Annotated in this window: 100 protein-coding genes, 1 tRNA gene and 4 pseudogenes (1 of these 105 running past the window's edge); 41 read left to right on the plus strand and 64 right to left on the minus strand. The window is 61.7% G+C overall.

Features of this window, described 5'->3' with window-relative positions:
• The 9 genes and pseudogenes from FO013_RS11315 to FO013_RS11355 all read right to left on the minus strand — a co-directional run.
• Positions 1 to 372: pseudogene (locus tag FO013_RS11315) on the minus strand (hypothetical protein); the annotation flags it as partial.
• Between the two features lie 283 nt (positions 373 to 655).
• Positions 656 to 2077 carry an FAD-binding oxidoreductase gene (locus FO013_RS11320; RefSeq protein ID WP_143922658.1) on the minus strand — a complete coding sequence of 474 codons (1422 nt, stop codon included), beginning with the start codon at positions 2075 to 2077 and terminating at the stop codon, positions 656 to 658.
• Between the two features lie 84 nt (positions 2078 to 2161).
• On the minus strand, positions 2162 to 3529 hold the full coding sequence (locus FO013_RS11325; RefSeq protein WP_260848105.1) for an MFS transporter: 1368 nt from the start codon (positions 3527 to 3529) through the stop codon (positions 2162 to 2164).
• Positions 3530 to 3711: 182 nt separating this feature from the next.
• Positions 3712 to 4002, minus strand: coding sequence for a putative quinol monooxygenase (locus FO013_RS11330; RefSeq protein WP_143922659.1), 291 nt, complete (start codon positions 4000 to 4002; stop codon positions 3712 to 3714).
• A gap of 35 nt (positions 4003 to 4037) precedes the next feature.
• Positions 4038 to 4649 (minus strand): glycerol-3-phosphate responsive antiterminator, encoded by a 612-nt coding sequence (locus FO013_RS11335; protein WP_186293066.1) that lies wholly within the window; start codon positions 4647 to 4649, stop codon positions 4038 to 4040.
• Positions 4650 to 4690: 41 nt separating this feature from the next.
• Entirely contained in the window at positions 4691 to 6235 is a 1545-nt protein-coding gene (locus tag FO013_RS11340) for an FAD-binding oxidoreductase (RefSeq protein WP_143922661.1), read from the minus strand.
• Positions 6235 to 7905 carry a glycerol-3-phosphate dehydrogenase/oxidase gene (locus tag FO013_RS11345; protein WP_143922662.1) on the minus strand — a complete coding sequence of 557 codons (1671 nt, stop codon included), beginning with the start codon at positions 7903 to 7905 and terminating at the stop codon, positions 6235 to 6237. The genes FO013_RS11340 and FO013_RS11345 overlap by 1 nt, the downstream gene beginning before the upstream one ends.
• Positions 7902 to 9461 (minus strand): FGGY family carbohydrate kinase, encoded by a 1560-nt coding sequence (locus FO013_RS11350; RefSeq protein ID WP_143922663.1) that lies wholly within the window; start codon positions 9459 to 9461, stop codon positions 7902 to 7904. Before FO013_RS11350 ends, FO013_RS11345 begins: the two co-directional genes overlap by 4 nt.
• The gene (locus tag FO013_RS11355; RefSeq protein WP_143922664.1) at positions 9458 to 10897 is read right to left on the minus strand and encodes an MFS transporter; all 1440 of its coding nucleotides are present in this window, start codon (positions 10895 to 10897) and stop codon (positions 9458 to 9460) included. The genes FO013_RS11350 and FO013_RS11355 overlap by 4 nt, the downstream gene beginning before the upstream one ends.
• 160 nt (positions 10898 to 11057) lie before the next feature.
• Here FO013_RS11355 and FO013_RS11360 point away from each other — a divergent pair, with 160 nt between their 5' ends.
• Complete coding sequence (locus tag FO013_RS11360) at positions 11058 to 12068, plus strand: DUF2332 domain-containing protein (protein WP_143922665.1); 1011 nt, start codon at positions 11058 to 11060, stop codon at positions 12066 to 12068.
• A 12-nt stretch (positions 12069 to 12080) separates the two neighbouring features.
• Here the strand turns inward: FO013_RS11360 and FO013_RS11365 are convergent, their stop codons facing one another.
• On the minus strand, positions 12081 to 13304 hold the full coding sequence (locus FO013_RS11365; RefSeq protein ID WP_143922666.1) for a PucR family transcriptional regulator: 1224 nt from the start codon (positions 13302 to 13304) through the stop codon (positions 12081 to 12083).
• A 522-nt stretch (positions 13305 to 13826) separates the two neighbouring features.
• Here FO013_RS11365 and FO013_RS11370 point away from each other — a divergent pair.
• The 3 genes from FO013_RS11370 (at position 13827) to FO013_RS11380 (ending at position 17396) form a co-directional block, all read left to right on the plus strand.
• Entirely contained in the window at positions 13827 to 15419 is a 1593-nt protein-coding gene (locus FO013_RS11370; RefSeq protein ID WP_143922667.1) for a choice-of-anchor G family protein, read from the plus strand.
• A gap of 234 nt (positions 15420 to 15653) precedes the next feature.
• Entirely contained in the window at positions 15654 to 16979 is a 1326-nt protein-coding gene (locus FO013_RS11375) for a copper amine oxidase (RefSeq protein ID WP_260848131.1), read from the plus strand.
• Between the two features lie 270 nt (positions 16980 to 17249).
• Complete coding sequence (locus tag FO013_RS11380; protein ID WP_186293067.1) at positions 17250 to 17396, plus strand: hypothetical protein; 147 nt, start codon at positions 17250 to 17252, stop codon at positions 17394 to 17396.
• Here the strand turns inward: FO013_RS11380 and FO013_RS11385 are convergent.
• Positions 17381 to 18904, minus strand: a complete 1524-nt coding sequence (locus FO013_RS11385; protein ID WP_260848106.1) for a SulP family inorganic anion transporter — start codon at positions 18902 to 18904, stop codon at positions 17381 to 17383. The genes FO013_RS11380 and FO013_RS11385 overlap by 16 nt on opposite strands.
• A 225-nt stretch (positions 18905 to 19129) precedes the next feature.
• Between FO013_RS11385 and FO013_RS11390 the strand changes: the two genes are divergently transcribed.
• Entirely contained in the window at positions 19130 to 19498 is a 369-nt protein-coding gene (locus FO013_RS11390) for a MerR family transcriptional regulator (protein WP_143922669.1), read from the plus strand.
• Positions 19499 to 19563: 65 nt separating this feature from the next.
• On the opposite strand, the gene FO013_RS11395 is transcribed toward FO013_RS11390, so the two are convergent.
• Together FO013_RS11395 and FO013_RS11400 are read right to left on the minus strand one after the other, a co-directional pair.
• On the minus strand, positions 19564 to 20613 hold the full coding sequence (locus FO013_RS11395; protein ID WP_186293068.1) for an LLM class flavin-dependent oxidoreductase: 1050 nt from the start codon (positions 20611 to 20613) through the stop codon (positions 19564 to 19566).
• Between the two features lie 140 nt (positions 20614 to 20753).
• On the minus strand, positions 20754 to 21923 hold the full coding sequence (locus FO013_RS11400) for a PucR family transcriptional regulator (protein WP_143922671.1): 1170 nt from the start codon (positions 21921 to 21923) through the stop codon (positions 20754 to 20756).
• Between the two features lie 184 nt (positions 21924 to 22107).
• Between FO013_RS11400 and FO013_RS11405 the strand changes: the two genes are divergently transcribed.
• The 3 genes from FO013_RS11405 (at position 22108) to FO013_RS11415 (ending at position 26579) form a co-directional block, all read left to right on the plus strand.
• Positions 22108 to 23439: an MFS transporter gene (locus FO013_RS11405; protein ID WP_143922672.1), complete on the plus strand. Its 1332-nt coding sequence runs from the start codon at positions 22108 to 22110 to the stop codon at positions 23437 to 23439.
• Between the two features lie 90 nt (positions 23440 to 23529).
• The gene (locus tag FO013_RS11410; protein WP_143922673.1) at positions 23530 to 25185 is read left to right on the plus strand and encodes a thiamine pyrophosphate-dependent enzyme; all 1656 of its coding nucleotides are present in this window, start codon (positions 23530 to 23532) and stop codon (positions 25183 to 25185) included.
• A 101-nt stretch (positions 25186 to 25286) separates the two neighbouring features.
• Positions 25287 to 26579: a M20 family metallo-hydrolase gene (locus FO013_RS11415; protein ID WP_143922674.1), complete on the plus strand. Its 1293-nt coding sequence runs from the start codon at positions 25287 to 25289 to the stop codon at positions 26577 to 26579.
• 134 nt (positions 26580 to 26713) lie between these two features.
• Here the strand turns inward: FO013_RS11415 and FO013_RS11420 are convergent, their stop codons facing one another.
• Positions 26714 to 27304, minus strand: a complete 591-nt coding sequence (locus tag FO013_RS11420) for a hypothetical protein (protein ID WP_143922675.1) — start codon at positions 27302 to 27304, stop codon at positions 26714 to 26716.
• 354 nt (positions 27305 to 27658) lie between these two features.
• Here FO013_RS11420 and FO013_RS11425 point away from each other — a divergent pair, with 354 nt between their 5' ends.
• A complete protein-coding gene (locus FO013_RS11425) occupies positions 27659 to 28486 on the plus strand; it encodes an aminoglycoside adenylyltransferase domain-containing protein (protein WP_143922676.1) in 828 nt (275 codons plus the stop codon).
• Here the strand turns inward: FO013_RS11425 and FO013_RS11430 are convergent.
• The 5 genes from FO013_RS11430 to FO013_RS11450 all read right to left on the minus strand — a co-directional run bounded on the left by FO013_RS11430 (position 28479) and on the right by FO013_RS11450 (position 34201).
• Positions 28479 to 29087, minus strand: a complete 609-nt coding sequence (locus tag FO013_RS11430) for a hypothetical protein (RefSeq protein ID WP_143922677.1) — start codon at positions 29085 to 29087, stop codon at positions 28479 to 28481. The two genes, FO013_RS11425 and FO013_RS11430, sit on opposite strands and share 8 nt — an antisense overlap.
• Positions 29088 to 29421: 334 nt before the next feature.
• Positions 29422 to 31233 carry a selenocysteine-specific translation elongation factor gene (selB, locus tag FO013_RS11435; protein WP_186293069.1) on the minus strand — a complete coding sequence of 604 codons (1812 nt, stop codon included), beginning with the start codon at positions 31231 to 31233 and terminating at the stop codon, positions 29422 to 29424.
• A 1-nt stretch (position 31234) separates the two neighbouring features.
• Positions 31235 to 32653: an L-seryl-tRNA(Sec) selenium transferase gene (selA, locus tag FO013_RS11440; RefSeq protein ID WP_143922898.1), complete on the minus strand. Its 1419-nt coding sequence runs from the start codon at positions 32651 to 32653 to the stop codon at positions 31235 to 31237.
• Positions 32654 to 32731: 78 nt separating this feature from the next.
• Positions 32732 to 32826: transfer RNA gene (locus tag FO013_RS11445), tRNA-Sec, on the minus strand.
• A 181-nt stretch (positions 32827 to 33007) separates the two neighbouring features.
• On the minus strand, positions 33008 to 34201 hold the full coding sequence (locus tag FO013_RS11450; protein WP_143922679.1) for a trans-sulfuration enzyme family protein: 1194 nt from the start codon (positions 34199 to 34201) through the stop codon (positions 33008 to 33010).
• A gap of 263 nt (positions 34202 to 34464) precedes the next feature.
• On the opposite strand from FO013_RS11450, the gene FO013_RS11455 reads away from it, so the two are divergent.
• The 4 genes from FO013_RS11455 to selD all read left to right on the plus strand — a co-directional run bounded on the left by FO013_RS11455 (position 34465) and on the right by selD (position 41365).
• Complete coding sequence (locus FO013_RS11455; RefSeq protein ID WP_186293070.1) at positions 34465 to 35631, plus strand: alpha/beta hydrolase; 1167 nt, start codon at positions 34465 to 34467, stop codon at positions 35629 to 35631.
• Positions 35632 to 35642: 11 nt separating this feature from the next.
• Complete coding sequence (locus FO013_RS11460; protein WP_143922681.1) at positions 35643 to 36233, plus strand: class I SAM-dependent methyltransferase; 591 nt, start codon at positions 35643 to 35645, stop codon at positions 36231 to 36233.
• 125 nt (positions 36234 to 36358) lie between these two features.
• Positions 36359 to 40282, plus strand: coding sequence for a phosphodiester glycosidase family protein (locus tag FO013_RS11465; RefSeq protein WP_143922682.1), 3924 nt, complete (start codon positions 36359 to 36361; stop codon positions 40280 to 40282).
• Positions 40283 to 40378: 96 nt separating this feature from the next.
• On the plus strand, positions 40379 to 41365 hold the full coding sequence (gene selD, locus FO013_RS11470; RefSeq protein WP_143922683.1) for a selenide, water dikinase SelD: 987 nt from the start codon (positions 40379 to 40381) through the stop codon (positions 41363 to 41365).
• A gap of 70 nt (positions 41366 to 41435) precedes the next feature.
• On the opposite strand, the gene FO013_RS11475 is transcribed toward selD, so the two are convergent.
• A complete protein-coding gene (locus tag FO013_RS11475) occupies positions 41436 to 42038 on the minus strand; it encodes a TetR/AcrR family transcriptional regulator (RefSeq protein WP_143922684.1) in 603 nt (200 codons plus the stop codon).
• A gap of 129 nt (positions 42039 to 42167) precedes the next feature.
• Here FO013_RS11475 and FO013_RS11480 point away from each other — a divergent pair, with 129 nt between their 5' ends.
• Positions 42168 to 43400: an MFS transporter gene (locus FO013_RS11480; protein ID WP_143922685.1), complete on the plus strand. Its 1233-nt coding sequence runs from the start codon at positions 42168 to 42170 to the stop codon at positions 43398 to 43400.
• 40 nt (positions 43401 to 43440) lie between these two features.
• A complete protein-coding gene (locus tag FO013_RS11485; protein WP_143922686.1) occupies positions 43441 to 45135 on the plus strand; it encodes an amidohydrolase in 1695 nt (564 codons plus the stop codon).
• Positions 45136 to 45336: 201 nt separating this feature from the next.
• On the opposite strand, the gene FO013_RS11495 is transcribed toward FO013_RS11485, so the two are convergent.
• From FO013_RS11495 to FO013_RS11535, 8 genes and pseudogenes are all read right to left on the minus strand, one after another.
• Positions 45337 to 45765: a hypothetical protein gene (locus tag FO013_RS11495; protein ID WP_143922688.1), complete on the minus strand. Its 429-nt coding sequence runs from the start codon at positions 45763 to 45765 to the stop codon at positions 45337 to 45339.
• Between the two features lie 73 nt (positions 45766 to 45838).
• Complete coding sequence (locus FO013_RS11500; protein ID WP_143922689.1) at positions 45839 to 46075, minus strand: hypothetical protein; 237 nt, start codon at positions 46073 to 46075, stop codon at positions 45839 to 45841.
• A 72-nt stretch (positions 46076 to 46147) separates the two neighbouring features.
• Positions 46148 to 47368 (minus strand): NrfD/PsrC family molybdoenzyme membrane anchor subunit, encoded by a 1221-nt coding sequence (gene nrfD / locus FO013_RS11505; RefSeq protein ID WP_143922690.1) that lies wholly within the window; start codon positions 47366 to 47368, stop codon positions 46148 to 46150.
• Positions 47365 to 48513, minus strand: coding sequence for a 4Fe-4S dicluster domain-containing protein (locus tag FO013_RS11510; RefSeq protein ID WP_143922691.1), 1149 nt, complete (start codon positions 48511 to 48513; stop codon positions 47365 to 47367). Before FO013_RS11510 ends, nrfD begins: the two co-directional genes overlap by 4 nt.
• 467 nt (positions 48514 to 48980) lie before the next feature.
• Positions 48981 to 52142 (minus strand): annotated as a pseudogene (gene fdnG / locus FO013_RS11515) (formate dehydrogenase-N subunit alpha); the annotation flags it as partial.
• Positions 52143 to 52249: 107 nt separating this feature from the next.
• Complete coding sequence (locus FO013_RS11525; protein ID WP_143922693.1) at positions 52250 to 52960, minus strand: class I SAM-dependent methyltransferase; 711 nt, start codon at positions 52958 to 52960, stop codon at positions 52250 to 52252.
• Positions 52957 to 53400 carry a thioredoxin family protein gene (locus FO013_RS11530; protein ID WP_143922694.1) on the minus strand — a complete coding sequence of 148 codons (444 nt, stop codon included), beginning with the start codon at positions 53398 to 53400 and terminating at the stop codon, positions 52957 to 52959. The genes FO013_RS11525 and FO013_RS11530 overlap by 4 nt, the downstream gene beginning before the upstream one ends.
• A gap of 141 nt (positions 53401 to 53541) precedes the next feature.
• Complete coding sequence (locus FO013_RS11535; protein ID WP_143922695.1) at positions 53542 to 54558, minus strand: LCP family protein; 1017 nt, start codon at positions 54556 to 54558, stop codon at positions 53542 to 53544.
• A gap of 536 nt (positions 54559 to 55094) precedes the next feature.
• On the opposite strand from FO013_RS11535, the gene FO013_RS11540 reads away from it, so the two are divergent.
• Positions 55095 to 55298 (plus strand): cold-shock protein, encoded by a 204-nt coding sequence (locus FO013_RS11540; RefSeq protein ID WP_009882802.1) that lies wholly within the window; start codon positions 55095 to 55097, stop codon positions 55296 to 55298.
• A 221-nt stretch (positions 55299 to 55519) separates the two neighbouring features.
• On the opposite strand, the gene FO013_RS11545 is transcribed toward FO013_RS11540, so the two are convergent.
• Complete coding sequence (locus FO013_RS11545; protein ID WP_143922696.1) at positions 55520 to 56539, minus strand: NADP-dependent oxidoreductase; 1020 nt, start codon at positions 56537 to 56539, stop codon at positions 55520 to 55522.
• Entirely contained in the window at positions 56539 to 56955 is a 417-nt protein-coding gene (locus tag FO013_RS11550; RefSeq protein WP_143922697.1) for a MarR family winged helix-turn-helix transcriptional regulator, read from the minus strand. Before FO013_RS11550 ends, FO013_RS11545 begins: the two co-directional genes overlap by 1 nt.
• 238 nt (positions 56956 to 57193) lie before the next feature.
• Between FO013_RS11550 and FO013_RS11555 the strand changes: the two genes are divergently transcribed.
• On the plus strand, positions 57194 to 57838 hold the full coding sequence (locus FO013_RS11555; RefSeq protein ID WP_143922698.1) for an HAD family hydrolase: 645 nt from the start codon (positions 57194 to 57196) through the stop codon (positions 57836 to 57838).
• Between the two features lie 42 nt (positions 57839 to 57880).
• The gene (locus tag FO013_RS11560) at positions 57881 to 59104 is read left to right on the plus strand and encodes an amidohydrolase (protein WP_143922699.1); all 1224 of its coding nucleotides are present in this window, start codon (positions 57881 to 57883) and stop codon (positions 59102 to 59104) included.
• An 83-nt stretch (positions 59105 to 59187) separates the two neighbouring features.
• Here the strand turns inward: FO013_RS11560 and FO013_RS11565 are convergent, their stop codons facing one another.
• The 4 genes and pseudogenes from FO013_RS11565 to FO013_RS11580 all read right to left on the minus strand — a co-directional run.
• Positions 59188 to 60348, minus strand: coding sequence for an NAD(P)/FAD-dependent oxidoreductase (locus FO013_RS11565; RefSeq protein ID WP_260848107.1), 1161 nt, complete (start codon positions 60346 to 60348; stop codon positions 59188 to 59190).
• 45 nt (positions 60349 to 60393) lie between these two features.
• Positions 60394 to 60588 (minus strand): ferredoxin, encoded by a 195-nt coding sequence (locus FO013_RS11570; RefSeq protein WP_143922701.1) that lies wholly within the window; start codon positions 60586 to 60588, stop codon positions 60394 to 60396.
• A gap of 193 nt (positions 60589 to 60781) precedes the next feature.
• Complete coding sequence (locus tag FO013_RS11575; RefSeq protein WP_143922702.1) at positions 60782 to 61351, minus strand: DapH/DapD/GlmU-related protein; 570 nt, start codon at positions 61349 to 61351, stop codon at positions 60782 to 60784.
• A gap of 54 nt (positions 61352 to 61405) precedes the next feature.
• Positions 61406 to 61594 (minus strand): annotated as a pseudogene (locus tag FO013_RS11580) (IMP dehydrogenase); the annotation flags it as partial.
• A gap of 17 nt (positions 61595 to 61611) precedes the next feature.
• On the opposite strand from FO013_RS11580, the gene FO013_RS11585 reads away from it, so the two are divergent.
• The 6 genes from FO013_RS11585 to fdxA all read left to right on the plus strand — a co-directional run bounded on the left by FO013_RS11585 (position 61612) and on the right by fdxA (position 65028).
• Complete coding sequence (locus FO013_RS11585) at positions 61612 to 62199, plus strand: TetR/AcrR family transcriptional regulator (RefSeq protein WP_143922703.1); 588 nt, start codon at positions 61612 to 61614, stop codon at positions 62197 to 62199.
• A gap of 14 nt (positions 62200 to 62213) precedes the next feature.
• A complete protein-coding gene (locus tag FO013_RS11590; RefSeq protein WP_260848108.1) occupies positions 62214 to 62552 on the plus strand; it encodes a DMT family transporter in 339 nt (112 codons plus the stop codon).
• Entirely contained in the window at positions 62549 to 62872 is a 324-nt protein-coding gene (locus tag FO013_RS11595; protein WP_222103609.1) for a DMT family transporter, read from the plus strand. Before FO013_RS11590 ends, FO013_RS11595 begins: the two co-directional genes overlap by 4 nt.
• Before the next feature lie 57 nt (positions 62873 to 62929).
• Positions 62930 to 63595, plus strand: a complete 666-nt coding sequence (locus FO013_RS11600) for an NAD(P)H-dependent oxidoreductase (RefSeq protein ID WP_143922705.1) — start codon at positions 62930 to 62932, stop codon at positions 63593 to 63595.
• A 171-nt stretch (positions 63596 to 63766) separates the two neighbouring features.
• Positions 63767 to 64672, plus strand: coding sequence for an alpha/beta fold hydrolase (locus tag FO013_RS11605; RefSeq protein ID WP_222103610.1), 906 nt, complete (start codon positions 63767 to 63769; stop codon positions 64670 to 64672).
• 35 nt (positions 64673 to 64707) lie between these two features.
• Complete coding sequence (gene fdxA / locus FO013_RS11610) at positions 64708 to 65028, plus strand: ferredoxin (protein ID WP_143922707.1); 321 nt, start codon at positions 64708 to 64710, stop codon at positions 65026 to 65028.
• Between the two features lie 33 nt (positions 65029 to 65061).
• On the opposite strand, the gene FO013_RS11615 is transcribed toward fdxA, so the two are convergent.
• On the minus strand, positions 65062 to 65565 hold the full coding sequence (locus tag FO013_RS11615) for an SRPBCC family protein (protein WP_143922708.1): 504 nt from the start codon (positions 65563 to 65565) through the stop codon (positions 65062 to 65064).
• A gap of 120 nt (positions 65566 to 65685) precedes the next feature.
• Here FO013_RS11615 and FO013_RS11620 point away from each other — a divergent pair, with 120 nt between their 5' ends.
• A complete protein-coding gene (locus FO013_RS11620; protein WP_143922709.1) occupies positions 65686 to 66183 on the plus strand; it encodes a GNAT family N-acetyltransferase in 498 nt (165 codons plus the stop codon).
• A gap of 43 nt (positions 66184 to 66226) precedes the next feature.
• Here FO013_RS11620 and FO013_RS11625 read toward each other — a convergent pair whose 3' ends face one another.
• Positions 66227 to 66991: an NAD(P)H-dependent oxidoreductase gene (locus FO013_RS11625; protein WP_143922710.1), complete on the minus strand. Its 765-nt coding sequence runs from the start codon at positions 66989 to 66991 to the stop codon at positions 66227 to 66229.
• 83 nt (positions 66992 to 67074) lie between these two features.
• Here FO013_RS11625 and FO013_RS11630 point away from each other — a divergent pair, with 83 nt between their 5' ends.
• Positions 67075 to 67425 (plus strand): winged helix-turn-helix transcriptional regulator, encoded by a 351-nt coding sequence (locus FO013_RS11630; RefSeq protein WP_143922711.1) that lies wholly within the window; start codon positions 67075 to 67077, stop codon positions 67423 to 67425.
• Here the strand turns inward: FO013_RS11630 and FO013_RS11635 are convergent.
• The 7 genes from FO013_RS11635 to FO013_RS11665 form a co-directional block, all read right to left on the minus strand.
• Positions 67401 to 68324, minus strand: a complete 924-nt coding sequence (locus FO013_RS11635) for a LysR family transcriptional regulator (protein WP_143922712.1) — start codon at positions 68322 to 68324, stop codon at positions 67401 to 67403. The two genes, FO013_RS11630 and FO013_RS11635, sit on opposite strands and share 25 nt — an antisense overlap.
• A gap of 117 nt (positions 68325 to 68441) precedes the next feature.
• On the minus strand, positions 68442 to 68975 hold the full coding sequence (locus FO013_RS11640) for a GNAT family N-acetyltransferase (RefSeq protein WP_143922713.1): 534 nt from the start codon (positions 68973 to 68975) through the stop codon (positions 68442 to 68444).
• Between the two features lie 39 nt (positions 68976 to 69014).
• On the minus strand, positions 69015 to 69578 hold the full coding sequence (locus FO013_RS11645; protein WP_143922714.1) for a dihydrofolate reductase family protein: 564 nt from the start codon (positions 69576 to 69578) through the stop codon (positions 69015 to 69017).
• Positions 69579 to 69622: 44 nt separating this feature from the next.
• The gene (dnaB, locus tag FO013_RS11650) at positions 69623 to 70933 is read right to left on the minus strand and encodes a replicative DNA helicase (RefSeq protein WP_050773361.1); all 1311 of its coding nucleotides are present in this window, start codon (positions 70931 to 70933) and stop codon (positions 69623 to 69625) included.
• A 174-nt stretch (positions 70934 to 71107) separates the two neighbouring features.
• Positions 71108 to 72502: an FtsX-like permease family protein gene (locus tag FO013_RS11655; protein WP_143922715.1), complete on the minus strand. Its 1395-nt coding sequence runs from the start codon at positions 72500 to 72502 to the stop codon at positions 71108 to 71110.
• Positions 72503 to 72515: 13 nt separating this feature from the next.
• Positions 72516 to 73886 carry an FtsX-like permease family protein gene (locus FO013_RS11660; protein WP_143922716.1) on the minus strand — a complete coding sequence of 457 codons (1371 nt, stop codon included), beginning with the start codon at positions 73884 to 73886 and terminating at the stop codon, positions 72516 to 72518.
• On the minus strand, positions 73886 to 74650 hold the full coding sequence (locus tag FO013_RS11665; protein ID WP_143922717.1) for an ABC transporter ATP-binding protein: 765 nt from the start codon (positions 74648 to 74650) through the stop codon (positions 73886 to 73888). The genes FO013_RS11660 and FO013_RS11665 overlap by 1 nt, the downstream gene beginning before the upstream one ends.
• Before the next feature lie 150 nt (positions 74651 to 74800).
• Here FO013_RS11665 and FO013_RS11670 point away from each other — a divergent pair, with 150 nt between their 5' ends.
• Both FO013_RS11670 and FO013_RS11675 read left to right on the plus strand, forming a co-directional pair.
• On the plus strand, positions 74801 to 75115 hold the full coding sequence (locus tag FO013_RS11670) for an ArsR/SmtB family transcription factor (protein ID WP_143922718.1): 315 nt from the start codon (positions 74801 to 74803) through the stop codon (positions 75113 to 75115).
• Positions 75112 to 75522, plus strand: a complete 411-nt coding sequence (locus FO013_RS11675; RefSeq protein WP_143922719.1) for a VOC family protein — start codon at positions 75112 to 75114, stop codon at positions 75520 to 75522. Before FO013_RS11670 ends, FO013_RS11675 begins: the two co-directional genes overlap by 4 nt.
• On the opposite strand, the gene FO013_RS11680 is transcribed toward FO013_RS11675, so the two are convergent.
• A complete protein-coding gene (locus FO013_RS11680) occupies positions 75489 to 76100 on the minus strand; it encodes a TetR/AcrR family transcriptional regulator (protein ID WP_143922720.1) in 612 nt (203 codons plus the stop codon). The two genes, FO013_RS11675 and FO013_RS11680, sit on opposite strands and share 34 nt — an antisense overlap.
• A gap of 153 nt (positions 76101 to 76253) precedes the next feature.
• Between FO013_RS11680 and FO013_RS11685 the strand changes: the two genes are divergently transcribed.
• Positions 76254 to 77114, plus strand: a complete 861-nt coding sequence (locus tag FO013_RS11685; RefSeq protein WP_143922721.1) for an SDR family oxidoreductase — start codon at positions 76254 to 76256, stop codon at positions 77112 to 77114.
• Between the two features lie 58 nt (positions 77115 to 77172).
• Here the strand turns inward: FO013_RS11685 and FO013_RS11690 are convergent, their stop codons facing one another.
• From FO013_RS11690 to FO013_RS11700, 3 genes and pseudogenes are all read right to left on the minus strand, one after another.
• A complete protein-coding gene (locus FO013_RS11690; protein ID WP_260848109.1) occupies positions 77173 to 78720 on the minus strand; it encodes an AMP-binding protein in 1548 nt (515 codons plus the stop codon).
• Positions 78721 to 78760: 40 nt separating this feature from the next.
• Positions 78761 to 79894, minus strand: coding sequence for a DUF5938 domain-containing protein (locus FO013_RS11695; RefSeq protein ID WP_143922722.1), 1134 nt, complete (start codon positions 79892 to 79894; stop codon positions 78761 to 78763).
• 99 nt (positions 79895 to 79993) lie between these two features.
• Positions 79994 to 80837 (minus strand): annotated as a pseudogene (locus tag FO013_RS11700) (SDR family NAD(P)-dependent oxidoreductase).
• Positions 80838 to 80906: 69 nt separating this feature from the next.
• Between FO013_RS11700 and FO013_RS11705 the strand changes: the two are divergent.
• Positions 80907 to 81557, plus strand: a complete 651-nt coding sequence (locus FO013_RS11705) for a TetR/AcrR family transcriptional regulator (RefSeq protein ID WP_260848110.1) — start codon at positions 80907 to 80909, stop codon at positions 81555 to 81557.
• Positions 81558 to 81625: 68 nt separating this feature from the next.
• Here FO013_RS11705 and FO013_RS11710 read toward each other — a convergent pair whose 3' ends face one another.
• Positions 81626 to 82924, minus strand: a complete 1299-nt coding sequence (locus FO013_RS11710) for a DUF445 domain-containing protein (protein WP_143922723.1) — start codon at positions 82922 to 82924, stop codon at positions 81626 to 81628.
• Positions 82925 to 83052: 128 nt separating this feature from the next.
• Between FO013_RS11710 and FO013_RS22855 the strand changes: the two genes are divergently transcribed.
• From FO013_RS22855 to FO013_RS11720, 3 genes are all read left to right on the plus strand, one after another.
• Positions 83053 to 83178: a hypothetical protein gene (locus tag FO013_RS22855; RefSeq protein WP_260848111.1), complete on the plus strand. Its 126-nt coding sequence runs from the start codon at positions 83053 to 83055 to the stop codon at positions 83176 to 83178.
• Positions 83179 to 83453: 275 nt separating this feature from the next.
• Positions 83454 to 84671, plus strand: a complete 1218-nt coding sequence (gene argE, locus FO013_RS11715; RefSeq protein WP_260848112.1) for an acetylornithine deacetylase — start codon at positions 83454 to 83456, stop codon at positions 84669 to 84671.
• A 5-nt stretch (positions 84672 to 84676) separates the two neighbouring features.
• Positions 84677 to 85978, plus strand: a complete 1302-nt coding sequence (locus FO013_RS11720) for an MFS transporter (protein WP_143922725.1) — start codon at positions 84677 to 84679, stop codon at positions 85976 to 85978.
• A gap of 301 nt (positions 85979 to 86279) precedes the next feature.
• On the opposite strand, the gene rplI is transcribed toward FO013_RS11720, so the two are convergent.
• The 8 genes from rplI to FO013_RS11760 form a co-directional block, all read right to left on the minus strand.
• On the minus strand, positions 86280 to 86738 hold the full coding sequence (gene rplI / locus FO013_RS11725) for a 50S ribosomal protein L9 (RefSeq protein WP_143922726.1): 459 nt from the start codon (positions 86736 to 86738) through the stop codon (positions 86280 to 86282).
• Between the two features lie 15 nt (positions 86739 to 86753).
• Positions 86754 to 86993, minus strand: a complete 240-nt coding sequence (gene rpsR / locus FO013_RS11730; protein ID WP_009882767.1) for a 30S ribosomal protein S18 — start codon at positions 86991 to 86993, stop codon at positions 86754 to 86756.
• A 36-nt stretch (positions 86994 to 87029) separates the two neighbouring features.
• Complete coding sequence (locus tag FO013_RS11735; protein ID WP_143922727.1) at positions 87030 to 87671, minus strand: single-stranded DNA-binding protein; 642 nt, start codon at positions 87669 to 87671, stop codon at positions 87030 to 87032.
• A 33-nt stretch (positions 87672 to 87704) separates the two neighbouring features.
• The gene (gene rpsF / locus FO013_RS11740; RefSeq protein WP_114384810.1) at positions 87705 to 87995 is read right to left on the minus strand and encodes a 30S ribosomal protein S6; all 291 of its coding nucleotides are present in this window, start codon (positions 87993 to 87995) and stop codon (positions 87705 to 87707) included.
• A gap of 137 nt (positions 87996 to 88132) precedes the next feature.
• Positions 88133 to 89458 carry a hypothetical protein gene (locus FO013_RS11745; RefSeq protein WP_143922728.1) on the minus strand — a complete coding sequence of 442 codons (1326 nt, stop codon included), beginning with the start codon at positions 89456 to 89458 and terminating at the stop codon, positions 88133 to 88135.
• A 37-nt stretch (positions 89459 to 89495) separates the two neighbouring features.
• Positions 89496 to 91958, minus strand: coding sequence for a transglycosylase domain-containing protein (locus FO013_RS11750; RefSeq protein ID WP_143922729.1), 2463 nt, complete (start codon positions 91956 to 91958; stop codon positions 89496 to 89498).
• 386 nt (positions 91959 to 92344) lie between these two features.
• On the minus strand, positions 92345 to 94051 hold the full coding sequence (locus FO013_RS11755; protein ID WP_143922730.1) for an AMP-binding protein: 1707 nt from the start codon (positions 94049 to 94051) through the stop codon (positions 92345 to 92347).
• Between the two features lie 116 nt (positions 94052 to 94167).
• Positions 94168 to 95670 (minus strand): CCA tRNA nucleotidyltransferase, encoded by a 1503-nt coding sequence (locus FO013_RS11760; protein ID WP_143922731.1) that lies wholly within the window; start codon positions 95668 to 95670, stop codon positions 94168 to 94170.
• 119 nt (positions 95671 to 95789) lie between these two features.
• Here FO013_RS11760 and FO013_RS11765 point away from each other — a divergent pair, with 119 nt between their 5' ends.
• The 7 genes from FO013_RS11765 to FO013_RS11795 all read left to right on the plus strand — a co-directional run bounded on the left by FO013_RS11765 (position 95790) and on the right by FO013_RS11795 (position 105625).
• Entirely contained in the window at positions 95790 to 96278 is a 489-nt protein-coding gene (locus FO013_RS11765) for an NUDIX domain-containing protein (protein ID WP_143922732.1), read from the plus strand.
• Positions 96275 to 98605, plus strand: coding sequence for a DUF6049 family protein (locus FO013_RS11770; RefSeq protein WP_143922733.1), 2331 nt, complete (start codon positions 96275 to 96277; stop codon positions 98603 to 98605). Before FO013_RS11765 ends, FO013_RS11770 begins: the two co-directional genes overlap by 4 nt.
• Before the next feature lie 3 nt (positions 98606 to 98608).
• Positions 98609 to 100222 (plus strand): murein biosynthesis integral membrane protein MurJ, encoded by a 1614-nt coding sequence (murJ, locus tag FO013_RS11775; RefSeq protein WP_143922734.1) that lies wholly within the window; start codon positions 98609 to 98611, stop codon positions 100220 to 100222.
• 36 nt (positions 100223 to 100258) lie between these two features.
• Entirely contained in the window at positions 100259 to 102724 is a 2466-nt protein-coding gene (locus FO013_RS11780; RefSeq protein ID WP_143922735.1) for a protein kinase family protein, read from the plus strand.
• 208 nt (positions 102725 to 102932) lie between these two features.
• The gene (gene trxB / locus FO013_RS11785) at positions 102933 to 103928 is read left to right on the plus strand and encodes a thioredoxin-disulfide reductase (RefSeq protein ID WP_143922736.1); all 996 of its coding nucleotides are present in this window, start codon (positions 102933 to 102935) and stop codon (positions 103926 to 103928) included.
• Positions 103929 to 104068: 140 nt separating this feature from the next.
• On the plus strand, positions 104069 to 104386 hold the full coding sequence (gene trxA, locus FO013_RS11790) for a thioredoxin (RefSeq protein WP_009882752.1): 318 nt from the start codon (positions 104069 to 104071) through the stop codon (positions 104384 to 104386).
• A gap of 96 nt (positions 104387 to 104482) precedes the next feature.
• Positions 104483 to 105625 carry an N-acetylmuramoyl-L-alanine amidase gene (locus FO013_RS11795; RefSeq protein ID WP_260848113.1) on the plus strand — a complete coding sequence of 381 codons (1143 nt, stop codon included), beginning with the start codon at positions 104483 to 104485 and terminating at the stop codon, positions 105623 to 105625.
• A 3184-nt stretch (positions 105626 to 108809) separates the two neighbouring features.
• Here FO013_RS11795 and FO013_RS23420 read toward each other — a convergent pair.
• From FO013_RS23420 to rpmH, 8 genes are all read right to left on the minus strand, one after another.
• Positions 108810 to 109931: a ParB/RepB/Spo0J family partition protein gene (locus FO013_RS23420; protein ID WP_472924388.1), complete on the minus strand. Its 1122-nt coding sequence runs from the start codon at positions 109929 to 109931 to the stop codon at positions 108810 to 108812.
• Between the two features lie 646 nt (positions 109932 to 110577).
• Complete coding sequence (locus FO013_RS11805) at positions 110578 to 111474, minus strand: ParA family protein (RefSeq protein WP_143922738.1); 897 nt, start codon at positions 111472 to 111474, stop codon at positions 110578 to 110580.
• 66 nt (positions 111475 to 111540) lie between these two features.
• Positions 111541 to 112179, minus strand: a complete 639-nt coding sequence (gene rsmG / locus FO013_RS11810; protein ID WP_260848114.1) for a 16S rRNA (guanine(527)-N(7))-methyltransferase RsmG — start codon at positions 112177 to 112179, stop codon at positions 111541 to 111543.
• Positions 112172 to 112753: a Jag family protein gene (locus FO013_RS11815; RefSeq protein ID WP_143922740.1), complete on the minus strand. Its 582-nt coding sequence runs from the start codon at positions 112751 to 112753 to the stop codon at positions 112172 to 112174. The genes rsmG and FO013_RS11815 overlap by 8 nt, the downstream gene beginning before the upstream one ends.
• Positions 112754 to 112762: 9 nt before the next feature.
• Positions 112763 to 113722: a membrane protein insertase YidC gene (gene yidC, locus FO013_RS11820; protein ID WP_143922741.1), complete on the minus strand. Its 960-nt coding sequence runs from the start codon at positions 113720 to 113722 to the stop codon at positions 112763 to 112765.
• 169 nt (positions 113723 to 113891) lie between these two features.
• Complete coding sequence (gene yidD, locus FO013_RS11825) at positions 113892 to 114146, minus strand: membrane protein insertion efficiency factor YidD (protein ID WP_313900586.1); 255 nt, start codon at positions 114144 to 114146, stop codon at positions 113892 to 113894.
• An 82-nt stretch (positions 114147 to 114228) separates the two neighbouring features.
• Positions 114229 to 114594: a ribonuclease P protein component gene (gene rnpA / locus FO013_RS11830; protein WP_143922743.1), complete on the minus strand. Its 366-nt coding sequence runs from the start codon at positions 114592 to 114594 to the stop codon at positions 114229 to 114231.
• 2 nt (positions 114595 to 114596) lie between these two features.
• Positions 114597 to 114734, minus strand: a complete 138-nt coding sequence (rpmH, locus tag FO013_RS11835; protein WP_009882743.1) for a 50S ribosomal protein L34 — start codon at positions 114732 to 114734, stop codon at positions 114597 to 114599.
• Between the two features lie 415 nt (positions 114735 to 115149).
• Between rpmH and dnaA the strand changes: the two genes are divergently transcribed.
• Positions 115150 to 115343, plus strand: the 5' end (the start) of a protein-coding gene (gene dnaA / locus FO013_RS11840) for a chromosomal replication initiator protein DnaA (protein ID WP_143922744.1). 1441 nt of this gene lie beyond the right edge of the window; only the first 194 of its 1635 coding nucleotides appear in the window; it begins with the start codon at positions 115150 to 115152; its stop codon lies beyond the right edge, outside the window.

The raw sequence follows: 115343 nt of genomic DNA on the forward strand, positions 1-115343 counted from the left end.
GTTGGCACCGCCAGTTTCGCGGGATCCGTTGGCTTCGCTTGTTTCGCTGGCTTCCGAAACACTGGCTTCCGAAACGCTGACTGCCGGCTCGACATCCTCGCTCGCCTGACCACGATCATTCGACTCACGTGGATCATCCGTGGGTACGGCAGCGAGGGATTCGAACTTGCCCGCGAGTGGGTGGCCGGTGAGGTCGAGGTTGGAGTCTTTGAGCTGGTCGAACAGAGACTGCTGTCCCCATGTCGACGACGACGGCTTTCCCACAGAAGACAAAGCATCAGTCGTATCTTTCCCCGCCACAGCATCATCGGGTCCGGGGCGTGGGTCACGCTCTTCTGGGTGTCCTGGGGTGCGGTCGGGGGTGAGAGTCATGGTGTTGAAGTCCATTCGCCAACATCGTTGTTGCTCTTCTCTTAATTATACATTCATTTCACCTCTTTGCACCATGAGTTTCGATTTATCTTCGATCATTATTTGACTATCGTATTAACTGTTGGCTCAAAAACCGGACAGGACGTGCAACACCCCAGGTCAGAGAGTAAAACCACAATCGATCCCCGCTAGCCGGACCGCCACTAAGACTGAGCACACGAAAACGAGCCGGGACATTGTGTGATTACAATGTCCCGGCTCGGAAGAAACCGGATTCAATCCCTCAGATCGCGCTGAGCATCTTCCCTGGGTTGAGGATCCCCTGGGGGTCAAGAGCATTCTTCACAGCGATCTGGATCCGCCTCGAGCCCTCATCAAGCTCCTTGTTGAGCCAATCGCGCTTAAGGAAGCCCACGCCATGTTCACCGGTGATCGTGCCGCCCAACTCGAGGCCGATGCGCATGATCTCGCCGAAGATCTCCTGCGCCTTCGCGGTCTGGTCCACGTCGCCGGCGTCGAAGAACACTGAGGGGTGAGTATTGCCGTCACCAGCATGGGCCACCAGCGCAATCATCAGACCTGAAGACTCCTGCAGCTCCTTCAACCGGTCGCAGAACTCGGGCATCGCCACGCGTGGCAGACACACATCGTCGAGCAGCTGGCCTCCGCCATGGGCATTGGCGAATTTCTCATAGGCGGGCTGGATCATCCGTCGTGCAGCGATGAGCGCCGCCGAGTCACTCGGATCGTCGGAATACGCGACGTCGAGTGCTCCACAGGTCTCAGCCACCTCGGCGAACTGGGCCATGACCGCTTCGGAATCCGCAGGATTCTGGTCGACCTGCATGATGAGCATCGATCCAGCATCTCCGTCGAGTCCGAAGTCGCCGAAGTCGTTGAGCATCTTCAGGCTCGACGAATCGAGGAACTCCAGCAGGCTCGGCACACCGCCAGCGGCCATGAAATCCGCAACGGTCTGCAGGCCGGAGCGCTCGTCGGGGAAGGTCGCGACAGCGGTGAATGGATCGGGCAGCTTCGGGATCAGGCGCAGGGTCGCCTCGACGACGACGCCCAGCGTGCCCTCGGAGCCGACGAACAGGTGGCGCATGTCGAGCCCGGCGACGCCCTTGGCCGTCTGCGGACCCAACTTCGTGAGCGTGCCATCGGCCAGAACCACCGTGAGGCTGCGAACGTAATCCCTGGTCACGCCGTATTTCACGCAGCACAGGCCACCGGCGTTGGTGGCGATGTTGCCGCCGATCGACGACAACGCGACCGACCCCGGATCGGGTGGGTAGGACAGGCCGAAGGGTGCGAGGTGATCCTTCAGGTCCTGATTGATGATGCCAGGCTGGACGGTGACGAGCCGTTCGGCCTCATCGACGGACACGACGTCCTTCATGCGCGAGACATTGAGCAGGATCGCCCCAGGTGAGCCGTTCGCCCCACCTGAGATCCCCGACCGAGCACCCTGCGGGACGACGGGGACGCCGTGCTCTGTTGCGAATCGCATGACCTCCTGCACATCGCTCGCCGAGGTGGCCCTGACCAGAGCGATCGCCCCTTCGTGGGGGCAGAACAGGGCTTCGTCGCGAGCGTGAGCTTCGATGACGTCGGGATCCGTCGTCAGCGCCCCCTTGCTCAACCGTGCCGCGAGCGCATCGAGTTCGACCGCACCGACTGCAGTCTGGTCCTGTACTGTCATGACGTCCTTCCGAACGGAACAGCCGGGGTGGTCACGACCGCCTCGGCGACTGTCTTCTGGTGACGATCGGGCACCTGTTCGCCCCTACTTCGCCATCTCCGGATTCACCTTATCGGGCGCGGGAGCGGCTTTGAGGATGAGGGTGACGATGCCGGCAGCGACCATGGCGGCGCCGACGACCCACATGCCCGCGTTCTGGGTACCGGTGAGCTCCGCGAGTCCGCCGGTGATGTAGGGCGCGAAGAATCCGGCGGAGTTGCCCAGCGAATTGATCAGCGCGAGTCCCGCGGCAGCTCCGGCGCCGGCGAGGAAGGTCTGAGGTAGGGGCCAGAAGGTCGGCAGTGCCGCACAGATGGCCATGCAGGTGATGGTCACGGCGATCATCGTGGTGAACGGCGAGCTCAGGTACAGGGCGATCGGAATGGTCACACCGCCGATGAAGAGCGGGAGCGCAACGTGCCATACGCGCTCATTGGTCCTGTCGCCGTGACGGGACCAGAAGTACATGGCCAGCGCACCGAAGACGTACGGAATCGCGGTGATGAAGCCGATCTCGACGATCGAGTATTCGACGCCGAAGGTCTCCTGGAAGCCGGAGATGATGGTCGGCAGGAAGAAGCTCATCGCGTAGAGGCCGTAGACCATGCCGAAGTAGACGAAGGACAGCGCCCACACGCGTGGCTGCAGAAGGGAACGGCGGACCGGGTAGTGAAAGTTGTCAGCCTTGTCCTTCTCTTCTGCGTCCATCTTCGACTGCAGCCAGTTCCGCTCCTCGGATGTCAGCCATTTGGCGTCGCGTGGGTGGTCAGTGAGGTAGAAGATGCACATGATGCCGAGCAGGACCGCAGGCACACCTTCGACGACGAACATGAAGCGCCAGCCGGCGAAGTTTTCGAAGATCGAGTTGCCGCTCGAGATCAGCCACGAGGACAGTGGGGAGCCGATGACGCTGGACATCGGGATCGCGAGCATGAACAGCGCGGTGGCCCGTGCCCGCATCGATGATGGGAACCAGTACGTGAGGTAGAGGATGACGCCCGGGAAGAATCCCGCCTCGGCGACTCCGAGGAGGAACCGCAGGAAGTAGAGCCATCCGTGGCTGGGCACAAACGCCATCGCTGCGGCCACGATGCCCCAACTGATGAGAATGCGTGCGAGCCAGATCCGAGCGCCGAACTTGTGCAGCGCAAGATTCGAGGGCACCTCGAGGAGGAGATAGCCGAAGAAGAAGATGCCCGCCGCGAAACCGAACTGAGTAGCCGTCATCGCGAGGTCTTCGTTCATGCCACCAGGGCCCGCGATGCCGAGATTGGTGCGGTCGAGGTAGTTGATGAAGTACATCGCGATGATGAACGGAATCAGCCGAACAGTGACCTTCCTCAGGGTCCGCTTCTCCATTGCTGAATCGCTCGACGGTTGCTGGCTCACAGGTGGGTTCACCTCGGATGACATGCGATCTCCCTCGATCAGGCTGAAGCCGCGGTGACGACTCTCGGCACACTACTGACACACAGTACGTCAGCTTTCGCTCAGGTTCCTAGAGATCGGTCTCAAAGTACCGAATATCGGGACGCAGCCTCTATTGGACCGAACATCCGAGGCAGATTCCCGTTGAGGTGGGATTGTGGACCGGTTCACGTTGACTTCGCATTGAAGCTATCAACCTGCCGATCCTCGAGAAGGGGAATGATTGTGGATAGGCCGATCTCCTTGAAATGCGCCGAGTCACGGTGGGCTTCGAAGTCCGTTGCCTTCTCGTACTTTTCTACGATCACGAATACCAGTGGGTCATCGAGATCTCGTGCAATCGAGTAGCTCAAGTTGCCCGGCTCTCGTCGACTCGACTCGGCGAGAGTCGGCAGCAACTCGGCCACCCTGCCGACAGTCTCCGGACTTGCCCGGTAGTGAGCGATGACAATATGCACAGAATTCTCCTAGTCGTTGAGGGGCGATTGGCAGCCTAAGTACCCAGATTTGCACTGCCCGTATTCCACAGCTCAGGCGAGCTCACGGACACCGCAATCGCTCCGTGTTCAAGGGCACGGGCAATATCTGCTTGGTCCCGAATAAAGCCCCCGGCGATCACAGGCCGCAAACGCATGACTGAGTGATCGACAACGAACGGAAGCACAGGTGAGGGCATGATTTGCAGCAGATCCGCTTTCGCGCCCTTCACCGCGCTGACCGCGCGGTGAAGATTCGAGCGATCCGTAACGAAGAGTTTCTGGACCGTGATCAACCCTGCCTCAGCGCCCCGGGAGATGAGCGACCCGCGGGTCGTCACCACCCCGTCGGCCCCGATCTTGGCGAGGAAGTCGACACCGCCTCGATCCTGAGCAAGACCGATGATCGAATCGATATTGACGAAGACAAGCTGATCGCTCTTATCGTGAATGCGTTCGAGAGTTGATTCGAGGTCGGTGATGCTGAACTGAGCGAGGATGCAGACGATCGCCGATGATTCGGTGAATGGGCCGATCTTCGAATCATCGAGGATGGCTGGCACCACCGGATAATTACTCAGTCCGGCCAGTCGTTCCAGCCGTTGTCGCCGCGATCGTGCAACGTCCATCAGGAGTTCCCCGTTCATTTCAGTGTGACCGAGTTCCGGCCTCAGAGTCCCAATTTGCCTGGGTTCAGAATATTCTGCGGATCCAGGGCCTGCTTTATCGTTTTCAGTATCTCGAAGCCCGCACCCAGCGACTCCTCCATGTACCGCGATCGCAGAAGCCCGACTCCGTGATGGTGACTGAGAGTGGCTCCGTGCTTAATGATCACCGCATTTGCGGCATCCCAGGCGCGCTGATACCAGTCGGCTCGGTCATCGGGATCGACGGTGCCTCGCAGGGAAAAATAGAGGCAAGCAGAGTCAACATAGGCGTGTGACTGATGTGCCGACCCAGCCAAGGTCCCCTCCACTTGAGCGATCGCATCGACAACCTCGTCGTAGATGGCTGGAAGCGCATCCCACGGTCCAATCATTTCGAGAGTATCGGCGACGAAACCGGGGCTCTCCTTGAACCCCTCAGCACTTTTTCCCGTGAGATACCGAGTGTCGAGCCAACGCTCGAAAATCGGATTCTCGTCGAGTTTGACACCCCCAAGCTCCTCGCAGGCATCCGCGCTGATCGTCATTACTGCGTCGATGACCTCGGATTCGCCCTCGTCGGCGATCAACAGCACATTCTGCTCTGGCAGATCGAACTGCACTCCAGATTCCAAAGCGTCATAGAGTCTCAGCGCCGCAGGTGTCGCACCCCGTTGCAGAATCTCTCGACAGACATCGAGACCGACAGCAAAGCTCGGGAAACCATACGCTAGCGCACGTGTCTGCTCCGGAAGACGGTGAAGTTTGAATTTCACCTTCGTAATCACGCCCAGCGTCCCCTCGGAACCGATGAACAGTTGTTGCAGATCGCTGCCCACTGCCGCACGGCCCGGCGACCCCAGAGAGACGAGGCGACCATCTGCGAGCACCACTTCGAGCCCCGCGACCATGTCCTCGATCTTGCCGTATCGCGTCGAAAGCTGGCCTGCACCTCGGCAGGCCACCCAACCGCCGACCGTACTGATACCGAAGGACGAAGGCCAGTGCCCCATTGTCATTCCGTATTCAGACTGGATATGCTCTTCGAACACATCTCCAAACAGCCCTGCCTCAACCTCGATGATCTGACTGATCGGATCGAACTCGAGCACACTGTTGAGTGCAAGGACGTCAAGAACGATTCCGCCGGCAAGCGGCAGCGCTGCACCGGTGACATTGGATCGTCCTGCCGAAACCGTCACTGGGATTCGCCGTTCGTCAGCCAGTCGCATAACCGCTTGAATCTGCTCAACCGAGGACACTGTCACGATCACTGCCCGAGTGATGGCTGGGTTGTTCCCGGTCTCAGCGATCTTTGTCCGCGCCCACCAATCACGCGTGCCAACAACGATGCCGGTCAAATCCCTCGTAACTGTATCGACAATCTGCTCGAGTTGGTCAACTACCTCAGTGTCGACTAACACCGCATCGGCGAACTGCAAGGATCCTTCGCTCCCGTTGTCAACAGTGGATAGATCCGGGCTCGACGACGCCCAGGCGGGCGGGGTGTGGGCGCCGACTATGTAGTTCCTGCGGTTGTATCCTCGACGGATCGCTTCACGACTCATCATTATTGGTTTGCTCCCATCAGTACGGATTCTTCTTTATGGATCTGGCCGAGGTAATCCTCGACCTGTGCGTTCACATCGAGACGGCTAAGTCCGAGTTCAGCGCCGAGGATCTCCCCGACACGTGCGGCGGCCTCCCCAGAGGCGTTGCGGGCCATGAGTCGAGCCCGCGTACGACGGCTGAGCACGTCGTCAACTGTGCGTGCCATTTCGTGCCGCGCAGCGTACACGACCTCAGCTTCGGTGTAGGGCAACCCATCCACGATCGGGGTGGTCAGACGAGGCTTGTCCGCGATCAGCGCCGAGACGAAGCGTGACTCGGTGCCAAAACGTTCAGCCAGGTGGGCCGGCAGGCCGCCGGAGGCCACTGCAGCTTGGCCATCGTATCCGGCAGCTCCGAGCAAAGGAGCCTTCATCGTGACGCACCGATGCTTCTTATCTAGCACCGCCCCCACAGCGTCCACAGTCTGTTCAGCCATATGCCGGGCGGTAGTCAGTTTCCCACCGACGACTGTAACGAGCCCATCCTGGTCGGTTCGGATCTCGTGGTTGCGTTTGACCTCGACGGTTTTGCCTCCCGGCGGTGCGACCAAAGGACGAGTGCCGGCGATAGACCCGACCACATCTGACGGGGAAAGGTCGGTATTGAGCGCGGTCATCGCGCCGTCGAGAAGGAAATGCATGTCCTCTTCGGTGCAATAGGGCTCGTCGAGATCGCCCTCGTAGTCGTCGTCAGTTGTGCCGAGATAGGACGTGTTGCCCCAACGAGTGATCGTCGCCCGTCGAGTACGTCCTGGCACCGGGATCGTGACCGTGCACGAGTTCTGGATCTTCTCCCAGGGGACGGCGATGTGCACACCTTTGGCCGGTCGGATGCTCGGCTTGTCGACGTCCGCCGAGGCGGGGTCCCAGTCTCGCAGCCAGGACCCAACAGCCACTACAACGGATCGGGAACGGATAGTCACCTCCCTGCCATCCACCTCGGCAAGAACGCCTGAGACCTTGCCACCACTGCGCAGTACGCTTGCGGCCTTAGCATGGTTGGCGATCGCCGCTCCGTGGAAGGCCGCCGTCCGGGCAACGGTGAGCGTCAATCGCGCGTCATCAACGCGAGCATCGTAGTACATGAGTCCACCGTCAAGGTTTCTTTCCTTGAAGAGCGGGCACTGGGCGAGAACCTCTTCAGGGGACAGCTTGCGGTGCAGGACGCCCTCCCGCCAACCGCCGGCCAGATCGTAGGACCAGAGGAGAGACTCGAACCCCTTGGCTAATCGACGATCAAAGATCCCGTCGACGGAAAGGATGGGGAACAGGAACGGCAGTCGTTGCACAAGATGGCCAGCATTGCGACGCAAACGCTGTCGTTCCAGCAGGGAATGCCGGACGAGTGGCAGATTGCCCTGCTCGATGTAGCGTAGACCACCATGGACCATCTTCGACGACTTGCTCGAAGTCCCTGAAGCGAAGTCATCCTTCTCCAGCAACGCCACCCGGTAACCACGCAGCGCGGCGTCGAGGGCGACGTAGGTTCCGGTGATCCCCCCTCCAACGACGACGAGGTCGAAGGTCTCCTGTTCAAAACGAGCGATGCTCTCTTCCCGGTCGAGTTTCACCGGCGTAGTTGGTGACAGGTCACGCGCTTGTCTTCGCAGCCTTCTAGTCGGCAGCTTCATACTGCTCTTTCCTTTCTGTCGCGTCTGAAATCTTGCGAGTTGTGAGATACCCGTGCGTCGGCAAGCTCGATCTCGGCTTTCACTCGGACCCGCCAGTCTCCGCGCCTGTCTTCTCGTTCGGCATCGGAGATCCGCGGTTCGAACACGTCGGGGGTACCCAGAGTAGATTTCGCCTCGGCGAGGTCAGCCCACATGCCGGTGTGCACACCCGCGAGGAAGGCCGCACCGCGCAGGCTGGCCTTGTCCGTGTCGTGATAACGAAGAAAGGGAACCCCTGTCAGGTCCGCCTGAAGCTGGATAAGCGGCTCGCTCTTCGACAGACCGCCACCCACAATCACTTGATCGGCCCTCAGGCCAGCGACGTCTTCGTTGGCTTCGAGGCACCAGGTCACTGAATGAGCGATGCCCGCGAGCACCGAATACGCAACATCTTCACGTGTGGTGGCGGTCGACAGTCCGCCGATGAGGGCACCGACTCCGGTGTGAACCTGAGGCATTCGCACCCCGGTCAGTGCCGGAATCGAGACCGCTCGTGAGTGCCCTCCCCTGCCCGCCAGTTCGGAGAGCTGCTCGGCGGAGTCGAAGAGCCTCAGTGTGTTGACCAGCCAATCAACGACCGATCCGGTGGTTGCGGTGAAAGTTTCGACGGAATACATCGAACGTGCGGCCGCTCGCCAGGCGACAAGACTCAGTGCTCCCTCATGGCGGCCGGTGTTCTCCGGCACCACTTCGCCGACATTCAGATCAACAAACGATCCGGTTCCGTGCACACACATTGCCTGACCCGCGCTGACAGCACCGAGACCTACGATTCCCGCATGCTGGTCGCCGATCGCCACATGAATCGGCAATTCAGGACCGAGGATCTCCGGGCGCAGAGTTCCGAAATCGCCAACGTCATCACGCAGCTGTGGAAGCAGTTCGCGCGGGAAGCCGAGTTCGTCGATGTAGTCATATCGATAGGCATGCTCGCCCAGCAGATAGGATCCCGAGCTCGTCGCATTGGTGGCTCCGACCATCGGCGTGGTTTCGCGGGATAAGTTCCACAGCAACCATGTGTCAACAGTGCCGAAAACAAGCCGACCGGCGGAGAACGCCTGCTTGACCTCCGGATGGTCTGGGTCCTCGAGCTGATGCTTGGCCCACAGATAGACCGACCTGACTCCGGTGGGGCGGCCGATACTCGGCCATAATCTCTGGTCCCACACTCCAGCCAGGCTGGCGAGTTCCGCACTGTGTCTGCTGTCCTGCCACACCATCGATGGAGCTAACGGCTGGCCAGTCACTGCGTCCCACAGAGTCGCTGTTGCCCGTTGAGCGGCTATCGACACCGATGTGATCTCAAGGCCGTTGTCCACCGCCGATGCATAGGCGGCCCTGAGCACGCTCAGCGTACTATCGAGAATCTCTGCTGCACTCTGTTCGACAACGCCAGCGCGTGGGGACGCCACGGATAAGCGCTGATAATGCAGACCACCGACCTCACCTGTCTCCGTCACCCACGCAGCCCGGGTACCTGTGGTGCCCTCGTCGATGGCCAATACCGCTCTTCTCATACCGACTCTTCCTGCGAGGTGACGACCTTGTCTGCAGCGAACTGAGGCGCGTCGAGCTCCTCATCGGGACTCACTTCGGTGCGTGTGGGTTCCCATTTGATCACCCAGCAGACGATCGCCGCGGCCAGGGGAACCACGGCGAGGATCAGGAACGTCGGTCCCAGACCAAGATCCTCTTTCAGGATCGGGAACACCATGAGTCCTAGCGCAGCACCGAGAGAGCCGATAGCCCCGATGATGCCGTTGGCCCCGGCACGAAGTTCACTGCGGAAGGACAGAGTCGACAGGCTCTTTCCGTTAGCTCCTGGTCCGCCAGAGTGGAAGAGAATAAACAGGGAAGGAACGATGAAAGCCAGCCACAATGGCATCGAGTCAAAGAAGAAGCCGAGGATGAGCAGCATGACGAATACGAGGCTGAACCCCACAGCTGAGGCCTTGCGCAACCCGAGCTTCCCGGCGATGAACGGCGAACTGAAACCGCCGATGATGCCGAAGACATTGAAGATCAGCGTGCCGACTGTGGCGAGCACGAAGTTTCCCTCTCCGAAGATCGCGATCGAGATGATCGGCAGGTACCACCCCACGGCGAAGTACTGAATCGACTGCCCCATTTGCACCGTTGCGGCGAGGATGGTGCGCGGCAGGTAGATCCCGCGGAAGATCAGCGCAATATTAGCTGCACCTCTGTTTGCGAGATTGACCACCGGGAAGCGGTCTTCTGCTGCGGCTGCGACGAAAGGTTCGCCGTAGATCTTCGACATCGAGTCTGCGGCCCGATCCAGGCGTGCTTTGCGGGCATACCAGGTGGGGCTTTCAACGAGCTTCCACGCCTGCAATACCAAGAGACCCAAAGCGACCACGCCAGCCGAACCGAGCGCCCAACGCCATATCGCGTCGCCGACGTCGAGATTGTAGAACCCAATGGCGAGGATGAGGTTCGAGGACACTGCGGTGTACCAAATTCCCTGCCAGGTGTTGAGGCGGGAGCGGAATTTCGCAGGAGTGAACTCTGCGAGCACCGCCATAGCAATGGCGAAGTCGATGCCATAGGCAGCTCCGACGAAGAACCGTCCAGCAACTACCAGTTCGAAGCTTGGGGCAAATGCGGCGAGCAGCGCGCCGATGAGCGCGATGATCTTAGCCAGAATGAGCGGTGGAACTCGACCAAATCTATCGGCCATCCACCCACCGATCGGGTTGAATACCAGCGCGATCCATGACGCCATGGACGTTAGCAAAGCGACTTGAGTGGGCTCTAGTTCGAGCTCCGACGTCATCGGGCCGAGACCCGCCGATAGTGCTGAGTTTGAGAACGCGTCGAGGAACAGGCCTCCGAGGGCCAGCCACCAAATCCAGGCTGCGCGTCCGCGTATGCTGGGTCGTGCGTCGATATAGGCGACGACGTCGGAAACGCCTCGCAGTACTTGACTTGCCATTGAAATGACCTCTCTGTCATTTCCTGGTAGGCAGTCAGAACACGAAAAAGGCAAGACGAAGACTCCCCACCAGGAATTCTTCAAATCTTGCCCTGTGTATGACCACAGTATGGAATCAGTTCATCACGTGTCAAGGTTTTCTCGAAGAGGAGGACTCACCATGCAGCCGATGACGGAGCTCGCGGCAGAGTCGCTGCGTGACTACTACCTGAAGTTCGCACGCTACGAGGCGAGCGGCACTTCACCGACCTACGCTGCGTGGGCACGAGGCATAGCGGAGGACGAGGAGATCATCGAACTGCTCCTCGAACTTCCCAAGCAGAAGCGCCAGGCCAACCTTCTGTTCGCCGCTGCCCGCCACCTCGGCGCCGGTGACGATCACTTCATGGGCGGCGACCACGGTTCCGCGAGCCTGCGCACCTGGCTGAAGGAGAACTGGCCGGCTACACGGGCACTCATGTCTGCGCGGTCGACTCAGACCAATGAAGCCGGACGCTGTGCCGTGATCCTGCCAGCGCTGGCCCGGATCTCCGCGCCCCTGTCGCTCATCGAGGTCGGCGCCTCGGCTGGCCTGTGCCTGTACCCCGATCGTTACAGCTACATGTACAGCACAGAGTCAGGGTCGCTGGCCCTTCACCCCGAGGATGGCCCGAGCACTGTCGAACTCGCCTGCGAAATGACGAATGCCACGCCGCCCGAGCGGATCCCCGAGGTCACCTGGCGAGCCGGAATCGATCTCAATCCCCTCAACATCGCCGACGGTGACCAGCAGGAATGGCTACGCTCCCTGGTCTGGCCGGAGCACGGACTGCGCCGGGATCGTCTGAGTGCCGCGGCCGCCCTCGTGTCCGCTGACCCGCCGAGGCTGGTGCCGGGCGATCTGCTCGAGACCGTCGAATCCGTGCTGGCCGAGGCTCCCGCAGGCACGCAGAAGGTCGTATTCCACAGCGCGGTGCTCGCCTATGTCGAACCGGCCGAACGCGAAGGCTTCGCCGCTCTCATGCGATCGCGTGACGACGTCGTGTGGATCAGCAATGAGGGAGGCAGAGTGCTGCCGGATATCGGAGCTCAGCTTGACCGAGAACCGGACGGACGATTCGTGCTCGCTGTCGACGGACAGGCGATCGCACTGACCGGGCCGCACGGACAGAGCTTCGAGGGACTGGGGTGACGAAGCTGTTCATCAGGCAATCGAAGAGCTGGCCGTATACAACTTGCACATCCGCAGTGAAAACACCGCGCTGACGAGCTCCGCTACGCACAGCGGATCTTTCAGCGAGCGTCCCGTGAGTTCGTGCACACGGCGAAGTCGATAGCGGACAGTGTTGGAGTGGCAGTACAGCTGTTCGGCGGCGCGCTCGGCCGAGCCCTCGTTGTCGAAATAGGCAACGAGCGTGTCGAGTATCATCGAACGGTCCGCGGCGGGCAGTTCCAAGACCCCGCTGAGCACCTCATAGGCCAGCCGGCGACCCTCGTTCGGCTCACATGCGAGGAGCGCAGCCAAAGGACTCGAATTGAACTCACGCACCTCTGTCTGACCTGGTCGCAATGTCGACAGGGCAGTACGTGCCAGCTGCAGGGCACGTGGCGTCTCGGACAACGCCCTGTATGGCGGGCTCACTCCTGCACGTACCGCAATGCTTGTCAGAACATTCAGGGCGGCTTCGTGCTGCTCGGAGTGCAGCGACACAACTCCGAGCTGCAGCGTCGGCGTCAGCTGCCACCCAGAGACAATACCCTGGTCCGCGAGCTTCCGCTCCACGTCGGCCAGATCCCCACCTGCCTGGTTACGTTTGTCGACAGCAACCACGATGAGATCCGCACCCGGGGCCAGGCCGAGCAATGTGGCCATCTCCCAGGAGCTGCAATCCGGACTCGGCCGTCCTGCGAGCAGCGACTCGACCAGAGCCGAGCGCCGGCGCCCCTCTTCGGCGAGAAGCTCAGCCGATGCGGCCCGATAGGAATCAGTCAACGCCGATGCGTGCGCATCCGCGACTGACCACAGCCGAGTTGCCACCGCGAAAATGGCTTCCGGGGCTTCGCAATCGCCACCAGACCTCGCCGCCTCGACCAGCGCGTCCCACAGAACACCGAAGCTCAGATGGTTCGCCTGCAGGATTTCGGCCAGAGGGATCCCCTGCTGGGCTCGACGTCTGCCTGTCTCATGGGGCGCCGTCATCTGCAACGCGTCGTGACATTGGTGCATCTCGGTGACCGCGGCCCTCAGGTTGTCCTCGATCGATCTGTGAAGGTCCTTCTGAAGAAGCGGATCCGCGCGCTCGTAGAGCGGAATTCGCTCGAGAATCATGTTGTGGGCATCCCTGACAATGCGCGGCATCTGAGAATCAGCCCAATACACGAGTTGATCGGCATCCGACATCGTCAGCGCTCCCGCCGGCCAGCTCATCTCTGAAAGGTGCAACCCTGTACCCATTCCTCAACCTCGCGTCCAACCGATGCATATCGATAGTACAAATTTCAAGCTAGTCATGCACGCATGATCCCTGGTCACCGCCACATTCGGCCCAAGGACAATTCACCTTGATTTCCCCTGGAGAAAAGCCGTTATCTGTGTACGTACTTTCCGTGGCGCAGAATACACAGGAAGGACGGTCACGAAAATACCTCGCTTCAGGTGGATAAATCAATGAGAAAGATCGACGATGACGCAAAACCTGAGATCTCCTGTCGCTATCCAGCAATTGTTGCACATCACAACCAGGCTTGTTCTTCGTGTCAAAGTTGAGTGGAACTCTGAAAATCTCTGGACACGGCCTGAGTGTTTCGGAAGTATGTCCTGTGGGTAACGCTCGTTGGTGCATATGCCGACATCTGAGGGAGCGGTCCAAACAACGAGCGGTACTTTGGAGGTAAATTCGTGTCTCACCACGTGCAATCACGTCCCCACGATGGTCATCGAAGGAAAAAGATGGTTCTCAGGCGAATTCTGCCTGGCGTGGCCGTCGGAATCGCGGGAACATTGTTGGCTTCGACCGCGGTATCGGCACAGGACGTCAAAGCCGATGAGCCGACTGAGGCCGGAGCCAGTGTCGCAGGCATGACTCTGGACTCCAAAGAACTTGTCGCACTGGGTAAGTCCAAGGCCGCCTCCAAATCGGATCCGGGCCCGAACCGCGAAGCCTTCAACGCCGCCATCGGCGGCGACGAGGTCGTCGATTTCGGTGCAGGCTATGAGATCCCGCTCGATGATTTCCTCAGCTTCGGTGAAGCCGGCGCCATCCACAGCGAATCCACCGCTGCCGACTCCAAGAACGGCAAGGCCGTCACCGGAATCGTCGGCGCCGACGGTGGACTCACGCTCGACGGCAAAGACAGCGACTTCGGCACCGCGAGCGTCGACCTCCTATCGGTGGTCGACGCCACCGGAAAGTCTGATGTCACCGACGGACTCATCGACCAGGCTGACTTGAACTTCGGACTCGGCGGCGCTTGGGTCGAAGCAGTTGACGGCGAGCTCCAGGATCCAGACGGTGTGGGCGGATACGGACAGTACCGCGTCGGTGACGCAAAGCTCAATCTCCACTCCCCCGCCATCGAAGATGCCGGCGACGGAGTGTCGGACGCCGCTGGTCAGATGGAAGACGAAGTGGCCGATAAGGTCAACGACGCACTCGGACTTGGCAAAGCCCTCCCGGGAATGAAGGTCGACACGACCGTCACCTCCAACATCGAGGAAGACGTACTCGATGCGATCCTGCGTGCACCGATCAAGACCGATGACGGACTCGCCACGATCGACCTTGGAAAAGGCTCGGTGGAGGTCGACCTCGCCCGCCTCGGCGGCAACGACGACGGCGTGACCGATCGTCCGGTCGGAATCAACAACCAGGACCCGAACTCCGAGCTGATCGACGATGAGACATATCCGCTCATCGCCAGCAGCATCCACGACGCCATTGAGAAGGTCATCGACGTCGCAGTGGACACAGCGATCGAATCGTTGCGCACCGCGAAAGTGAACGTTGATATCACCGCTCTCGATGGAACCACCGCCGGATGGGACATGGACCTCACCGGGAAGGTCAGCAACTACGACTGCAAACCTTCGGGTGCAACGGGATCGGTGTCCTGCACAACGATCGACGCCGTGATGAACTCGATGAAGACCGTCACAGGCCCGATCTATGACAAACTCTCGGACCCATCGGGCCTGCTGTACAAGGCGTTCACCACGATCAAAACCGACATGATGACGGTCCCGATCCGCGCGGCAATTGATCCATTCCTCGAGTTGCTGGCAGATAACCTCGTTTCGCTGCAGATCAACCACCAGGAGACAACTGAGTGCACGACCGCGGACGGTGAGAAGGTCGTCAGCGGCGTGGACGTCTCCGCCCTGAGCCTCGGCGTTGCCGGTGGCAAGTCACGGATGGGCTTCGGCAACGCCGGAGTCCGCACCGACCCTTGCGGCGAGTCAGCAGACGCTGTCAAGCCGGGACCGGTCGACCCGCACAGCGACAGGTCGATGTTCGACCCACGCAATCTGTTCCCTGGCTTGTGACTCTCCTGTCCGTTGCTGATCGCGATGCCAGCCATCGCAATCGACAAAGTTGCAGTACACACGTTCACGAACACAGCGAATGCATGACGCTCATCGCGAGATGAGCACCCGAGTGGTGGCGACACATTTCATGTGCCGCCACCACTCCCATTTGTCCATGAGATACCGCCGGGAAAGACGAGCTGAGCACCCTTGAGTAGACATGCCTCCACGTACAGACGTCTGTTGCAGATCGTGGCAGGAGGACTATGTCTCATCCTCTTCGTCTCGGCGTGCACTCGAGGTGACACCTCACCCGAAGACGCGAAGACCGCGGATTCCTCCGCAGTCGCCTCCAGCAGCTGCAAGGAGCCCGAGAAGAAGGTCTCACAGACCCTATCCAGCGGAGCGACCTGGACGATGTGCTGGGGTGTTCATCCCGATTTCGGCCTCAGTCTCTCCGAAGTCTTCATCGCGCCCCCTGGCAAAGACCCGATCAGAATCATCGATTCTGCCTCCATCGCTCAGCTGGAAGTCCCGTACGACACCGGAAAACGCAATACATCGGATATCACTGCGGCCGGCTTCGGCGGCCGCAAGATGAAGACGCTGAAGGCCGATGCTTGCGCGGGAGACCTGAACTCGATGGAGATCCCGAAGATCGGCGACGGCAAGTACGGAGAGAGCGAGACACGCAATGTCCTGTGCACCGAGGTCATCGACGACGGACTCGCCTATCATTCGAGTGATCTCGTAGCACCAGCCTCCGATCGCAAGAACGCCCTGCGACTGTCGACGGTTTCGCGAGTGGGCTGGTACGAGTACGTCTCTCAGTACACATTCGGCTCGGATGGATCCATCGACGTGCAGCTCGGGGCAACCGGCGACCTCTCGCCTGCCGACTACACGGACAAGGACCACGGTTGGGACGTCGGAGACGATGAACATGCGGCAAGTCATTCGCATAACGCCGTCTGGAAGGTCCGTTGGGGACTCGGAGGCGAAGGCGGAATGAAGGCGCAGCAGTTCGACGCCACACCGACGGGCGAATCCGGACCGGAATCACCGATCATGACCGGAAAGCTCAAGGATATCGAGCACCCGGCTCTCGCACGATGGAAGGACCGCCGTTGGTGGCGAGTCCTCAACGCTGATGTGCTCAACGACGACGGCCATCCCATCTCCTATGAGATCGATACCGGAAAATCGGACTCATTCGAGTTCGTCGATGACGTCGAACATGCCCACTCCCACGAGGAGGAACCCGGGTACGACGTCGGCTTCACGAACTTCAACGAATGCGAACAGTATGCGACGAACAATCGAGGCGATTGCGGCCGTGGAGTCCCTGAGTTCGTCGATGACGGCAAGGGTCAGAAGCTCGACGACGTCGTGTCGTGGGTCGCTGTCGGATTCCATCATGTCCCCCGCGATGAAGAGCAGTCGCCCATGGAGATGCACTGGCAGGGGTTCAAACTGCTCCCCCGTGATCTCACCGCTCAACGATTCGACATTCCCGAAGGGCATGAAGAAGTGAACGGTGTCCCCGACTCCGAATGGAATCAGGAACCGACGAATTGATTAGCTACTGTTTAGTAGCAAATGGAAGATATGCCGCTTGGAGCCTGATGAATTGTCTGGAAACATCGTCTTGAAGAACGAGATTAGCATTGCAGGGAATTTCAGTTACAAGGTAGGCTGATTTTGCTGACCTAGCATATTAGCTACTTGGCAATCGCATGAAAGTACCTCAGAGCGGAAATGCGATAACTCCTGAGCGCACGCAGCTTCCCGCGCGCTCGGGAGTCCTCATATCTATTAACTACAGCCGGTCTACACTAATAATGTGGCATGGTCGTCGACCCTGATGTTGCCCGAGGTGCCCCTGAGATCGGCGGCCGGGTTCCAGGCGATCCCGAGGGACGATTCGTCCACGCGGTCGACGGTCATGCGATCGCGCTGACCGGACCGCACGACCAGAGCTACGAAAGACCCTGACCGCCGAGGCGGGCCCGCATTCTGGCACTGGCATCGTTGAGTCCCACAATCTCTACATGCTTTCCATAGTGCTCGTACTTGTCGGTCACAGAGTCCAATGCAGCGATCGTCGAAGCGTCCCAGAGATGAGACTGGTGCATGTCGATGATGACGCGCTCAGGGTCTTCGGCGTAGTCGAACATCGTGTACAGGTCGTTAGAGGATGCAAAGAACAGTTCACCGTTGACGGTGTAGCGGACACTCGGACGTCCGTCAGATTCCACGATCTCACGGTTGACGCTGACGAAGTGCGCCACTCGATTGGCGAAGGCGACCATGGCCACGAGCACACCGAGAATCACTCCGATCGCCAGATTGTTCGTCCATACAGTCGCAACAACGGTGACCAACATGACGGTGGTCTCTGACTTCGGCATCCGCTTGAGAGTGCTGGGGCGGATGGAGTGCCAGTCGAAGGTCGCCCAGCACACGAAGATCATGACCGCTACCAATGCGGCCATGGGGATCAGCGCAACGATGTCGCCGAGGACGACGACGAGGATGAGCAGGAAGACACCGGCGCAGAACGTCGAGATCCGTGTCCGAGCCCCCGAGGCACGGACGTTGATCATGGTCTGCCCGATCATCGCGCAGCCGCCCATGCCGCCGAAGAACCCGGTGACGATGTTGGCCACGCCCTGCGCCCAGGACTCTCGAGTTTTGTTCGAACGGGTATCGGTGACATCGTCGACGAGTTTGGCCGTCATCAGTGATTCGAGCAGACCGACCAGGGCCATCGCCACCGCGTAGGGGGCGATGATCTTCAGCGTCTCAAGTGTCAGCGGCACCTGTGGAACAAGGAGGGTCGGCAGCGACTCAGGCAGCTGTCCCTTGTCACCCACATTGGGAACATCCCAGGCGAAGAGCACGACGAGAAGGGTCAGGACGACGATGGCGACCAGGGGCGCCGGCACGATGGACGTGAATTTCGGGAGGACGAAGACGATGATGAGGCCGAGCAGACACAGTGGGTAGACCAGCCACGGGACGTCGAAGAGTTCGGGCACCTGGGCAATGAAGATGAGAATGGCCAGGGCATTGACGAATCCGACCATGACTTGTCGCGGGATGAATCGCATGAGGCGAGCGACCCCGACCAGCGCCAGAATCACCTGGATCAGACCTGCCAGGATGACGGTGGCGATGAAGTAGTCGGTGCCGTGCGAGGCCACCAAGGGTGCGATGACGAGCGCCACTGCACCGGTCGCCGCAGAGATCATTGCCGGGCGTCCGCCGAGGATCGCCACAGTCACGGCCATCGTGAATGATGCGAAGAGTCCGACTCGCGGGTCCACGCCGGCGATGACGGAGAAGGCGATCGCTTCGGGGATGAGCGCCAGACCGACGACGAGCCCGCCCAGAATCTCGGTCTTGAGCCAACCGGGCCGCTTCAGCGTCCGGAGCACACTTTGGCGCTCCTCCGGTGTCGGATTGAGCCGCGCACTGTCTGGGGGCAGGGTGGTGGACACAAGGGGCTCCTAGAGGCAGGAAGAAAACGGGAAACGAGGGTGTGCCGGGAGTCGTCACGAACCTTCACGGCACGTCAGGGTCCGGAAACAACATTAACGTTGCGTTAAAGTTGGTGCAAACCAGTTCCTGCGGCCGGCACAAGACCGGAGTGAGTCCGGAGCGAGACCACAGCGAGTCCGGCACAAGTCTGGAGCGGGACCGGAGGCGACGAAAGGGTGCATGGCATGCACATCGGCGAGATGACGGAGAAGTCGGGGTTGTCCTCACGGACCCTGCGACACTACGAAGACATCGGACTCATTCCAGCCACGGGCAGAACCGAGGGCGGTTTCCGGGTCTACACCGATGAGGACTTTCGGCGCCTGATGACGATCCGGCGGATGAAGGCCCTCAGCTATTCCACCGCCGAGATGGGTGAGCTGCTGGCCCACCTGGACATCCTGGAGGGCGACTCACCCGAGGAGGAACGAGTCGAGGCTCGGCGAAAACTGCTGGCACTGCTCGACGATGCCGATGCCAGACGTGAGAAACTCGCTCGCCAGGTCGAGCGCGCCGACGAGTTCCTCGGCATCCTCCGTCATCGCCTCGGCTGAGGAACATCGCCTCGGCTGAGGAACGACGGCTCGCGACTGCCCCAACGCGGCCGACCCCGACTCACTCACATCGTCGGTGCCCACCCGAGCTTCGGTCCGATCTCGGTCGCGAGCTGGTGGAGGATGTGCCTCCAATCCTCGAGTTCGAACTCGAAGGGCAGCTCGAAGAGGTAATCATCGGACTGCGCGAACGCCGGATCGCTGAGCAGCCGATCGACGATCTCCTCGTTCGACCCCAGCACATCGGTGGCGATGATCGTGTTCTTCCCGTGGACCTTCTTCGTCCGCGGAGTCCTGGCCTCCGCATAGTCGCGATACCTCCTCACCTGGTGGGGGCTGGCACCATCAGTGGGGACGATGACCCGAGCGATGCTGACTCGGCCTTCGCCGCTCGAACCGTCAGCTCCGGCGTCACCGGTCCTGGCCTTGCGGAAAGTCTGGATCTGGTTGGCCTGGTTGAGCGAGAAGTCCTCGATGCCGTCCTCGGCGGAGGAGATGTTGCTCATCAGCCAGTTGAGCCCGGCACCTCCGGCCCAGGTGGCTGATTTCAGAGAACCACCGCCGTACCAGAGCCGGTCCGAGAGCCCTGGTGAGTTCGGTTCGACTCGTTCGGAATCGATGTCTCCCCCGAACCCCTGGTACTCGGGCTTCTCTCGCACTGGAGCTCCGGCGAGGAAGTCCCTCAGCCGTTCGATGCGTCTGTAGCTGAAATCGCTGCCACTCCAGCCCTCATCGAAGACCAGATCGTTGACCTCCTCGGTGAATGTAGGAGGATGCACACTCAGCCCGGGAAGCACTCGCCCTCCGGAGAGCACATCGGCGACAGCGAGGTCTTCGGCCAGGCGGTAGGGGTTCTCATGTCCGACGGGAATCACCGCGCTCCCCAAGCCGATGCGCCGCGTATGCTGGGCCAGCGCGGCAAAGTACACCGCCGGAGACGGCAGACCGTACTGCATGTGCCGGGTACGCACCCAGCCGCTGTCCAGGCCGAGTTCCTCTGCAAACCTGAAGAGCTCGATGCCCTCCTGCAGCCCCCGTGCCGGGTCCCTGCGATCAAAGGGAACCAGATGGATGAAGCCCAGGTGATCGAGTGGCCGTGTCGTCTGTGTGCTCACGATGTCTCCCCATAACGTCTCACTGAGGCGCCTACCTCAGGTAGTTGAACTATCAATTCATACCAGCATCGCCTGAACGTCGGCCGTCATACCGACGCAGTGGCGAGCTCGCGTCCGCATCTCCGTGACGGCGCTGCGGTTCACGCCCACCCGACAACGAGGCGGGCCGCCTCGGCGGGGATCGTCGGGTCCACCCCGGTCAGGTCGGCGAATCGGCGCAGGCGGTTGGCCACCGTATTGCGATGGCAGAACAGCTCGGCGGCACTCGCCCCTATGCTCCCCGAGCGCAGGTAGGTGTGCACGGCCTCGACGAGGCGCTCTCGTTCGCCCTCTCCGCAGACGGCGAGCGCCCGTTCGACGTCGGTGACGATGGAATTCCCCGCCGCGTTCAGCGCCTGAGCGGCCAATCTGGCCCACCCGCGCTCCCAGGTCATCGCCCCCACCTCGGCGGCGGTGAGCACCTGCGCAAGATCCCGAGCTGTCAACGCTGACCTGCGCAGGGACCCGATTCCACGGGTATTGACCAGGCCCACCCGCGCCGCGGCGAGCCGACGTCCGACCGTCTCCAATCGCGACCCGGAGAGCTCGGATGACCCGGTGAAGGCAATGAGGACATCGCCGAGGTGGTGCGTGAACATGGTCCCGCCCGCGCGCTCATGATCGGACACGAGAACCCGCAGCGCCGAGGTGTCCTCACCGCGCGCGGCCACGACCAGCAGCGGGCCGTCCGGGTCGAGGCCCAGCGCCGAGGCGATTGTGGCCAGACGCTCGTCCGTCGGGTTAAGATCATCGAAGAGTCCCGCGATGAGCCCCTGCCGGACGGAGGATTCCTCCTCGCGCATCCGCTCCCGCTCTGCCGTGTAGGCATGCTGAACCTGGGAGACGTATTCGTCGACGGTGGAGAGCACGATCCCGGTGTGCCGGATGACGAGCTCCGCATCATCCTGCGTCGCGACCCTGGTCAGGGCCTCCCACAGGACGTTGAAGTCGTGTCTGATCGCCGTCATCAGCGCCTCCAGCGGAATCCCGGCACGAGCGCGAGAGACCCCGACCTCCGTGGACACCGCAACCGGCCCGTCGAAACCGCCGGCGCGCAGGCCCTCGACGAGAGACTGGAATGAGACGAGCCCGGTCCGTCTCAGCTCCGAGACTGGAATCGGTGCGGGATCGTAGCCGGGCACCCTGACGACTCGGGACATGAACCGTTCGGTGAGCTGCTCGAGATCGAGGGCGTCGAGGAGTTCGATCCAGCGCTGACGGTCACCGGGCAGCGGCTGATCCTTGAGCTGTCTCTCGTGTGTTGGCGGCATCGTCCTAGACTATGTGCGTAAGGCTGTGCAGATGCACAATAGGCAACCGAGATCTCGGGGCAAAAGATACTCGAAATCGTGCGATCTCACTCTGTAGTGTTCTAAGTTACAGGTTGAATGCCCTAGCCGACCATGCCCTGCAACCCAACCCTGCCACCCAGTCCCGCACTCGATGGAGAGAAACATGAGCCACACCGATCCCACAGCTGCGGCGGAATACTCCGCAACTCATGAACTCAGCGTCAAAGACGCCAACAAGGTCGCGCTCGGCGCCCTCCTCGGCACCGCGCTCGAATGGTACGACTTCTTCCTCTTCAGCGCGGCTGCGGCACTGGTCTTCAACGTGCAGTACTTCACCAGCGAGAACGCCACTGCCGCTGCGCTGGCATCCTTCGCAACCTTCGGCGTCGGACTCGCCGCCCGTCCCATCGGCGGACTCATCTTCGGCCGCATCGGCGACAAGCTCGGCCGCCGTCAAGTCCTCATGGTCACAATCGTAGGCATCGGCATCGTCACCGGCCTCATCGGCGCGCTCCCGACCTACGCCGCGATCGGCTTCGCGGCACCTGTCCTGCTCGTGCTCCTGCGCATCCTGCAGGGACTCTTCGTCGGCGGCGAATGGTCGGGCGCCATGACGCTCGTCGTCGAGAACGCCCCGCTTCACCTGCGCGCACGCTACGCCGCAATCCCGCAGATCGGCTCGCCAATCGGCACGATCCTCTCCTCCGGCGGCTTCTTCGTCATGACCCTGATCCTGTCGGCGGACAGCTTCAGCGCCTGGGGCTGGCGCATTCCGTTCCTCGCCGCCATCCCACTCCTCCTCGTCGCCGTCTACATCCGCAGCCGCCTCGAAGAATCCCCGGTCTTCCGCCAGCTCGAGGATTCCGGCGAGCTCGAGAAGAGCCCCGTGCGCACCACCTTCCGCGACAGCTGGAAGCAGATCATCGTCGGCATGGCCGCGGCCCTCCTCGGCGTCGGCGGCTTCTACCTCGTCACCGCATTCTGCGTCTGGTACGGCGTCAACGTCCTCGGCTACGACGATTCGCTTCTGCTGTTGGGCAGCATGGTCGCCGCCGCTGTCGAGATCTTCGCCCTCATCTGGGGCGGATCGCTCGGAACGAAGTTCGGGGCCAGCAAGGTCATCCTGTGGGGCGGCATCGCCTCGGCCGTGGTCTCGGTTCCTGCCTTCCTCATGTTCGCATCCGGGAACCCGGTTCTCGTCGTCCTCGCCATGACCCTGGCCGTCGGCACGCTGTCACTGCCCTACGCCGCCTCGGGCACAGTCATGACCGGCCTGTTCCCGGCCAGCACCCGCTACACCGGTGTCGCCCTGGCACAGAACGTCGCCGGCATGATCTCCGGATTCATTCCGCTGCTCGCCACCGGGTTCGTCGCCGCGGCGGCCGATCATTGGTGGCCGGCAGCCGCGATGCTGGCCTTCCTGTCCCTATTCACGGCCTTCGCCGGAGCCATCGCACCGCGCCTGAGCGTCGACCTGCCCGGCTTCAAGCACTGAGGACAGACGGCGCAGCGCCAGCACTCCCGCCACCAGCGTTCCCACCACCAGCACCCATCTGCACTCACCATCACGAAAGGGCCCACACGCATGTCCCGCTCGGCCGGTCACCTCATCGTCAACACCCTGGAGAACGCCGGAATCGAGCGGATCTACGCGGTCCCCGGCGAAAGCTACCTCGACGTCCTCGACGGACTCTACGACTCTCCCATCGAGACCGTCGTGTGCCGGCAGGAGGGCGGCGCAGGGTTCATGGCTCTGTCCGAATCACGGCTGACGGGGCGACCCGGAATCGCCATGGTCACCCGTGGTCCGGGCGCCGCGAACGCGATGATCTCCGTGCACACCGCCTACCAGGACGCCACCGCGCTCGTCCTCTTCGTCGGACTCGTGCCCATCGCGGACCGCGCCCGGGAATCGTTCCAGGAGTTCAGCCTGCCCGAGTGGTTCTCCTCCACCGCGAAGAAGGTCATCATCGTCGACGACGAGCACCGTGCCGGTGACCTCACGGCCGATGCTCTGCGCATCGCCGCCTCCGGTCGCCCCGGTCCCGTCGTCGTGGGTCTGCCCGAGGACGTCCTCGTCCGCCTGACCGACTCACCAGCAACGACGCCTGCTCCGATCGCCGAACCTCACCCCTCGGCCATCGACCTCGAATCGCTGAGCGTGCGCTTGGCCGCCGCGCAGAAGCCGGCCTTCGTCCTCGGTGGGGACGGGTGGCACGAAGGCCACGGCCGCGCACTGCTCGACCTGGCCGCCTCGGCGGGAATCCCGGTCTTCTGCGATTGGCGCGCCTACGACGCCGTCCCCCACACCGGACCCGCGTGGGCCGGTTGGTTGGGATATGGCCGCACCGAGGCGGTCGCAGCCGGATACGGTGATGCCGACCTCCTCGTCTTCGTCGGCGCCACCCGATCCGATGTCGCCAGCGACGGCTACACCCGCGGTTTCGACGCGGAGACCGTTGTAGTGGGGCTCGACCCGGAGGCGACCCAGCATGCCGGGCGCATCGACCAGCAGATCCTGGCCTCCCCACGCAGTTTCGTCACGGCTCTGACCTCGATCGATGCCTCAGACCTGCGCGGAGAACGCAACGACGCGTGGATGCAGTCGCGTTCAGACGTGCAGTCCCAGGTCGCCGAGCACAGGCCCGACGCCGAGGTGGCTGGTGCTCGTCCTCGAACTGGGGTCGATCTCGGGGTCGCGTTCGGGATCCTCGACGACCGCCTCGGCGGCTCTGCGGTTCTGACATACGGAGCCGGCAATGCCACGATCTGGGGCCACAGGTTCATCCGGCATCTTGAGCCGGCGAGCCTCGTCGGCGCCCGCAACGGAGCCATGGGCCTTGCCGTTCCCGGTGCGGTCGCGGCCTCGCTCGTCTTCCCAGAGCGTCGCGCGGTCGCGATCTGCGGTGACGGTGACTTCCTCATGAATGGGCAGGAGCTGGCCACGGCCTTCGCTCACGGGGCGAAGCCGCTGATCATCGTCGTCGACAACGGCGTGTACGGCACAATCGTCCAACACCAGGTCAACCACTATCCCGGACGTCCCTCAGGCACCCGCATGGTCAACCCCGATTTCGCAGTATGGATGTCCTCGTTCGGCGGGCACGGCGAACGGGTGGAGAGGACCGAGGACTTCGAGGCCGCGCTCGACCGAGCCCTTGCTGCGGACGGTCCGGCGCTCGTCCACGTCCTCATCGACCCCGAGCTCATGCCCCCGGCCGTCGACGAGATCGCGGCCTGACGAGATCCCGGCCGTCGACGAGATCCCGGCCTGACGAGATCCCGACCTGACGATTCCCCGACCATCCACGACAGTCCCCACAACCCCGCCAAGGACGAACAATGACGCAGACTCCCCGCTCGCAGACTCCAGCTTCTTCACCAGCGACTACGCAGACAGATAGGGACGATGAGTTCCTCGCCGACTGGTCGGTGCATTCGCGCTTCGGCGCCGTCGAGGGAACGAACGGCGTGGATCGGCAGGCGGCGAGCGCGGCCGACGGTGAGCAGCGCAGATGGTTCGCCGAGCTGCTGGACAAGCATGGGTTCAGCGTCCACCGGGATGCGATCGGCAATCAGTTCGGTCTGCTCGAGCTCGTTCCCGGCGCCCCGTATGTGCTGACCGGATCGCACATGGATTCGCAGCCGACCGCCGGCCGCTTCGACGGGGCGTATGGCGTCATGTCCTCGGCCCACGCCTGCTTCGCCGTCGCCGATGAGCTGCGCGCCGAGCCGTCGAAGGCGAAGTACAACCTCGCCGTCATCAACTGGTTCAACGAAGAGGGCTCGCGCTTCAAACCGTCGATGATGGGCAGCAATGTCTTCACCGGCAAGGCCGAGCTCGAGGCGGCACTGGCCACCACCGATCCTCATGGTGTCACCGTCGCCGAGGCGCTCGATGCGATCGGCGAGCGCGGAGACTTCACCGCGCCGGAGATCGCGGCCTATGCCGAAATCCATGTCCAACAGGGCCGCAGCATGGAGGAGGACGGGGTGACGATCGGCCTCGTCAACGCCACGTGGGCTGCTCATAAGTTCGAGTTCCGCGTCACCGGAGAGCAGGCCCACAGCGGTTCGACGCTGATGGGTGATCGTCGCGATGCACTGCTGGGTGCCGCCCGGCTCGTCGTCGCCGCGCGTGAACTCGTCGACGAATTCGAGCCCGGGGACCTGCACACGGCGTGCGGTGAGCTCAACGTCTACCCCAACTCCCCGGTCGTCGTCGCCAGTGAGGTCGGCCTGCTGCTCGACCTGCGCTCCCCCAGCGCCGAGGTGATCGCCGCCGCCCACGAATCCCTCATGTCCACGGTCGCCCGGGTCCGCGAGGAGGTCGGTGTCGAGATCGAGATCGTCGCAGAGCACAGCTGGGATCAGAACCCGTACTCCGAGGATGGGGTCGAGCTGGCACGATCGGCAGCCGAGGACCTGGGACTCACCTCGGCGCGGGTGATGACCGTGGCCGGACACGACTCGACGAACATGAAGGACACCGTGCCCACGGTCATGCTCTTCGTGCCCAGCGTCGGCGGCGTCTCCCACAATCTTCAGGAATTCACGAAGGACGAGGACCTCGTGTCCGGCCTTCACCACCTCACCGAAGTGGTGCGACGGCTGGCCGCTGGCGCGCTGGGGTGAGCTGGCCCACCTCGCTTCCGCTTCCGCTTCCGCTTCCGCTAGCCAAAAGTGCCCTGGTAGAGCACAAATGCTCTACGTGAGCACTTTTGGCTAGCGGGAGTCAGGGCTCGCAGCAGCCGGAACACATAGGTGCGTCAATTGATGGGCTCGACGTCCTGGTTCTCGTCGACGAGCTCTTCGGCCAGCGTCTCCCACTTGTCATAGGCGTCGGGATGTCCTGAGCCCTGGACCGCCTGGGCCGCGGCGCCGGGATCCATCGTCTCCCACCCCGCGATCTGGAGCAGCCCCGGGTTCGGGCACTCTGGATTGACTCCGTAGAAGGACTTCGAGGCGTACACCGCATCGGTGATCTGCCCGTGGGTACCCCAACCGTATGAGGGTCGCTGCTGGAACAGTCCGGCAGAGTCTTTGTCACCGCTGTCGAGATTCCGCAGACTCGACTCCTGCAACGCGGTCATGACTGCGATCTTCTGAGCCTGCGCCGAGAGATCAGCGCCCTTGCCGACGGCGATGATGGTGCGGGCATTGTCGATCTTCTCCTGCGAGAGCTGGCTGGTGTCTTGGGGCCTGGCACCTTCACCGCCAACAGAGGCGGTGCTCGCAGGAGTCGAGGCCTTGCCCGCGGGAGGAAGGGTCTCCGCAGGCGCTGCGGTCGCCGCAGACGCGCCACCGGCGAGGAGGCCTGCGGAAAGAGCGGTCACCGCTAATGCTCGTGCAAGTTTCATCGGTTCTGATTCTCCTGAAATCTGCTCAATAGAGCAATGGGCATTGTGTTGAGCGGCAGGTCCGCGCGAAGTATCCACATCCGAGAGACACACGGCCCCCTGAAAACTCGCCCAGACTCCAGCCTCTCGAAGGGACAATGTCGCCTGCAACGAACACGGAGCTAACGGCTGTTGAATTGTGCTGATCCCGCGGCGTGTCGAAGCCGCACTGCGGTCGACTCTGCACTGCGGCCGACGCCGCACCACGGTTGACGCCGCACCACGGCCGACGCACTGCGACCGACGCACTGCGGTCGACACCGCACTGCGGTCGACTCTGCACTGCGGCCGAGGCCGAAACAGTACTCTTGCCCCATGGACTCGAGACTGCCTGAGGAAGCTGCCCGCTCAGTCGAGTCGTATCTGCGGGTCGCAGACCGGCTGTTGCCGGGTGCGGTCACCGCATGCGCAATCGGTGGGTCCATCGCCCTTGGTGCCTACCGACCGGGCCGCAGCGATATCGATGTCATCGCCGTCCTCAGCGATGAGTGGAAAGTCCACCGCAGTCTCATGGCACGCTTGAGGCTTCTGCATCTCGCTCAGGTGCCCCGTCTGACCGTCCGTGCTACACGCGGTATGGGGTTCAGCGCATGCTGCAACACGGTATTCGTCTGGCAGTCCGAGATCACCCGTGCGGTGACTGAGATCCACCCGGTCGCGTCCCACGTCGGCGAGGTCTTCGACTCTCAGGGCGCTTTCGACGTCAATCCGGTGATCTGGAAGGAACTCGTCGACGGCGGCATCTCCGTCCGCGGTGGCCCCGTCTCGGATTGGAATCTCGACTCCGAGCCGGGTGAACTCCGCAATTGGGTGGCGCGCAACATCCGCGAGTATTGGGCACCGCTGGCTGAAAGCGCACGCCGAGGTCGACGCACCTTGTCAGCTGGAGCTGTGGAGTGGTGCCTGCTGGGGCCGGCGCGAATGCACCACACCCTCCTGACCGGGGAGATCATCAGCAAGGAGGATGCCGGGCGGCACGCGCTCGAGGCTTTCCCTGACCACTCGGCGATCGTGGAGGTTGCCCTCGCCCGGCTGCGAGGCGATCCGCTTCCGACAACCCCACCTCGTGATCAGTGGCGTGCACTGACTGCATCGGCGATGAGGTCGATCATCGCCGACTCCCCAGCGAACGACCTCATTTGATATCGTCGACGTCCTGGTTGTCATCGACGAGTTGCGCGGCAAGGGGTTCCCACTTCGCGTATTCGTCGGGGAATGCCGAGGACTGCACGTCCTGCGCGGCCTGACCCGGGTCGATGTTCTCCCAGTTGCCGATCTGAGTCAGGCCCGGATTGGGACTATCAGGGTTGACTCCATAGAACGACTTCGAGGCGAAAACGGGATCCTCCACCTGCTCAGCCGATCCCCAGTTCATCGAGGGGCGCTGCTGGAATGCTCCGACTGAGTCACGATCCCCGCCGTCGAGATTCTGCAGGCTCGACTCCTGCAGTGCGGTCATCACGGCGATCTTCTGGGCCTTCTCGGACAGGTCCGCCCCCTTACCGACGCCGATGATGGTGCGAGCAGTCTCGATCTGCTCGGAGCTGAGCTCATCCGGATCGTCGATGCCCACGGCTGTGCCGTCGCCCTGGCCCTGACCGGCGCCCGAGACGTTCTCGCCCGGCTGGTCGACGGCTCCTGTGATCGGACCCGCCGCGGCCGAGGTCGCCGCACCCAGGGAGAGACCCCCTGCGATGACGGCAGCGGACAGTGCAGTCACCGCAAATTTGCGCACGCTTTTCATCTGTTCTCACTTTCCTGTTGGATCGGGCGAGCTGCCCGGACGGCGTCCTGATCGGATTCGGCACACATCTGCTTCCTGCTTTCGGCACAGGGATGCTCCGGTAATCGCCTCACACCACACTGTCGGACGCAGGAAGGCGGTTCAATGCCGAGACGCTCATAGGTGGCTTAGTCTCGCCGCAACGAATCGGAAGGGGCTGGTGAGCATCAACTCAGAATTCGCTGGATGCTCTGCGGCACCGCGGGGCGCCCGCACGCATCCGTGACCCGGGTCTCGGCCCGCCCATCGGGCCACTCGAAGGTGCGGGTCAGGCTCCATTCAGGCGCGCGTCCGTCTACCTCACAACCTCGCGTGATGTGTTGTCGATACGGCGGGTCCAACCGCGACCGTCGAGGTGTTCGAGCAGGGGAATGACGACGCGTCGCGTGGTACCCAGAGCCTTCCTGGCCGCACTCGTCGTGAACGGCTGGTCCAGTCCAGCAAGCAGTCGCATCGCCTGTGCCGGCGTCCGTGGTGACACAACCACACCGTCACCGAGGCGCAGGAGCCGTCCCGCGGACTCGGCGACTGCAAGCTCCCGCACTCCCAGTCGGAGCTCTCGCAGGTCATCGGCCTCGGGAGCCGCGAAGGGATTGACCGCCAAGCGTCGTTCCACCTCGGCGACGCCCGCCTCCGCCGGACCCAGATCGGCGGTGTGCCCGGGCGGGCGGACCATGCCCTTGACCGTATCGAGGCCGGCGCGAGAGGCGATGGCAGCGACGAGTTCCTGACCGCCGCCGTCAGGCAATGGAGGGTCGACCCGGCGCAGCTGTTCGGCCAGTGCTTTTTCGGGTACACCAGCAGCCAGAGGCTCTGCCGCAAGCTTCGCCTTCACGATGGTCCCGGCGTCCTCGACCCACTTCTCGAGTGTCGGCCTGTGGACGAGCCATCCTCCGGCGATCTCTTCAACACCCTCGACGCCGTCGGGAAGCGTCAGTCCGAAGCGGACCAATCTGGCCCGTTCGACGGCTCCCCGGCGGGCCACCTCGGCGAGGATGTCTCCGGTCTCCGGACGATCGGTCAACTCACGAGCTCGCCTGGTGCCAGCACCTCTGCGGCTCAGTTCCGGCGGGTCGACGTCGACGATGATGACTCCCGCGAAGACGTTGCGGCTGCCGGGGCTGCGCAGCACGATCCGGTCCGTGACCTGCAGCGGCAGCGGACGCTCGAGTGTGAGGCGGGCGTGGTCGCCGTCGAACGGCCTCATGTGCACCGGGACCGCGGCGGTTCCGATGTGGAGCATGAGTCCGTGCACGCCCTCGTCGAGTGGCTGGCCCATGGTTCGGCGAACGTCGATGTTTTCGACGATCGGCCAAGCATCGTCGGTGATGAGAGCGTCACCGCGGTGGATGTCATCGGCCGCGACCTCGCGCAGATTCACGGCGACACGGGTGCTGGGGGCGATCACCTCGGCGGAGGAGTTCCGACTCTGCAGACCACGGACGGTCGTCGCCTCGTCCGAGGTCTCCCCGACGAGGCGCAGACGATCACCGGTGCGCAGGGTTCCGACCGTGAGCGTGCCGGTGACCACGGTGCCGGCGCCCTTGATCGTGAAGGCACGGTCGACCCACAGCCGCAGTCGGGCCCCCACGTCAGGGGCCGGCGCTTCGGCGGTGACCTCATCCAACGTTGCGATGAGCGCGTCCATGCCGTCCCCGTTGGTTGCCGAGACCGGAAGCACTGGAGCATCGGCCAGCGGTGTGCCCCGAAGTTCGGCTCTGATCTGGGCCTCTGTCACTGCGACCGACTCGGGGGCGAGGTCCGCGCGGGTGATGACGACGAGACCGCGGGTGATGCCCAGCGCGGTGATCGCGTCCCGGTGGTCACTCGACTGGGCCTGCCACCCCTTGTCAGCTGCGACGACGAGACACACGATTGGAGCCGGGCCGACGCCTGCGAGCATGTTCGCGAGGAACCTCTCATGCCCGGGAACGTCGACGAAGGCAAGTTCCCTCCCGGACGGCAGAGTCGTCCAGGCGAAGCCGAGGTCGATCGTCAGACCCCGCTTCCTCTCCTCTGCCCACCGGTCCGGTTCCATGCCGGTCAGGGCGTTGACCAGGGTTGACTTCCCGTGATCGACGTGGCCGGCGGTTGCGAGAACGTACATCTCAGGCATGGTTCGTGAAGTCCGGATCATCGCTGGAACCCACACCATCGTCGCCGAGGCGGCTCCGCGTGTTCGCACGAGCCCGGTTCACGGCCTCGCCGATTCGATCGTCATCGACTTCGGGAACGCAGCGCAGGTCGATGAGGCATCGTCCCTGGTGCACTCGGGCGACGACTGCCGGGTCGCCGAGGCGCAGCGGGCGGGCGAGCTCCTCGGGCAGTTCGACGGCCCATCCGGGAAGGGGAACACCGGGGGCTCCCCCGCCGCCGACGCGCCCGTCGTGGGCGACAACGGTTCCGGAGACGAGGCTGGCCAGGCGTTCGGCGCGTTTCCTGAGCCGATCGACGTCGATGTGCAGAGCCTGACGGACCGGATTCTCTGTGTTCGCGACCGTGGCCTCGATCGCCGCCAGCGTGAGTTTGTCGGTGCGCATCGCCCTGGCCAAGGGGTGCGTCGCGATGCGCTGCACGGCGTCGCTGCGGCCGAGGATGAGTCCGGCCTGCGGGCCGCCGAGGAGTTTGTCGCCGCTGACGATGACGACATCGGCTCCGGCGGCGAGCGCACCGGCGATGTCGGGTTCGTCGGGCAGGTAGGGGTCGGGTTCGAAGAGTCCGCTGCCCAGATCGGCGATGAGTGGGAGCTCATGTTCGTCGGCGAGTTCACGCAGCGCAGCGATCTCGACGGAGGCGGTGAAGCCTTCGACTCGGAAATTGCTCGTGTGGACCTTGAGCAGACTCGCAGTCTGGTTGTTGATGGCCCGGGCGTAGTCGTCGAGATGGGTGCGGTTCGTCATGCCGACTTCCCGGATCCGGGAACCGGTCGTCGTCATGAGATCGGGCAGGCGGAAGCCAGCACCGATCTCGATGAGTTCCCCACGACTGACGATGATCTCGCCTGCCACTTTCGCGTCGATCGCACCGGCCGAACCGTCATTTCCTGTCGCTTCGTCGCCGCGCAGCGCAGTGACGGCGAGCAGCAGCGCAGCCGCACCGTTGTTGACGACCAGCACGTCCTCGGCTCCCGGGCAGGCACGCAGAAGCGCCCGCTTCGCGCCAGTCCCTCGCTTGCTGCGCTTACCGGAGTCCAGATCCATCTCCACGTCGACATAGCCGGTCGCATCGGCCACGGCTCGCCGGGCTGAGGCAGACAGTGGGGCGCGGCCGAGGTTGGTGTGGACGATGATTCCGGTGGCGTTGAGCACCGGGGTCAGAGAGGAGACCGAACGGGAACTCAGGTGTTCGATGACGGTGGGGGCCACCTCGGCGGCGGGGATCTCACCGGCGCGAGCGGCGGCCTGAGCTTCGAAGATGATCGCCCTGATCGTCGACTGGCTCAGCCTCTCACCTGCGGTGATGACCTCTGGGAGGGCGAGGAGATGATCGGTGCGCGGGATGCGGCGCCGCGGATCCGTGTCGGCCAAGACTGCGTTCTCCTTCACTGCGCTCGGTCCCTGCTGCGGACGCGAACTCCGAGGCTGCAGGTGTGTCGACGATGCTGGTGGCGGAGGCGGACGGGAATCGAACCCGCCAGACCGAGATACTCGGTCTCACCGGTTTTGAAGACCGGGGAGCCCACCAGGACTCGGACGCCTCCACGAGGAATCCTACCGTGCCGGGTGGGGGTCCTGCCCTTCGCACCAGGAGTCGCGCGCACCGTCCGCTGTCAGCGGCGCCTGCCCTTCTCCAGTCCCGTATCTTATGAGCATGGATGAACGTGCCACGGCCACTCACAGCCGCTGTTGCGAGACGGAGATCATCGAGACAGCGATGGTCCTTCATGACGTGATCTGAAGTGCCGCTTCCAGATCTTCCAGGAGGTCGGACGAGTCTTCGATTCCCACAGACAGGCGGATAGTGCCTGGCAGAATTCCGAGTTGCTGACGTTGTCCTTCCGACACAGCCGAATGTGAGGTCCTACTCGGCAGGCATGCAAGCGATTCGACACTCCCCAAGCTTGAAGCTTCGTGAATGACGCTGAGATCGGCAATCAGCCGTGAAGCGCGATCGTCGCCGCCGCTGACACAGAAAGTGACGATGGCTGCGCCCTTCAGTCCCAGCTCATCAGCGAGGTCCCTATCGGCATAAGAGCCGATCGTGGGATGTGTAACAGCCTCCACTCCAGATTTGGATTCGAGATAGTCAGCGATGATCTCCGCATTCAAACATGCTCGCTCGGTTCTAATGACCAGGGTCTTCAAACCACGGTCCAGCAGAGCGGCTCCCTGCGGAAGAAGAGTGCTTCCAAAGACCACCGAAGACTGACGAACAAGATCGATCGTCTCCTTTTTTCCGGAGGCCACACCCGCGGTGACATCCGAGTGCCCGTTGAGGTATTTGGTTGCCGAATGCAGCACAACGTCGAAGCCATGTTCCAAGGGCTTGAGCATCGGCGGTGGGGTGAAGGTTGCGTCTACGACAGCTTTCGCTCCCACATCGTGCGCGAGTGAGGCCAGCGCGGTGAGGTTCGCCAGGCGCAGCATCGGATTCGACAGAGACTCGACAAAGATGAGGGAAGGCGAGTCGGCGAGCTGGCGTTTCCACTCGGCCAAGTCATCCACGGCAACAAAGCGGACTGTGCGCCCGAAGTCAGAAAACTGCTGACGCAAGAATGCCGATGTCTCTCCGTAGAGTTCTTCGGCAGCAACCAGGGTTCCCCCTGGCGGGACCAATGACAACAATGTCGTGGTGATTGCAGCCATGCCCGAGGAGAACAGAACCGCGCTCTCAGCCCCTTCGAGGGCAGCGATCTTCTCTTCGACTGATTCGACAGTCGGGTTTCGGTTTCGGCTGTAGTACCACGATCGCTCACCTCCGGTTTCTTGGATGTCACGATAGTCATCGTCGTCAAGATCGAAATTCACCGATGTATAGATCGCATCCACGATCGGCCTTGGTCCGGAACCGGCGAAGCGTCGCCCCTGGGATACGGCAGTAGTAGACAATTCGAATTGTGGTCGGATCTGCTTCATTCTTCTTCCCTGCTGGGGTACGAAAATTCGCGAAAGGCGATTCAGCGATTCAGCGATTTCTACGGACCAGTAGTGTGTCAATGAGGGAAGTCAGGGTCACCTCCATCGTCGGAAGTGATTGAACGACCACTCACTGGGGACTCCAATCGTCTCCGATCCTACCGCGCCAGGTGAGGATCCTGTCGCCCGGATCTGCGCGTATGGGCAGTGCTAGGCTGATTTCGGAGACGCACTGAGGTCATCCGATGTCGAGGGAGACATCCATGCCGATCGGCTATATCATCACCATTCTCATCATCGGGGTATGCACGTTCACTGCCCTGATCAGGGCCACACGGCTCGGAATCCTCGCATTCTATGTCAGCGTGGTCATCAACGAAATCCCGCATCTGGCTGCACTCCTCCTCGTGCTGTCCACTGCGCTGGCCCTGGTCGAGGGAGATCTGCAGGGAACCGGCGGCATCATACTTCTCGTCATCGCCGCACTCGAGCTTGTGGGCCTGCTCGAACTGACCAGGCGGTCGATCCGCGCCCACGCGGTGGTCAACGCGGTTGCGGCCGGTCACGGGGCTGAGATAAGCGGTGGCGGTGTTCGACTCTGGCTGCGGCCACTCGTCTTTCCCGTACCTCTCCGGCCCGGGAACGTCAGACGAATCGGCGGTCTGCCCTACGGCGAGCACCCCAAACAACGTCTCGACGTCTATCGGCACAGGAACAGCGATCTCACTGGTCCCGTTCTCGTCTATTTCCACGGCGGTGGCTATTCGTCGGGGACCAATCGGAACGAAGGACGGGTCCTGCTGCATCGCTTGGCAGCCCAAGGATGGGCGTGCATCAGCGCGAACTATCGCCTGCGTCCGGAGGCAGGACTCGATGAGCACCTCGCCGATGCGCGTTCGGTACTCCAGTGGGCTAACAGCAACGCCGGCATCCACGGCGGAGACGTCTCGAGGATCGTCATGGCCGGCAGCTCCGCCGGTGCGCACATGACCGCGTTGACAGTCCTCACTCCCCCGGAGCCTCATTCCCCTCCTCATGACGCGAAATCGCGCCCAGAGCCAGCCGACGCCGAGGCGGTTCCCCGAATCGCTGCTGCCGTGTGCCTGTACCCGTGGATCGGCCGGTACTTCGGTCGGGGCGAGGACGAGAGCCAACCGTCGACGCCCTTGGCTCTCGACCCCTCGAATGCACCACCGATGTTCATCGCCCACGGCGACCACGATTCCTGGGTTCCGGTCGAAGAGGCTCGAGAGCTCCACGAGCATGTGCGCGCGGGATCATCGAACGCGACCTGGTATGTCGAACTGCCCGGTGCCCAGCACTCATTCGACGCTCTGCATTCCTGGCGCAATGCCGCGGTGGTCGAGGGGGTCGTCGCGTTCCTGCGTCCCATCGGCGATGTCGCTGAATTGACCGATTCATCACGATGAAAGGACACATCATGTCGGATTTCACCTGGGATCCCGACACCTACCTCGACATCATGGCAGAGGAGATCCCCGACTACCGGCGACTGCAGACCGAACTTGCCGCAGCCGTCGCCGAGGCGGATCCGCGCACAATCCTCGACCTCGGCGTGGGCAGCGGGCTGACGGCCAGGCGGGTCGCCGAGGCACTGCCACAGACACACATCCACGGCATCGACGAAAGTGAGGAGATACTGGCCGGTGCCGCGCAGGTACTCGAGCCGAACCGCAGCACGCTGAGCCTCGGGCGGCTGGAGGATTCGCTGCCGGAAGGTCCCTTCGACCTCGTCATGTCGACGCTTGCGGTGCATCACCTCGAGGGAGAGGAGAAGGCCGATCTGTTCTCACGGATCGCACAGGTACTCGTCGCCAGCGGACGGTTCGTCCTGGCCGATCTCATCGTCCCAGCCGATCCGGCAGATGTGGTCACGCCCATCGACGGAGTCATTGATGTGCCGAGCTCGCTCGCTGACCAGCTGGAATGGCTGAACGCGGCGGGATTCTCCACTCGAGTGACCTGGCAGCACCGGGACCTCGCTGTGGTGGCAGCAGACACGGTCGATTGACTGACGGCGCGCCCTTCACTCCCCGCTTTCACTCTTCTGACCGAGTTCACTCAGGGTTTGCTCAGGTGTTGTCATGGTCGCCTTAGGCTAGCCGGGTCTCCCCGCTGTCTTTCCAGAAAGACCCCATGCCTTCACGCACCCTGCTTTCGTCGAGTAATGCCGCTTTCACCAGGTCATTCGTTCTCGTTCTCGCGGTGATCGCTGCACTCCTCGCTCCCGGGACGATGGGTCCGGGCGGACTCCTGGCCACCTCGGTGCCGGCGAGCGCTGCCCCGCCCAGCGATGAGGATCTGGGCAAAGACGGGTCGGTCCTCCGCTCCTCCGAGACGAAGCGGGTCGCACCGGGCCTCGAGGTCACGGACTTCTCGCGTCTTGAGGACGGCGGCTGGAACAACGGAAACGTTCTCACCGCCGACCTCACCACTGACTCCCTGTCCCTCGACGTCCGCGACACCGGCACGGTCGCCGGCCACGACACCACGAGCGAGATCATGAAGGGAGGCAAGAACGGTGCGAAGGCAGTCGCAGCGGTCAACGGTACGTTCTTCGATATCAACCACTCCTATGCCCCCATCTACACCTCGGTGAGCAGGAACGGAATGCGGATCGGCTCTCGGACTCCCAAACCGGCGTTCACCCTCGCCGACAAGAAGGCCGCCGTGACGATGCTCTCGGCGGCGGGCACAATGACCGCCGACGGGGAGGAGACAGACCTCGGAGGGCTGAACAATCCGAACCTGTCCAGCGATGCGATCGGCGTCTACAACGAGTCCTGGGGTGACTACTCCCTCAACCGGCCCGTCGGCGGACCCGATGCGATGGCAGAGGAGGTCGCGCGGGTCACCGTCGTCGATGGCGCCGTCACGAAGTCCTCCGGGATGATCGACGAGGCCGGGGACCCGGACGTTCCCGAGAACGGCCAGGTCCTCCTCGGACGTGACTCGGGAGCGAAGACCCTGTCTGTGCTCGAGGTCGGCGACGAGGTGGAGATCGAGATCGGTCCCAGCGAGGACGTCGACCTGGGCATCGGGGGAAGCCACCAAGTCCTCAAGGACGGCGAAGTCCCCGATATGGGCAAGGACAGCTTGGTGACCACCGCGCATCCACGCACAGCCGTAGGCATCAGCAAAGATGGATCCGAACTGTTCGTGACCACGATCGACGGTCGCAGCGAATCATCGGGTGGAATGAGCCTCGACGATATGGGCGAGTTCTTCTCCGACATCGGCGCTCACAACGCCATCAACCTCGATGGCGGCGGTTCGACGACGATGCTGGCACGCGAAGCCGGAGCAGATACGCCCGCGCTGCAGAATGACCCCTCCGATGGAGAGGAACGATCGGTCGGCAATGCCCTCGTGTTCTACTCCGATGCGCCGGCACAGACCATCAACGACGCGCAGATCGAGCCCGTCATCGAAGACGAGGACTCCGTGTTCAAGGGGCTGCACCGCAGTCTCACAGGCACGGCTCTGGGCGCAAACCTCGAACCGATCGCCGCCTCAGGTTCCTTCTCTGCCGAAGGTGGCGTCTCACTCGCCGACGGGAATGAGGACACCGCTCGTGTGACCGGCGACTCGACAGGGACCGGACGGGTCTCCTACCAAGTCGGCGGTCACACTGCGCGGCAGGAGCTGCGGGTGCTGGATGAGGCCATCGGCCTGCAGCCGAGCACCCGCGCGATCAACCTCGAAAAGGTGGGCGCGAGTGAGAAGGTACGCGTCCAGGGCTTCGATTCTGAGGGCCGGCGCGCGCTCATCGAGCCACGGGACATCGATGTCGAGACCTCGGAGGGGCTCTCGACTGCGGACGACGGAACGGGCGGCCTCGTCGTCACCGCCGAAGGTGATTCGCCCACGGGATCAGTCGCACTCACCGTGGGCGAGGCCACGACGACCATCCCTGTGACCGTCGGCACGGAATCCACCGAGGTGCTCGACTTCTCCGACCTCTCCGAGTTCACCGACGCCTCGGACCGCGCGACAGGCTCCTTCACGGCAGGAGAACCCACCAATGACGGCAAGCCGAGCATCAACCTCTCCTATGACTTCACCACCTCCTCGGCGACCAGAGGCTACTACCTCGTCCCGAAGGAACCGGTGCCGATCGAGGGTAACACCCTGGCCTTCGAGATGATGATCCGCGGTGATGGTTCCGGTGCCTGGCCCCGACTGCAGGTGCAGACCGCCGACGGGACGACGACGAACATCGACGGGGACCATCTCACCTTCGACGGCTGGCAGAAGGTGCGCTTCACCGTGCCCGCCGGCCTCTCACAGCCACTGACCCTCGAGCGGATCCGCTTCATGGAGACTCGATCGGCCGAGAAGTACATGGGCGAGATCTCGATCGCCGACCTGCGCGCGGTCTCCACCCCGCAGACCGATGACCCGAAGACGCAGGCGATCCACGATCCGGCCCTGCTGAGCACCGGCTCCGTCGCGGGCCGACCCCAGCAGGTTGCCGTGATGAGCGATGCCCAGTTCGTCGCCACGGATCCCGACTCAGAATCGGTCGAGGGCGCGCGGCGGACCTTGCGTGAGATCCGCAAGGCCGACCCGGATCTTCTCGTCATCAACGGCGATTTCGTCGACGAGGCCTCACCTGCCGACTTCGAGCTCGCCGAGTCGATCATCGCCGACGAGTGGACCGAGGACATCCCCTACGTCTACGTCCCCGGCAACCACGAGATCATGGGCGGCGAGATCGAGAACTTCGAATCCGCGTTCGGATCGCCGACGACTGCGAGGACCCTCGGACGCACGAAGGTGCTCACCTTGAATTCCTCGGCCGGGCCCCTGCACGGCAGCGACAGCGAGCAGCTTCGTGCACTCGAGGATGCCCTCGCCGAGGTGAATGAGAATGATCATCTCACCGGCATCACCGTGTTCTTCCACCATCCTCCGCAGGATCCGCTGCCGTCGAAGACGAGCCAGCTCGGTGACCGTCGTGAGGCCGCGGAATTGGAGAAGAAGCTCGGCGAGTTCCGGGAGAGCAGCGGAAAGTCTGCCGCGGTGATCAACGGCCACGTCGGAGTCTTCCACGGGGCTGCTGTCGAAGGAGTCTCGTACCTCATCAACGGCAACTCAGGTAAGAATCCGGCGGGCACGCCTGCCACCGGGGGATTCACCGGCTGGACGATGCTCGGCATCGACCCCGGCGTGGGTGAGGTCGGAGACAATCCGAGCACCGCCGACCGCGTGGGTTGGCTGGCCGCAGAGACGAGGCCGCAGGTGGACTCCATCTCCGTCGACGCGCCCTCATCGATGGTGGCCGGACAGTCCGCTGATATCTCCGCCGAGTTCACCCAAGGCGATCGCACCGTCCCGGTCGGCTGGCCAGCAACGGCACAGTGGGGCGGAGACGGTGTCGTCGTCGATGCCGGCGCCGAGGTGGATATGCAGAAGGCGACTGGGGCGAAGATTCACGCCGAGGCGGCTGGATCCTCGGCACCCGAGGCAGCCTCCGAAGTGATCCGAATCAATCCGGCCACTGGAGAGATCACCGCCGAGAACCCCGGCACCGCAGTCGTGGAGGTGACCGTCAACGGTAAGACCGCGAAAGCCACGGTCGAAGTCGCCGGCGACGGAGCGCCTCCCGGACCTGGCGATGATGAGGGTGATGAGGACGCCGGCGCCGATGAGGACGGGACGAATGCCTCGTCTGACAATTCGAACGACGACGAGGCTTCGGCAACCTCGGATGACGGTTCGAACGACGACGGGGCTTGGGCAGGGTCAGATGACGGCACATCGGCTGCGTCGGACACGTCGGAGGACGGCGGTGACGAGGCGAACGGTTCGGGCAGTGCGGACGGCTCGGACTCTGAAGTGTCTGCTAGCGGCACGGATGACAGCAACTCATCCGACAATGGCTCCGATGACTCCGGCAACAGGGACAGCTCGTCCGATGGAGGCGGAGATCTGCCGAGGACCGGCGGACCGGTGCTGCTGACAGCCGCTGTGGGCGCTCTGCTGGTCATCGGCGGACTCATCATTGCGAGGTTCGCCCGTGGCCGCCTCGGCGGCCGGTCGGGGATCCGCCACTGATGCATCGTTGGCGCTGCCTCGGCGATCAGGCGGCGCCCGATCGTGGTTGAATGAGCACCTGTCGCAGCGGTTCCACCTCGGTGTTAGTCTCGCGGTATGACTGCCACCCAGGAACGTCTGACATCATTCGCTCACGGCGGAGGCTGCGCCTGCAAGATCCCGCCCGGCGAGCTCGAAGAGGCGGTCAAGGGCCTGACCGGCCAGCCCGGTGCCGATGTCCTCGTCGGCCTCGACGACGGTGACGATGCCTCTGCCGTCCGGGTCCGCGAGGACCTTGCGGTGCTCTCTACAGCCGACTTCTTCACCCCTGTCGTCGACGATGCCTACGACTGGGGTCGGATAGCGGCGGCGAACGCCCTGTCCGACATCTACGCGATGGGCGGGACGCCGATCACGGCGATCAACCTCGTCGGTTGGCCGCGCGAGAAGCTGCCGATGGAACTGCTCACCGAAGTTCTTCGCGGCGGTCTCGACGTCGCCGCGCAGGCGAAGTGTCCCGTCGCCGGTGGGCATTCGATCGACGATCCTGAGCCGAAGTACGGCATGGCCGTGACCGGCATCGCCGATCCCGATGAGCTCATGCGCAATGACGCCGCCGAGATGGGCCTGCCCTTGACATTGACGAAGCCCATCGGCGTGGGCATCCTCAACAACCGACATAAACAAACCGGCGAATACTTCGCCGAGGCCGTGGCCACGATGACCGAGCTCAACCGCGACGCTGCGCAGGCGGCGGTTGCTGCTGGTGTGCGCGCGGCCACCGATGTCACCGGCTTCGGGCTGCTCGGCCACCTGTTCAAGATGTGTCGTGCATCGGGCGTCGGTGCGGTCATCGACGCGGCTGCGGTCCCCCGCCTCGGCGGAGTCGATGAGTCGATCGCTCACGGGTATATCTCCGGCGGAACTCGCCGGAACCTCGACTGGGTGCGTCCCTGCCTCACCGCCGACGACTCAGTGAGCGAGGATGACCTGCTCCTCCTCGCCGACGCGCAGACCTCTGGCGGACTCCTCGTTGTCGGTGAGCTGCCCGGTCATCCTGTCATCGGCGAGATCGTCGTCGGGTCCGGTGTCCACGTGCGGTGAGGCGGCCAGTCAGCCTGTTCTTGTGGCTACCACCACGCGATGTGAGACGCTTCGCGACCTGCCCAGGCGTCTACGGCACCCGTGATTCGATTCCCGCGATGATGATGTCGAGCCCCCGCTCGTAGAGTCGTTCATTGCGTTCACGACCCGTTGGATGACCTTGCAACAGATCTGCCATCGGAGACTCCGGGCCCTCCGGGGCGAAGATCTTCGCCGGCGAGAGGGCATCGAGAGCAACTCCGAATGCGAATGCGTCAAGCACTTCCAGAGTCGTGAGGATTTCTTCCTCGGGAAGCCCGGCTTGCCGCAGCTGCGCAACAAGAGACTCGTAGAGCCGCAGTGTTTCGGGCTCATGAATCGTGACCCCAAGTAGATGGATCATCACTCGTGGATGATCGGAGTACAGCCTCCACAATGTGCTCACGCCCGCTCGCAGGGCGGCTTTCCATGTCGGATCGCTGGGCGGCGTGAACTCATATTCGCTGCTGAGGACCTCACGCATCGCGTGGACTATTCCATCACGGCCGTCTACATGATGGTAGAGCGAGGAGAGACTGACCCCGAGCTTCTTGGCGAGTGGCTGAATCTTGAGTTCATGCCCTGCATCGATCATTTCGATCGCCGCGTGCGCGATCTTCTTCCGATTGAGAAGCGGTGATACCGGTCGGGCCATGGTGTGGTCTTCCTCTCGGAGGGCAGTGTGATCTGATTGACATTCTCTCGCAGTCCGTGCAGTATTCCATTTAACCGAAAACTTTTCGTTTAACCGAATACCATCATCAACTGGCAGAGAGGCCACCCGATGACTTCTGCTCCTACCTCCCAAGCGCCGACCGCCGACGATCCACGCGTCTCCCTGCGCATCAGGAACGGCAGTGCGGTGTTCCTGGTTTCGCTCGTCGGCCTCATGATGGCCAACCTCGCACCACTGATCATGTCGGTGTTCGAACAAGTCGGATTCGATGTTGTCACGTCGGGCAACATCCTCACCTGGGGGCTCTTCGCTTCGGCAGTCGTCGGTCTCGGCACCTCCCGCGCCGCGGCCGGAGCGCATCGTCGCACCATCGCTGCCGTCGGGCTCATAGTCGCAGCCGTCGGGTTCGGATGCGCGGCGATCGTCGTACATCCGGCCTTGGTCGTCACCAGCTTCATCATCGGTTCTGTGGGTGTCGGCACTGCGATCTCAACATCGGGTGCGGCAATTGCGGCGCTGAAGAATCCGAACCGAGTCAGTGCCACGAGCGGAGTCGTGAATCGCCTGCTCGTCATGGTGGTTCTTGCCGTCATCCCCTTGCTTGGTCTCGCACAGATCACGTTGTTCGGGGCACTCACCCTGCTGTCCCTGCTCAGTCTCGCTGTCACTGTCTGGCTTCCCAGCACCCCTGAGTTCTCGACCATCGACCTTGTCGCCGAGAGTGCCGCAGAACCGAGGAGAGCACCCAGGAAAGTGCTTCTCGCAGGTATCGGGGTACTCATCGTCTTTCCGCTCTGGGGGACGAGCGAGGATGCGGTATGGACCCTCGCCCCCGTCCTGGGAGAAGCTGTGGGGTTGAGCGAGCAGAGCCTTGGTTTCACCCTCAGCGCGGCGGCAGGCGTAGGAGCTGGCGCTATGCTCATCGTCACCCTCGGCGGCCGGAGAATCGGGCGGGCCGTGCCTTTGGGGATCGCGCTCCTCCTCGGCGGTGCGACGAAGATCTGGATCGGCCTGACGGACGATCCGCAGACGCTGGCAATACTCATCATCGTCGTCAACACGATCTATGCTTTCGCCTTCGTCCTGTTCCTGGCCACTGCGGCCGGACTCGATGCCCGTGGGTACTGGTCGGGCCCCCTGATCGGCGCCTATATCGTCGGCTCGAGCTTCGCTCCGGTCATCGGTGCCTGGATCATCGACAGCGTAGGAATATCCGCCTTCGGAGTCGCCATGGGCATCGTCAACTTCGTACTCATCATTCCGACGGTTCTCATCGCTCGAGTCTCGACCGGTGTCGAACGCACGCTCAACCACCTCGGCGAAGAGAGCCCCACACACTGATCGAGACTCATCGACACCACCTCCAATTCAGAAGGACGCCATGACCACAGTCTTCACTAACGCAGCAGTCTTCACCGGCGGAGAACACTCCTCGATCCAGCAGGCGATGGCTGTCGAATCGGGCAGAGTACTCGCTGTCGGTGACCGGGCAGCCGTACGCAGCATCGCCGGCGAGACAGCGCAGGAGATCGACCTCGAGGGATGCCTCGTCGCACCAGGCTTCGTCGAAGCGCACACGCACATGCTGATGCTCGGTCAGACACTCGACAAGGTTCAGCTGCGTGAGTGCGCAGACCTTGGCGAGATACACGAACGGCTCGCCCACAGACGTCTGGAACAGCCCGATGCGCGCTGCATCCTCGGTTCCGGATGGATGTTCGACGCCATTCCCGGCGGCCAGCCCACAGCAGCCATGATCGACGAGGTGATCTCTGACATTCCAGTGCTGCTCGACTCCAATGATGTTCACTCGTCCTGGGTGAACACCGCTGCGTTGGAGGCGATGGGCATCGGTCCCCAGACACCGAATCCGCCCGGTGGAGAGATCGTCCGCGACTCGGATGGAATGCCCACCGGTCTTCTGCTGGAGAACGCAGCGATCGAACATGCGTGGACCTATCTCGAAGCTGTGACAACCGATGACGATCGGGATCGGTTTCTCGACAGCGCCTTCAGCGCTTACCTTGAGTACGGAGTCACCGCAGCCAGCGACATGGCGTTGGGCGAAGCGGAGACCGCCACATTCCGCCGCCGGATCGATCGAGACGGACGTCTGCCCTTTCCTGTCACAGGCTATTGGCTTCTCAGACCCTCAGGAGATCCGGAACGAGACCTCGAATCCGTCAGGCGGGCCGCGGAGATACGAGACCAGATAGCCGCAGCGTCCGGGTCCGAATGGTTCCGAATCGTCGGAGTCAAATTTATTCTGGACGGGGTGATAGATGCCTGCACTGCTGCAATGCGGGAGCCCTTTGCCGATGGAAGCCACGCCGAGCCGATCTGGTCCTTCGAATCGGCCGCCCCGGTCGCCGTTGCAGCGGATTCATACGGTTTCGATCTCGCCATGCATGCGATCGGTGATCACGCCAGCGAAATAGCGCTCAACCTCGTCGCGGAATGCGTTCGTGCGAATGGACCGAGGATCAGGGCTCCCCGCATCGAACACCTTGAATCGGTGACCGACGAGACCATCGCGCGCATGGCGGCCTCCGGCGTCTTCGCTTCGCTGCAGCCGGTGCACTGTGACCCGGCGATCATGCCGAACTGGAAGGCAATGCTTGGCGACGAACGCGCGGAAAGCGGATTCCCGTGGCACAAATTCCGGGCGGCCGGTGTGAGAATCGCTCTCGGCACCGATGCACCGACGGCCCCTCATCAGGCGGCTCACAACCTCTTCATCGCACTGACTGCGCGTTCAGCACTCAGCCCGGGCCCTGAGACTTATCATCCCGAACGGGCATTCACTGCTGCACAGGCCATGAGTTCATTGACGCTCGGTCCCGCCCGAGCAGGCGGCTTCGACGACGGGATCGGAGAGCTTGTCCCCGGTGGACGCGCGAATCTGGTCATTCTTGATGTCGACCCCTTCTCCAATGACAGCGGCCGTCTGCTCCACGCACGGGTCCGATCCACAATTGTCGACGGCGAGTTGGCGTGGTCGGATGCGGACTCGTCTGGGCACCGCTCTTCGGAACTCAGTCAGGGTCTTCCGGCGCACTGTCGGGCTTCGGTCTGAACCGTTGGTGAGCGGCGGTGAGAAGATCGATCAGCTCCCACCGGCCGACTTCCAGAGGCTGGTTGAGGACGATCTTCTCACCGAGGACTTCGCGCCTGAAGGGCGCGCGATGTTTCGCCCGTCTGCCCGATCCCGAGGCGAACGCGACGTTGACGGAAGGGAATGACGGAGACTCCGGACTATTGCCGAAGCTCGCTGTCGTCACGCTGTCGACCACCGACCACGTCGCGTGGTGCACGGTCTCCTCTCCCCCGCTCCGCTGCGGACGAGTTCGAGGCTCTCCGCCGTGAGCTCAAGACGATAATCCTGTTGTCGACGTCGGACGATGAGCGCCGGGAAGACCAAGCCGAAGAGGACCACGACCACGAAGCCACACAGGGCAACGAATCCATCCGCTCCCAATACCAGGACCATCAATCCCAGCAGCCCCAGAACCACACTGCCGATGAGACGCCCGATGTGTGCACCGGCAGATGCCTGACCGATGACGAGCCGACCGTTGTCCTCGATGAAATCCAGGCGCGCCTGAACCCTCTCTGCTTTCGACGACCCTGCAGGGAAACTCAGTGAGGACTCCGCCGTGGACTGCGCCTGCCGCGGGGGCTCATCACTGCCCGTCATGTCGTCCATAAGCGCCTCATGGGTCCAGACTACGACAGATGTGCAGGAGATCAGGCCGACAGATCGAGTCTCTCTTGCAGGCTCAGATCCAAGAGGGCGTGAGGTCCTCGTTGACGAAGCGCCTGAAGCCGCTCACAAAGAGCCAGTAGACGAAACCCATGATGGGCGCCACGAGCAGCGTCTGCCACCACGAGAACATGCCGTTGCCCCAGCCGAAGAGATTCATACCGAAAGTCACAAGGGGGAACAGCACAGCAACGATAGCCGCCTCTCTCAGGCTGCGTCGGTCCTTGAGCAGCTCCCTCACTGCGTCCTTCATGGTCTTCTCACCCTACTTCCCGGGCGGTCTGCTGCTCAAAGGCTTGTCACAACCTGCCTTGACCGTCGAGACCTAGACCCCGGTCGTGATCGAGTCGCCTGTGATGCCGCGGGCGCGACGCTCCTCGAGGCGAGCGCGCTGCGGTTCGACCACGTGGCGCGGATCCTTCGTGGACTCGATGCCGGCTTCGAGGACCCCGAATCGCGTGTACGCCGAGGCGGCTGCAAGTGCCGCACCGCTGACCACTGAGACGGCACGTAGTGCGGCTCGAGTCTTCCAACCCGCACCCTTCCCGAGCTTCTTCGCGAACACCCTGGCCCCCACCTCGGCAGCGGCTGTTCCGATCGCACCGGCGATGAGCAGCTTCTCCGCCCGGTGGAGCTTGTGGCCGGGTTCGCCCTCTTCGAGAGGATCCACCTCGGCGGGGTGCATGCCCTGCTTCATCCGATCCATCGTGATCGCCTCGCCGGCGGCACCGACCAGCGCGAGCAGGCGCGCCGGTCCGGTCTCCCGCACGGGAGCCAGAGCCATCGCAGTTCCTCCGGCGGCCACGGCGGCCGAGGACACGAAGACATAGGACAGACCGTTGCGACCAGCAGCGTTCCAGGTGGGGACCGCGGTGTCGCCGAGGAGCGCTCCGGTGTACGCGGCCAGAGGAGTGGCGAAGAGTGCCGACTCGAGCGCGGCAGGAGTCTCGAAAGCATGCAGCACACGACGCAGCGGTCCCAGCGGAAGCCGCAGACCGGTCAGCCGGTCGACCTCGATCGCGGCAAGTATTCCCGATCCGACGCCGAACCCCGAGAGGATCCAGGTGCCCAGGCTCATGGGCGAGCTGACTTTGAACACGCGCATCATGTTGAGGAAGCGTTCGGGCCGGCCGAGATCGGCCACGAGTGCCGCTCCCCCGACGCCGGTTGCGGTGATCGCCGTGAGCCTGGTGGCGATGCGCAGACCCGGGCGGTCGCTGAACTGGGCGCCGAGGCCCAAGAGGCTCGAGCCGCCGGCCAGACCGCCGAGGAACAGGTAGAGCGCGATCTCATCGCCCCATGGTGGAGCCTTGACGATGGCACGTCCGTAGTACGAGGAGAATTCGACATCCTCGACCATCGGCATCTCACGGTTGCCGTCGGCCCCACGGTTCTTCCAACCCTGACCGCCGCCACGGCCACCACCAGAACCATCAGGTCCACCGGAGCCACCGCGGCCACCAGCGGGGCGACCGCCCCGGCGACGCTTCTTCCGTCCGCGATCGAGCTCAGGTGGGCGGTAGGAATCGTATTCGGATGTGCTCAACGCCGGCTCCCGAGGAACGCGAGTCCGGCGGCAGCGACCATGCCGAGTGCGGCCATGCCTGCCTTGGCATACATCTGGGGCAGGTCCTTCGTCGGCACCCGCGGATCCGGGGGCAGACCGTAGACCTCCGGCTCGTCGAGGATGAGGAAGACAGATCCGGTTCCGCCGACGCCGTCGTTCGGGTTGGCGCCGTAGAGACGGGCCTCGGTCATGCCCTTCGCGTGAAGGTCAGCGACGCGGGTGTGGGCCTTGTCGACCATGTCGTCGTGGTCGCCGAACTTGATCGACTCCGTCGGGCAGGTCTGCGCACAGGCTGGAGTGTCACCCTCGACGAGGCGGTCGTAGCAGAGCGTGCACTTGTTGGCCGTGTTCTTGTTCGGCACGTCCATATCCGCGGCCTTGCGGTCGTCGCGGTCGGTGGGCGTGTTGATCGTGCCGTCATCACGGCGTTCGATGACGCCGAAGGGGCAGCCGGCCACGCAGGTGCCGCAGCCGTTGCAGACATCGTTCTGCACGACGACGGTGTCGAATTCCGTGCGAAAGAGTGCTCCGGTGGGGCACACGTCGAGACAGCCGGCGTGGGTGCAGTGCTTGCACACGTCCGAGGACATCAGCCAGCGGAAGTCCGCGGTGTCCGGCGGCGTCGTGTCGAGTTTTGCGATGTCCTCCGGGTCGCTCGGGCTCAGGGCTCCGGGTGCCAACAGGTCGATGCCCATCGGCGGTGTCGACGGCAGACCGCCACCCGACGCACCGGCGCCATTCGACCCGGACTCTGCGGCACCGAGGGCTCCGTCCAAAGGCTTGGCACCCGCAGACTCGTTCGTACGAGGACGGATCGTCGGCATACCGAGGTTGACGAGTTTCCGTCCGGATTCACGGGCGGCTTCGATCCGCTCGGAATCCTGTTCGATGAAGGCGACGTGTCGCCACGTGTTGGCGCCGAGGCTGCCCGTGTTGTCGTACGAGGAGCCGAGGAGTTCGAAGGTCCCGTCCTGCGGGTTGTTGTTCCACTCCTTGCAGGCGACCTCGCAGGCCTTGCAGCCTATGCAGATCGACGTATCGGTGAAGAACCCTTTGCGCTCGTGCGCGGAACCGTGCCAGTGCCCGTCAGCAACAGCCTCGTCCTCGACAGTCGTTGTCGACATCAGTCCTCCTCCTCATATCCTCTATTGTCCACGGTAGTCGTGTCGGCATCCTCGTCGTCTCGGCCGCTGAAGTCACGTGCACCCTCGCCGAGGTTGCCCTTCTGAGCGCTGTCAGCATCCTTGCCGATGTAGCCACGGTCCGGATCCCCGTCGGTCGGGTCCCCGTCGTCCGCGCGGTTCGCGCCCACGGTCTCGGTCCTGTTCTCGTCGATGGAATCGACAGGTCGAAGATCGACACGACCCGAGCGATCGTCGGCACTGTCGACGACTCTGGAAGCGTCATCGGGCGCCGAACCACCGGTCGCCTCGGCGTCGTCCGATTCGCCGCTGTCGGTCGCTTCGTCTCCGAAGGTGCGTCCGGGGGTGACACCGACGGCGGAGTCGCCACCGCGATGCGGATGTCCACCCTTGCTGGCTTCAGAATCAGCAGCGTGGGACTCGGCGACCACCTCTTCGGAGACGGTGACCAGCTGGTTGCCCGATTCGGGGCTCAGTCCGGCCTCGCGCTGGTACTTCTCGACGAAGTCGACGAGTTCGGGACCGCGCGGACGCCTGCCCGGCATGATCGTTCCGGCCACGTACTTGCTGTTCTGGATGAACACGTTGGGATCCATCGTGACACCCAGCAGATCGTTCGCGGAGTCGCCTTCGACGGTGGCGTCCCCGCCCACACCCCAGTGATAGGGCAGGCCGATCTGGTGGATGGTCTTCCCGCCGATCGTCAGCGGCGTCATCCTCTTAGTCACGAGAACGCGGGCCTCGATGGCAGCCCGTGGGGAGACCAGAGTCGCCCACCCGTAGGGCTCAAGACCCACCTCGGTGGCAAGCTCCGGTGAGATCTCACAGAACATCTCGGGCTGCAGCTCCGACAGGTACGGCAGCCACCGGGACATGCCACCGGCAGTGTGGTGCTCGGTCAGGCGGTAGGTCGTGAACACGTAGGGGTAGACCTCGGAACCGGGATTGCCGGCTCCTGGCGCGGACAGGTTGTCCTCACGGCGCATCACCAGGCGCGTCGGTGAGCTCTGCTGATCGTAGAGCGGGTTGCCAACCGTCGATTCCTGCGGTTCGTAGTGTGTGGGCATCGGTCCGTCGACCATGCCGCTGGGTGCGAACAGCCACCCCTTGCCGTCGGCCTGCATGATGAACGGATCGTCACCATCGAGGTTGGCAGGACCACCGTGGGCCTGATCCGATCGGGCCGAGGGTGCTCGGTCGATCGGGAAGTCGGGCACATCCTTGCCCGTCCACTTGCCGGATTCCTCGTCCCACCAGACGAACTTCTTGCGCTCCGACCACGGTGAGCCATCCGGTGCTGCCGAGGCGCGGTTGTAGAGGATGCGGCGGTTCGCCGGCCATGCCCAAGCCCATTCGGCGGCGGTCTCGTCCTGCTCTGCGCGGGGTTTGCGCCGGGCGGCCATGTTCTGCCCGCCTGCGTAGATGCCCGCATAGATCCAACAGCCGCCGGCGGTGGTGCCGTCGTCGGTCATCTGGTTAAAGTTGTCGAGCGGCTGCCCGTCCTTCTCTCCGCCGACGTAGTAGCCGTTGATCTCGGCCAGCACCGATTCGGGGTCGACCTCGCCCTCCTCGTCAACCGGGTAGTCCCAGGTCATGTCAAGGAGCGGTCGGTCACGAGGATCCTTCGAGTCCTTCAGCTTCTCGCGCACGCGCTTTCCGAGTTCGAAGAAGAAGTCGAGTTCGCTCTGTGCGTCTCCGGGCGGGTTGACGGCCTTGTGCCGCCACTGCACGAGGCGCTGCGTCTGCGTGAAGGTGCCGGCCTTCTCTGTGTGGTTGGCGGCGGGCATGAAGAACATCTCGGTCTCGATGTCCTCGGTTGTGAGCTCACCGCTGGCGATCTCCGGACCGTCCTTCCACCAGGTGGCGGACTCGATGAGCCGGAAGTCTCGGACGACCATCCACTTCAGGTGGCTCATCGCCATGCGCTGCATCCGACCGTTAGCTGATCCCACGGCCGGGTTCTGGCCCAGTAGGAAGTAGCCGTCGACACCGTCGTTGAGCATGCGGACCTGGGTCTGATAGGTGCCGTGGGCGCCGTTGATCTTCGGCAGATAGTCGTAGGCGAAGTTGTTCTCCTTCGTCGCCGCATCGCCCCACCAAGCCTTGAGCAGGTTGGTGGCGTAGCTGCGCCCGTTGGCCCAATAGCCCTTGTGGGTCTCCGGGGTGCCGACGGCGGCGACGTAGTCGTCGAAGGTCTCGTGAACTCCGGCGCTGGGCATCGGCAGGTAGCCGGGGAGCAGATTGAACAGGGTCGGGATGTCGGTCGAGCCCTGGATCGTGGCGTGCCCGCGCAGTGCCATGATGCCGCCGCCGGGTCGGCCCATGTTGCCCAGCAGGAGTTGGAGGATCGAGGCGGTGCGGATGAACTGGGCGCCCAGGGAGTGCTGGGTCCAACCCACTGCGTAGGCGAAGCAGGTCGTGCGTTCGCGCCCGGAGTTCTGGGTCACGGACTCGACCAGGTATTCGAAGTCGGCGGGTTTGATCCCGCAGTTCTCGGCCACCATCTCGGGTGTGTACCGGGAGTAGTGACGCTTGAGAATCTGGAACACCGACCTGGGGTCGCTCAGGCTCTCATCCTTGACCGCACGACCTGCTTCGTCGGTCTGGTAGGACCAGGTCGAGTTGTCGTAGGAGTTCGTGTCCGGGTCGAATCCGGAGAACAGACCGTCCAGGTCCTCCGTGTCCTGATAGTTCTCGCTGATGAGGTTCGCGGCGTTCGTGTACGCACGCACGTACTCGTCGAAGTGCAGACCCTCGGTCAGGACACGGTTGATGAGCGCACCGAGCAGGACGATGTCGGAGCCGGCCCGGATCGGGACGTGCTTATCGGCAATCGCGGTGGTGCGCGTGAAACGAGGATCGACGTGGATGACGCGTGCACCGCGGGCCTTGGCCTCGGTCACCCATTGGAAGCCCACTGGATGGCACTCGGCCATGTTGGATCCCTGGATGATGATGCAGTCGGCATTCGCCATATCCTGGACGGGTTGTGTGGCGCCGCCTCGCCCAAACGAGGTTCCCAAACTGGGAACCGTGGCGGAGTGTCAAATACGCGCCTGGTTCTCGATCTGTATCGCGCCCGCCGCCGTGTAGAGCTTCTTCGCGAGGTAGTTCTCCTCGTTGTCGATGGTCGCCCCGCCGAGGCTGGCGATCCCCATCGTGCGACGCAGAGGGTGGCCCTTGTCGTCGAAGTCCTCCCAGTGATTGCGGCGGGCTTCGATGAAGCGGTCGGCGACCATGTCGATGGCGGTGCCCAGATCGAGCTTCTGCCAGTCCTTGGCTCGTGGTGCTCGGTAGAGGACGTCGGTGATGCGTCCGTTGGCGTTGACCAGCTGTTCGCTGGCCGCGCCCTTGGGGCAGAGGCGTCCGCGGGAGATCGGTGAGTCCGGGTCGCCTTCGATCTGGATGACCTTGTCATCCTTGACGAAGACCTTCTGACCACAGCCGACGGCGCAGTACGGGCAGACCGACTGCACTACCTTGTCCGCGGTGGCATTGCGTGAGGTGGTGTCGCGAGTCTTCTGGGACACCACTGATTCGCCGCGCCCCGACGCATCGGAGGATCGCAGCTGCCGGATCACCGGCCACTCGAGAGGACTGAACCGAGCCATGGCTCAACCCTAGCCCTTCCGAGCGGCCGATGGTGACCAAATCGCCCAAGATCATCTGCAGTGTTTCACGAGGTGAGATGCGGTGATCTCATTCGCCGAGGAGGTCCTCAGTCGGTGATCCTGTGTGCCAGGAGCACACTGTCGTCGAGTTCGGCAGGCTGTCCATCGGGCGTTTCGACCGCCCTGGTGCGCAGTTCGGCGAGTTCGATCTCCCAACGGACGGGGCTGCCGCCGATGAGCAGGGCGAAATCGCCGTTCGGGGTCACTGGTTCATGATGATGACCGAGGCCGTGGCCAAGTTCCTCGTCAAGGTTCTCCGCCCACGGCGGCATCTCGGCGTGGGAGATGAGCAGCAGCCGGCCATCGGGTGCGACGTGCTCGGCGACCTTTCCGACGAGCTCCTCACGGGTGTCGGGCAACCGGGTGTGGAGGAAGCAGCCGATGACAAGGCCATAGCCGCCTCGGCGAGGGTGCTCTTCGTCGGAATTCGCACCCGAGGTATCCCAGGTGGAGACGTCAGCGACTTCGAAGGATGCGGCGGCACCCTTCGCTGCGGCTGCTTCCGCGGCCCGGTCGACGGCTGTCTGCGACAGGTCGATTCCGGTGGCATCCCAGCCGTGTTCGGCCAGCCAGATGGCGTCGGCGCCCTCACCGCAGCCGACGTCGAGGACGCGGCCGGGGGTGAGGCTGTCGACTGCGGCGACGAGCGACTCGTTGGGATTGCCCGACCAGATCGGCTCGCTGCCGGCATATCGCTCTTCCCAGGCCGCGACGGAGCCTGGGACTCCTGCATTCACGGCCTGTTGGGGTTCGGTCACTGTTGGGGTCCGGATTCAGGGGAGACTTCGGTCGCCTCCGACTCCACTGCGGCGTCCGATCCTTCGGCTGCCTCGACGCCGGCTTCCTGCTTAGCCAGTTCCTCGCGGACCTCGTTCATGTCGAGTTCCTTGACCGCGGTGATGACCTGTTCGAGCTGAGGTGCGGCGAGCGCACCCGGCTGGGCGAAGACGACGATGCCCTCGCGGAAGGCGACGAGGGTCGGGATGGAGGAGATCGCGAAGAGTCCCGCGAGTTCCTGCTGCGCCTCGGTGTCGACCTTTCCGAAGACCACGTCCGGGTACTGTTCGGAGGCTTCTTCGTATACGGGGGCGAACTGCTTGCAGGGGCCGCACCAGTCGGCCCAGAAGTCGAGAAGAAGGATCGAGCTGTCGGTGATGGTTGACTCGAAGTTGTCTTTGGTGATTTCGATCGTAGACATTCGGGCAGTCTAAACGCCGACCATGAACACTGTCTGGACACTTTCGCAGTCTGGACAACGGCGCGGCCCCAACGCCCGTTCACGACGCACACCAGTCACCTCGGTTCGTCGAACTCGCGTGTCGGCCCGACCTCGCGAAGCTCAGTCCACGAGGTCGACGATCGGCTGATCTGCGGTGATGGCGGAGAAGACAGCATCGGCGGCAGATGATTTCACGACGCGGTTCTGATTGTCCGGCGCCGGCTGCCACGGCATGATCGCAAAGGTGATCGAGTCCTTGGGCACTGAAGACACGGTCGCGGCCAGCGAGCCGAGGGAGGAGACCGAATCGAGTCCGTCATCGACACGCAGCGAAGAGGTGACCGCATCAAGGAAACTGTAGAGCCGGTCGGGCCTCGACAATGTGTGGGAGCTCTTCGCTCGGTCGATAATGGAGTCCATGACCATCTGCTGATTGCCCATGCGCGAGATGTCGCTGCCGTCTCCGACGGCGTGCCTGGTCCGCGCCAGGGCGAGGGCATCCGTGCCGCCCAGGGTCTGCTCCCCTGCGGGCAGGTCGAGGTTCGCCTTGTCGTCGTGCAGAGGTTCGTCGAGATCAACGATGATCCCATCCAGTGCGTCGACGATTGTGGCGAAGCCGTCGAAGTTGACTTCGACGAAGTGGTCGACGCGAACTCCCGTGAGCTCTTCGGCCGCAGAGACCGAGCATGCAGGACCCTGGTTGAGTGCCGAATTGATCATTCCGCGCTGAGCCGGCGAAGCACCGGACCCAGTGTCTTCGCAGGCAGGCATATCCATCATCGTGTCGCGCGGAATCTGGACGGCATCGATACGAGAGGAGTCATCGGAGACATGGGCGAGGATCATCGCGTCACTGCGCGCACCATCGCCTAAGCCGTAGTCGTGTGTGTCCAGCGCCCTGGTATCGGAGCCGAGGATGAGGACGTTCAGTTCATCCGTGATCTTCTCGGGCGCCTTACCGTCCCCCGCGCGCAGTGCTGAGGAGGTGATGTTCCCCTTCAGGTTGTGAACAACGGCGACGATCGTGACCGGGACTCCGATGACGAGGACCGCGAGTATGGCGACGATGGTGCGGCGACGTCGGTACTTCATGGCAAGGCGGCGCTGTCGTCGTGGACCGACTTCGGAATACGGCATAGAACTTCAATTCGCGATTGGCGATGGATTGCATACAATCCTAAACATAATTTCTCCGAACTTTGTGTCACCGATGGGCGATACATTCTGTTAGAGTTGAATTGTTCCCGTACGAAACGGTGCGGAACGTGTGGTGCCGCGAGCGTAGGTAGATTCGCTTGGCGCCGTGCTGTTGCCTGTTGGCGCGTGTCTACCATCCGCGCCTCTCTAACTTTCTGACTTTTCAACCCAGCCGTCCTTCGGCTTCCGTCCAGCACCTTCGAGTGCCCTACCGAGACCACACTTCCCGCTTTCGCCTGAGATGAGGATTCTTCACTTCAGCACGAATCTCGGAACTTCGGTTTCTCCACATTTTTCTGCCGGACCTGCGTTCAATGCGCAGATCATCCGACAGGAAGTCACATCTTCAGGCGATCAGCTGACCGGCAATGTCGTTCAGTTCAGGTCTCTGACAATGTGAACAGCCGGGCCCTCAAAGGGTCCGACCATCCAGACCGCTCCGGCGGTCACCAGTTTAAAATAAGGATACAAAGATTATGGCTACAGGTACCGTGAAATGGTTCAACTCGGAAAAAGGTTTCGGATTCATCCAGCCTGACGATGGTTCAGCAGACGTCTTCACTCACTTCTCCGCGATCGAATCGACCGGCTACCGTGAGCTCGCCGAGGGCCAGAATGTTGAATTCGACTCGGAAATGGGCTCCAAGGGTCTTCAGGCCACAAGCGTTCGTCCCCTCTGAGACTTCCGTAACTTTCCGGTCCCGGCCGGATCGCGATTGATTCGTCAATAGCGAGCACCTGCCGGGAACGCAGTTGCACTGAGTTACACCAAAAGCGTGTGTTCGCGTTTGGAGTCTGTGTTTTCACTTGCTCCGAATGCGGTCACACGCTTTTCGGCGTCCGCAGGCTCTCAGCGGTGTCGACGCCTGGCGCCTGCCCATCGGTCCGCACCCGTACACACTCACAGGCGCACGAGCTGCTTCCCCAGATTGGCACCGGCGAACAGTCCGTCCAGGGCTCCCGGCGCAGCCTCCAGTCCCTCGGCAATCGTTTCGGTGACGGCCAATTCGCCACGGCCGAACATTCCAGACAGATGCGCCAAGGCCTCAGGGAATCTGTCGAGGTAGTCGAAGAAGACGAGGCCTTCCATCCTCGCTCGACGCAGACCAAGCTGCATGTAGTTGCGGATTCCGGCAGTCGGCAGATCACGCTCATATCCCGTGGCCACTGCTCCGCAGAGCACGATCCGGCCGTGGTCGGCGAGGTTGTCGATGGCGGTCTCGAGCAGCTCGCCTCCGACATTGTCGAAATAGACGTCGATGCCGTCCGGGGCCAGATCTCTGAGCTGCTCCGTGACGCTGTCCGACCGGTAGTCGACGCACGCGTCCAATCCCGCCGCCTCGCGCACCCAGTCGCATTTCTCCTGCCCGCCGGCGACCCCGATGGTGCGACACCCGAGGGATCGAGCGATTTGGCTCGCAATCGAACCAGTGGCACCAGCCGCTGCAGACACCAACACTGTATCTCCAGGAGAAGGTCGCCCGATTCCCATCATTCCGAAGTAGGCCGTCAGACCGTTGGTGCCGAAGACACTGAGCATGTGGCGGGGCTCGATTCCGTCGGGAACGACATTGACTCCGAAGAGTCCCTGCCCGGAAGCCGTCGCATACGACTGCCACCCCAGCTCGCCGTACACCTTCGCGCCTACAGGAAGCCCCTCGTCATCCGACTCCACGATGGTACCGACACCTGCTCCCCTCATCACTTCGCCGATCTCAACAGGTGCTCGGTAGTTCGCTCCAGGGTTGAGCCACCCGCGCTGAGTCGGATCAATACTCAGCCACTCGACTCGTACTCGCGCCTCACCCGGCTGCAGAGGACTCAGCTCTTCGGCCTGCAGGTCGAAACATGAGGACACCGTCCGGCCCTGCGGCCTCGCCTCAAGGACCCAGCGACGATTGTGCGTAGGTGGGTTAGCCATCAGTCAGCTTCCAAGACTGGCCGCCGAGCGAATGACGGTGCCAGACGCCCCAGCATTTCGGTCAGCTGCTCCTGCTCTGCGGAATCGAAGACGTCACCCAGAAGGGTGGTGGCCTTCTCCTCGGCGACCTTGACGGCATCTTGGTAGAGCGCGGCGCCGACATCGGTCAGGCAGACGAGCGAGATCCTCGCATCGTGCGGGTCGGAGTCCCGGGACAGATATCCGAGCTTCTCCAGCGGTGCGACCAAGCGGGCGATTCCAGATGGAGTGATTCCCAGGCTCTCCGCCAATTCGACTCGGCGCAGTCGTCGACCCGGCGCAGAGCACAGGCTCTGCAGGACTGTCAGATCGTTGAGGGAGAGGCCTTGGACCTCAAGCTTTCGCCGGATCTCGGTATCGGCCCGGACAAGACGCATGCACAATTCCAGCACGAAGCACAACCTTTCATTGTTAACTCATTGAGTACTCAATGATATGTCATGCACATGCCGTTCCAAAACCTGCTCTGGGGGTAATGAGAATGATGATCGCCGTGCGGGCAATGAACTGAGGTTCGCCGAGCTATTGTCGAACACCTTCATCAGATGCAGGCGCGGCTCTCCGAGAGTAGCGTTGGAAGCCTTGAGGTCCCCACACAGAACAGGTGATGCCACGATGACTCATCCGACCGACCTGCACCCCACCACCGTCGTCTTCGACCTGGGCAACGTCCTCATAGGTTGGGATCAGACCGGGCCTCTTGCCGATCGGATGACCAGGGACGAGTGGAATGATTTTGCCGCCGAGGCGGACTTCGGCATGCTGAATACGCTGGCTGATCGCGGGGTGCCGATCACAGAGGTGATCGCACGGGCGGCTGAATCCGATTCGCGTCACGGTGAGATCGTCGCCGCCTACTATGACCGCTTCGACCTGTCCCTGACGGGACCGATTCAGGGAATGGCCGAGCTCATCGCCGAGCTCAAGGCCTCAGAAGTCAGACTGCTGGGTCTCTCGAACTGGTCGGCAGAGACCTTCCACCATGCGCCGAAGGTCGCGCCGGCGATCAATGAGCTCGAAGATATCGTGGTCTCGGGACGGGAGAAGCTGATCAAACCCGCCCCTGAGATCTTCCACCTCCTGAGCCGACGCTTCGACCTAGTCCCCGAACAGACGGTCTTCGTCGATGACCTGCCGGCGAACATCGGTGCCGCCGAACAGCTCGGCTTCATCGGCCTGCTCTTTACCGATGCCCGGCAGCTGCGAGACGACCTTATAGGCCTTGGGCTCCTCTCCTCCCCTGCTGCCGTTGAAAACTGAGGACGGGTCGTTCCCGTTCACCCTCGAACTCAAGGAGAAGTGATGTCGAGCACCGATTTCCTGGACAACATCGATTCTCAGCTGGATTGGCAGCGTGGCCTCTACAAAGATTTCCACCGCCAGCCCGAACTCGGCCTCCAGGAGCACAAGACTTCTGAGCGAATCGAATCCGAGCTCAAGGACCTGGGTCTTGAGTCAAAACACGTCTCGAAGACGGGCCTCGTCACTGTCATCGAGAACGGTCAGGGCCCGACAGTCCTCGCCCGTGCCGACATCGATGCCCTCCCGGTGAGCGAGGACACCGGCTTGGACTACTCCTCCACAATCGATGGAGTCATGCACGCCTGCGGACACGATATGCACATCACCGCACTTCTGGGCGCAGTCCGTCTGCTGAATGAGAACCTCGACGCCTGGTCAGGCACCTACATCGCGCTGTTCCAGCCCTCCGAAGAGGATGCTGCCGGGGCCAAAGCCATGCTCAACGACGGCCTCACCTCGAAGATCCCCAAGCCCGACGTCGCCTACGCTCAGCACGTCATGCCGCTGCCCACGGGAACGGTCAACACAAAGGCCGGCCCAGTGCTCTCAGCTGGAGATTCCGTGAAGATCACCGTGCACGGTCGTGGAGCACACGGATCGATGCCGCACCTGTCGGTGGACCCCGTGGTCCTCGCCGCCACGATCGTTCTGCGTCTGCAGACCATCGTCTCCCGTGAGGTCGAACCCGGTGAGTTCGCCGTCGTCACGGTCGGCGCTTCGAACTCGGGATCCAAATCCAACATCATCCCTGATCGAGCGGAGCTTCTGCTCAACCTGCGCACCTATGACATGGGAGTCCGCGACCGCATCATCGCCTCGATCGAACGCATCGTCAAGGCAGAGTGCCAAGCCGCAGGATCCCAGAAGGAACCGAGCTTCGAGTACTACGACCAGTTTCCGCTGACCGACAACGATGAAGACGCGAACGAGGCGGTCACCAAGGCATTCGAAGACTACTTCGATGACGGGGTCGTCCAACCGGCCAATCCCGCCACAGCCTCGGAGGACTTCAGCGAGATCCCCGATGCCTTCGAGATTCCCTACGCATACTGGATGATCGGATCCAGCGATGCTGACAAGTACAAGAAGGCAGCCGAGGCGGGAACCGTGAACACGGACATCCCGGCCAATCACTCACCGCAGTTCGCCCCCGTCATCGATCCGACTCTTGAAATCGCCACGAAGGCACAGGTCGTCGCGGCGCTGTCACAATTGGGCAGCTAAGGAATTGCCACCCTCATCAGATGGCGGCCTCGGACGGATCTGGTCCGCTTCGGCGGGCTCGACCTTGTCGTGGTCGGAACCTCTCAGGACGGCAGGAAGTCTCCGGTTGCGACTTTACGCAACTTCGGGATAGCTATTCGATAACCGACGGCGGCGGCCGCCGACTGCGCATCACCACTCCAGCGCAGCAGGAGCGCGTCTGGATTGGCCTTCTGTCCGCGAGCGACGACTTCGGGTTCGCCATGAACGGGGAAGTCGCCGGAGACGCGGATGGTGAGTCCGAACTGTTCGGTCCAAAAGTACGATTGAAAGTCCAGCGGTGGGGCTTCATCACCGACGAGCAGAGCAAGGCTAGCGGTTTTCGCCTGTTCAATCGCGGCCGTCCACAGGGGCTGTCGTTCGTGACCGTCTGCGGTCGGCAGCCACGCGATATCACCGGCTGCCACTATGTGCTCATTCACTCGCCCACGAGTGTCCACTTTGAGTCGCCCATCGGTCAACAGGCCGGAGTCGGCAAGCCAATCCCCTTCGGGAGCGTCACCGATCGTAGAGACGATGACATCCCCACCGACCTCCTGTCCGCTTTCGAGGCAAACCGTGATCGGTCCGTCAGCAGAATCGGGGGCGCACACCTCGGCGACTCTTCCATCGATGAGCTCAACACCCTGAGCACGGGCGGCCTCGCTGCACCGGCTGCCCAGATAGGGGCCAAGATGGCTGGCCATAGGAGGTCCTCGGTGCACCAGCGTTACGGCACAGCCGATCTTCCGGGCCGCGGAGGCGATCTCCATTCCGAGCGGGCCCCCGCCCAGAATCACCACACTCGGCTGGTCGTGCAGGCGCGTTCGCAGTCGGAGCGCATCATCATGGCTGCGAACCGAGAATTCGCGGGGATGATCGGTGAACCGCTTGGCACTGGAGCCGCTGGCAATGACGAGTCCGTCGAAGTCGATGTGCTCACCGTTGTCGAGCGTGATAGAGCTCCGCTTCAGATCCAGTGCCACAGCACGATTGCCCAGGAACACTCTCGCACCGTGGTCGGACGCCGGCAGATACTGCGGCTCGATAGTGCCGACGTCGGCCAGCACGGCCTTGGACAGAGCAGGCCGCGAATAGGGTTCATGCGGCTCCCCGCCAACGATGGCCAGCCGGCCCTGATACCCGTGAGAGCGGAGTGTATCCGCCGCTGTCATCCCTGCGATGCCGTAGCCGACGATCACGATATTCTCATAATTGCGGTCCACGTGCATTCCCTTCTGCTCGGTCCCTCGAGTATCAGTGCGCGAATCTCATTTGAGCGACAGTGCAGTCACTGGGCAGATGCGAACTGCCTCTTGAGCATGGTGTTCCTCATCGGATCCGACCTCGATCTCTGCGATGTCGATGATCAGTTCGCCTTCGTCATCGAGGTGGACCAGATCAGGGGCTACTTCTTCACAGAGCCCATGGCCTTCACAGCGTGGTTGGTCGAGTTCAATGCGCATTTCTACCTCCGAAGAATTGAGTATCGGCGTCCAGTTTCGGTTCTTAAGAAACGCACCAGCTCCAGTGTCATGGCAAACGGCCATGAGTTCCATTCGGATGCTCTCATGCCGCGTATTCGCGTCAAGAATACACCGAGGTCATGGGTGATTCATCGGTGCCAGATCGGCAGACTCGTTCCGCGGCGATGCCGGCTCAGTCAGTCACGGATCGCACCATACGGGCCGGTGAGCCCACTACGACGGTCCCTCCACGCACATCCTTGGTCACGACCGAGGCCGCCGCGACCACGGCGTTGTCGCCGATGGTCACGCCGGGCAGAACGGTCACATTCGAACCGATCCACACGTTGCGGCCGATGATGATGTGGCCGGGATGCATGTCGGCGCGACGCTCCGGGTTGATGTCGTGGTTGAGGGTCGCCAGAACTGTGTTGTGGCCGATGAGGCTGTCGTCTCCGATCCTGATGCCGCCCTGGTCCTGAAAGCTGCACCCTGAATTGATGAAGACCCGTCGACCTATCGTCGTATTCTTTCCGAAGTCGGTGTGGAACGGCGGGAACATCGTGACGGTCTTGTCCACTGGTTTCCCGATCAGCGACGCCAACAGCTGCCGGACCTCGTCGGGCTCGTGATATGAACCGTTGAGTTCGGCGGTGATGCGCAGCGCCTCTTGGCTGGTGCGGTGCATGACCTCATGAAGGGGCGAATCGCCGGCAATGGTTTCACCGTTGTTGAGTGCTTTGACCAGATCTTTGAGTTCCATGCTGACCATCCTTTCGCGTTTCTCGCTTTCCTGCATTTTCGGCGGGAAGGATGCTCAGGATTTGAGCAGAACCTTGTGGGCCTCACGCATGCCCATTGCGGCATATGCCTCGGCGGCTCGATCCAGCGACGTCGTCTGGTCGAAGACCTTGCCCACGTGGCCTCCGGGACGTGTGGAGCGGATCGCCTGCATCATCGATTCCTGTGAGCCGACAGCTTCGATGGGGCTCTCGGTGCCGAATCCGACCGAGTGTTGGGGTGGTGCTCAGAAAGCTGCGGATGCTTCTTTACCTTCTGGTTGGTATAGTGCTGGGTATGGCTAAGGGATCGAAAGACCGTATCGTGGAGGCCGGCCTGGCTCTAGCGGCCTCTGGTGCGCCGGTGACACTGGAATCGGCAGCGCGCGAGGCAGGACTGACCAAGCCCGGGCTCATGTATCACTTCCCCACAAAGCAAGCATTGATGCTCGGGCTCGTCGATCACGTGATCGACCACTGGCAACGCCGACTCCAGCAGGAGATCGGGCAGCCACCCGAAGCCGTGACTACGGCCGAGCGGATCCGTGCATATCTGAACTGCGTGCTGTCAGACGAACTGGACCGGACGGATGTGGTGATGTGCACCGATGTTCGCTACAGCGAGTTGATGACTGCTCGATGGGTGGAGCGAATGCAGCCCTGGCTCGGCATTTCGGAGAACCTGGATGCAGCCGCCCAGGGAAATCTCCTCACCGCACGCCTGGTTGCCGACGGCGTCTGGTACTCCACTGCCTTCTGCACATTCCCCTTGGACACCGCGGCAACCGAGCGCGTACGCGCCACGGCAATGGCACTCCTGGCGGATACGTGACTAGGTGGACGGCGTTGATCGGATCCATCGTCGCAGAGGTCACCGCCACACTTTCCCTGCGGGGCGCGCTCGAGACTTTGTGGCTATATGCAATCGTAGTCATCGGCTACCTCGCCGCTTTCTACCTGCTCTCCCGTGCCCTGCGCGCCGGGATGCCCATCGGCGCAGCGTATGGCATCTGGGGAGCATCAGGGGTCGCATTGACCGCAGTGTTCTCTACCGTGTTCTTCGACGAGCCGCTGACCGGCATGATGACGCTAGGACTGGCACTGATCATCTCCGGGGTCCTGGTCATCGAATTCGGCTCCCAGACCGCAGCCCGCAACCGAGCCTCGACGGAGAACGGATCATGATTGCCGCTGCAGCCCTGACGGGTGCGGTCATCACAGAGGTCGCCGGCACTCTTTCCCTGCGTGCCGCCGTGCAGGGAAACAGGGCGTGGTATATCGCGGCCGTTGCCGGCTATCTGATCGCGTTCACCTTGCTGACCGTCTGCCTTGCTCAGGGCATGGCACTCGGGGTGGCCTACGGAATTTGGACGGCCGCAGGGGTGGTGGTCACAGCAATTCTGAGCCGGTGGCTATTCCAGGAACCGCTCACCGTAGTGATGGCGGCCGGTATGGCCCTGGTGGTCGGCGGGGTCCTGTTCGTCGAATTGGGCGCCGCCCACTGACTGGCACTTGTACCGATTAGGCAATACACAACCCTACGAAGAGAACGGAGCATCACTATGCATCTCGTCACCGTATACGCGCATCCAGTACCAGGTGCGTTCACTGCCAGCATCCTCGAATCATTCGAGCAGGCATTTAAAGAAGCCGGTCACACCGTGGACCGGATTGATCTGCACGCCGAAAGATTCGACCCCCGCTTCACCGTCGAAGACCACGAACACTACTACGGCGGACCCGTGCCTCCCGGTATTGGCGAAATGCACCGACGCGTCGAGAAGGCCGACCGGCTGGCATTCGTCTTCCCCATTTACTGGTGGGGCCTGCCAGCGATGATGCATGGCTGGATCGAACGCGTGTTCACTGGTGGATGGGCATTTGGTGAGGAGGCCATGGACTATGCCACCCAGGACCAGCCAGACCCACTCCTGCCGAGCATACCGACCATGCTGCTGGCAACTGGCGCCACCGCACAGCCGACTTACTCCAAGTATGGGTACGACGAAGCAATGTACACGCAACTCGATGTGGGTACATTCGCCTACTGCGGACTGACGGATGTTGAAAGCCATTTCATCTACGACGTCGAGGGCGATGCAATCACCCGCGAACAGGGTCTTTGTGAAGTTCCGGCATTCGCACGCCAGTTCATGTCCAATGAACGGGAAGTACGCAATGTGAAGGACGATCATCTGGCTCATCGCTTCGGGATTGCTTCCCGGTGAATGAGCCTGAACACTGGAGTGAGTTCGAACTCGACAAGTTCGTAGCGCAGCCGCCTGATCATGCGATCGATCGTGGGGGTGGGTTGACACCGCAGGCCATAGCGCGTGGCCATGCTCGCAGATACTTACGCCGCCCTGGCAGGGAGGTGGAGGCGGCCTTAGAATTGCATGATGCCGCAAGTTCTCTCCGTGAGTCGTTCGTCCGGACGATCATTGACCGGCCTCATCTATGGTCCGGAAGACGGGACGCCGATCCTGTTCATCGCCGGGGCGGGAACCGGCAAGTCCATGGTGTTCGGTGAAGATCTGCTCGATGCCCGCGGTATTCGACTGATCACGATGGACCGTCCCGGCATGGGCGGTTCGGACCCCGATCGCACACGCACGCCGGCTTCGACAGCAGCCGACTACTGCTTCTTCGTTGCCGCCGCGCTCGGCGTGACTAACCCCAGCGTTCCCATCATTGCAAACTCGCAAGGTGCGCTGTTCGGTCTCGCTGCGGCCGCCCGGGGTTGGGCACAGACTCTTGTCTTAGTCTCACCAGCAGACGAAGCAGCCAACCCGTCAGTGCGCCAGTTGCTCCCCGAGACCGCACGCGCTCTACCCGATCTCGTGCAGAGCGCACCGGACGTCGCTCAGGATCTCCTGAGCTCCTTCACGCCCGATGCCATGCTCACCATGGTCCTCGACGGGTCCGATGCGCAGGATCGCGCCGTCTACATGACACCCGCCTTCGATGCCCTTTACCGGACTGCTCTTGCAGAGGGCTTCGTTGGAGGTGGAAGCGGGTACGTCGCAGACACGATGATGGCGGCTGCGCGCTGGCCCATCGATCTGGCCGCGATCACAATTCCTGTCACCGTACTGTTCGGAGTCCGCGATCAGGTGCACTCGCCCGATCACGGCGCGCTCCTCACATCCCGGTTCCCGCACGCTCGACGAAGAGTGATAGATGAAGCTGGCGGCGCGCTCCTCTGGACCCATGCCGAGCTAGTGTTCGATGCAGCGCTCAGGCAATCCGACGCCCTTGAGCAACACGCCTCAGACAGGGGTGTCCCTGACAAAGCGCCCAATTGACCTCGGGGTCAAGATCTCGGGCTACCGTGGTGGGCATGACATACGTGATTGCTCAGCCCTGTGTTGACGTCAAGGATCGGTCCTGTGTGGACGAATGCCCTGTGGACTGCATCTATGAAGGGGATCGGATGCTCTATATCCACCCCGACGAATGCATTGACTGCGGAGCCTGCGAACCAGTCTGTCCGGTGGAGGCGATCTTCTACGAAGACGACACTCCTGAGGAATGGTCCACCTACTACCAGGCGAATGTCGAGTTCTTCGATGACATCGGTTCGCCGGGCGGGGCCGCCGTCCACGGGGTGATTCCCAAGGACCATCCGATCATTGCCTCGTTGCCGCCGCAGAATCAGTAAGCGGTCGACAGGATCTGCCAAGGTCCCGAGTCCTCAGGTCCTCTGTTCGAACTCATCCTTCATCGCAGTCAGCGTTCTGCGGATGTTCAACCGCTGAAAGTCGGCAAAGGTGGTGCCTCCGGTGACAACGCGATCGAATGCCACTGCCACCCAGTTCGGCCATGTGATGCGGTCATCGTTCCAGGTTTCGGTGACACGTGTCTTTCCCCCAACCTCTTCAAAGGCGTAGGACCAGGTGGCGTTGTTGCCTGTGAGAGTCGGCGAGCGCGGTCCGATCTTGCGTACGGTGAACGCAAATCGGGAACCTGGATCCGAATCGATGACGACGCATTCGGTCACCCAGGTGGCTCGACCACGACGGTTGGTGCCGTCGAAGACTTCACCCACGCGCAGCGGTCGTGGTCCTTCCGATGTGCTGGCTCCCGTGTTCTCTGGACTCCACCGAGGCATCTGCGTCGGATCTGCGACCTGCTCCCAAATGGCGTCGGCGCCGCAGTTGATCACGATGCTGTCGCTGACCTGCATGGTGCGTTTCATCGAGTTCCCTTCATCCGTCATGCTCAGCCTAGGCCGTCGATCGCCTGGCCTGCACCACGCTGTTACCCAGGCGGCCATCACGACCCGTGGGTTCTTCGGACGAAGCGTAGTGTGAAGAGCATGACTCCGAACGAGACACGGCGCTTGAGATTCCGTGAGATGTCAACGGACGATCTCGACGACATGGCGGACCTCCTCGGCGATCCCCGAGTCATGGAGTACTACCCGCACCCCAAGAATCGCACTGAAGCCGCTGGGTGGATCGATTGGAACGTGCGCAACTATGCCGAGTACCGTCACGGGCTCTGGGTCATAGAGACCCATGCCGGCGAATTCATCGGAGACTGCGGCCTGACCTGGCAGAAGGTCGATGGGACACCCGCCCTGGAACTCGGATACCACGTGAAGAGTTCAGCCCAGAAATTCGGCTATGCCACCGAGGCGGCCGTTGCCTGTCGCGACTACGCCGGTTCGCGTGCGATGGCGTCGCGTTTGGTCTCGATCATCCACCAGGACAACAGATCCTCCCAGCGGGTGGCTGAGAAGGTCGGCATGAGACTCGATCGATCACTGCGCCATGCATCGCCGGTCCACCTCGTCTTCGCCATAGATCTGTGAGGATTCGGGTTCCACAGCATCCGGGTGGAATTGACCCGAGATATCACGCTGATCGGACGTGCACCCCGAGGTCGGAGCGTCCCCCGGCAATATCTGAACGGAGGAGTCGTTTCTCGTCGTAGTCCTCGAGCATCCGCCGGTAAGGGATTGCTGAGGCATCCTCGATTTCACTGAGGCGCTGTCTGACCTGGCTGCGGGCGTCGTCGATTCCTTTCCACAAGGGGCTGTCGATGCCCAACAGTGTGACGGACTTGAGCGGAGCGATTCCCGTGTACCAGAAGACGCCGTGGGTGACTGGGAACAGAAGATCATCGATGCACCCATTGATGCCCCTGCCTTCAAAGCTCGATGAGCGTTCCCCAGCGGTGGTGATGATCAGACCGCGTTTGCCGCTGAACGCGCCGTCGCCGAACTTTCGCGGATTGTCGGAGTCATCTCTGAGACCATAGGCGAAGCCATCGGTGAAGACGCGGTCGACCCAGCCTTTCAGGATCGCAGGCATCCCTCCCCACCACAGTGGAAAAGTGAAGACGACCAGGTCGGCATCCGCCAGGAGCCGCTGATGTTCGCTCACCACTGGCGACAGAGTGTCTCGCGCAGTGGCGTCGGCCGCATGAGTCCCGACGGGAGCCGTGAATTCAGCCAGACCGTAGTCGGCGGCCGTCACTACAGGGTTCCAATCGATGGCCATCAGGTCCACAGTTGTGACCTGGTGACCGTGGTCGTGCAAAGTCGCTTGGGCAACTGCTGCGAGATCCGCAGTGAGGGCGGTTGCTGACGGAGCTGCTGAAATCTGAAGTACATGCATGAGTTCGATGCTAGGCTCATCGTGCACTCTGCGGTAGTACGGTCATTTTTGTCACTAAGGGTCATAGACGTCAGGAGCCAGCGATGAGGAATAAGGTTCGAAGTGCCTTCGAGGTGTGTCCCATCGAAGTCGGAGTTGCAGTCGCCGGAGGTGACTGGAAGCTGACGATCGTCTCTAAACTCGTCGCCGGACCCCTGCGGTTCGGACGTCTGCAGAGGGAGGCGGGTCCCGTCTCTGCAAAGACACTGACTCGACAGCTGCGCGCCCTCGAAGACGATGGCATCCTCATACGGACTGTGTATCCAGAGGTGCCGCCGCATGTCACCTACGAACTCACCGAGTCCGGCGCCGCACTAGCCGAGATAGCTGAGGAACTCGGCGACTGGAGCGAGCGATACATTCGTCCTGTCTATGACCGCGAGGACGCCGGTTGAGTGTCACGTTCTCCCAGAAGAGCCTTTTCATGAACAACTGTCTGGTCCCGCAGGGCCTGGACCACGGCGGCAACGGCGGGGCGGCGCATCGAGTCGGGCCGTAGGACCATCCAATAGGGAAGCCGTTCCGACAGGGTCTCCGGTAGGAGTCGGACCAGGTCGGCATGCAGGTCACCCATGAAACAGGGCAGGAAGCCGATGCCCGCACTGGCGCGCGTGGCTTCCACATGGACGAACACATTGGTCGAGGACACTCCGTCCTTCATCGTGGGGACCAGTCGACGCGGGGCATCGAGGTCGTCGACTTGGAGCATGGAGTCCACGAAATAGACCAGTCGATGGTCAGCCAGTTCCTCGACCGTTGCCGGTGTGCCCTGTTCAGCCAGATAGTCCTTTGAGGCATACATGCCCAATTCGTAGTCACCGAGCTTGAACGCTTGAGCACGATGCACCTGCGGCTCCCCCACGACGACTTCGATATCCAAGCCAGATCGCTGCTGCAGAGCTTGGCGGGTCACGGTCACGATCTCCACGCTGAGTCCGGGATGTCGACTCCTCAGCTTTGCCACGGCAGGGGCCGCCACGTAGGCGCTGAAGCCGTCCGTGGCTGTCATTCGGACCACTCCGGTGATCGGGTCGGGGGCACGACCAGGTTCGCCGAGGCTGCGCACCGCATCCTCGACCTGTTCCGCCACCCGCACTGCCTCTTCACCCAATTCGGTGAGTTCCCAACCGCCGGATGCTCGAGACAGGACACGTCCGCCCAAGGCCTTCTCCAGAGCCGCGATGCGACGCGAGATGGTCGTGTGGTTCAGCCCCAACGTCGCCGCCGCAGTCGTGAACTTGGCTGATCGGGAAACCGTGAGCAGCACGAGCAGATCGTTCGGCTTCATGTCCATATCTGCAATATTAGGCAGAGAGGACTCCGAAATGGGTCGAAGAGCCGCAATCTCTGTGCATGAATGCTCACCACCCACGCGGAATGATCGGACTCAACTGTTCAGAATCGGTACTGTTCAGAATCGGTCAAAGGGACCTGCGTACTGGAATGTTCCGCCCTGACCGTCATAGTCCGAGAGTGTGCGGATCTGGAAGAAGTCGCCCCACTCGGACTCCGGTGAGGAGACTGCAGTCGCCGAGGCTGGGACGAAACCGAAGCGCGCGTAATAGGCAGGTTCTCCGAGCAGACCGACGACTGTCTCACCTCGTGCATCTGCAGCACCGAGCACCGCATGCATCAGCGCGGAGCCGACACCCCTTCCCTGCTGCCCCGGTTGGACACTGACCGGTCCGATGCCAAGAGCTGGGGAGGAGTCGATGTGAGCACGCGTGGCCACAACGTGCCCGATGATCGCGTCTTCTTCGACGGCGACGAGAGAGAACTCAGGGATCCACGCGGCGTCGTCTCGAAGCCATGAGATCAGCGTCGCTTCCCCAGGATCTCCTCCCGGCTCCACCGGCGGAGCACTGTGCTCTGCACCGCGAAATGCGGCCGCAGTGAGAACGCGGATCGCTTCGATATCGCCTGAACGTTCTCGTCTGATCAGCATGTAAGTCAGACTACCGTGCACCGATACGCACTCGGGCCTTCAACGCCTTGTCTCGTATCGCGTCAGGAGAACACCGTTGGGAAACGACTGTGTCCCCACCAGATTCACATTCACCCAGCTTTCCAGGTGTGTGAAGAACGGCGTACCGCCGCCCACCAGCACGGGGTAGGTGAGAAGAATGTATTCATCGATCAGTCCGGCCCGCATGGCCGCGGAAGCGAGTGTGGCGCCGACGATGTCCATGGGACCACCATCGTCTGACTTGAGTCGAGTGATCTCAGCAGCGGCATCACCGGAGAACAGCCGTGCGTTCCAGTCGACCGCGGTGATCGTCGAGGAGAACACCACCTTCGGCATGTCCAGCCACCTGCGCGCATACTCATATTCTGCTGGTGTGACCCCCGGCTCCTGGGCTGCCGTCGGCCAGTGGGAACTCATTGCCTCCCACAGTCGCCGACCGTACAGCGCCAGCTCAGTCGCACCCACCCGATCGGACCACCACTGGAACACCTCGTCATTCGGCGTGGTCCAGCCAAGATCAGCTCCGGGAGCGGCGACGTAGCCGTCCAGGCTCACATTCATCGCAAAGGTCAGTTTCCGCATGACATCGGCCCCTCTCACGTCGGCAGCCGCTGGTGCAGAAGAGTCTACTGCGGCATGTTGACGAAGCGGGACTTCGCGCCCTGGAATGCCACGGAGATGTCGGCTGTCGGACCCGCACGGTGTTTGGCGACGATGATGTCGGCCTCGCCGGCACGTTCATGTTCCTTGTCGTACATGTCGTCACGGTGGATGAGCAGCACCATATCTGCGTCCTGCTCGATCGAACCGGACTCACGCAGGTCCGAGATCATCGGTCGCTTGTCAGTCCTCTGCTCGCTGCCACGGTTGAGCTGCGATAGGGCAATGACCGGGATCTCAAGCTCTTTGGCCAAGAGCTTGAGCGAACGTGAGAACTCGGAGACCTCCTGCTGACGGGATTCGACCTTCTTGCCGGAGCTCATCAGCTGCAGGTAGTCGACGCAGACCATCTTGAGATCGTGCTGCTGTTTCAGACGACGGCACTTGGCACGGATCTCGGTGAGCGCCATGTTCGGGGAATCGTCGACGAACAGCGGGGCGTCGTTGATGCGCGACTCCGTCGCGGCCAGGGTCGTCCAGTCGTGAGGGGACAGTTCACCTCGGCGAAGGTTCTGGAGCGGAATCTCCGATTCCGCGGACAGCAGACGCATGACGAGTTCGTTCTTGCCCATCTCCAAGGAGAAGAAGACGGCGGCCTGGCCGTGGTGGATCGCCGCCGAGCGCATGAAGTCCAATGCCAGGGTGGACTTGCCGACACCGGGACGAGCCGCGATGACGATCATCGTGCCAGGGTGGAAACCGTTGGTCAGCGCATCGAATTCGGTGAATCCGGTCGGCACGCCCGCGGTCTGGCCATCGGTGTCGCCATTGCGTTCGATCTCCTGAGCGACATCGCTGAGGATGTCGGAGAGGATCACGTAGTCCTCTGTGGTGTGACGCTCGGTGACCTGGTAGATCTCCGCCTGGGCCGAGTTCACGACCTCATCGGTGTCGCCTTCCGCGTCATAGCCCATCTGTACGATGCGAGTGCCGGCCTCGACAAGGCGCCGCAGGACGGCCTGCTCGCGCACGATCGCAGCATAGTAGCCGGCGTTGGCGGCGGTCGGAACGGAGGAGATGAGCGTGTGCAGGTACGCTGCGCCACCGACTCGGGACAGGTCACCGGTCTTCGTGAGGTAGTTGGCCACCGTCACCGAATCCGCCGGCTCACCGCGTGAATACAGGTCGAGGACGGCCTCGTAGATAGTCTCGTGAGCAGGCTTGTAGAAGTCATCGCCGGTCATGGATTCGACGCAGTCGGCGATCGCATCCTTGGACAGAAGCATCGCACCGAGGACGCTCTGCTCGGCCTCGACGTCCTGCGGCGGGGTCCTCATCCCGTCAAACCCCTGATTGTTGCTCAATCGTCTTCCTCTTCCTCGAACTTTGCCGGCGGACACCCGCTTTCAACGCCCTCCAACTGTACCTGGATCGAGAAGCCGCAGACCCACCTCGGCGGGGATATCCGAGTGTGAGTACACGCTCACTCCGGCATGCTCACGGCACCCTCCTCAACCCCGTGAACGGCCTGCGGTCGCCACGGTCACGAGGATCGGCTTCGCCAGCTGCAATCCCGATCTGATGATGAGGATACCGAGGACCACTGACGCAACAAACGTGAGGAATGTGATCGGTTTGAGCACGAGCGCTGCCCCGGCCAAAGGCAGAACGAGAAGCAGACCGAGCCCGCCTGCCAGCAGCGACACCCAGATGACCGGGCCCAGAACTGCTCTCACCATGGCTTTGTGCATGGTCTCCGGATCCATTCCCGCGGCGTAGAGATCTTGGAATGTGTCGGCTCGATCGTAGATGTCGGCAACCTGGTTGATCAGCGCGGATACGGCGATCAACAGGATCGAAATTCCCATCACCAGCATGACTCCGGTGAAGATGTCCTGCAGCAGGAACCGGTCGGCGTCGTTCATCCGGGCGCCCGGCTCATCCCCCGCGTCGAGGCCGAGCCGCATGAGCGAGATGCCGGTTCCGCCCACTGCAGCGACGAACGCAGTCATGGCCAGCCCGGAGACTCTGCGCCAGAACCGCTTGGGTTCGTCGGAGACCAACCGCGAGGCGATGAGTCGTTCCGGAGTCTGCGCCCTATTCCCGCTCAGATAGGCAAACCACCTGATCAGAAGCCCGCCGAGGAGGTCGACGACGATCAGACCGAGGACGAAGGTTGCGATGACCGCAGAGAGGACGATTCCCAGCCCGAGCCCTCCGCTCTTCGTCAGCATCACGACAACCGGCAGGGCCAGGATCACGAGAGCCGCCAGTACCACCTGAACGACGGGGAACTTCCGTTCCAAGGCCTTGGTGCGCACACCCAGTGGTGAGATCGCGACCCTGCGCAGGCCCATCAGCGAGGCCGCGATGCACACCAGGATGAGGAACACGACCACCGAGGCCACCAGCCACGCGGGCATGACCATGTTCGCGTAACCGATGGGATGTCCCATGAAGTGGATCAGGCTCACCGGCCAGGCCAGGCCCAGGTAGCCGAGGACGCCGAGGACGATACCGCAGATCGCGGGCACCAGCGGTTCGGCCACCGCGAGAGTGACGATGGAGGAACGCCTCGCCCCGAGCAGCGACATCGTGGACAGACGCTCATCCTGTCGCCGGGCGGACAGAGTCGCCGAGGCCGACGCCAGTGTGCTCGCGGGAATCACGAGCAGGATGGTCGCCAAGCTCGCGAGGAACTTGTACATGAAGTCCATGCCAGCCATACCCGGGTCCGGGCTGGGTGGGGTCTGGAAGAACATCCAGGCTCCGGCAGCGACGGTGAGGAACAGGGAGGTACAGGCGAAGAACGCGCTCATCACCAGCAGCGAACTCGACGAGGTCAGCGTCTTGCGCCCCAGGACGAAGGGAACGACGCGGGTTGCTGTGGGCAGAACGGTGGGCATGTCGATCTCCTTCTCAGGCCGCAGCGTTCACAGCGGTCACGCTGCGCACGAGCGGACGGGTGAACTGCAGCCCCAGCCACACCATCGCCACGCCGCCGACGAGCACTGCTGCGACAACCCCAATGGTCAGCGGATCGCCGAGGTCACTGACCGAAGCCATGAGTCCGGCAAGCATTCCACCCAGCACCAGGGACACTAGGGTGACGAGGACGATGGGCGACATGACCGCGTTGACAGTGACTCGGTGCATCATCTTCTGCGTCATTCCCGCCGAGTGCAGCTCACGGTAGGTCGATGTCCGGTCGAGGATGTCTGCTGCCTGGTTGATCGTCGCGGAGATGACGATGAAGACGAAGGCGATAGCCAGGGTGAGGGTGAGTCCGGTGAAGATGTCATCGGCCATGTACTGGAAGGGGCCCATGATCGCCTTGTCCTCGGCGGTGAGATCTCCCTGATTCGCCCGCATCATCGCCGTGCCGGCACCACCGACGACCGCGATGAAGGTGATCATCGCCAGACCTGCCACGCGACGCCAGTACTGTGCAGGTGCATCGGCGATCATCGACGCCGCGATCATCGACGTGGGTGTGCGGGCGATCCGGTGACTGAGCCAGCCGTGGATACGCATGACGAGGACGCCGATGACGTTGATGAGCAGAAGGGCGATCCCGATCGTGATGATGCTCGCAATCGTATAGGTCATCCTCGGCTGGTCCCGATTGAGAGAGAAGACGAGGGCGCCGATCATTCCGACCACGAGCACGACCACGGAAATGATACGAGCGACGGGGAACTTCCTGGCCATGGACCTGGTGCGCACACCCAAAGGTGAAATCGTGATCCTGCGCAGGCCGAGCAGTGCGGAGATGAGGCAGACGAACAGCAGTCCGATGACGACAGCGGCAAGCAGCCACGCCGGCATCATCAGTGCGGAGTACCCCAACGGTTCGCCGGTGAAGACGAGGAAGCTGAGTGGGTAGGCGAGCAGGAAGTAGCCGACGATCCCGGCGATGATGCCGGTCGCGGCGGGGATGAAGGGTTCGGCGACCGCCAGCAGCCGGACGGTGCCGGGCCTCGCGCCCAGCAGGGAGAGTGTGGACAGGCGTTCATCCTGACGCCGGGCACTCAACTTCGCCGAGGCGACCCCCAAGCTGATCGCGGGAACGATGAGGAAGACCGTGGCCAAGATCGCGAGCATGCGGTAGAGGTCGGCCACCTCGGCGTATCCGGAGACATCGGGTCGGTCGTTGAACGCCCAGGCACCGCCGGCGACGGTGAGGAAGAGCGTCGAGCATGCGAAGAATGCGATGGCGACGAGCTTCGAAGTCGTCGAGGTGAAAGATTTCTTGGTCAGTACGACGGGAAGGATATTCATGGTCGGCATCACCGGTTGTTCTGAACGTACTGGCTGCTCTGCACGCGCTGGTCGTTCCCCATAGGCTGATTCGCGGAGTCGGAGACGATCCGACCGTCCGCAAGGCGGACGATGCGCGAGCAGCGAGCGGCCACCGTCTCATCGTGGGTGACCACGACCAGAGTGGATCCCCGTCCAGTCGTGGACGCCAGGAGTTCGGAGAGCACCTCGCTGGAGGTGGAGGAGTCCAGGGCGCCGGTGGGTTCGTCGGCGAAGGTGACCACGGGCTGGGTGACCTGGGCGCGGGCGATGGCCACGCGCTGAGCCTGTCCACCGGAGAGCTGTCCGATGCGTTTGTTCAGGTGCTCGGCCAGTCCCAGGCGCTGGAGCCACGCGCGGGCATGTTCGGTTGCATCGGTGCGCTTCAAGCCTGAGAGCATGGCGGCGAGCGCGACATTGTCAAGAGCGGTGAGTTCGGGCAGGAGCAGGCCCTGCTGGAACACGAAGCCGAAGACCTCGCGACGCAGCGCAGTGCGGCCCTTCTCCTTCAGCGACGTGACCTCGGCGGCAGCGCTGCGGTCTGTGGGCAGGAGGCGAATGGTGCCCTCGTCGGGGCGGATGATGCCGGCCAAGCAGTGCAGGAGAGTCGTCTTTCCGGAACCGGAGGGCCCCATGATGGCCAAAGACTCGCCGAGGCCGATGGTGAGATCGACTCCGGCGAGCGCATAGGTCTGGTTGTAGTGCTTGGTCACGTTCGATGATGTGATGATTGCGGGAAGCTGTGTGTTTGTCATGTCTCCATATTTTCGCAATCGGACTTGCCCGACTATGAAGACCTCCCACCACCTCGGCGAGGAAAACCCGACACTTGCAATAGGGGTTTTTAACCCGGTGATGACCGCAGGCCATTGACATGCAAGCATTTGCTTGCCTATTGTGTCTGTGTGGCCGATATCTTCAAGGCACTTGCAGACCCCACTCGGCGGACCATCCTCGATGAGCTGGTCGACCGTGACGATCAGACTCTGTTCGAAATCTGCTCGCGTCTGAGCATCAAGCATGACCTGGGCATGTCCAGGCAGGCAGTGTCCCAGCACCTCGAGGTGCTGGAAGCTGCCGGGCTCATCCGCTCAAGAAGAGAAGGCAGATACAAATTCCATCGCATCGACCCGCTGCCGCTGCGGTCGATACTCAAGCGGTGGGCGATACCGCAGACGACTACACAACAACACACGACTAAGACTGAGGAGTCATCATGAAGGCACAGTGGATCAGCATTCCGGTCGACGACCAGGCTCGCGCCCTGAAGTTCTACACGGATCGGCTCGGCTTCATTCCGAAGGTCGATGTGCCGGTCGGCGAGGACTTCCGCTGGCTGACAGTCGTCTCACCAGAGGATCCCGACGGCGTAGAAGTCGTCCTCGAACCCAAGGGACACCCCGCCGCGAACGACTTCACTTCTGCGCTGAAGGCAGACGGAATACCCATCAACCAGTTCGCCGTTGAGGATGTCCAGGCCGAATACGATCGCCTGAGCAAACTCGGTGTGACCTTCATTCAGAAACCGACGACGATGGGCCCGGTCACCACAGCAGTCCTCGACGACACCGTCGGCAACCTGATCCAGCTCATTCACCAGGAAGAGGGCGAGCCCGACCTGCCGTGAGCAGGCTGGCAGATTCCGTCGAGAAGCAATCCGGTTCGCCGCTCGTAGGCCGCTCTGGAGGGGCGAACCCCGTACTTGAGTGCAAGTGAGTTGTCGACGGCCATCGCTTGAAAGTCTTCCGGCGTGACCTCTTCGGCCAAAGCGTTTGCCGCATGCCCATCCTGCACAAGCTCTTCGTGGAAGCTTCCCCCAAGGTGACAGAGTTCCATGAGTGGGCCCGAGGCAGGAAACGCCTGCAGGAGAACGTCGTTGACCGCCGGCAGTCGGTATTGAAGGTCGCGGATGGCACCGACGTAGAATCGAATCCGCTCACTGATACCGGGAACTGAGCGGGCGTCATCGATCACGGATTTCAGCTTAGTCGCGACAACCTCGTCGATGACGGAATCGATCAGTCCGATCCGCCCGCCGAACCTATTGAAGATCGTCGCCTTGCTCACCTGGGCGGTACCGGCAACGTTCTCCAGAGGTGCCGAAAGTCCCTCGACGCGAAACACCTCGATTGCGGCAGCGCGGATCCTCTCGACATTCCGGCGGGCATCCGTGCGCAACGTCGGCCCAGAATTCCTATCAGCCACCCTCAGCTCTTCCCTGTTCTCTCCATAACTTGACTCCATTGGTCACTTTACCGCAGGATGGATGTCGGCACTAAGTTGACCATTTAAGTCAACTTAAAAGCGGTGCCTCCATCAGCACCGGTCTCGGACCGGCTTCAGCGAAAGGTCGCCATCATGATCATCGTGACCGGAGCAACGGGCGCTCTCAACGGATTCACTGTGGAGCACCTCCTCCAACGGATCGCGCCGAGCGACATCGGTGTCAGCGTCCGCAATCCCGACCGCGCACAGCACCTGGCTGACCAGGGCGTTCGCGTCAGACAAGGAAGTTACGACGATCCAGATGCGCTCCGTCACTCGTTCGCCGACGCGGAACAGGTGCTTCTCGTCTCCTCGAGTGATGTCACCGCGGACGTCATCACACAACACAGAACAGCCATCGACGCGGCAGTCGAGGCTGGAGCCCAACGAATCCTGTACACGAGCGCTCTCGGGACCAGCTTCAACTCCCCCTATCCTCCACTGGCAATCCACGCTGCCACCGAGCAGCATCTTGCCGAGTCGGGCGTTTCCTGGACGGCACTGCGCAACGGCTTCTACGGAGACCTGGGAGATCTGCTCGGACCATGGCAGGCAACGGGCACAATCGCCAAACCAGCCGACGGTCCCTTCTCGTGGATCGACCGACGCGATGCCGGCGAAGCGGCCGCGGCAATACTGACCAACGCATCGTCCCTCGACGGCCCAGTCAATCTCACACTGCCCTCACCGGTGACTCTCACTGACTTCGCCACACACGCCGCAGAACTATCGGGCCACCCTGTAGAACGCATCGCTGTCGAGGACGAAGAATGGATTGCAGGTGAGGTGGCCAACGGGGTGCCCGAGGCTGCCGCACGATTCACTCTGACGATGTTCCAAGCAACGCGAAGCGGCCATTTCGCGCACCCCGATCCCACCCTGTCTCGTCTCCTCGGACGGCCGCCCCGAACCATCTCCGATCAACTCAGGGAACAGATGGTGCGGACTGAGTGATCACCCACGGACCGACGTCTATCGATCAGGCACATGGGTTCTCCACTAGTTCACGACTTCACATCGAGGTCTCGTCCTTCAGCAATTCGTCGCGGATCTCGACCTTGAGGACCTTGCCCACCTTCGACCTGGGCAGATCGCTCCAGGCATCGATGCGCTTCGGGGTCTTGATGCTGCCGATCCGAGCTTTGACGTGCGCCCGCAGCTCCTCCGTCGTCACCGCACCACCTCGGCGAAGCTGAACGACGGCGGTGACCATCTCACCCCAATGCTCATCGGGCAGACCGATGACGGCGCAGTCCTGAACATCGGGGTGGGACAGCAGGGCCTGCTCCACTTCAGTGGAATAGACGTTGAACCCTCCGGTGATGATCATGTCCTTGGCACGATCGACGACATAGAGATAGTCGTCCTCATCGAGGTAGCCGATGTCGCCGGTGTGGTGCCATCCGAATCGGGTCGCCTCCTCGGTCGCTTCGGGATTCTTGTAGTAGCCGTCCATGACGAGCGATCCGCGAACGACGATCTCTCCGCGCTCCCCTCTGGACAGAATCTCGCCTTCTGGAGACATCACCTCCACAGTGCACAACGGGGTCGGTCTGCCCGCCGAGCTCAGCCGGTTTTCGGCCAGGCTCCCGTCGGGCAGGAAATGATCGCGCGGTGCCATCGTCGAAATCATCATGGGTGCCTCCGTCTGGCCGAACAGCTGCGCCATGACCGGGCCGATCCTCTCGATCGCCTCTTCCAATCGCACCGGCGACATAGGCGCTGCCCCGTACCACAGGCATTCGAGCGAACTCAGATCCGTGGTCTCCAGCCCCGCCTCGGCGAGGATCATGTACACAATCGTCGGCGGCAGGAAGGAGTGCGTGACACCATGTGCCTCAACGTTGGCCAAGAACGCTCCGACATCGGCACCGCGCATGATGACGATCTCCCCGCCAAGGGACAGGATTGGAAAGCACAGGACCCCGGCAGCGTGGGTCAGCGGCGCCATCGCCAGGTACACCGGTGTCTTTGTGAATGGATAGGACATCAAGGTCAGTGCGGTCATCGTTTCGAGATTTCGATTCGACAGCATCACTCCCTTGGGACGCCCCGTCGTACCGCCGGTGCCGACAACCATCGCCAGATCATCGACGGGCGCTCCAAAGGCCGGACGGTTCTTTCCCGAATCAAGGAACTCCTCCCAGCCGAGTGCTCCTGCTGGCTGCGCATCCAGGCAGATCCAGGTGTGCACCATGGGCAGTTCGGCACGGATGCGTTCGACAAGTTCCGCATAGGCACCCGCGTAGATCACAACTGTGCAGTCTGAGAGCTCCAGCAATTCGCGATTCTCTTCGGCCTCGTTTCGAGGATTGATCGGACACCACACGGCTCCGACCCGACTGATCCCGAAGACACAGGTGAAGGCAGTCGGGTCATTGCCGGAGATGATGGCGATCTTGTCTCCCGCCGACACCTGCTGAGCCGCGAGTCCGGCCGCGATCTCGACCGACAGCGACTGCACCTGTTCGTAGCTGAGCGTCGTCCCATCCGTGGTCAGGCATGGTGCCTGCGGATTGACGGAGGCACCCTTGTCAAGAAAGTCGGAGAGTCTCATCATCGTTCCTTCGCGTCATATCTGATCCGTGAGTCCTGACCCGTCAGTTCTGAACCGTGAGCACCGGGTCAGCGACGAGCCCGAATTCCTTCAGCACACCAAGGAGCACTTCGTGGCCGAAGGCCTGACAGCCCGAAGCAAATCCCACCTGCCGAGGTGCCTGCTGGATCAGATGGTAGGCGAAATAGGCCTGCAGCAGTCCGGTCTGCTGATAATTGCTGTTTCCGTGGATGACGCAATGTGCCCGTCCCAATGGCCCGCTGGCGTGGACCGAGTCGAGTGACTTGTTCACCAGCGGATTCTCCCTTGGCGGCATCTCGCTCATGACTTGGGCCGCGGTCTCGGTGAGCACCTTGTCCCGCTCTTCAGCGGACATGTCCTTAGTCTGTTCGAGCGCATTGGCCACGATGACTGGGACGCCACGCATCAGAGCTGTATTGAAAACACCGCCCTGCGCCTTGACGTTGGCAACGCGTGGGTCGTTCTTGAACCAGACCGGATGACTGGTTCCGCCCCAGGGGAGGGACTGCGCCAGCTCATGCTGACCGGGAACAACGAGCGGTACCAGACCCTCATTCGGGTCGAATTCGCTGTAGGCATTTCGTTCGAGGTAGTACGCCTTCGACGTCGCAGCATTGACGAGAATCGTCTGCGTCGAGGCGATCGTCGGACTTCCGCCCCAGAAGACTGCGATGTCCAAGGTGTCGAGTCCCGGCTTCTCAAGGCACAGATTTGCCGCGATCTCTCCGATTGTGTACATCTGCGCCAGCCCCGGTGAGAGAAGGCGGTTCTTCTCAGCGAACTTCTGTCCGAACTGCTCCTCGCAGGTGATCAGCCAGTCCTGCTCTCCCGAAGTGTCGGAATAGTGCACCCCCGCGGCCAATGCTGCTTCGACGACGATGGGACCGTACTTGCTGAAGGGTCCGACGGTATTGATGACAACCTCGGCGCCGGAGAAGAGCTCCGTCAGTGCTCCGACTTCATTGTCGACGGCCTTGACCTCATAGTCGGCGGTTTCGATACCGGGAACGTTGGTGTTCATCGATTCCTGCAGGCGCTGTTCACTGCGGCCAGCAGCGATGAACGGCACTCCATATTGACGCAGATATTCGCAGACGAGTCGTCCTGTGTAGCCACTTGCCCCGTAGACGACGACGGGCTTCTTCTGTTCGGGCATGATGGTCTCCTTCTCGCGATCAATGTATAGGTGTGGACTGTGCCCAGGCGTCTGGACTGTGTTCAGGTGTGGACTGTGCTCAAGTTCGCAGATGTTCAGTCACATGCCCATACCTCCGTCGACCTGCAGAGCAGCTCCATTGATGAATCGCGATTCGTCGGAGGCTAAGAACATGAGGGCATCCGTCATATCCTTCTCCTCGCCCAAGCGTCCCGAGGGAGTCAGATCAACAACTGCGGCGACGGCAGCCTCAGGGCTTTCGAAGAGACCGAGCTCCGCAACGTCATTGGCCAGACCTGCACCCATGGCATTGGGGACCAGGCCAGGGAAGATGCAGTTGACCCTGACCCCATACCCCAATTTCCCGCTCTCCATTGCTGCAACTCTGGTCAGACGGTCAATTGCCGACTTGGTTGCGGAGTACACGGAGATCGCCGGAAATGCGATGGTCGCCGCCACGGAGGCGACGTTGATGATTGTTCCTCCGCCTTCTGCGGGCCCACCCGGTCGCATCGCACGCATTCCGTGTTTGAGGCCCAGGACCGTACCGAGAATATTGACGTCGAGCATCTTCTTGGCGTCAGCGGGATCGATATCAGTGATCAGACTGGTGATCTCCAGTCCAGCATTGTTGATCACGATGTCCAGTCCGCCCAATGCGTTGACCGTTGATTCGATCGCGGCCTGCCACGAAGCATCGTCTGTGACATCGAGCTTGACGAAGTGGCTTCCCTCGCCCAGATCCGAGGCAACGTCTGCCCCCCCGTTCCTGCAGATCAGCGATGGCTACTTTTGCTCCTGCAGCAGAGAGTGCACGAGCGTATGACTCTCCAAGCCCTTGTGCTCCACCAGTGACCAGCGCCCTGTGCCCGGTCAGATCGTATGTTGACATCTTCGGCTCCTTTGCCTGCGGTTCAAACGGTGAGATAAGCGTCACATTCATTCTTGACAAGTGTCAAGACCATCCGTCCAGACCATTGATCAAGACATGGAGTGCGGCTACTATCAGGATGTGGCAACCACTCAGGCAGTGCAGAAGTCTGCTCGCAGCCGACGCGGTACGGGCACCTACGACGAACGCCGAATCAAACTCGCAGAATCCGCTCTGCGCACCCTCGGCGAGCTCGGCTATGCGCGAACGAGCCTGCGCGATATCGCGGCGAACTCCGAGTTCAGCCACGGCGTGGTCCACTACTATTTCCGCGACAAGACAGAACTCATCGTCTTCTGCGTCCGTCACTACAAGACGCAGTGCATGCACCGCTACGACTCAGTGGTAGAGGAATCCACTTCGTCAGATGGGCTGCTCACCGGCTTCGCCGACAAGCTCGTACAGACCTTGACCGAAGAACCGTCCATGCATCGCCTGTGGTACGACCTTCGGTCCCAGAGCATGTTCCAGGAGGAGCTTCGTGACGATGTCCATGACATTGATCAAGGACTCGAAGACATGATCTGGCGCGTCGTCTCCCGCTACGCAGAGTTGAGCAGCACGTCTCCCATGGTCGAGTCGCGCGCCGCCTACTCGATGTTCGACGGCATCTTCGAGTCCACTCTGCGGGACTTCCTCGCCGATCGACCAGGTGCAGTCGACTGGATCAGAACACAGGTGATGACCCTGCTTCCGGGACTATGTGCACCGGTGGAAACAACCCCGCGCTGATCAACCGACCTCTGCGGCTGTATCCCTCATCCAACAGGCCGCGATCACCCGTGCAACTGGGCCGTCCCTCACCCGGGCAGCAGCACGATGATCGTGTGGATGAGAAGTCCGACCAGGGCTCCGATCACGGTTCCGTTGATACGGATGTACTGCAGATCCCGGCCAACGTAGAGCTCGATACGCTCGGCGGCTTCCTTCGCATCCCAGCGTTCGATCGTGTCGGAGATGACGCTGGCGATCTCGGGGCCGAAGCTCTCGGCCAGATCTCCGGCCGTGGTGGCGATCCGGTCATCGATCTTGGCGGCGAACTTCGAGTCAGCCTGCAGCCGCTGGGCGAATTCTCCGATGAGTTCCGAGATGCGGCCGCGCACCTCGCCATTCGGGTCGATGATGGCTTGGCGCAGGAGCTGCTTGAGGCTGCTCCAGATCTCGAGCACGGAGTCGACGACCCCTGACTGGCTGAGCAGGTCGTTGATGATGACCTCTGCCTTCTCCGACAACGGAGTCTCCCCATTGAGGTCGTCGGAGAGGTCGACGAGCCAGGCGTCGAGGGCCTGACGGGCCTTGTGGTATTCGTTGTCGCGCACGTCGGCGACCCAACCGAGCACCTCTCGCTGCAGCCGGATCGACAGCTGCTCGTTGACGAAATCGGGGACCCAGGATGGTGCCCGGTTGTGGACGATCTCATCGATGACCTGCGGATTGTCGCTCAACCAGGAGTACGCCTCGGCGACGATGAGGTCGACAAGTTTGTGGTGCGCACCGTCGAGGACGATCTGGCGCAGCAGCTGCGCCAGCACCGGGGTCTTGCGGGTCGAGACCAGGCGCGGAATGATGACGTTCTTGGTCAGAGCCACGACGGATTCGTCGTCGATGCGAGCCAGAACATATTCGAGCCCACCGGCCGCGCGGTCGACGACGAGGTCACGGTTGGCGGATCTGCTCAGCCAAACACCGGCACGATGGGACACCTGAGCGGACCGGATCTTCGTCGACACCGCCTCGGCGTGGAGGAAGTTCGCGGCGACGAATGCGGACAGGCTCGCGCCCAGAGTGTCCTTCTTGCGCGGAATGATCGCGGTGTGCGGGATCGGCAGACCGAGCGGGTGGCGGAAGAGCGCGGTGACGGCGAACCAGTCGGCGATCGCACCGATCATCGCGGCCTCGGACGCGCGCGAGACGAAGCCCCAGACCCCGGTGTTGTCGGTGAAGATGTGGGTGATCAGGAAGATGAGGGTGGCGAGGATGAGGAGCGACAGTGCCAGTGTGCGCATCTTGCGCAGACCCCGTCCCCGCTCCTGATCTTCCGGCGTCAGTTCGCTCGGACCGCCGAAGCGCGGCACGGACGGTGCTTTTTCGATCGACATCGTTCCCCCTTGTCATCTGTCATCGACTTTAGCGAAGTCCCCGCCCAAGATGGTCATCGGCAGGCTGTGCCGAGGCTGGGAACCTGAATCACAGCCCACCCTGTTGCCGATGGCCGCATCGTGTTTGTATGGGGAGAGGCGACGTTCGACGATCTGAGGAGGATGACATGGCGGAGAACTTCTCAGTCGCCGAACTCTGCGCCGGAGGCGTCCTCGCCAACACCGGAGACGTCACATACCCGGCAGGTGTCTGAGATTACTCGTCGAGTTCGCCAGCTCAATCGTAGGAAACAGAATGTAGGACACGCGCGCTCAAATGGACCTTCTGCACTCTGCGGATCGCGCAATTGCAGAGAATTGCCTGCCACCCCGCAAGAGCTGGTCTCAATTGACGAGACTTCACGATCTCACCAACATTTCGGACGTAGTGTATCGGGGTCTGGTCACCGCTGTCCCGCACGGGAGGGACCCGACCAGGTTCCGCTTCAGGCTGACCAGACGGTTCATCCCAGTACAGTCAGGAGCAGCCGTGTCCGCACTACCGGCCGAGGCCACCATTTCCGAGATCACCGATCTCATCACCTTCGACACCACGAGCCGGGACACGAATCTCCCACTCATCGACCACGTCGTCGAACGCCTCAAGGCCGCGGGCATCGAATCTCAGATGGTGCCCAACGCCGAAGGCACCAAGGCGAACCTGCTGGCCACTCTGCCGGCCGCCGACGGTTCCACCAGCGGAGGCATCGTCCTGTCCGGGCACACCGATGTCGTACCGGTCGACGGTCAGGACTGGTCGAGCGACCCCTTCACCCCACAGGTCAGGGACGGCAAGCTCTACGCGCGCGGCAGCGCAGACATGAAATCCTTCATCGGCGTCATCCTCGCCAAACTGCCCGACCTGGCGGCCGCGAAGCTCAAGGAGCCCATCCACCTCGCCTTCTCCTATGACGAAGAGGTCGGCTGTGTGGGCGCGATCGACCTCGTGGACACAATCACCGAGGCCGGTCTGGCGCCTCGCGGCTGCATCGTCGGTGAGCCCTCGAGCATGCGGGTCGTGCGCGGACACAAGTCGATGAACGTCTTCCGCGTCGACTTCCACGGCGTCGCGGCACATTCCTCGCTGACCCCGGAAGGCGTGAACTCGATTGCCTACGCCGCCGAGTTCGTCACCTTCGTCCATGCGGTCGCCGCCGAATTCCGCACCGAGGGACCTTTCGATGAGAACTACGTCGTGCCCTTCACCACGGTGACGGCGAATACGATCAGCGGCGGCATCGCCGTCAACACGATCCCCGCCGAGGCGAGCGTGCAGTTCGAATTCCGATCCCTGGGATCCGTCGACCGTGAGGCCCTGGTTGAACGGTTCCGCGCCGAGGCGGCCCGCCTCGAACGCATGATGCGCGCGGAGAACGACAGCGCCCGAGTCGACTTCACCGTTGAGGCAGCCGCCCCCGGCTGCGAAACTCCGGCTGAGGCCGACATCGTCTCTCTGGCTGGTCAGTGGGGTGGAGAGATCAGCGACGACAAGGTCACCTACGGCACCGAGGCGGGACTGTACTCCAATGCCGGCATCCCCACTGTCGTCTGCGGCCCCGGGGACATCGCCCAGGCACACGCTCCCGATGAGTTCATCGAACTCGAACAGATTGCCGCCTGCGAAGTGTTCATCGGCAATCTGATCACCGATCTCAGCGCAGAGGGCGACCTCGGCGCAGCAGCCGACCTCAGCACAGCAGGAAAGTAGACGCCATGAGCTCCTCCACCGCGAATCCGCAGCAAGAACCCGTACTCGAGGCAACTCCGGAACGTCTCCTTGCCGCACGCAAGGCCGTCATCTCCAGCTCGATCGGTGCAGCCCTCGAATGGTTCGACATCATCGTCTTCGCGTCGTTCGCCGTCGTGATCTCGGAGATCTTCTATCCTGAGGGTGATCCGGTCTTCTCCCTCATCCTCACGTTCGCCACATTCGCGATCTCCTACCTGGTCCGCCCCATCGGTGGTCTGGTCCTGGGCCGATTCGCCGATCGGCGCGGACGTAAGCCGGCGCTGACCCTGACACTGTTCCTCATGATGCTCGGCACGCTGCTCATGGCGATTGCCCCGACCTATTCGCAGATCGGAATCTGGGGCGCGCTCATCATCCTGACTTCCCGCCTGCTGCAGGGCTTCTCCGCCGGCGGCGAGTTCGGCACGGCGACGACCTTCCTCGTTGAGACCGCACCGCACCGGAAGATGTACTATGCCTCTTGGCAGATCGCCAGCCAGGGAGCGTCGATGGCATTGGCCTCGGCCTTCGGATTCGCCCTCAACACTTATCTCTCCGATGAAGCGCTCCATTCGTGGGGGTGGAGGGTGCCGTTCCTCATCGGTCTCCTCGTCGGACCCGTCGGACTCTACATCCGGTCCAAACTCGACGAGACTGAGGAGTTCACGTCGAGGCCTCCGGCAAAGTCGCCCCTGCGCACGCTCTTCGCCAACCACTGGGGTCGCATCCTCGCAGCCTCCGCGTCGGTCGGTGTCGCCACGATCTCCGTGTACATGATCCTCTTCATGCCGACCTTCGCAATGTCCAACCTGGGCATCTCACCGACAGCAGCCTACCTCGGCGGCATTCTGGCCGGTCTGATCTGCCTGATCGGCTCACCGCTGGTTGGTCGCTTTGCCGATCGCGTCGGTCCCGCGCGGATCATGACCTATGCCGCGGTCGCGGCCCTGGTGCTCGCGTGGCCGCTGTTCCAGCTCATCGTCACCCAGCGCAGCGTGCCCGCGTTCATCTTCGTCATCGCCGTGCTCGGTGTGATCATGGCGTTCTACTTCGCGCCGCTGCCCGGCATGCTCTCCGTGCTGTTCCCCGCCGAGATCAGGGGCACAGGGCTGTCCACGGCCTACAACATCGGCGTGACGCTCCTCGGCGGCATCGCTCCCTTGGTGCTCACGTGGCTGCTCGATATCACCGATTCTCTGAACTCGCCGAGCGTCTATTACATGGGAGTCGCCGTGCTCTCCCTCATCGGCCTGTTCTTCGTCCGCAGGCACTACGGACAGCGCTGAGGCTGCACTGGCCACACGGGTGCACTCGGCATAGTCGCGCCATGCATTGCGCCATCGGTAGTCAGGCTGCGGAACAATACACAGGTTGCAAGCCGTGTACTGTTCCGCAGCCTGAGTCGTCTTCCGGCCCGACACCATGATTGTCGACCTGAACTTCCCATAGGCGACGGAGCAACCGAGATGGCTGGGAGCATACAGAAACGTCGAGGGGACACTCTATAAAGTGTCCCCTCGACGTTCAGCTCTGCTTTCGACTACGAGTCGAACTGACCAACGGCCAGTCAGACTCGCTGCGGAAGCATCAGGCCTTGCCGACGACCTCGAACTTGGCGTTCGCGGTGATCTCGTCGTTGACGCGCACGGTAGCGGTGTAGCTGCCGGAGGTCTTGACGTGAGCAGGCAGTGCAACCTGACGACGATCGAAGTCGTGTCCGGTTGCGGTGTTCAGCGCCTCGGCCACAAGTGCCGGGGTCACGGCGCCGAAGAGGCGGCCGTTCTTGCCGGACTTGAGCTCGATGCGAGCGCTGGAGGATTCCAGCTGAGCCTTGACCTTGACTGCTTCATCGTGGTCGGCGATCTGCTTGGCCTGGCGGGTCTTGCGGAGAGCAAGGACATGCTTCTCTGCACCGGCGGACCATGCGGATGCCCAGCCACGGGGCAGCAGCAGGTTACGTGCGTATCCGGCGCGAACCTCGACGATGTCGCCGGCGGCTCCCAGACCATCAACTTCCTGGTTAAGAATTACTTTACGGTTTGACATGTTCTCACCCTCCGATCAGCGAGCAGTGCTCGAGTAGGGCAGAAGTGCCATCTCGCGGGCGTTCTTAACGGCCTTCGCGATGACGCGCTGTTCCTGCACGGTCACGCCGGTGACGCGACGGGCACGGATCTTGCCGCGGTCGGAAATGAACTTACGGAGCGTAGCGGTGTCCTTGTAGTGGATCTTCGCCGCTTCGCCCTTCTTGAGCGGATTAGCCTTCTTCTTGATAGGCTTCCGGATCTCTGGCTTGGCCATGAGTATCTCCTGATTTACGAAATGTCTTGAACGTGTTTAGAACGGTGGTTCATCGGCGCCCGGGTTGCCCCAGCCGCCGTTGCCGCCCTGTGGACTCGATGATGCCCACGGGTCATTCGCCGGTGCGCTGTTCCCCTGGCTGTAACCGCCCTGGCGCTGACCACCCTGCTGCGAGCCACCCTGTTGTGGGTTGCCCTGCTGCGGGTTGTTGCCCCAGCCCGACGACTGCTGCTGAGAGAAGCCGCCCTGCTGGGGGCCTCCGCCCTGCTGCGCTCCGCCGAAGTTACCGCCACCGGAGAATCCGCCTCCGCTGCGTTCGTTCTTCGTCACCTGAGCGGTGGCGCGTCGCAGGCTGGGGCCGACTTCGTCGACGTCCAGTTCCATGACGGTGCGCTTTTCGCCCTCTTTGGTTTCGAAGGACCGCGACTTGAGGCGGCCCTGAACGACGACCCGAGTACCACGCTGCAAGGATTCGGCTACGTTTTCGCCCATCTCACGCCACACCGAGCAGCGAAGGAACAGGGTTTCCCCGTCCTTGAACTCGTTGGACTGACGGTCGAACATACGCGGCGTCGAAGCCACGGTGAAGTTTGCGACCGCAGCACCGTTGGGTGTGAAGCGCAGCTCGGGATCACTTGTCAGGTTCCCGACGACCGTGATGACTGTTTCGCCTGCCATTGACTGCTCCTTGAAACGAGGTGCTTGACGCTGTTACTTGGCGTCTGGGCGGAGGATCTTGGTGCGCAGGACGGACTCGTTGAGTCCGAGCTGGCGATCGAGTTCCTTGGTCGTTGCGGGCTCTGCGTGGAAATCAACCACGACGTAGAAGCCTTCGGACTTCTTCTGGATGTCGTAGGCGAAGCGCCTGCGTCCCCAGATGTCCACGTTGTCGACGGTTCCGTTTTCAGCCGGGACAACCTTCATCAGTTTGTCCACGGTGTCAGCCAACGTCCGCTCTTCGGTTTCGTTGTCAAGAATGAGCATGAGCTCGTAATGACGCATCTGTCACCCACCTCCTCTGGTCTTTGCGGCCATGGTCGTTCCATGGCAGGAGGGCATATGCATGTCCGTTCCAGCCCCCACGATGGTCGTGAAATGGGAACAGACCTCCACAGTCTAGTGGACGCGCACCGGTGGTGTCATGTCGGATTCCCGTGCCCTTGGACACGGATCGTCGGGCGGTCGTCTTCGACGCGCCGAGGAGGTTCTGCCCTGAGCAGTCGACCGCGGATTCGTCGCCGGTACAGATTCTCACCCGCGCAGATGACGACTGCGACGAGGACGAGCAGTCGCAGGAGAGTCAGGAGTGCGACGAAGGTCGGTTCGAGGCCTTTGTCCGCTTCGATCGCGGTCACGTCGCCGAGGTGGATGGCAATGGCGAAGGCCGCCTCCGCCAGCGCCCAGAAGATGAGCACCCACCAGCGACGGACTGTGAGGGCGAAGAACGGCAGGATCCAGAGACTGTCCCAGGGCATCATCCCCGGCGCCAGCAGCAGGCAGCCACCGATGAGGAGGCAGGCGGCGACGGCTGGGTCGAGTCCGGCTCGGCGCACCATGTACAGCGCGATGGTGACCGCGACGATGACACCCGCACTGGCGATGATCCACACCGGTGCCCACACCTCGGCGGTTCCCAGTCGCGCCATGACCAGGATCGAGGCGAAGGATCCGCCGTCGACAGCCTCGCGCATCCAGTCCAAGATCCGTTCGATGGCGCTGCCGTCGATAACCAGGATGAGCGCCGAGGTGATTGTGAGCGCGGCGAACATCATCCGCGGATCCCGGGGGCGCAGTCTCCCGGCCGGGTGCGGCCCAGCGAGACAGAGGGCGAGCACTACCAGAAGAGCCAGCGGGTTGACGAAGGAGGCTATGCCGAGGAGCGCCCCGGACAGCCACGGTCGAGGGGTCACCGGCGATGATCCGAAGAAGATGACCATGGCCCAGAGACTCAGCGCCAAGGCCACCGGGTCCAGAGTCGAGCCCAAAGTGAAGAGGATGACCGGCGAGGCGAAGGCCGCGACCAGCCAAGCTCGCTGCCTGGCGAGGACCAGAAGTGCGACGCCGAGAGCGGCGAAGGCGATCACGTTGACGATGAGAACGAACGTCATGAAGACGGAGACGTCGTCGGTCACGAGCTTCATGAGTTGGACGAAGCGGGCGTCGATCACCGACAGGCCGGTCATCCCTCCGTGGGAGCGGCCGAGGGCTTCTTCAGGGTTGGTCTGGCCAAGGAATGCCGTGGACAGAGGTCCGGAGCACATCCTCGCCGAGGCGGACGGCTGTTCGTAGCCCGAACTCAGGCAGGGCCCCTGCAGGGCGAGGGCGAGAAAGGTCAACAGGCCGAGGATGCCGGCAAAGATGTAGGCCTGGCCACGCCTGAATCGTGCTCCCGCAGATGCGAGGTGAATGCCGTCCGGACCGCCGAGCAGAGGCTCGGCGATCCGGGTGCTGGACTGAGAAGGCATGACTAGAGGCTACCGGCCCGAGGGCCGAAGGCTGTTGTCAGCCTCCGAGTCCGGCGTCGTCACCGTCAGCATCTAGAGCGCCGCCGCCGGTGGCATCGCCGCCGCCGCCGGTGTCGCCACCGCCGTTATTGCCACCGCCGCCGGTGTCACCTCCACCCCCGGTATCGCCACCGCCTCCGGTGTCACCACCGCCGCCGGTATCGCCACCGCCTCCAGTGTCTCCGGTGTCGCCATCGTTCGATCCGCCCTCGGCATCCTTAGACGAGCCATTATCCTCGCGGCCGTCTTTCGAGTCCTTGGAGTCCTTGCCGTCGTCCTCCGAGTCCTTCGAACCGTCGGCGTCCTTATCTTTATCCTTGTCTTCGTCGTCCTTCGGCTTCTCGCTCGGCTCGTCGACTGGGGCCTTCTCGTCGGACCCGTCGCCGCCATCGCTGCCGCTCGGGGCCTCGGGTTCAGGCGCCTTCGGTTCGGGTTTCGGAACCGCCGGAGCGTTGGTGTTCTTAGGCTTCGGCTTGTCCGGCAGTTCTCCGCGCTCGGGGAACTGTTCGACCTTGGTTCCCTGGAGCGCGTCCTGCATGTACTCAGTCCACACTTGAACCGGGAACGATCCGCCCGTGACCTCGCCGCGGCCGCCGTAGGAGCCGATCGACATCTGCTTGCCGTCGACCTCACGGTAGAGGACCACTGATGTCGCAAGATTCGGGGTGTAGCCCGAGAACCAGGCCGCCGTGTTGTTGTTCGTCGTACCGGTCTTGCCCGCTGCTGGTCGTCCGAGCTGCTGGGCATAGCTGCCCGAGCCGCCGTTGATGACCTGCTGCAGAGCGAACGAGGTCTCAGCTCCCACCGCCTTGTCGAAGACGCGCTTGCCCTTCGCCTCGCCCTTGTAGACCTCCGTGTCGTCGGCCCCCTGGGTGACTTCCTTGATCGTGTGCGTGTCATGGTGGACACCGTTGGCTGCGAAGGTCGCGTAGGCCGAGGCCATGTCGATCGGCTTCACGCTTGGCGTTCCGAGCACGTTCGAGGGGTTAGGTGTGAGTCCGATGGAGCATCCGCCCGTGTCACCGGACTCCATCTCCTTGTCCGTGCAGTTGCCGCTCAGGCCCGCTCGCTGTGCCACGTCAACGGTCTTGTCCGGGCCGACCTGGACATTGAGCGCGGCATAGGCCGTATTGATCGAGGACTGAGTGGCCTTGAGCAGACTCACGGGTCCGTAGCTCGTATTGCCGAAGTTCGACAGCTCCCATGGAGTGCCGTCGTTGTTCAGGGTCGTCGGACTCGCACCCGGGTAGGTGTCGGTGAGTCGTACACCGTTCTCAAGCCCAGCCACCAAGGCGAAGGGCTTGAAGGTCGAACCGGCCTGTACATGGCTCTGTGTCGAAGCGTTGAAAGCCTGATCGAGGTAGTTCTTACCGCCGTAGAAGGCCTCGATTCCTCCGTTGTCCGGATTGATCGAGACCAAGCCCGTCTGCAGACCCTCCGGCTGATCGGACGGCAGGTTCTTGATGGCCTTCTCGGCCTGCTTCATCCGGTCCTCGTCGAAGGTGGTCGTGATGTTATAGCCACCACGGTCGAGCTGCGCCTCGGTGATGTCGAGCTTGCGCAGGGCCTCACGGCGGACGAAGTCCCACATGTAGCCCTTTTGGCCGGACAGTGAAGATTCTTTGTTCTGCTTCTTCACCTTCGGCATCTCGATCTTGGCTGCCTGCTCCTCAGTGATGAAGCCCTCATCAACCATCGACTTCACGACGTAGTCGAAACGATCCTGGTAGACCTCGGGGTTGTCCGATGGATCGGCGGCTCCTGGGCGCTGGATCATCGCTGCCAGCAATGCCGACTCGCTGACGTCGAGGTCCTTCGCCGACTTATCGAAGTAGTTCTGGCTGGCAACCTCGATGCCGTAGGACCGGCGTCCGAGGTAGATGGTGTTGAGGTAGTTGGCAAGGATGTCGTCCTTGCTCTGCTGCTGATCGATCTTCAGCGAGATGAACATCTCCTTGATCTTGCGATCGAAGGAGTGCTCGTTCGTGAGGTAGAAGTTCTTCACGTACTGCTGCGTGATGGTCGATCCACCACCGGCGTACTGATTGGTCGCCACACCGACGACTGCGCGGGAGAGTCCCTTGATGGAGATTCCGCGATTCTCGTAGAACGAGGTATCTTCCGCAGCGACCGCCGCCTTCTGCATCGGCTCGGAGATCTCATCGATTCTGACCGACTTCCGGTCCTCGACCTTGTACTGCCCGATGGGTGTCTTGCCATCGTTGTAGTAGATGGTCGAGGTCTGACCTGTGGCCTCTTGATTGGGTTCGGGGACGTCTGTGGTCGCATATCCGATCGAGAACAGCACGCACAAGAGAATGACGATGCTGAGTCCGCCGACGACGAGCAGCCGGATGCTGGGCAGAAAACGCGTCCATCCGTGCACGCCTGAGCGCGGATAGTTGAGAATATTCTTCGTCTTCTTGCCTCTGGTTTTGGCTTGTCTTTGTCCCTTAGCCACCCAAGGTCCTCCAGGTCAGTTGGCCTGCCGCATTGCGTGGCGACGAGGTTCGATAAGGTCACACTTGAGCTTCAGTCTGGCACGCCTTCTTTGGAACGGGATGAAAATCCCCTGAATCCAGCGCCCAGTCACCCCAGTTGTTACTTTCCAGCACATATGAGTAGAGTCGTATGTCCACTCTCACCAGGGATTTTACTGTCACACCCAGGTATCGACCACACCAAGTGGCGAATTGCTCACATTTAGCTATTTTTTCAACTATCAGCCGCCTGTCGGCCCATCATTGTGCATAGAACTGTGCACTCCCGAGCCCAACTGCTCTGTGAGAGTAGGGGGCCGACGAATACTTTCCGAGCAGATTCGCCCTCAAAAATCGCCGAGGGCGGTCAGCCCTTGAGGTCGAAGTCCGTGTCTGCGTACTCCCTGCCTTCGACGGCCGGCTCACCGCTGAACGGATGCAGCTGGTCTTCACGTGCACGAAGTTCGACACGGCGGATCTTGCCGGAGATGGTCTTCGGCAGCTCGGAGAACTCGAGCCGACGGATGCGCTTATATGGGGCCAGGTGCTCACGGCAGTAGGCGAGGATCTCCCGAGCGGTGTCCGCATTGGGTTCGAAACCACCCGCCACGACGACATAGGCCTTGGGAACAGCGAGACGGACAGGATCCGGCGAGGGGACCACAGCCGCCTCGGCGACGGCCTCGTGCTCGATGAGCACGCTCTCAAGCTCGAACGGCGAGAGTCGATAGTCACTGGCCTTGAAGACGTCGTCGGCGCGCCCGACATAGGTGATGTAGCCGTTCTCGTCGCGTTCGGCCACGTCACCGGTGTGATAGACGCCGCCTTCGAAGGCTTCAGCGGTCTTCTCCTCATTGGACCAGTATCCGCTGGTCAATCCCAAAGGGCGCGGGTCGAGACGGAGGCAGATCTCGCCCTCATTGCCCTCTTCACCGGTCGCGGGATCGATGAGGACCACGTCATAGCCGGGGAGCACCTTGCCCATGGAGCCGTATTTGAGCTCCTGATCAGGGGAGTTGCCGACCTGCAGGGTAGTCTCCGTCTGGCCGTAGCCGTCGCGGATGAGCACATCCCATTCCTGCTTGACCCGGTCGATAACCTCCGGGTTGAGGGGCTCGCCGGCACCCAGGGCGATCTTCGGCGGCGTCTTGAGATGGCTGAGGTCTGCCTGGATGAGCATGCGCCACACCGTCGGAGGAGCGCAGAAGCTGGTCACGCCGACCCGGTCCATGGTCTCCATCAGGGCATTCGCGTCGAAGCGCGAGTAGTTGTAGAGGAAGACACAGGATTCGGCGATCCAGGGAGTGAAGATATTCGACCAGGCGTGCTTGGCCCAGCCGGGCGAGGCGACATTGAGGTGGACGTCGCCGGGCCTCAGCCCCATCCAGTACATCGTGGACAGGTGGCCGACGGGGTAGGACACGTGGGAATGGGCGACCATCTTCGCCTTCGAGGTCGTGCCCGAGGTGAAGTAGAGGAGGAGCAGGTCATCAGCGCGCGAGGTGCCCTGCGGGTCGAAGCGTGAGTCTTCATCGTCGGCGTCGACGTAGCTGTAGTCCTGCTGGCGCTTCGCATCGTCACCGACGACGATGCGCACCACCTCTGCGTCGACATCGTCGAACTTCGCAGCATCCTCAGGTCCGGCGATGACGAACTCGGCCTTGCCGCGATCGACACGATCATTGAGGTCGATGGGACCCAACTGGGTGGTCGTGGGCAGTAGGACCGCGCCGAGCTTGATGCCGGCGAGCATGGTCTCCCACAGCTCGACCTGGTTGTTGAGCATGATCATGACGTGGTCGCCGCGCTTCACACCTGAGCGGCGGAGGAAGTTGGCAACCTGGTTCGAACGACGGGAGAGCTCCGCGTAGCTCCACTTGCCCTCCGACCCGTCCTGCTCGACGATCCACAGGGCTGGGCTGTCGTTGCCCTCGGCGACCTTGTCGAACCAGTCGATGCCGAAGTTGAAGTGATCGAACCGCGGCCATTCGAAGCCGTCACCGGCCGCCGCGGCATCGCTGCGCAACTCGATCAGCTTGTCTCTGGCTGCACGGAACTCATCGGTCACAGTCATCAGGATCTCCTCACATCGTCGCCTGCGCCACACCATGTGACGACACGCACAAACATACGCGAATTACGAAGTTATCAGTTGGTGTGAGGACGACAACAGGCGGGGGTGGGTGGAGCCTAGGACTGCTCTCCGGGCTCAACTTCCGCGGGCCCGTTCTCGGCCCACCACTGACGCAGAACCTCTTCGGCGCGTTCAGGTCCCAGCGGGCCGTGCTCCATCCGCTGCTCGAGAAGATGTTTGTAGGCCTTGCCCACCAGCGGCGAGGGTTTGATGTCGAGGATGGCCATGATCTGCCGACCGTCGAGGTCGGGGCGGATCGCGGCGAGCTCCTCCTGCTCGCTGAGCTTCTCGATCCGGTGCTCAAGGTCGTCGTAGGCGAATGCGAGCCGATCGGCCTTCTTCTTGTTCCGCGTGGTCACGTCCGCGCGGGTGAGGATGTGCAGTCGCGAGAGCAGCGGGCCGGCGTCGGTGACATAGCGCCGCACCGCAGAATCGGTCCACCCGGCGTCACCGTAGCCGTAGAAGCGCAGATGCAGTTCGACCAGACGGCCAACGGCTTTCGTGGTGTCCTTGTCGAAGCGCAGCGCCTTCATCCGCTTCGCGGTCAGCTTCGCGCCGACGGCATCATGGTGATAGAAGGTGACAGCCCCACCGGGTAGGAATCTGCGTGTCGCAGGTTTGCCCACATCGTGCATGAGCGCCGCGAAGCGGACGGTGAAATCGGGCACGACGAGGTGGTTGGGATCATCAGAGCTCAACCCGGCTTCGCGCTGTTTGGCCGCATACTGCTCTTCGAGTTCCACAGCCTGGCGCAGCACGGTCAGTGAGTGCTGATAGACGTCCTTGTGGCGGTGATGTTCATCGGTCTCCAGCCGCAGACCTGTGACTTCGGGCAGGACGTGATCGGCGACATCGGTGCGCACCAGCAGATCGATGCCCGCGGCCGGGTCGAGACCGGTCATCAGTTTGAACAACTCCACCTGGATGCGTTCGGCGGAGATGATCGCAATCCGATCGGCCATGTCACGCATCGCCGCTTCCACCTCGGCGACGGGATCGAGACCCAGCTGAGCCGTGAAACGCGCGGCGCGCATCATGCGCAGCGGATCATCGGAGAACGAATCCGCGGCCGTTCCCGGGGTGCGGATGACACCCTCGACGAGGTCGGTGAAGCCCTCGAACGGGTCGACGAATGTCATTGCTGGTAGACGAATCGCCATCGCACCGATTGTGAAATCGCGTCGGACCAGGTCAGCGTCGAGATCTGTACCAAACTTCACCGTGGGTTTGCGCGAATCCGGGTCATAGGCCTCGGCGCGGTAGGTCGTGATCTCGATCTGCACACCGGACTTGATCGCGCCGATGGTGCCGAATTCCCGACCGATGTCCCAATGTGTGTCGACCCAGTCGGAGATGAGGGAGAGGATGTCGTCGGGACGCGCATCCGTGGTGAAGTCGAGATCGGGCATCGGACGGCCCAGCAGTGCATCGCGAACGGAGCCTCCGACGAGCGCGAGTTCGAATCCGGCCGCGGCGAAGCGCTTGCCCAGGGGCCCGAGAATGTTCTCGAGCTCATCGAGCTTGTCGTACAGACGGGCGTGCGCGGTCTTCGGGTCCACCGAGCTCCTTCGTGTTCTACCGTGCCGTTCCGATCGGAGACGGCTCATCTACAGCCGAGTCCAGCCTACCCGGAGCGCGCCCAACGACACTTCCAAGAATCGCCTACTAAGGTAGGAGAATGACCACACCGATGCCCAAGCCGGGACCCAGAGCGTCTCGTCGCACCACGGTAGAGGAGATATCCGCCGGGGGCATCGTCGTCGACTTCACACGCCCGGAACTGTCCGTGGCCGTGATCGCGCGGATCAACCGGGCAGGACGGATCGAATGGTGCCTTCCCAAGGGTCACCTCGAAGGAATTGAGACCCCCGCCGAGGCGGCTCGCCGTGAGGTCGAAGAGGAGACAGGCATCCTCGGGCAGATAGTCTGCCCCCTGGGCACCGTCGACTACTGGTTCACCGTGACCGGAATCCGCATCCATAAACTCGTCCACCACTTCCTGTTGCGTGCACGGTCTGGGACGTTGACCGTGGATAATGATCCTGACCAGGAAGCGATCGACGCTGCGTGGATTCCGTTCAACGATCTGCGCTCCCGGCTCTCATTCGCCAATGAGCGTCGCATCGTTGCCGCCGCCCGTCCGATGGTCGCCCGATTGGAGCAGTGAAACCCATCAGCCATATGCGTTTCCTCCTCGCCCTGCTGAGCACAGTCCTTCTGCTCGCAGGGTCAGTTTTCGTCGTCCCACTCATGGGATCGAGTCCGGCGGTTGCCGCCGGTTCGACCGCCGCCGATGGCACCTCGGCGAACGGAGGCAAGTCCGGTGGCTCCGAAGTCGCCATCACCCTCGACGAGGTGACGCCCTGGGTCGACGCAAAGGGCACACTCAAGGTGCGCGGCACGATCACGAACCCCACGGATGAGGCGATCTCCGATCCTGATCTGCATCTGGCGATGTCGATGCAGAAGCTCGATTCCGGACGTAAGATCGAGAGCTGGAAGACCGACCAGTCCCAGAACCGCAGCATCGCCGACCTCGAGAACAACGGTCCCGACGCCCGCAAGAAGGCCGAAGAGGGCTCGAACGGAGACTCCGACCCGATGACTGCGGTGGACACCACGTTCGAGGATGAGATCGCGGCCGGGTCCTCCGCAGAATTCACGATCTCCGTCCCCGCAGATGATCTCGGACTGCAGAAGTCCTCTCCGGTCTCGAACTGGGGCCCGCGTGGACTGAGCGTGCAACTCGGCGATGCCACCGGGCGACTCGCCTCCGAAGTCGGCTTCTCCACCTGGTACCCGAGCCCGAAGTTCGACAAGACCAAGATCAGCATGCTCGCTCCGGTGACGATTCCGGCTCATACCTCGGACGGCATCATCGCCCCCGACGTCCTCGACAAGGCGATCGGCAAGGGCGGCTCTCTGACGTCGATCATGAACGTTCTCGACACTCCCGGAGTGGGAATCGCCCTCGACCCCCGGATCATCGCCTCCTTCGAATCGGCTGTAGCCGAACCACCGCCCGAAGATGACGGATCAGATCCCGAGGAGTCTGAAACGCCCTCCCCGCAGGGCACGGAAACGGCAACCACAGGACCAGATGCCCAGGACACCGAACCCGGCGCGAATTCCGATGACGAGGGCGGCGACGAGTCGGAGGCCCAGGAAGACCAGCGCAAGCGCCTCGACACCTGGTATCAGGACTTCCTTGCCGAAGCGGAGTCGCACACCGTCATCGCTCTGCCCTATGGCGACCCCGACCAGGCGTCGCTGGTGGACAGTGACCTGGAGAGTCTGGGCAAGTTCGCGCAGAAACAGAGACAGATCGTCAAGGATGTCCTGCCGAAGGCCAAGACCGACATCGCCTGGCCAGTCGCCGGCTCCGCACAGCGCGAGCATCTCGCTGACTTCGCCAAGGCCGGTGATCAGACCGTGATCCTCAGCAACAACCAGCAGCCATCTCTGGCAGGGGTCCACGACGACGCCCACTCGAAGACTCGCATCACCGCCGATGCACAGTCATCGATCGACACTCTGATCACCGATACGGCTCTGGCGCAGCAGAGCGCCAAGATCATCGGTTCCGATCATCCCGCTTCGGGCATCTCAGAACTGGTCGCGACAACCGCCGCGATCCAAGCAGAGTCCCCCTACCGGACACGACATCTGCTCTTGCCGATGCCTCGCACGGCAGCCTCGGCGAACTGGGAGGGTACGGTCAAGTCCGTCGCGGACGCTCCCTGGGTCGATCCGTCCGGCATCGATGATCTCCTCGACACCGACCCTGTGCCCCGCGGGCTGCTGCAGTCAGGAGCGGATCCGAAGGCGATCGGAACCAAGGCAGTGCACAGCCTCGCAGAGACCCGGGCGACGCAGAAGAAGTTCAACAGTGTGTTCTCCGACCCGGCGAGTGCGAATACACGGCTGGACCGTGAGCTGCTCAGCTGCACCTCGGTCGCGTGGACCCTGGAGGGCAGTGCGAAGAGCTGCGCCGACGATGCCCAGGCTTCGAGTGAGAAGGTGAGGAACAGCCTCTACCTCGAGAAGGGCTCCTCGGTGCTGCTGGTCACCGGTGAGGAGACGACCATCCCGGTGACGATCGTCAACGATTCGCCCGCCGAGGCGAGCATGAGCATCCGGATGAAGCCGAAGACCCCCCAGCTGCGGGCCGAGCCCACCGAGACAGTCGTCGTGCCCTCCCAGGAGACCATGCGCGTCGACGTTCCCGTCGAGGGTCTGGCCAACGCAGACGTCCCGACGACGATCGAGATGGTCGCCACCGATGACGTCGTCCTGCCGAAGAACGAGACACTGCTCGTCAGGGTGCGCGCCGACTGGGAGAACATCGGTACGGCCGTAGTCGGATTGGCACTGGCCGCCGTGTTCGTGATCGGCTTGATCAAGACGATCTCCCGCGGACGCAGGAAGATCCCCGAACAGCAGCTGGCCGATGCGATGGCCCGCGCGCACAACGACGAATCGGAAACGAGGTAACGCGTGTCCAGTTTCTCATCGTTAGCCAGATCCTCGGCCATTATGACCGCAGGCACACTGACTTCGCGTGTGCTGGGCCTGGTCAAGGCCTCACTGCTCGCGACGGCGATTGGAATCACTGCAGTCCAGGCGGACGCCTTCGATGTCGCCAACAAGGTGCCCAACACCTTGTATATGCTGCTGGCCGGCGGCGTGGTCAACGCCGTCCTCGTCCCGCAGCTGGTCCGCGCGTCGAAGCGCAAGGACGGAGGCGAGGACTATACGAACCGTCTGCTGACCCTGGCATTCATGATCCTTGCAGTGGTCAGCATCGTTGCCACAATCGCCGCTCCGGTCCTCGTGTGGCTCTACTCCTCCGGGTGGGGGCCGGATCAGATGGCCCTGGCCACGGCCTTCGCATTCTGGTGCCTGCCGCAGCTGTTCTTCTACGGTCTCTACACGCTCTTGGGCCAGGTGCTCAACGCGAAGTCCTCGTTCGGTCCATATATGTGGGCACCAGTGCTCAACAATGTCGTCGCCATTGTGGGACTCCTCGTCTTCATCCTTGTCTTCGGCACGAACAATGCTTCCCCTCATCATCTGAGCACCTGGACTCCGGACAAGATCGCCCTTATAGGCGGATCAGCCACACTGGGTGTCGCCGCTCAGGCTCTGATCCTGATCTGGCCGCTCAAACGCATCGGCTTCAAGTACAGGCCGACATTCGGTTTCCGTGGTGTCGGCCTCGGCACCGCCGGCAAGGTGGCATTCTGGACCTTCGCCGCGATGCTCATCGGTCAGATCGGATTCCTGGTCATTTCCCGCGTCGCCGCGGGCGCCTCGGTCCCGGGAGAGGGCAATGCCTCGAACGCCGCCTACACAAACGGCTACCTGGTCTTCATGCTCCCGCACTCACTCATCGCGGTGTCGCTTGCCACGGCACTCTTCACCTCGCTGAGCAGGGATGCCGCGAACAATGACACCAAGGCTGTCGTCGGTGACTTCTCCATGGGCATACGCATGGTCGGATTTGTGAATTCGTTCGCTGTCGCTGCTCTCGTCGTCCTCGCGTCGCCTGTGGCGATGATCATCGCCGGCGATGGCCGCGAACAGGCAATGGCCGTGGGACTCGTGATCATCACGATGGTGTTCGGCCTCATCCCCTTCAGCGCCAACTACCTGGCGCAGAGGGTCTTCTACGCCTATGAGGACGCGAAGACACCGTTCCTCATCCAGCTCCCGCAGGTGATCTTCCAGTCCTTGGCCGTGCTCTCTGCATCGATCTTCCCGAAATCGGTCACGGTCGCCATCATCGGTCTGACGATGAGTCTTGGCTACCTGTTCGCCATGATCCTCTCATTCGCGCTCCTGTCGAAGCGCCTGGGCGGGATTGATCTTCGCACAATCCTCGGCGCCCATGTGAAGTTCTTCGTAGCAGCGTTGCTTGCCGGATTGGCCGGTTACGGACTGCTCTTCTTCTTCCCGGACTTCGCATTGTCCGGCAGGTGGCAGGCATTCGTCTCCGCCGCTGGCGTCGGCACGGTCATGCTTGTCATCTTCCTGGGAGCATGTTATTTGCTGAAAGTCAGAGAGTTGCATTCGATTATTGGCGTGGTTGCTGGAAAACTAAGGAGATAGCCTGCGCATCGAAGCCCTATTGAAGCCCCTCTGGAGGTGGTCACCCTGATCGATATCGAACCCGGCATGGTAGTTGCTGGTCGTTACGTCGTATCAACGGTCGATCGTCGGTGGCTCGAGGACAATCCACAGGCGGGAGCCGTGTGCACGGCCCTCGACGCCATTCTCGATGAACCCGTCCTCATCCACGTCGCCGATGCCGACGGGTCCACGGATGTTCTCGAAGCAGCGCGACGGGTCTCCATCCTCGGCGATCATCGCATTGCCCCGACCTTGGATGTCGGTCATTCGAACGGACTCGACTATGTCGTGTCCAAGCGCATTGCCGTCACCTCACTCAGCGAGATCCTGCCCAAGTCACCGCTTCCCATCGATGCCGCCCGCGCTCTCATCGGCGAGATCGGAACAGTTCTCGTCACGGCTGCCCGACGCGGCCTGTTCCACATGTTCCTGCGTCCGAACACGGTGGGCATCACGACTAAGGGCACCGTCCTGGTCTCCGGCATCGGCATCGATGCCGCTCTGGCCCTGGGCACGGGAGTCATCCGCCCCGAGGACTACACACCGACGAAGGCATCTCGAGAGGATGCCCTGGGTCTCATCCGGCTTTTCTACGCCGCCATCACCGGCTACTGGCCCACCGATGAGCCATTCAACGGCATACCCGCAGCAGGGCGCGAGAATTCCCGCATTGCGAGGGCCAAGAGCCTCAATCCCGAGATCTCCAATGAACTCGATGACTTCGTCAGCGGCATCCTCACTGGGACCGATCCAGGCCCTGGCTCCGTAGCTGAGGTGCTGGGCTACCTGGACGAGTGGGATGCCGAGCTTCTGCGCTACGTCAACCGTACTCCGGTACTCGACAACGACAGTGTCTTCAACCAGTCGCCGCGCAGCTTCGACGAGGCGACGAGCCTACCCGCACCACGATCAACGTCGATGGGTACGTCCACTGCGAACACAGCCAGCGACGACCAGGTCAAAGCGGCTCTGGTTCGCATCGGCATCACCCGTCCGGGAACTCGCGGACTGGCTGTGGGAGTCGTCGGCAAGACGACGGGGCAGTATGCCGACCGTATGCAGATGCGTGAGGCCTCGAGCTTCCCGATCGGCAAGGATCAGCTCGATAACGCCACCCAGGACTGGGAGGAGTGGGAGCCTGAACAGACCTATTCGGAGTACTCCGCATACGCCGACCATGAATATGACGAGAATCTGACGTCTCCGATCATGAATCGTGACGCCCAGGATTCGGACCCCGACACCCAGGCCCTCGACGTGGTGTCCGAGGACGGCGTTGACGAGGTCGAGGACGATAACGATACCCGCGTCATCATGGATGACGAGGACGATGGGTCGTGGTTCCTCGGCGGAATGTTCGAGACTCATGAGCAGCAGCGCGAGCATCAGCTGCGCGAGTACGAACGCGAACGACGCATCGCCAAGGCCAAGGAAGACGAAGCACGCCGGCGCATCGCCGCGCTCGAGGCGGCCTCGACATCCAAACGACAAGAGGCGAACGCCGCAACGCCACCCAAACAGGTGCGCAGGCTTTCGCCCACTGCTGTCGATGAGTCACCAACCGATTCGTCTCGTCCAACCGCGCCCGTTGCCGCAGTCTCGCCCGAGCAGAAGTCGGACGACGATTCTGGAGCTGCATCAGCCGGAGCTGCCGGCGTCGCGGGGGCTGCCGCCGTCGGGGCAGCTGGAGCTTCCAAGTCCGCTGGCTCCGGGGGCAAGAAGAAGAATTCAACCACACCCAAGTCGGCTTCTGCTGGGGCAACGACAGGTGGTGCGGGTGTCGGCGCATCCGGCGCTGCGGCTGCTGGCGGTTCAGCTGCCGGCGCGGCGGCAGGCGGTGGATCTGCCGACAATGGCGGGGACCCGGATGGTGACCCGTCGAGTTCGCGAAAGCCGTTCGCCTGGTTGGTCCTTGCGCTGGTGGTCATCGCAGCCATCGTGATCTCGATTGCGGTCTTCAACTTCACTTCCGGCGACGACGAGCCTGAAACGGTAGCCGAGACCTCCGCCCCAGCCAAGACTGAGGACGGCAAGGATAAGAAGACAGAGGAACCCAAGGCAGATCCTCCGAAGATCGATAAGGTCAAGGCGTTGGACCCCGAGGGTGACGATGAGGAGAACGACGACGAGGCCGAAGACGTCGTCCCCAATACGGACGGGTCATGGCGGACCGACCGCTACAATTCGGCATCGTTCGGCAACCTGAAGTCCGGCGTCGGACTGCACTTCGAACTCGAAGACAAGACGACGGTGAAGGAAGTCAAGGTCAAGTCCTCGAACTCGGGCGGGTCCTTCGAGATTCGCAATGGTTCCGATCCTGACGATGCAAAGAAGGTCGGCGAGGGCGAATTCGACTCGGACGGCGTCACCATCAAACTCGATGATGACGTTGAGACGGACAACCTGATTCTCTGGGTGACCGAGCTTCCTCAAGACGATGGCGGCTTCCGTGCCATCATCAACACCGTCGACTTCAAATAAGAGCCCGTTCCAGGCTCACGGTCCTTGCTGACCCTGGCAGACGTCCGCCTGAGGGATCGACACCGGGTCTGGGAGATGCGGCGTGCATCGCTTGAGGCCAGATGCGGAATAGTCGCAACCGCCGTACCGTTATGCGTACGATAGTCAATCCGTGCCGCGATCGAGCGGGACTCTGAGTACACAGCGAGCAGAAACAGGGAATTTTCACATGACTGATACACAATTGGTGATCATCGGGTCGGGTCCGGCCGGATACACCGCGGCCGTCTACGCGGCTCGTGCGAACCTTTCGCCCGTGGTCATTGCAGGTTCTGTGACAGCAGGTGGTGAGCTCATGAACACCACCGACGTTGAGAATTACCCCGGTTTCCCCGCCGGAGTGCAAGGTCCAGAACTCATGGAGAGCATGCGCGAGCAGGCTGAGAAGTTCGGCGCCGAGGTGATCTACGACGATGTCGCGACCCTCAAACTGGAGCCCGGTGCCCATCAGATCGAAACTGCGCTGGGAGCCAGGTACACGGCTCAGGCAGTCATCCTCGCCACCGGCTCTGCGTACCGCGAGCTCAACCTTCCCAATGAGAAGAAGCTCTCCGGCCACGGCGTCAGCTGGTGTGCCACCTGCGACGGCTTCTTCTTCCGAAATCAGCACATCGCTGTTGTCGGCGGGGGCGACTCGGCCCTCGAAGAGGCAACATTCCTCACTCGGTTCGCCTCCAAAGTGACCCTCATCCACCGTCGTCAAGAGCTTCGTGCTTCACAGGCGATGCAGGATCGGGCAGCCGCCGATGAGAAGCTCGAATACCTCCTCGACAGCGAAGTCACCGAGATCCACGGCGAAGACTCACTCACTGGTCTCACGGTCCGCAACACTGTCTCAGGTGAAACGTCTGAACTGCCGGTCACCGGCTTGTTCGTGGCAATCGGCTCGGATCCCCGCACCAGTCTCTTCGGCGATCAGCTCTCGCTGCGTTCCGATGGCTATCTCAACGTCGAAGGGCGAACCTCCAAGACCGCGGTCGAAGGCGTATTCGCTGCGGGCGACGTCATCGACTCCGTCTACAGGCAGGCCATTACGGCTGCGGGATCAGGCTGCTCGGCAGCCCTCGATGCTGAACACTACCTGGCCGATCTCGATGCCGTGACAAAACAGGCCGAGGCCGTAGCCGCTGAGGCTTCACAGGCTCCAGCGCCGATTGCGTCCTGACAGACACCACTCGACTGACACCAACTGCCACGAAGCACACGCTTCACCTGACCTGACGAAGGTCTATGCGCGAGCTCGGGGAATGAATCCTGCACAACGGCTGTTTCCGCTAGAGAACATTGTTAAGAGAAAGGTTGCTCATGTCGACAGAAGTCACTGATGCCACGTTCGAAGAGACCGTATTGAAGTCCGACAAGCCAGTGCTCGTCGATTTCTGGGCTCCATGGTGCGGCCCTTGCCGCATGGTCAGCCCGATCGTTGACCAGATCGCGGAAGAGAACACCGAGAAGCTCAACGTGGTCAAGGTCAACACCGACGAAAACCTAGAGACGGCGAGCAAGTACGGAATCACCTCGATTCCTGCGCTCTACGTCTTCAAGGATGGTGAAGTAGCAAAGACCATCATCGGTGCACGGCCCAAACCTGCGCTTGAGGATGAGCTCTCCGACTTCATCTGATCATGTTCTAAGGCGCCTGTTGTACGATCAACAGGCGCCTTAGGTCTACCCAGATTCAGGCAGGAACACGTTCAGAACTTCGCACAGCAGATTGGCATGGCATTGACTCACAACCCACACCCGCCGTTTTCACGCGGGCACAGCTCTGAGGTGCTGCCCAACATCAAAGCTCAGATGGCTCGTCTGGGGCTCAATGTTGGTCAAGCCGAATCTGTCGAGTTCGACCGGACCTTCGAACTCGCCGTCCGGCAGTTCCAACAGGTGCGAGGGATTCTCTGTGACGGCGTGATGGGCACAGAGACCTTTTCAGAGCTCGAGCGGGCTAGATATCAACTCGGCGACCGTGTCCTCCGCTATGACCCTGTGAGAGTCCTTACAGGCGACGATGTACTCAGACTGCAGCGGACTCTCGCCGGTCTTGGATTCTACGCAGGCCGCATGGACGCCGAGTACTCAGCGATCACTGACGCCGCCGTCAAAGAGCTGCAGATGAGTCTCGGCACCAAGGTCGACGGAGTGGCAGGACCACAGACACTGCGCGGACTCGACGCGATTGACCGCAAACAGGACACCGGGAATCTCTTTGCTCTTGAAGAACGAGCTCGAGTTGCAGCTTCTGGGACCTCGCTTGCCGGTCGCACCTTCGTCATCGAGGCTGCAACTACAGTTGTAGATTTCGAAACTCTTCCAATGACGAAGACTCAAGCCGACACCGAGCGGCGCATCACCACCGATATAGCAAGCCGACTTGCCGGCCGATTGGAAGCTGTGGGTGCAGGAGCAGTCGTACTCAACGGCGACGCTGTCGAGGTCAACAAGGCCGACCAACTCGGTGCTTCCGCCGTCATCACAGTCACCGCGGACGTCAACAAGTCCAAAGACGCAAACGGAATCGCAACCTTCTTCTTCGGGCACGAGACTCACTCCGACATCAATTCTCCGACCGGTGCACGTCTGGCTGAACTCATTCAGAGCGAACTCGCTGCCAGGACGGGAATGAGAGACTGCAGGAGCCATGCTCGCACTTGGTCTTCTCTGAAGCGGCTCCGCACTCCAAAGGTCCACGTGGTCGCCGGCTACCTCACTAACGCAGACGATCTCGATAACCTCGAAGACGCCAACGTACGAGATGCGATTGCTGACGGCATCGCAGCTGGCCTGCAGAGACTATACGTGCGCGAGGACTCTGATCCAGAAACTGGGACTCTCAGCCTGGCAGAAATCAAGGCGTACAGCTAGAAGCTCGATGCCTTAGGTTTCACGTGAAACGCGTGGTCGACGGCTCTCAACGCAACTTAGTAGCCGACGCCTGTTCCCGCGATGCCTCCGATCTACCAACTTGAATTCATTCGTTGACTGCTGATCTCCTAGTCTGAAGACTATTTGTTGAGTCACGCACTCCATCCTGCGTTGCGATTCGCAACCTATTTCATTTCATAGGGCTAGGCACATCTGTATCGGGATAGATGAGACCGTCCAGACAGATTCGTACTGGTGACCAGCCAGCTCGGGCGACCAGCAAACTCGGTTGGACGTTATCCGACGAAATCGATCTTCCGGCCTGGGTTCAACGGCCTCATCATCGAACGTCAAGTATTCCCATTCATCTAATTGGGTCAGCGCCGACGCACTACTGTGAGCCCATGTGGCGGCCCATGCCGTTACTAACGCATACACTCCTACGAAGAATCTATCCCGAGTACTAGCGAGGACTAATTGTACGTGTACGGGTTCATAGAACGACATTGCTCATAGAAAATACCGAGCAACCGATTCATCCGACGGCGGTTTCAGGTGAAACATGCATAGCGTGCTCTACACAACCGGCGAGTCAGAGTTCGCGGGCGCACAGTGATCTGGGCGGCTCATCTCGCTGCTGGGAACGATGCTCGGGTCGACATTCGCGGCTCGGCCTTCAACACTCAACCAGCGTCCTGGATATTCACTCCATACACCGTCATGAATTTCTCAGTATCTCCTGCCCTTGGCAAATGACTCAATGCCGATCTAGGTCGTTTCCGTTTCACGTGAAACCATCTGAAATCAATGATCTGAAGCCTTCCAAATATCGCGAACAAACGATCTTGAGATCTCTCTGCAGCTGGCGTGGGTATTCTGGCATAAAGTGTTGACTCGTTCGGGCCGGAAGCGCCGAATCCTGAACAAGTCGAATCAAGTAGCGCCTCAGCACTACTCCAAGGACGAGACAACGCTGAGATGAACCAGCCCAACGGATAATAATCTAATGTTTCACGTGAAACTGCACTCGCTCACGCATGGACCACAATGTGGCCGTCAGGACGAGTGTAGGCACACGTCGCGTAGTGGACGCCCTAGATCGGCCCTAAAAGCACAGTCCCGGACGATACGATGACTCGACGGCCACTCATGACTTTCCAGTTAGTCCAGTGATTGTCGGCAACGTCCTACAAGGGCCCGGACCTCTGCTTCATCCAGGACTGATGGCGCCCGGCCACTGGTTAGTGCAACAATTTGTTCCACGTGAAACAATCGCCAGCTTCCGTCCGCGACCGTTGTGTGGAGGACCACGCACAGCTCAAGAATGCGGCTGTTTACGCAAGCGACTAGCGAATCAAGGTCAGCTGTTAGCCGTGCGGTCTTCCTCTTATGCAGCATAGACAGAAGTAGACCGCAACGAAGAGAATTGGGCGTTTGAGGTCTAACGATCGTTGGCCAAACGCTAAAACTACTCGACCGTCAACACCCGCCTCAGACCTACATCAATACTGTTTCACGTGAAACGCTTCGCGCAACGTTGTATTACGCATTCCAAGGTTCACAACTTGCCATTAGTCGACGGCGACTCGCCCGCCGTGGTCAACGCCGCGATCCTTGGCCGCCAACAGCCAAAGAGCGTTGATGCAAGGTCATTGAGAACTGATCACACGTGTCCGCCCACCGGCATCGGAGACGGCTACTGGGCATCGGCAAGCGCCACGGTTGCTCATATTCACCATTGACAGGTGGAGACCCAGTTCGCGGCTTTCGATACGGAATCCCATTTGTTGATGGCGAAATACGGGCGCCTGCGATCGAACAAGAGGGAATCGTTTCACGTGAAACATTCGCCAGAGCGTGACCCGTTGTATGTCCGGCGCAGAAGAGGTGGACTCCAGACGCCGGCCATGTCCAGGGCACTCAAACGCAGAAGAGAGTTGCCGTGGAAGCTAGTGCGAATGAAGTCCATAGCCATCAGTCGCGCCCGAATAGATGACTGGTTGCTCCTTACGTGGTGTTGAACGGCGGTGTTAACAGGTCTGCACCAGCGAATACGACAACGGGGAATATGATGTTTGCCGTTTCACGTGAAACTATCATCTTGCGCCGGGCAATGCCGGGGAAGTACCGTCACGTTTCGCAAGATGAGCGCGAGCCCTCTTCCTTTGCAGACCAGCCGCATTTGCGTTCGCAATTCCTAACCGAGCCTGCGCCGCTCGGAGTAGAAAGCCTATACACGAGACACCCTCTACACCGGACGGCCTAAGGCTGTATTGGCTCTCCCCTCGCGATCATACCCACGGTAGCTAGCTCCTTCCCAAGCAGGCGGGCGACACTGCCGACCTTTGGTTTCACGTGAAACCTATCCGAGGCGGAGCTCCGTGGGAAGAACAAATCAATAGTAATGGACGAGGGGGACGAGTACATGCCGTACTCCGAGTTCATACCCTTCGTACTGCGACAATCCTTCACGATCCACAGCCACCCTTTTCAATTTCAGTATCTTCAATTGCATTCGTAACAATCCCTTCACTGGCCGACCATCCGCTGCTCGGGAGCACAATTCGTTGTCTGCCCAAACCACAAGTGGCGGATGGAATGAAGGAGGTTTCACGTGAAACAATCATCGGCCGCCCACCACGAGGGACAGTTGGACCCGAAATCTTCAATAGCGACATCGGCTTCATTAGGCCCAAGCATTCGTGTTCCGCATCGTCCGGAATGGTCAATCGAGGATACAGGTAGCCAATTTCGCCACCACTAGCGCCTGACTGCTGAGTTCACTCTGGCCTGCAGGCCATGAGCAATTGCAAGGCGCCATTCGGCTAAACTGCCGGGCATTCATAGTGATCTGTGGTTTCACGTGAAACAATCGCAAGATGCCCGACAGGGCGCGACGACTTGGCGCCGATGTTTAGTCTTCCATAGCCGCCAAACCCCTCCGGGAAGCCGAATGGGCAAACCCCAATTCGACGGCGCTCGGCATGATAGTCAAAATGTTCAAAAGCCTAGCCGCCAACAGGTCCAAGAACCCTATTCACAGTCTCACTGAAACGGGAGGCCGAGGTAACCTACCTGCACTAGCGCCGAAGTCCAGCTGAGCACGAGGGGTTGAATACAAGTTGGGCGGGTCACGATGAACAATGTCATCATCACCCGCCCAACTTCAAACGACCAGAGGCAGCTATTCCGCCGGCGCCTCAACTCCAAGCAAAGTGAGGATGCGATCGAGATCGTCTTGGTTCGCGAACTCCACGCTCAGCTTGCCCTTCTTCTTTCCAACCGTGATGTTGACCTTAGTGTCAAGACGATCGCCCAGGCGTTCAGCAACTTCAATGAACTGAGGCGCTACTCGGGTGGTTGCACGTGAAACATTCATCGAGTCGCCACGGTTAAGAAGCACGACAGCTTCTTCGGACGCTCTCACAGAGAGGCCCTCAGCAACGATGCGCTGAGCAAGAATCTCCATATGCTCCGGTTCGCGAAGACCGAGGATCGCACGAGCGTGCCCTGCCGAAATGACGCCAGCAGCTACACGCCGTTGGACCAACGGGGGCAACCGAAGCAGGCGAAGCGTATTGGAAATCTGAGGGCGAGAACGTCCGATACGTTCGGAAAGCTCCTCCTGTGTGCACCCGAAGTCCTCGAGCAGCTGGCCATAGGCAGCAGCCTCTTCCAATGGGTTCAGTTCCGCTCGGTGCAAGTTCTCAAGCAGAGCATCCCGCAAGAGGTCTGTGTCGTCGACGTAGCGAATGATTGCAGGGATGGTTGACAGACCTGCGTCCTTCGTCGCCCGAAGACGACGTTCGCCCATGATGAGTTCGAAGCGTTCGTGATCGCTTGGCTTCTGCCGGACGACGACCGGCTGCAGCACACCGATCTCGCGGATGCTGTGGACAAGTTCACTGAGCTGATCTTCGTCAAAGAAGGTACGTGGCTGACGAGGGTTGGCATCAATACGGTCGACGTCGATCTCGCCGAATTCCGTATCAGGGATCGAATCAACTCCGGCAGTCCCTGTATCCTCGTCCGCTACTGAGTCCTCGTCTTCGTTAACGGAGGCTGGGCTCGACGAGGCCGGCGACGGCGTCGAGGCCGGACCTACTTCATCTGTAGTCACCGGGTTGTCTGACGCGGTCTCTTGTCGAGCCTCATCGAAGATCTCATGACCCGACCTGTACACCCCGGGATGTGTCTCCAGAACATCGTCGGCCCGTGTCGACTCCTCGTCCTTTTGATCCGCGGTCAAGTCCACAGGTGTCGCTTCGACGTCGGGCTCAGCAGTACCAACGCCAGAAGCCTCCAAACCAGCTGTGCCGGCGAGCTCCGATTCAGGAGTCCAATCGACACCGGCAGTCGCGGGTGCCTCCCGCTTCGCCTTGGTGTTCGAAGCACGGCTTGCAGTCTTGGTTGCTGTCGAGGTCTGAGCACTCGATTCCGCAGACGCCGACTTCACTGAAGAGCTACCCGTCGCAATGGTGTTCGCTGCGCTGGTTTTGGCCGTTGCGGACTTCGTCCCTGAAGACGTCTTCTTCGTCGTCGTCTGAGACCCGCCAGGCTTCGAGGAGGTTGACCCAGTTGCTTTCTTCGCAGACGCACTCTTGGCTGGCCCACTCTTTGGAGCCGTGCTTTTCGAAGTGGTGCTCTTCGCAGCCGTGTTCTTCGAAGTGGTGCTCTTCGCCGGCGCCGACTCAGATGCAGGCCCATCCGTCCTAGGAGTCTTCGACGTCGAAGACGTGGATGAAGTTCCGGCCTTAGGCTTGCGCCTACGTGAGGACTGCATAGACGCTGCAGGATCAGTGCGAACGGTCCGAGGTGCCTTCGGCTCTTCTGCGGTCTCCTTGGCCTCTTCGGGCTCGCCACCGGAGAAGAACACGTCAACTGGTCGGTCGTTCGACGCCGCGTCCGGAATCAAAGCGCCCAGACCACGACCCAATCCACGCTTCCTGCGTTCAGCCACGATTTACTCCTCGTTGTGCGATTTCTTCGGCCGCTTCCCGATAGGACAAAGCGCCACTGGAATGGGGGTCGTATGAAATGACAGTCTGTCCGTAGCTCGGAGCCTCTGAAATGCGCACGGAGCGTGGAATCGAGGATGATAGGACCTGATCGGGGAAGTGAGTCCGTACATCATCCGCTACTTGGGCGCTCAGGTTGGTCCGCCCGTCGTACATCGTCAGAAGGATCGTGGAGATCGCCAATTTAGGATTGAGATGCTTCTGGATGAGCTGAATATTCTTCAGCAGCTGGCTCAAGCCCTCAAGCGCATAATATTCGCACTGAATCGGGATGAGAACTTCGCGGGCGGCGACGAAGGCATTGACTGTCAGAAGGCCTAAGCTCGGAGGGCAGTCCACGATCACGTAGTCCACTCGACTTCCCACTGCAGCCTGTTCATCGAGATAGACATTCAGGGACCTCTGCAGGCGCTGCTCTCGAGCGACAAGGGACACCAGCTCGATCTCGGCCCCGGCCAGATCAATGGTCGCCGGCACGCATTTGAGAGTCTCGAAGTCCGGGCACTGCGCTACGGCTTCACGCATGGGGACGTCATCGATGATCACATCGTAGATGCTGGTGACTTCCGAATAGTGGTCGATGCCTAGAGCAGTGCTGGCGTTGCCCTGTGGATCGATGTCGATGAGCAGTACGTTGAGATTCTGATTCGCCAGCGCAGCTGCGATATTCACAGCGGTCGTGGTTTTCCCGACGCCGCCCTTCTGGTTGGCGATCGTGAAGATCCGGGTAAAGTCTGGTTGTGGAAAACTCACCTGCGACAGTCGATCGGCGCGTCGATTGTCGCGCGCGATTGCAGCACCTATGGGAGACGACTCGTCCATGATCGGCATTCGGCGCACTCCATCATCCATTGGTTTCACAAAGCTATACTCAGCCTAGACCAAATCTACTTCGTACTATTTCTTGACTATCTCGACGACACGGCTAGGCACTTCGAGGATTCCGCCGTCGACGATGTGAATCTTCGGCTGAGACAGTCGGCATCGCTTCAGCAGCTTCTTCGTCTTGGCCAGTTCAGCCTCGACAGAAGCACCTTTGAGCGCGAGGATCCGTCCATCAGGGCCCATCACTTCATGAGTCCATTCGATGAGAGTCGTCATCGCCTTGACCGCCCTCGATGTCACAACGGTGAACATCTCCTCGTCAACGAGTTCCTCGACGCGGGCTCGGACGATGCGAACGTTGTCCAGTTGGAGATCATCGACGACCATCTTCAGCCATTCGACCCGCCGCTCCATCGGTTCGATGAGGACCACCTGCGCTTCAGGACGGAGCAGAGCAATCGGAATTCCTGGCAGTCCGGCGCCACTGCCGACGTCGCCGACGACGTCACTGTCATCGATGAACTCAGCCACAACAGCACAGTTGAGGATGTGCCTGGTCCAGAGCCGGTCGATCTCGCGGGGACCGATCAGTCCCCATTCGATTCCGGTGGTTGCCAGATGCTGCGCATACCGGGTAGCTGCGGGGTAGGCGGCCCCGAAGAACTCTTCGGTACCCGCCGGGGGAACTTCTAGAGCGGAAATGTCAGTCATGGGCAGGACGGACGAGTACATGCCGGCCGTCACCCTCACCTTCGGACTCAGAAACCAAACCGGCCTGAGCAACCTGATCGTGGATAATCTTGCGCTCAAAGCTGTTCATCGGTTTGAAAGCGAATTCATTGCCCGATTCTTTGACATCTTCGATTGCGCGCTTCGCCTGTTTGATGAGCTCGTCGCGACGGTTGTTGCGGAAGCCGTCGATGTCGAGCATCAGCCAGGATCGCTGGCCGGTGCTGGTCTGGACTGCCAGCCGACTCAGCTCCTGGAGTGCGCCGAGGGTTTTGCCTTCTCGGCCGACCAACGTGCGCAGGTTGGAATCATCGTCGTCTTCGCAGACGATCGACAGTTGAGCGCGTCCGTCTCCGACATCGATGTCGATGTCGCCATCGATGTCGGCAAGGTCCATCAGTTCTTCGAGGTAGTCCGCTGCGATCTCTCCCTCTTCTTCGAGGAGCTCGGCTCTCGTCGGCTTCGCATCCTTTTCGGCGCCGCTGTCCGCAGCACCCGCGTCGACAGTCTCATCGACAGTCTCTTCAACAGTCGTGTCGACATTCTCTTCAGTCATGGTTCTTCCTCAGCGCTTCTTGTTCTTCTTGCGGTTCTTGCTCACCGGCTGCTGCCGCTGACGGCTCTGGTTCGAGGTCTGCTCAACAGCAGTGGCGGTGCCGCCCTTGATCTCAGGCTGCTGTACGGGCTTGCCCTTGCGAGCCTTCCGCTCCAGCATCTCCTTCTCGGCTTTGGAGCCGGGGGCTGGCATATTGCGGATGACCACGTGCTGCTGGCACATCGTCCAGGTGTTCGAGACGAGCCAGTAGAAGAGGACGCCGAGCGGGAAGTAGATACCGCCGATGCCGAAGACGAGGGGCATCACGTAGAGGAGCATCTTCTGCGACTGCATCATCGGGTTCGCCATGGCGGACTCCGACATGTTCTTCGCCATCATCTGCTTCTGCGTGATGAACATGGTCGCCGCCATGATGACGATAAGGATGCCAGTGAGGAATTTGACGGCGATACCCGGGTCGGTGAAGACCGCAGACAGCGAAATTCCGAAGACAGACGACTTTTCCGCCTGAATCGCTAGCTCCTGAGTGAATCCACCGATAGCGTTGATTTTCCCCGAAGCTACATCCGGCATGTTGTGGATGACGCGGAACAGGGAGAAGAAGATCGGCATCTGCACGAGGAGAGGCAGACACGAGGCCCACGGACTTGTCTTATTGTCGCGGAACAGGCTCATCTGCTCTTCGGCCATGGCCTGACGCGAGTACTGATCCTTCTTGCCCTTGTACTTAGCCTGCAGGCGCTGAATCTCAGGCTGCAGCAGCTGCATCTTCCGCTGGGACTTGATCTGATAGACGAACAGCGGAATCAGGATTGCACGGATCACCAGGGTCAGCCCGGCGATCGACAGAACCCAGGTCCAGCCATTGGCTGCTGGCAGACCGATCGCAGTGAAGATCTCGTGGAAGATCGCGAGGATCCAAGCAACTACCCACTGCAGCGGGTAGAGCAGCTTGTCCATCCAGTCCATTCAGTACTCCTCGTTACAACGATTCTTCACGATCGTTCATTTTGCCATTGTTCGCGGGTCTTCGCGACACAGAACCACGGGTCCTGCTCTCGCGTGTACCGGAGGGGTCAGCCACCGGATTGTCGTGATCCACAGACGCGCTGAACATCTGCTTCACACGACACAATTGTCAGCGGCCATCTTCGTCAAACATTGAAACAGAGCGGGCCTGGCGTGCTGAACCGGGAACATGGTCCACCCCGCCATGGGAAAAAGGATTGCATCGCAGTATTCGCCACCCAGTTAACACCATTCCCTTGAGAACTCCGTGTATCTCGAAGGCCTCCAGGCCGTACATCGAGCAACTGGGATAGTACCGACACACCTGTCCGTACAGTGGAGACACCACGATTCGATAAGCTCTGATGAACCACACGAATGGCATGCGCGGCCCGATTCGGATCACCCACCAGACTGTGGGCCAGAAACCGGCCGGTCTGCGGGGCACCTCCGAGGGGTGTTTCAGATCATGTTCGGCGTCCACGGCTCTCTAGTTTCTTCTGCGCTTTGTCCATCAGCATCGTGACCTCGGACTCAAGCACGGAGAAGTCGGCTTCTGCTGCCTGGGGCAATGCTCTGATCACGAACAGAGCACCGGGATCAAGGCTGTCGAGCCGGACTCGCATGATCTCTCGAAGACGACGTTTCACTCGGTTCCGTCGAACGGCGTTTCCAACGGCCTTGGATACGATGAAACCCACGCGTGCAGCGTGGGAATCATCACTATCAATCAGGCTGTGTGCCATCAAATGGTCCGAGCGCACACGGACGCCAGCTTTGAAGACTCTTCTGAAGTCGTCTCCGCTGCGAATCCGGTGAGCCGCGGTGATCACACTTATGCCGAAACTTCGGCACGTCCCTTGCGACGACGTGCGGCCAGGATCGAACGGCCGGCGCGAGTCCGCATGCGCAGACGGAAGCCGTGCTTCTTGGCGCGCTTGCGGTTATTGGGCTGGAAAGTACGCTTACTCACTTCAAGTCTCCGATTTCTAGGTTGCGGTCGAACGACGGTGCGTTCTCACAAAAAACGGCGGTACGAGTCTCGACCGCCGAGCACTCCTGTGCATAAGAGCCAAAAGATATTCAAGATAATCGGATGAAGCCCGGTACACAGGACACTCCATCTTAGCCAAGGTCAAAGTCCCTGGTCAAACTCGATGCCAATGTTTCATGTCATTGTTGTGAACTGTTCGCCGGAATTCATCCTCTGCACATATGCGGTCGTCCACAAGTAACAAGCGTGTAGTTTTCCACATGGTTATCCACCAGTGTGGAGGATTACAGGGATGACTCGTCAGTTCTCCACAAACTGTGGAAAACTATGTGGAAGTCATGCACAGGTGTGGACCATGCCAATAAGAGACTACGAAAACGGAGGAAGATTGACGGTGTCGAATTCCAAGAATGAGCTCATCAGCCAATGGCGGACGGTGGTCTCGACCCTGGATCAGGACCCCAGTCTCACCGCTCATCAGAGAGGCTTCCTCTCGCTTGCTGTGCCCAAGGCTCTCGTCGACAACGCATTGGTCCTGCTTGCTGTCCGGGATGAGCACACGCGCAGAACCATTGAGACTCGTCTCCT

It is taken from the genome of Brevibacterium aurantiacum (assembly GCF_007558825.1).
GTDB classification, from domain to species: Bacteria; Actinomycetota; Actinomycetes; order Actinomycetales; family Brevibacteriaceae; genus Brevibacterium; species Brevibacterium aurantiacum_A.

What these genes read in the sequence shown, in the direction of transcription:
- FO013_RS11685 (WP_143922721.1), top strand. Translation starts at nt 76,254, where the DNA reads ATGATCATCGTGACCGGAGCAACGGGCGCTCTCAACGGATTCACTGTG.
- FO013_RS11425 (WP_143922676.1), top strand. Translation starts at nt 27,659, where the DNA reads ATGGACTCGAGACTGCCTGAGGAAGCTGCCCGCTCAGTCGAGTCGTAT.
- FO013_RS22855 (WP_260848111.1), top strand. Translation starts at nt 83,053, where the DNA reads ATGGGGAGAGGCGACGTTCGACGATCTGAGGAGGATGACATGGCGGAG.
- FO013_RS11535 (WP_143922695.1), bottom strand. Translation starts at nt 54,558, where the DNA reads ATGCCGTATTCCGAAGTCGGTCCACGACGACAGCGCCGCCTTGCCATG.
- FO013_RS11320 (WP_143922658.1), bottom strand. Translation starts at nt 2,077, where the DNA reads ATGACAGTACAGGACCAGACTGCAGTCGGTGCGGTCGAACTCGATGCG.
- FO013_RS11600 (WP_143922705.1), top strand. Translation starts at nt 62,930, where the DNA reads ATGCATCTCGTCACCGTATACGCGCATCCAGTACCAGGTGCGTTCACT.
- FO013_RS11350 (WP_143922663.1), bottom strand. Translation starts at nt 9,461, where the DNA reads ATGAGAAGAGCGGTATTGGCCATCGACGAGGGCACCACAGGTACCCGG.
- FO013_RS11390 (WP_143922669.1), top strand. Translation starts at nt 19,130, where the DNA reads ATGCACATCGGCGAGATGACGGAGAAGTCGGGGTTGTCCTCACGGACC.
- FO013_RS11400 (WP_143922671.1), bottom strand. Translation starts at nt 21,923, where the DNA reads ATGCCGCCAACACACGAGAGACAGCTCAAGGATCAGCCGCTGCCCGGT.
- FO013_RS11765 (WP_143922732.1), top strand. Translation starts at nt 95,790, where the DNA reads ATGACCACACCGATGCCCAAGCCGGGACCCAGAGCGTCTCGTCGCACC.
- FO013_RS11560 (WP_143922699.1), top strand. Translation starts at nt 57,881, where the DNA reads ATGTCGAGCACCGATTTCCTGGACAACATCGATTCTCAGCTGGATTGG.
- rsmG (WP_260848114.1), bottom strand. Translation starts at nt 112,179, where the DNA reads ATGACTGACATTTCCGCTCTAGAAGTTCCCCCGGCGGGTACCGAAGAG.
- FO013_RS11335 (WP_186293066.1), bottom strand. Translation starts at nt 4,649, where the DNA reads ATGGACGTTGCACGATCGCGGCGACAACGGCTGGAACGACTGGCCGGA.
- FO013_RS11665 (WP_143922717.1), bottom strand. Translation starts at nt 74,650, where the DNA reads ATGACAAACACACAGCTTCCCGCAATCATCACATCATCGAACGTGACC.
- FO013_RS11630 (WP_143922711.1), top strand. Translation starts at nt 67,075, where the DNA reads ATGAGGAATAAGGTTCGAAGTGCCTTCGAGGTGTGTCCCATCGAAGTC.
- FO013_RS11710 (WP_143922723.1), bottom strand. Translation starts at nt 82,924, where the DNA reads ATGTCGATCGAAAAAGCACCGTCCGTGCCGCGCTTCGGCGGTCCGAGC.
- selB (WP_186293069.1), bottom strand. Translation starts at nt 31,233, where the DNA reads ATGTACGTTCTCGCAACCGCCGGCCACGTCGATCACGGGAAGTCAACC.
- rpsF (WP_114384810.1), bottom strand. Translation starts at nt 87,995, where the DNA reads ATGCGTCATTACGAGCTCATGCTCATTCTTGACAACGAAACCGAAGAG.
- FO013_RS11690 (WP_260848109.1), bottom strand. Translation starts at nt 78,720, where the DNA reads ATGATGAGACTCTCCGACTTTCTTGACAAGGGTGCCTCCGTCAATCCG.
- FO013_RS11550 (WP_143922697.1), bottom strand. Translation starts at nt 56,955, where the DNA reads ATGCGTCTTGTCCGGGCCGATACCGAGATCCGGCGAAAGCTTGAGGTC.
- FO013_RS11675 (WP_143922719.1), top strand. Translation starts at nt 75,112, where the DNA reads ATGAAGGCACAGTGGATCAGCATTCCGGTCGACGACCAGGCTCGCGCC.
- FO013_RS11635 (WP_143922712.1), bottom strand. Translation starts at nt 68,324, where the DNA reads ATGGACATGAAGCCGAACGATCTGCTCGTGCTGCTCACGGTTTCCCGA.
- FO013_RS11625 (WP_143922710.1), bottom strand. Translation starts at nt 66,991, where the DNA reads ATGCATGTACTTCAGATTTCAGCAGCTCCGTCAGCAACCGCCCTCACT.
- FO013_RS11655 (WP_143922715.1), bottom strand. Translation starts at nt 72,502, where the DNA reads ATGCCCACCGTTCTGCCCACAGCAACCCGCGTCGTTCCCTTCGTCCTG.
- FO013_RS11575 (WP_143922702.1), bottom strand. Translation starts at nt 61,351, where the DNA reads ATGGAACTCAAAGATCTGGTCAAAGCACTCAACAACGGTGAAACCATT.
- FO013_RS11510 (WP_143922691.1), bottom strand. Translation starts at nt 48,513, where the DNA reads ATGTCGACAACGACTGTCGAGGACGAGGCTGTTGCTGACGGGCACTGG.
- FO013_RS11755 (WP_143922730.1), bottom strand. Translation starts at nt 94,051, where the DNA reads ATGACTGTGACCGATGAGTTCCGTGCAGCCAGAGACAAGCTGATCGAG.
- rplI (WP_143922726.1), bottom strand. Translation starts at nt 86,738, where the DNA reads ATGTCAAACCGTAAAGTAATTCTTAACCAGGAAGTTGATGGTCTGGGA.
- FO013_RS11410 (WP_143922673.1), top strand. Translation starts at nt 23,530, where the DNA reads ATGTCCCGCTCGGCCGGTCACCTCATCGTCAACACCCTGGAGAACGCC.
- FO013_RS11805 (WP_143922738.1), bottom strand. Translation starts at nt 111,474, where the DNA reads ATGCCGATCATGGACGAGTCGTCTCCCATAGGTGCTGCAATCGCGCGC.
- FO013_RS11365 (WP_143922666.1), bottom strand. Translation starts at nt 13,304, where the DNA reads ATGAGCTGGCCGGCGGGAGCGCTGACGATGTCGGATGCCGATCAACTC.
- FO013_RS11460 (WP_143922681.1), top strand. Translation starts at nt 35,643, where the DNA reads ATGTCGGATTTCACCTGGGATCCCGACACCTACCTCGACATCATGGCA.
- trxB (WP_143922736.1), top strand. Translation starts at nt 102,933, where the DNA reads ATGACTGATACACAATTGGTGATCATCGGGTCGGGTCCGGCCGGATAC.
- FO013_RS11815 (WP_143922740.1), bottom strand. Translation starts at nt 112,753, where the DNA reads ATGACTGAAGAGAATGTCGACACGACTGTTGAAGAGACTGTCGATGAG.
- FO013_RS11480 (WP_143922685.1), top strand. Translation starts at nt 42,168, where the DNA reads ATGACTTCTGCTCCTACCTCCCAAGCGCCGACCGCCGACGATCCACGC.
- FO013_RS11495 (WP_143922688.1), bottom strand. Translation starts at nt 45,765, where the DNA reads ATGGACGACATGACGGGCAGTGATGAGCCCCCGCGGCAGGCGCAGTCC.
- FO013_RS11605 (WP_222103610.1), top strand. Translation starts at nt 63,767, where the DNA reads ATGCCGCAAGTTCTCTCCGTGAGTCGTTCGTCCGGACGATCATTGACC.
- FO013_RS11645 (WP_143922714.1), bottom strand. Translation starts at nt 69,578, where the DNA reads ATGCGGAAACTGACCTTTGCGATGAATGTGAGCCTGGACGGCTACGTC.
- dnaB (WP_050773361.1), bottom strand. Translation starts at nt 70,933, where the DNA reads ATGAGGACCCCGCCGCAGGACGTCGAGGCCGAGCAGAGCGTCCTCGGT.
- FO013_RS11465 (WP_143922682.1), top strand. Translation starts at nt 36,359, where the DNA reads ATGCCTTCACGCACCCTGCTTTCGTCGAGTAATGCCGCTTTCACCAGG.
- FO013_RS11745 (WP_143922728.1), bottom strand. Translation starts at nt 89,458, where the DNA reads ATGCCTTCTCAGTCCAGCACCCGGATCGCCGAGCCTCTGCTCGGCGGT.
- FO013_RS11450 (WP_143922679.1), bottom strand. Translation starts at nt 34,201, where the DNA reads ATGAAGCAGATCCGACCACAATTCGAATTGTCTACTACTGCCGTATCC.
- FO013_RS11735 (WP_143922727.1), bottom strand. Translation starts at nt 87,671, where the DNA reads ATGGCAGGCGAAACAGTCATCACGGTCGTCGGGAACCTGACAAGTGAT.
- rpsR (WP_009882767.1), bottom strand. Translation starts at nt 86,993, where the DNA reads ATGGCCAAGCCAGAGATCCGGAAGCCTATCAAGAAGAAGGCTAATCCG.
- FO013_RS11485 (WP_143922686.1), top strand. Translation starts at nt 43,441, where the DNA reads ATGACCACAGTCTTCACTAACGCAGCAGTCTTCACCGGCGGAGAACAC.
- FO013_RS11540 (WP_009882802.1), top strand. Translation starts at nt 55,095, where the DNA reads ATGGCTACAGGTACCGTGAAATGGTTCAACTCGGAAAAAGGTTTCGGA.
- FO013_RS11360 (WP_143922665.1), top strand. Translation starts at nt 11,058, where the DNA reads ATGCAGCCGATGACGGAGCTCGCGGCAGAGTCGCTGCGTGACTACTAC.
- FO013_RS11355 (WP_143922664.1), bottom strand. Translation starts at nt 10,897, where the DNA reads ATGGCAAGTCAAGTACTGCGAGGCGTTTCCGACGTCGTCGCCTATATC.
- fdxA (WP_143922707.1), top strand. Translation starts at nt 64,708, where the DNA reads ATGACATACGTGATTGCTCAGCCCTGTGTTGACGTCAAGGATCGGTCC.
- FO013_RS11455 (WP_186293070.1), top strand. Translation starts at nt 34,465, where the DNA reads ATGCCGATCGGCTATATCATCACCATTCTCATCATCGGGGTATGCACG.
- FO013_RS11370 (WP_143922667.1), top strand. Translation starts at nt 13,827, where the DNA reads ATGGTTCTCAGGCGAATTCTGCCTGGCGTGGCCGTCGGAATCGCGGGA.
- FO013_RS11595 (WP_222103609.1), top strand. Translation starts at nt 62,549, where the DNA reads ATGATTGCCGCTGCAGCCCTGACGGGTGCGGTCATCACAGAGGTCGCC.
- FO013_RS11570 (WP_143922701.1), bottom strand. Translation starts at nt 60,588, where the DNA reads ATGCGCATTGAACTCGACCAACCACGCTGTGAAGGCCATGGGCTCTGT.
- FO013_RS11380 (WP_186293067.1), top strand. Translation starts at nt 17,250, where the DNA reads ATGGTCGTCGACCCTGATGTTGCCCGAGGTGCCCCTGAGATCGGCGGC.
- FO013_RS11475 (WP_143922684.1), bottom strand. Translation starts at nt 42,038, where the DNA reads ATGGCCCGACCGGTATCACCGCTTCTCAATCGGAAGAAGATCGCGCAC.
- FO013_RS11415 (WP_143922674.1), top strand. Translation starts at nt 25,287, where the DNA reads ATGACGCAGACTCCCCGCTCGCAGACTCCAGCTTCTTCACCAGCGACT.
- FO013_RS11500 (WP_143922689.1), bottom strand. Translation starts at nt 46,075, where the DNA reads ATGAAGGACGCAGTGAGGGAGCTGCTCAAGGACCGACGCAGCCTGAGA.
- FO013_RS11795 (WP_260848113.1), top strand. Translation starts at nt 104,483, where the DNA reads ATGGCATTGACTCACAACCCACACCCGCCGTTTTCACGCGGGCACAGC.
- FO013_RS11620 (WP_143922709.1), top strand. Translation starts at nt 65,686, where the DNA reads ATGACTCCGAACGAGACACGGCGCTTGAGATTCCGTGAGATGTCAACG.
- FO013_RS11615 (WP_143922708.1), bottom strand. Translation starts at nt 65,565, where the DNA reads ATGAAACGCACCATGCAGGTCAGCGACAGCATCGTGATCAACTGCGGC.
- FO013_RS11530 (WP_143922694.1), bottom strand. Translation starts at nt 53,400, where the DNA reads ATGTCTACGATCGAAATCACCAAAGACAACTTCGAGTCAACCATCACC.
- trxA (WP_009882752.1), top strand. Translation starts at nt 104,069, where the DNA reads ATGTCGACAGAAGTCACTGATGCCACGTTCGAAGAGACCGTATTGAAG.
- FO013_RS11405 (WP_143922672.1), top strand. Translation starts at nt 22,108, where the DNA reads ATGAGCCACACCGATCCCACAGCTGCGGCGGAATACTCCGCAACTCAT.
- FO013_RS11555 (WP_143922698.1), top strand. Translation starts at nt 57,194, where the DNA reads ATGACTCATCCGACCGACCTGCACCCCACCACCGTCGTCTTCGACCTG.
- FO013_RS11640 (WP_143922713.1), bottom strand. Translation starts at nt 68,975, where the DNA reads ATGCTGATCAGACGAGAACGTTCAGGCGATATCGAAGCGATCCGCGTT.
- FO013_RS11430 (WP_143922677.1), bottom strand. Translation starts at nt 29,087, where the DNA reads ATGAAAAGCGTGCGCAAATTTGCGGTGACTGCACTGTCCGCTGCCGTC.
- FO013_RS11345 (WP_143922662.1), bottom strand. Translation starts at nt 7,905, where the DNA reads ATGAAGCTGCCGACTAGAAGGCTGCGAAGACAAGCGCGTGACCTGTCA.
- FO013_RS11660 (WP_143922716.1), bottom strand. Translation starts at nt 73,886, where the DNA reads ATGCCGACCATGAATATCCTTCCCGTCGTACTGACCAAGAAATCTTTC.
- FO013_RS11340 (WP_143922661.1), bottom strand. Translation starts at nt 6,235, where the DNA reads ATGATGAGTCGTGAAGCGATCCGTCGAGGATACAACCGCAGGAACTAC.
- yidC (WP_143922741.1), bottom strand. Translation starts at nt 113,722, where the DNA reads ATGGACTGGATGGACAAGCTGCTCTACCCGCTGCAGTGGGTAGTTGCT.
- FO013_RS11325 (WP_260848105.1), bottom strand. Translation starts at nt 3,529, where the DNA reads ATGTCATCCGAGGTGAACCCACCTGTGAGCCAGCAACCGTCGAGCGAT.
- selD (WP_143922683.1), top strand. Translation starts at nt 40,379, where the DNA reads ATGACTGCCACCCAGGAACGTCTGACATCATTCGCTCACGGCGGAGGC.
- yidD (WP_313900586.1), bottom strand. Translation starts at nt 114,146, where the DNA reads ATGCCATTCGTGTGGTTCATCAGAGCTTATCGAATCGTGGTGTCTCCA.
- FO013_RS11545 (WP_143922696.1), bottom strand. Translation starts at nt 56,539, where the DNA reads ATGGCTAACCCACCTACGCACAATCGTCGCTGGGTCCTTGAGGCGAGG.
- FO013_RS11720 (WP_143922725.1), top strand. Translation starts at nt 84,677, where the DNA reads ATGAGCTCCTCCACCGCGAATCCGCAGCAAGAACCCGTACTCGAGGCA.
- FO013_RS11695 (WP_143922722.1), bottom strand. Translation starts at nt 79,894, where the DNA reads ATGCCCGAACAGAAGAAGCCCGTCGTCGTCTACGGGGCAAGTGGCTAC.
- FO013_RS11420 (WP_143922675.1), bottom strand. Translation starts at nt 27,304, where the DNA reads ATGAAACTTGCACGAGCATTAGCGGTGACCGCTCTTTCCGCAGGCCTC.